Genomic DNA, 115,108 nt, shown 5'->3' on the forward strand with positions numbered 1-115,108 from the left:
GCCGCCGGGCCGCCCCGCCTCCGCCGCCGGCCGCCCCGGTCGTGTCGATCTCGCCCAACACCCTGTGGGTCGAGGACGACCAGGATTCCCGGCGTGTCCGTTTCGTCTGGGTCACCGGGGTTGACGCCAAGGGGCAGCAGGCCGAGTGCCGGGCTTGGCGTGACGAGACCAACGTGCGGGTCCGGCCCACCACCATTCCCGTCGTCCAGTTCCAGCCCGGCGGCTACCGCATGGCCGACGAGCAGGAATACCGTCGCGCCGCGCAGATCATCATGGCCTTGCGCAGCACCGGCGTGGACGTGTCCGTGATGAAGCCGCTGTTGGAGTTCGTGAAGCGGAACTAGGGCCGGCGGACCGTGTCCAGGCCCACGACCTCGAGCTCCGTGATGGCGTCGGCAGGCCATGTGCAGCATGAGGCTCTCGCTGCCGGTGTCGAGCCAGCAGGCTTCGTTCACAGTCACCGCGGAAGCCTGGTCAGCCCGAGGTGTCGTCGAACCGCAAGGTCGAGGTGATGCGGTAGCGGTCGCCGCGGTACACGGACCGGGTGAGCTCGACAATCCGGTCGGTGGTGTCGCGGGTGGTGCGCTCGATGGCCAGCAGCGGGGAATAGACGGGGACGTCGAGGAGGTCGGCCTGCTCGGGGTTGGTGAACGACGGCTCGATGCTCTGCACGGCGGACGCCACGGAGACGCCGAAGCGGGTGCGAAGGAGCTGGTAGAAGTTGCCGGATTCCATGTCGGCGGCAGCAAGGCCGGGGACGACGGAAGAGGGCAGGTCGAGGCGCTCGATGGCGATGGGCTCGTCGTCGACGAGGCGGACGCGGGTGACGCGAAGGACAGGGTCGCCGGGGGAGAGCTCGAGGCGGGCGGCGAGCGGGGGAGGGCGGGGGAGACGGCGAAGGAGATGACGGAGCTGGTCCAAGAGCCCTCGGCGGGCGGCGAAGCCATGCCGCCGGCGAGCTCCTGGGTGATCTTGTGGGGACTGGTGAACGTGCCGCGACCCCGCTGCCGCACGAGGAAACCGTCCCGGGTGAGGGAGTCGAGGGCGGCCCGCACGGTCGGCCGGGAGACGCCGAGCTGCTGGGCGAGCTCACGCTCGGACGCCAAGCCGGTGCCGGGGCGGGTGTTCTCGATCAACCCGAGGATGTGCTGTCGGACGACGTCACGCTTGGGTGAAGAGGCAGTGGTCACGGAGCCTCGGCATAGGTTGTGGGCAGGGCGTTCAAGGAGCCGAGCAGGTCCAGGTGCACGGCCAGCCGACGCCGGAAGTCATCGTAGTCGGGGGCGGTACGCCGCCAGGCGGCGTCGGCGAAAGCGCAGAGGCGCGGGAAGGCCAAGCGCCGCACGTGGTCGGGGGTGGGGGCGTATTCGGTCCACAGCTGGGCCTGCGTGCCGAGCACACCGGGAGCGGAGCCGACGGCGGCGGGGAGCCCGGCCAGCGGATCGAAGCGGTAGACGTCGGCCAAGGTGGTGACGAAGCCGGACGGGCCGGACGGTGCCGACGGGGCGTAGTCGAGGTACGTCGACCGGTGCGGGGCCATGATCACCTGATGTCCGTCGCGGACGGCGGCGGCGCCGTGGGCGGCGTCCCGCCAGGCGGTGGCGACCAGGCCGGAGGGCATGCCGCCGGGGTGGGTTTCGGCCCAGCAGACGGCGGTCCGGCCGAGTTCACGGAGCGTGTCCCGCATCTGCCCGAGGAACCAGCCGTGCAGCCGGCCGGGATCGTCGAACCCGAGTTCCGAGGCCCGGGCCAGCGCGGACGGGGCGGTGGCCCACTGGGTCGTCGGGCACTCGTCGCCGCCGATGTGCACGTACGGGGCGGGGAACACATCGGCGACCTGCCGCAGCACCTCGCGGCAAAAGGCCAACGCGGTGTCGTGCACACCGAGGATGTCCTCGCTGATGCCCCAATTCGTCCAGACGGGCTGCGGCCGCGAGGGGAAATTGCCCAGCTCCGGATACGCCGCCAGCGCGGCCCGCACGTGCCCGGGCATCTCGATCTCCGGCACGATCATGACGCCGCGAGCGGCCGCGCAACGTACCAGTTCCCGCAGCTCGGCCTGGGTGTAGTAACCCCCATGGGGTATGCCGTCGCCCTGGCTCTCCGGCCGCCACGCGCCGACGTCGACCAGCCGCGGCCAGCCGGCGATCTCCATCCGCCAGCCCTGGTCGTCGGTCAGGTGCAGGTGCAGCACATTCAGCTTGTGCAGGGCCAGGATGTCGACGAACTGGTGCAGGAACTCCAGCGGCATATGGTGTCGGGCCACGTCCAGCAACACGCCCCGCCACGGCAGCCGCGGCACGTCCCTGATCCGCTGGCACGGCAGATTCCCTTGCAACGCAAGGATTCGCAGCGTCTGTACGCCGTGCAGCAGGCCGGCCTCGGTGGTCGCGGTCAGCATCACCTGCCGAGGTCGGATATCCAGCTGGTAGCCCTCGGGCCCGCGGCTGGTCAGCTCGAGCCAGATCGTCGGGGCGTGGCCGGCCCCGCCGCGCAGGCCGAGATAGCCGGCCAGCAGCTCGCCGGCCCGCTCGGCCCCGGGCCCGCAGTTGACCCGCAGGTCGGGCCGCAGCAGGAACGAGCCCGGTCGCGGCTCGGTCAGCGACGGGCGGGGAATGATCGCGGTCGACCCCATGGCCGACGAGGCTGACGGCTGACCATTGGTCATGTCAAGACCCTTGACAGGGGGCCCAGCTGGGGCCACGGTAGGCGCCATCCGACTTACCAATGGTCAGGTCGGTGTCGACGAGGCCGCCACGCGTCGTTCGACCGAGGAGAACCCGATGGACCCGATCCCTGCCCGGCCCCGGGGACGCCGCCGAGCGCTGATCGCCGCCACGGCGGCGGTGTGCGCGGCGGCCAGCCTCTACGCCATCCAACCGGCGCTGGGCGCGACGCCCGCGCTCAGCGTGCAGTACAAGACCTCGACGCCGGCCACCGCCGGCGAGGCCGAACCCTGGTTCAAGATCGTCAACACCGGCGGCACGGCGTTGTCGCTGAACCAGGTCACCCTGCGCTACTACTTCACCGCCGACACCAGCGGCTCGTACGTGTTCGCCTGCGCCTGGGCGGTCGTCGGCTGCGGCAGCATCACCGGCACGGTCGGCACGCCGGCCACGCCGACCGCCACCGCCGACCACTACCTCCAGATCAGCTTCACCGGCGGCTCGGTCGCCGCCGGCGCCGACAGCGGCGACATCCAGCTGCGGCTCTACCGGGCCGACTGGCAGAACGTCAACCAGGCCAACGACTACTCGTTCAACGGCGCCGACACGAACTACGCCGTCAACACCAATGTCGCCGCGTACGTCAACGGCGCGTTGGCCTTCGGCACCGCCCCGGGCGGCGACGCCCCGACCACCACGACAACAACTGTTGTCCAGCCGTCCGGGGCGGCCCTGTTCGACGACTTCCACTACAGCGGACCGGCCGACCCGGCGCTGGCCGCGCACGGCTGGAGCGTGCGGACCGGCGGCGGTGGCCCGGGCATCGCCGGCACCTGGACCGCCAGTGCCATCAGCTTTCCCTCCGACCCCGCCGCCGTCGGAGGCAAGGCGATGCAGCTCGAGGCCAGGACCGACGGCACCGCCGCCGACACCACCCAGGCCGAGATCGACACCGTGCAGCGCAAGTTCAAGGAGGGGACCTACGCGGCCAGGGTGTTCTTCACCGACGCGCCGACCAGCGGCCCGGACGGCGACCACATCAACGAGACCTTCTACACGATCACCCCGGACGAGCCGCTCTACAGCGAGCTGGACAACGAGTACCTGCCCAACGGTGGTTGGGGCGCACCGGGTCCGACCCTGTACACCACGACGTGGTACAGCGCCGACGCCATGGATCGCGTGACGCACAACGAGATCTCCAGCCTTCAGGGCTGGCACACGCTCGTGACGACCGTCGCGAACGGCACCGTAACGTACTATGTGGACGGTCGGGTCTACTTCAGCAGCAACGGGAAGTACTACCCGCGGGACAAGATGACCATCGACTTCAACCTGTGGTTCATCGACCTGCCGTTCACCGGGCAGCGCACCTGGGACCAGAAGGTCAACTGGGTGTACTTCAACGCCGGCGCGCTGAGTCCGGCTCAGGTCGACAGCGCGGTGGCCGGCTACTACGCCGCCGGCACGCACTTCACCGACACCGTGCCCAACTGAGCGACCCTTTCGGGCGGCGGCGGTCAAATTCGTTTGACCGCCTCCGCGCGGGCGCGCTGTCATGGCAGTCATGACCACCGAGCAGCTGCCGGAGCACGTCCAGCACAACCGCGAGTACTGGGACGGCATGGCCGACCGGTGGGTCGGCGCCGGCGAGCGGGCGTGGCGGGGGAACGAGCTGACCTGGGGCATCTTCCAGATCCCGCAGGCGCAGGCCCCGCTGGTGCCGGACGATGTCAACGGCCTCGACGTGATCGAGCTCGGCTGCGGCACCGGCTACGTCAGCTCGTGGCTGGCCCGTCGCGGCGCGCGGCCGGTGGGTATCGACAACTCCGAGGGGCAGCTGGCCACCGCGCGGCGGCTCCAGCAGGAGCACGGCATCGAATTCCCCTTGCTGCACGGCAATGCCGAGGAAGTGCCGTACCCGGACGAGTCCTTCGACCTCGCGGTCAGCGAGTACGGCGCGGCGATCTGGTGCGACCCGTACAGGTGGATCCCCGAGGCGGCCCGGCTTTTGCGGCCCGGCGGCCGACTTGCCTTCCTGGGCAACAGTGTCCTGTCGATGCTGTGCGCGCCCGAGGACGAGAACGAGAAGCCGACCGACCGCATGCTGCGGCCGCAGCAGGGCATGCACCGCTTCGCCTGGGAGGACGGCGGTGTCGAGTTCCATATCAGCCACGGCGACATGATCCGGCTGTTGCACGCCAACGGGTTCGAGGTCGAGGACCTGATCGAGCTCTACGCCCCCGAGGACGCGACCGACTCCTACTTCAACTACGCGCCGGCCGGCTGGTCCAAGCAGTGGCCGGTCGAGGAGATCTGGAAGGCCCGCAAGGTCAGCTGAGCAGCCCGGACGTCAACAGCACCAGCCCGAGCGAGCAGCCGGCCACCACGACCAGCCCCAGCGCGGCCACGATCAGCGGCCGCCAGCCGCTGCGGGCCAGCTCGCGCAGGTCGAAGTTCAGGCCGACGCCGGCGAAGCAGAGCAGGAAGGCCCACTTCGACAGGTTGCCCAGGCTGGTCACCTCGGCCTTGGTGAACAGGCCGGCGGTGGCCAGCGCGGAGACCGCGATGAAGCCGAGCACGAACTTCGGGAAGGTGCGCCAGACGAAGCCGGCGCGCTCGCGGAACCCGGTCGCCACCGCGCGGCCGCCGCGGGTCGACCAGTACGCCGCGTAGCCCAGCATGACCAGCCCGATCAGGGCGTTGCGGGTGTTCTTGACGGCAACGGCAATCTGTTGCGCCTGGGCCGAATACGCGGCGCCGGTCGCCGTGGTCTCGGCCGTGTTGTCCACGGCGAGTCCGGCCCACAGCCCGAACTGGGTGTCGGACAGGTGCAGCAGATGGCCGATGGCCGGGAAGCTGAACAGCGCCACCGCGCCCAGCCCCAGGATGGCCGCGATGGCGTAGCCGGAGTCCTCGTCGTCGGCGTCGATCGCGCCGCGGCCGGCGATGATGGCCGAAACGCCGCAGATGGACGTGCCGATGGCCAGCAGCGTGGACAGCTTGGGGCCGAGCCCGAAAGCCTTGCCCACCGCCAGGATCACCACCGTGGCCACGGCCATGTCGATCAGGATGATGCCCAGGCTGAAGCCGCCGAGCTTGGCCAGGTCGCCGAGCACGAACCGGGCGCCGAGCAGCACGATGCCGGTCTTGAGCCAGAACTCGTAGCCGGCCACGCCCGGCCGGAACAGCGCCGGCAGCCCGATCACGTTGCGGATGAGCAGGCCGATCACGATGGCCCACAACACGTATTCGATGTCGGGCAGGGCGGTGCCGGTGGCCTTGCCCAGGCTGCGCAATCCGTTCTGCGCGAAGGTGCCGGCGATGTCGACGGCCGCGAGCAACAGCAGCCCGGGCACGTAGCGCACGATTGTGCCGGCGTTGAGCCGGCTTCCGGTCGCGGCGGTCATTTGACCAGGAACGCGATCGTCGGGAGCAGGCCCGTCGCGGCCAGCACCACGAACACGGCCGCGACGATCACCGCCGCCCAGTCGACACTGATCCGCATGGTCTGCCTCCGATCGTGGACGCTCGGGCAGCAGCACAGTAGGGGCGTGTGCGGCCGCCGCGACAGAACGTCCAGCAGGTGGGACAAACCGGGTGAACGCAATGTTACCGGACTCGAAAATCAGGCTCGGACGAACGCCACCAGCACGCGGTGGACCTCGTCGCGGTCGAGCTCGTTGAGGATGTTGTGCCGGTCCAACGCGAACGTCACCAGGCGGGCGTCGGGCAGCCGGCGGGCGGCCTCGCGCGCGCCGGCGACCGGGGCGAGGTCGTCGTCCTCGCCGTGCAGGAGCAGCACGGGCAGGGTGAGCCGGGGCAGGGCCGCGGTGAGTCGGGGCGCGGCCTCGGCCAGGGCCATCAGGGTCTGCGGGCGCAGGCCGCCCTGCCAGGTCAGCGGGTCCTCGCGGATCTGCTGGGCGTACTCGGTGTTGCGGGTCAGCTCGCCGGGATCCTTGCGCAGGTCCATCGGGTCGATGCCGGACGCCAACAGCTCGACCAGGCCGCCGGGCGCGTCCGCCATGACGACCGAGGACCCGGCCAGTACCAGCTTGACCGGTTTGACGTCACGCTCGGCGGCCAGCAGCGTGGCGACCGAAGCGCCGAGGGAGTGCCCGACCAGCACCAACGGCAGATCGGGGTGCGCGGCGCGGGCCAGCGTCACCAGGTGCCCGGCGTCGTCGAGGAGGTTGTCCACCCGCTCGACCAGCACCCGCTCGCCCTCGCTGCGGCCATGCCCGGCGTGATCCAGCGCCCAGACGGCGATGCCCGCGGCGGTCAGCGTGTCGAACATCGGCCGGTACGAGCCGATGTGCTCGCCGAGCCCGTGCAGGAACACCACCAGCGCGGACGGCTCCGCCGGCTCCCAGTGTCCATAGTGGATAGTCCCGCTGGCGCCGGCGAACTCCTCATTGGTCACATGGTCAGATGATCCAGTCCGGCGCCGAGCTGTCAACCTCGGCCAGCTGCTCCGCGTACTCCTGCTGCACCTCGGTCAGCCGGCCGGACTCGCCGGGACCGACCTTGGCCACGGCCTTGAGCGCGGCGGAGAACTCCGGACCGAAGACCGCGTCCACGTTGACCTCCTGGAGCTCCTCGCTGCCGGCGGCGATGGCGCTGCCCTCGCCGGTCCGCACGTACCAGCCGGAGGTGCCACGGCTCTTCTTGGCCGGCCCGTTGGCGGCCGACACCAGACGATCCCGGATGCGGGCCATGCCGCTGTCCATGTCCACCACCTACAGCTCGCTGGAACCGGTGAGCTTGTCGTCGCCCGGCCGCTCGGCCAGCCAGCGGAACGTGGCCGTCCGGCACAACCAGGTGTACGAGGCGTACAGCGTGTTGACCAGCCCGAGCGTTACCAGCACCTGCCACAGCAGCCCGTGCACGCCGATGACGTCGCGCAGCCACGGCAACTCGTAGCTGGTGGCCGCGCGCATCGCCGTGGTCTGCTGGGCCATGTAGAGCCCGCTCGCCCCGAGTGAGACGAGCACGGTCAGGAAGGCCGAGGTCTTGGACGACAGCGAGCCGCCGAGCAGCCCCGTCGACCGGCTCTCGAAGCCGACCAGCGCGCCGGCCAGCGCCGGGAAAGCCAGCACCAGGGCGGGAAAGTCGCTGCCCAGCGGATGGAGTCCCTGCCCGTCCACCGTGTAGGGCAGCACCAGGGCGACGACGTAGATCAGCACGAAGCTCGCCGCGGCGGCCAGTGTCGCGCCGGCCAGCGAGCCGGGCGGGACCTCGTAGAACCGGACGTCCAGGTGCAGCTTGCCGGCCAGCCGCTCGGGAATCGACCGCATGTACAGGTGCAGATAACGCTGCCCGCGCCGGCGTTGCAGCCGGCCGTACGGCTGCGACAGGTCCTCGCTCTTGGTGGTCGACGTGAAGATGCCGTCCGGATCGTCGATGTTCTGCCAGCCGACGTACATGCCCTCCGGACCCATGACGAACAGGTGATAGCTGTTGGCCGACGCCGCGTTGTCGATGGCCAGGCTCAGATGCACCGGCCGGGCGCCGAACAGCAGCCCGATGCGGTCGTGGGCGAAGCGCAGCGGATGGCGCAGGCCGGCCAGCCGGAGCTTCGGGATGAAGAACCTCTCGTACGTGACCACGCAGCGGTTGGTCTTGGTCGTCGAGGTCGGCACGATCACCACGATCGCGTAGTGCGTGGCCAGTTTCCGCAGCAGGATCGCCGCGATGCGGAAGGAGTCGCCGCAGGTCGGGGCCAGGCGCTTGAGCCGGCGGGCGCACTTCTTGATCTTCTTGACGTGCGCGCGGGTGGTCGGCCGGCTGCGGCGGGCGACCAGTTTCACCGCCGTGTCAACGAGTTTCTCGAGTTCAGCGGTCTCGCCATGGGTGAGCGCGCCGACCGCCGGCACCAGCAGCGCGTCCAACACCACGCTGGTCAGCAACAGGTACTCGCGATGGGTCAGGGTCGCCGCCGTCTCGCCGTCGACCGAGATCGACAGGTCGTCCTGAAGCTCGCCCTTGACCGGCATCAGCAGCGGGAACAGCAGCGCGTCGCCGGTGTTGTCGGCCGGCACCTCCAGGATGGTCTGCACCTTCTGACGCAGTGTCCGGCGCAGCGGCGTGATCTCCTCGATGATGCGGCCGCGCAGCTTGCGCGGCTTGAGGATCGTCTTGGCGTACTGGACGATCTGCGCCTCGGTGAACTGCTCGGTGGTGTGGGTGTACTCCTTGCGGATCGACGTCAGGTTCACCGATCCGCCGCGTTCGGTGCGACGGCGGGGCAGCCGCGTCGGCGCGTACGAGGCGTAGAAGACGTGGAAGAACAGGCACACCGCGAGCGCGACGGCCGCGCCGATCGCGGTCGGCGTCGAGGCGTCGCCGAGCAGCCCGCTCAGTGCCGCGATGATCGTGACGAGCAGCAGCCAGGACGGCAGGACCAGCCACAATCGGATGACTCGGATCCGCCCAAGACTGACCGGCTCGTTCGCGTCGGTGGCCATGGCTGCTCCCTTCGCGTCGTGTGCACCAGCGTCGGCCCCGACCAGACTGTTGTTACGCAAAGTGATGGCGTTCAGCCGAACGGACCAGGCCGGTCCCGGGTTTGGCCCGCTGTGGTGCGGGAATCCGTCGGCGTGACCCGTGACAACCTTGACGGTCGGACAAGGGACGACCTGCTGCGCGCCGGCCTCGAGGAAGACGGGGTGCGGCTGGTCCGGTACGCGGATCGCTGGCCGCTGCCGGGCACGAGGGCGGAGCGCCGGGCGGTGCGCGGGGTGATGGGCTGGCTCGGCCTGTCGGCGCTGCTCGGGGTGGCCTGCATCGTGCTGTACCTGGTGTGGCCGTTTCGCTACCCGGCCGCCGGTTACGAGCTGTACACACCGCTGCTGGGACTGACCGGCGGCGGTTGCGTGCTGCTGCTGGCGGTGGCGATCATCCGCTACTCCAAGAACTTCCTGCCGGAAGAGCAGGCGGTCCAGGAACGGCACGACGACCCGTCCGGCGAGTTCGACCGCACCACGACATCGGCGCTGGTCACCGATACGGTGCGGCGCGGCGGCATGCCCCGGCGGCGGATGGTGCTGGGCATGGCCGGGGTCGGCGTCGGAATACCGGTGGTGGGGGCGGTGATCGCGGCGGTCGGCGGCCTGATCAAAGACCCTGGCGGCAGCCGCCGGCCGACACGGTGTGGCACAGCGGCTGGTACTCCGAGGACGGCCAGGCGGTGTTCCTGCGCCAGGACGTCGGCGACCCGCACAAGGTCGTGCTGGTACGGCCGGAGGACATGGAAGCCGGGTCTTTGCTGACGGTGTATCCGTTCCGCGAGGCCGACCGTGCCGACAAGGACCGGCTGTCGGCGGTGTTCAACCGCGGTGACACGCCGGCCGTCCTGATCCGGCTGCGGGCGGGGCAGCAGGTGACGCCGAAACCGGGCCAGGAGAACGACAACGTCGGCGAGTACTACGCGTTTTCCAAGCTGTGCACGCATCTCGGCTGCCCGGTCGGCTTGTTCGAACAGCAGACCGATCGCCTGCTGTGCCCGTGCCACCAGTCCCAGTTCGACATCCTCCAGTCGGCGACGCCGATCTTCGGCCCGGCGGCGCGGCCGCTGCCGCAGCTGCCGATCGCCGTGGACGACAACGGTTTCTTCGTGGCCAAGGGAGATTTCCGGCAGCCGGTCGGCCCGGAGTTCTGGGAGATGGGGTGGCGATGAAGCCGTCGATGCGTCCGGGCGGCGAGCTGTTCACCAAGGGCACGATCAGCCACGCGATCGACGAGCGCTTCCACCTCGCCGGCGGGCTGCGCCGGCAACTGTCCAAAGTGTTCCCGACGCACTGGTCCTTCCTGCTCGGCGAAATCGCCTTGTATAGCTTCATAGTCCTGCTGCTGACCGGCACCTACCTCGCGCTGTTCTTCGACCCCTCGTTGCAGGAGGTCACGTACACCGGCACGTACGCGGCGCTGCGCGGCGTGCCGATGTCACGGGCCTTCGAGACCACTGTGGACCTGTCGTTCGACGTCCGCGGCGGCCTGTTCGTACGGCAGATCCACCACTGGGCGGCGCTGCTGTTCATGGCCGCGATCCTGTGCCACATGGCCCGGATCTTCCTCACCGGCGCGTTTCGCAAGCCCCGCGAGGTCAACTGGGTCATCGGCGTCACCCTGTTCACGCTGGGCATGGCCGAGGGCTTCGCCGGCTACTCGCTGCCCGACGACCTGCTGTCCGGCACCGGCCTGCGGATCATGTCCGGTATCGCGCAGTCGATACCGGTGGTCGGCACCTGGCTGAACTGGCTGGTGTTCGGCGGCGAGTTCCCGGGGGAGATCCTCAACAGCCGCCTGTACATCGCGCACGTGCTGCTGGTGCCGGGCATCATCCTGGCGCTGATCGCCGTGCACCTGGCCGTGGTGTGGTACCAGAAGCACACCCAGTTCCCCGGCGTCGACCGTACCGAGCGCAACGTGGTCGGCGTGCGTATCGTGCCGACTTTCGCCTTGCACAGCGGGGCTTTGTTCACGGCGGTGGCCGGTGTGCTCGGCCTGATGGGCGGGATCTTCCAGATCAACCCGGTGTGGAACTACGGCCCGTACCGGCCCGATCTGGTCTCGGCCGGCTCGCAGCCCGACTGGTACATCGGCTGGCTGGACGGCTCGGCCCGGCTGATGCCGGACTGGCCGATCGTCCTGTTCGGACGGTGGCGCATCCCGGACGTGTTCTGGCCGACCGTGGTGCTGCCGGTCACGCTGATCACCTTCGCTGCGCTGTACCCGTGGATCGAACGCTGGTTCACCAAGGACAAGGCCCGGCACAACCTGTTGCAGCGGCCGCGGGACGTGCCGGTGCGGGCCGCGCTCGGCGGCATGGCCCTGACGTTCTTCCTGGTGCTGCTGGTTTCCGGCGGCAACGACGTCATCGCCCGTGTGTTCGACATCTCGCTGAACGCCACCATCTGGGCCGGCCGCATCGCGGTCCTCGTGCTGCCGCCGATCGCCTACTCCATGGTGTATCGCTGGTGCCTCGGGCTACAGCGGCGGGACCGCAAGATACTGGAGGAGGGTATCGAGACCGGCATCATCCGCCGTACGCCCGAGGGCGACTTCATCGACCTGGAACAGCCGCTGTCCGACGGGCCGCTGGAGTACCAGGGAGCTCGGGTGCCGAGGCGGGCCAACGACATCGGGCTGGCCGGACAACCCCGGGCGGGCACGACGTTTCGGCCGGACCCGCCCGAGGAGGTGGCGGCCCTCGACGCCGCCCGCGCCGAGGAAGCGGAGCGCTGGGCCCGCCGCTCAACGCCTTCGTAGCAGCAGGATCACCAGCACCACCACGCCGAGGCTGCCGGTCGCGATGAGCGCGACCGGCACCTTGCGGACCCGGTCGACCTTGCCGCGCAAGAGGTTGATCGTGTCCACGATCTCCTCGCGGGTGCGCTCGACCTCCTCGCGTAGGAGGGCCGGATCGGACGGGGTGGTCACTGCGTCACCGCCCGGCGGATGATCGCGGCGTCGTCCTTGACGTTGGCCACGGTCTCCTGTGGCACCGGCGGCACGCCCTTGCGCAGCTTGACCACGGCGAACGCGCCGAGCGCGCCGGCGAACAGCACCAGCGCGGCGCCGACGGCCAGCGCGGCCAGCCAGGCCGGCCACACAAGGGCCAGCGCGATGATCGCGCAGGCGATGAGCGCGCACAGGCCGAGGAAGCCGAACAGCGCGGCCCCGACCAGCACCCCGACGCCGAGACCGGCGGCGCGGGCCTTGGTCTTGACCTCCACCACGGCCAGCGCGGCCTCGTCGCGCACCAGGGTCGACAGTTGCTCGCTCAACCGGGCCAGAAGCTGACCGGTCGAGGCTTGGTCCTGCGGCATGGTTCCTCCCAGCGTGGCTGTACCTGCGTATGAGGACTACCCGCCGGCCACCGTCGCGACACCCGGCAGCAGGTTGTCGACGCAGTCGGGCGTCATCACAGGGAGTATTTGTTGTCGGGGCGGCGTTTATCTCCGCCGCCCAGCGGCAATCTCGTTGAGCGTGACTGCGGGCGGGGCTGTTACGCGGTCGGCGTGGTGACCAGACAATCCGGTGTGGCCCGGAGATGCTCACCTTGGACGTCGCCGTGGGAAGGGTGCTGCGATGAGGCGACGAGTACTGGTTGTCCGTCTGGACAACGAGGGCGATGTCCTCGTGTCCGGGCCGGCGGTGCGCGCTGCCGCGCAAGGCAATGAGGTGACGGTCCTTTGCGGCCCAAGGGGAAAGCAAGCGGCACGGTTGCTGCCGGGCGTCCATGACGTGCTCATGTGGCGATGCCCGTGGATCGATCCGACACCGTCCGATGTGGACCGACGAGACATCGAATCCGTGCGTCGGACCATACAGCGGCGGGGCTTTGACAGTGCCATGATCCTGACCTCGTACCACCAGTCGCCGCTGCCGATGGCGCTGCTGCTGCGGATGGCCGGCGTGCCATGGATCGCGGCCGTGTCAGACGACTATCCCGGTTCCCTGTTGGACATCCGGCTGCGGCCCGGCATCGAGGTCGACGAGGACCTGCCCGAGCCGGAGCGGGCCCTGACCGTGGCCAAGGCCGCCGGTTTCGCGCTGGGTCCGGCCGACGACGGCCGCCTGGCCGTCCGCGCGCTGCCGAGGAATCCGGTGCGCAAGAAGGGACCGTACGTGGTCCTGCATCCGGGCTCCTCGATGCCATCACGGGCGTGGTCGCCCCAGCGCTGTGCCGAGGCCGTGGTCGAGCTGACCCGCCGTGGCTATCAGGTGGTCGTCACCGGTGGCCCCGATGAGCGGGCGTTGACCGCTCGTGTCGCCGGCCACTGTGGACTGGATCTCGGCGGCCGGACAACGTTTGCCGAACTGGCCGCGACCATTGCCGGCGCGGAGGTCCTGGTGGTCGGCAACACCGGCCCGGCGCATTTGGCTGCGGCCGTTGGCACGCCAGTGGTTTCGCTGTTCTCCCCGGTCGTGCCGGCGCGGCGGTGGGCGCCGTATCGCGTGCCGTGCGTGCTGCTCGGCGACCAGGACGCGCCGTGCCGGGACACCCGCGCCCGGATCTGCCCGCTGGCCGGCCATCCGTGCCTGAACAACGTCACCGCCACCGAGGTCGCCGACGCCGTGGAGGCGTTGCAGGGGGTTCGCGCATGAGCGGGCGCGCGGTGCTGCCGCCGCCGGGCTGGGTCGCGCCCGACCGACCGCTGCGCGTGCTGGTGTGGCACGTGCACGCGGCCTGGCTGTCGGCGTTCGTCGCCGGCCGGCACGAGTACCTGATTCCCCGAAACGTCGAGGGCGGCGGCAAGTGCGGGCGGGACTGGCCCAACGCCGTCGAGATCACCCAACCGTCCGAAGTGGACGTCGTCGTGTTGCAGCGGCCCGAGGACATCGAAGCGGCCCGGCACTGGGTGCTCGGCCGGCCGCCGATGGTCTACGTGGAGCACAACACCCCGGCGGGACAACCACATCCGCTGGCCGACGTGGCCGACATCCGCCTGGTCCACGTTACCCACTTCAACGAGGTGATGTGGGACTCGGGCCGCGCGCCGACCACGGTGATCGAGCACGGCGTGGCGGATCCCGGGCCACGCTACACCGGAGAGCTGCCCCGAGCGGCCGCCGTGATCAACGAGCCGGTGCGCCGAGCCAGGACCGTCGGGACCGATCTGCTGCCGAGGTTCGCGCCGATCGACGTGTTCGGCGTCCACAGCGAGCGCCTCGACCTGCCCGGCGTGTACCCGGCCGGCGACCTGTGGACCGATGAGCTGCACACCGAGCTGGCCCGGCGCCGGGTGTACGTGCACCCCGTGCGCTGGACCTCGCTGGGGCTGTCCCTGATCGAGGCCATGCACCTGGGCATGCCGGTCGTGGTGCTGGCGGCGACGGAGGCCACCGAGGCCGTGCCGTCCGACGTCGGTGTGGTGTCGACCAGGGCCGACGTGCTGGCCGACGCCGTGAGGCTGTTGCTCGACGCCCCGGATCTCGCGGCTGAGCTGGGCAAACAGGCCCGAGAGGCGGCGTTGGCCAGATACGGGTTGGAGCTCTTCCTGCGGGACTGGGACTGGCTGCTGACCGAGACCGCGCAAGGAGGAAGGCGGTCATGAGGATCGCGATGGTGCCCGAGCAGGGACACGAGGTCGTCGTGTACACCCGCCGCGCCGACCCGGACCGACGGCGTGACCGGAAGGCATGTGCCGCCGCGAGATCCGGCCGCGCTGGCCCGAGTGTTGCGGGCTTTGATGGATGATCCCATGCTGCGCCAGGCCTATGGCGTCGCCGGGTGCGACAGGGCACACGCCCGCTATTCCTGGGATCGCGTCGCCGCCGACACCGTGCAGATCTATCGGCGTGCGGGCGTGGTGCCGGCCGGGACCGTTCTGGAGGTGTCGTCGTGAACTCGATCGGCCATATGGACGACCTGCACGACGCGGTGGACTGGTTATGCGTGCAGTCTTCGGTGCTGGACCGGTGGGGACATCGGCTGGCCGCGACCCTGAAGTCCGGCGGTCGGCTGCTCGCCGCCGGCGGTTCGGTCGATGCCGCTCAGTACCTGACCACCGAGCTGGCTGGGCGTTTCGGGGGCGAGCTCTCGGCCATGGCGCTGCACGGCGACACGTCGGCCATGACGGCAATCGGCAACGACGACGGGTACGAGGACGTGTTCGCCCGTCAGGTCGCCGCGCACGGCCGGCCGGGCGACGTCGTGATGCTGCTGTCGACGAGCGGCCGCAGCCCGAACCTCTTACAGGCGGCCAGAACCGCCCGTCTGATCGGCGCGACGTGCTGGGCGATGACCGGCCGCGCGCCGAATCCGCTGGCGTCCATTGTGGACGAAGCGTTGTGCGTGCCGGCCGGGTCGACGACCGTGCGGGAGGCGCACCTGGTCGCCGTGCACGTGTTGTGCGGCGCGGTGGAGAACGCGTTGCTGGAGCATCGTCACGCGTAGTTCACCCACGCGTCGACGATTACCCGCGCCGCGGCGGGGTAACGCAGTAGGGCGGAAGACGGAAGAACGGAGAGCCGATGATGGCGATGAGCAAGGCCGGACCGGCGGTCCGGTGACGCGGATGTCCGTGAACAGCACCATCCGCCGGGTCAAGCGGCAGTACCAGGACGGCGAAGAGCGGCCGTTGGGCGGCTACCTGGCGGTGCTCGGCGTGTACGGCGGCGTGACCGGAGGCCTGGCCCTGCTGGCCAAGGCTCTCCGGATCACGCCGCCCGCGCCGAGCGTCGGCGACACGGCGCTGCTGTCGGTCGCGACGTACAAACTGAGCCGCCTGCTCAGCAAGGACGCCGTGACCAGCCCGCTGCGCGCGCCGTTCACCCAGTACGAGGAACCGGCCGGCGACGGCGAGGTGATGGAGTCCGTGCGCGGTCACGGCGTCCAGCACGCCGCCGGCGAGCTGCTCACCTGCCCGTTCTGCCTGTCGGTGTGGGTGGCGACCGGCCTGACCGCGGGCCTGGTGTTCGCGCCGCGGCTGACCCGGCTGGTGTGCGGCACGCTGACCGCCCTTGCCGTCTCCGACGGCCTACACCTGCTGTACGACAACGCGAAGGACGCCGGCGATGAGTCGTGATGACAACGTCCGCACTGCGCGGCTGCTGCTGGAACTGATCAACAAACAGGCCTACGACCGGCTCGACGAGGTGTACGCGCACGACCTGATCGACAACGACCCGGCGCCCGAGCACGGCGGCGGGTTCGACGGCGTGCTGCGGTATTTCGCCGATTTGACCGCGGCGTTTCCCGATCTGAAGTTCGACGAGGAGGTCTGCATCGCCGACGGCGACCACGTGGCGATGGTCTACCGCCTCACCGGCACGCAACGCGGCCGATTCCACGGCGTCGCCGCCACCGGGCACCGGATCGCGGCGCGGGGCATGCAGATGTCCCGTTTCGCCGGCGGCAAGATCGTCGAACGCTGGGGGGCGGTGGACGACATGGCGATCCTGGGCCGGCTGAACGTGGCCGTACCGTCATGACCGACGGGCACGAGATCACCTCGGTCGAGGCCGCCGCCTACACCGTGCCCACCGACGGACCCGAGGCGGACGGCACGCTGTCCTGGGATGCGACAACAGTTGTTGTCGTGACCGTGCGGACGCGGTCCGGTGTGACCGGCATCGGGCACACCTACGGCCACGAGTGCCTGACCGGCCTCATCGACGGCCTGCTCGCACCGCGGGTCGTCGGCATCGACGTGCGAGAGACCGGCGGGGCCTGGGAGGCGATGCGTTCGGCGATCCGCAACCTCGGCCGGCCCGGGATTTGCTCGATGGCCATCGCTGCCGTCGACCTGGCGGTGTGGGACGCCAAGGCGCGGACCTTGGACGTGCCGCTCCACCGGCTGCTCGGCGGCTGCCGGACTGAAGTGCCGGTTTATGGCTCCGGTGGTTTCACGACGTACTCGCGGGATGATTTGGTGGCGCAACTGGCCGGCTGGGTGGAACAGGGCATTCCCCGGGTCAAGATGAAGATCGGCATCTCGGCGGAGGACGACCTGGACCGGGTTCGCGCGGTGCGTGCGGCGATCGGGGCCGACACCGAGCTGTACGTGGATGCCAATGGCGCGTATGACCAGGTCACGGCGTTACGGCTGGGGCGGCGGCTGGCCGAGGAGGCCGACGTGACGTGGTTCGAGGAGCCGGTCAGCTCCGACGACCTGCCGGGTCTCGGCGTTTTGTCTCGGGACCTGCCGCTGGACGTCACGGCGGGGGAGTACGGCTACCACCTGGAGTACTTCCAGGCCATGGCTCCGTGTGTGGACGTACTACAGGCCGACATCACGCGGTGCGCCGGCATCACCGAATGGCTGCGCGTGGCGTCGGCGACGACCAAGCCGTTCTCGGGTCATACGGCTCCGATGGCCCACGTGCACGCCGCGACGGTTCCGCCGCATTTGCGGCACCTTGAGTACTTCCACGACCATGTCCGCATCGAACAGATGTTCTTCGACGGGGCGCTGGAACCCGTGCACGGCTGCCTGATCCCGGCCGAGACGCCGGGCAACGGCCTGGTGTTCAAGGAAGCCGACGCGGAACGCTTCCGAGTGCGCTGAGGTGGGTATCCGTCCGGTGTGGACGGAATGGACTGCATTCCACACGTCCTGCGGGAGTACGCGTTGGTCGCGGACGGCGAACGCGGCGCGCTGATCGACCCGCAGGGCTGTGTGGCGTGGATGTGTGCACCCAGTTGGCACGATGACGCCGTGTTCGGGGCGCTGGTGGGCGGCGGCGGGTACTACCAGGTGGTGCCGGCCGACCCGTGGCACGTGTGGGGCGGGTATTACGAGTCCGGGACGTTGATCTGGCACAGCCGGTGGAGTACCCGGGACACCATCGTCGAGTGTCGGGAAGCCTTGGCGTTGCCGGCTGATCCGCATCGGGCGGTGTTGCTGCGTCGCGTGCTGGCGGGGGATCGGCCGGTTGAGATGCGGGTGCGGTGCCGGCCGGCGGCCGACTTCGGCCGTGCGGATGTGGATGTTGTCCGGCGCGACGGCGACGTGTGGACGATGCGTAGCGGTCCACTGTGGATTCGGTGGAGCGGGGCCGTTGACGGGTTGGTGCGGGTGGATGCCGGGCAGCACTACGACTTCATGCTGGAGGTGTCCGACCGGCCGTTCGACGAGGCGCCGCCGGATCCGCGATTGTGCTGGCAGGAGACCGAGCATGGGTGGCGGGAAGCCGTGCCGGATTGCTCGGACACGTTGGTGCCGGACGATACTGCGCACGCGTACGCGGTCCTCGGTGGACTGACTGCGGGGTCGGGGGGAATGGTTGCGGCGGCTACGACATCGTTGCCGGAACGGGCTGAGCTCGGGGGTGACTACGACTACCGGTATGCCTGGATTCGGGACCAGTGCTACGTGGGTGAGGCTGTCGCTGCTCATGGGCCGCATCGGTTGATGGACGACGCCGTTCGGTTCGTGGCGGAGCGGCTGATCGAGGACGGGCCTGCGCTGAAGCCGGCGTATACGGTTTTCGGTGGGCAGATTCCGGATCAGCGGGGGCTGGATCTGCCGGGGTATCCCGGTGGGTCTGATCGGGTGGGGAACCGGGTTCGGCACCAGTTCCAGCTGGACGCGTTCGGCGAGGCGATGCTGCTGTTCGGGGCGGCGGCTGAGCATGATCATCTGACTGCTGAGGCTGAGCGGGCGCTGCGGATCGCGGTTGACGCGGTTGAGGGGGAGTGGCAGAGGACCGAGGCTGGGGTATGGGAGCTGGACGAGCGGTCGTGGACGCATTCGAACCTGGTGTGTGTTGCTGGGTTGCGTCGCGTCGCTCGGTTCACGATGGCAAGTCGGTGTTCGACGCTGGCTGATGCGATTCTGGCGGAGACGACCCGTAGTTCGTTGCATCGGGACGGGTACTGGCAGCGGTCGGTTGACGATGAGTCCGTTGATGCTTCGCTGCTGTTGGCGGCGCTTCGGGGGGCGGTGCCGGCCGATGACCCTCGGAGCGTGGCGACCGTGCGGGCGGTTCGGGAGGGTCTTGCTCGGGATGGGTATGTGTACCGGTTTCGGCACGACGACCGGGATCTGGGGGCGGCTGAGGGGGCGTTTCTGGTGTGTGGGTTCTGGTTGGCGTTGGCTGAGCATCAGCAGGGGGAGGCGGTGGAGGCCGGGAGGCGGTTTGAGCGGAATCGGGCGTCTTGTGGGCCGCCGGGGTTGTTTACGGAGGAATATGATGTTCGGGAGCGGCAGTTGAGGGGGAATTTGCCACAGGCGTTTGTGCATGGGATGTTGTTGGAGTGTTCGGTTCGGTTGGGGCGGGATTGGGTGGGGTGAGTGGGGGTTGTTTTGGGGTGGGTTTGTGGGTTGGGTTTGGTGGCCCGCCCGCCCGCCCGCCCTTTGTGGGGGTTGGGTTGGTGCGCGTGCTGCGTAGTTTCGCGGGGTTCTTCGGGTTATGGGTCGATTTGGTGTGGAGCCTCTGCGCGATGGCCCAAGGGCTAAAAGCGGGCAGGACGAGCCTGCCCTTGGCCTGTCAATTGTACGCCATCGCGCCCCTCCACACAAAATCGACCCAATTCGGGGATTTGGCGATCGGGGTGTGAAGGGGATGGTGGTGGCTGGGTTTTGGCTCCCGCTGTGCACTCTTTTTGTGGTGGCTGTGGGAGGTCCTTTCCCGGTGTCCGTTGCCTGGTTAGTGCCGCATGGGGCGGGTGGTGTAGTGGCGGCCGGCTGGTGTGATCCAGTGGGTGGTGCCGTCTGAATCCTGGGTCACTGTGTAGTTGTCGTGTTTGCGGTGGTGGTGCCAGGTACACAGGCCTTGGAGGTTGGTGGCTTGGGTGCGGCCCGTGGGCCAGGGGGTGATGTGGTCGTGTTCCTGGATGGGCAGGGTGCAGCCGGGTGCGGTGCAGGTCCCGCCAGCCTGAGCAACGGACGTCTCCTTCATTAGCGCCGTGGGCCGGTAGGTGTCGGTGCTGATCGCGGAGATCTGCTGGTACTCGTCGAGGAGGAGCCCTCGGAACGGGCCGTGCATCGCGAGTTCGCGGGCTGCCTCGGCCGCGATCGGGCCGTAGCCGGCGAGCTGACCGGGGTCATTGGTGAGGCCCAGCAGGGTCTCCATCGAGATCGTCACGAAGGTGCGCACGTTCCAGTTGGTGTGCTTGCCCCGCAGACGATCCCAGAGCACATCGGAGCGCTTCTGGTCGGTGGTGCGCTCGTCCTTCGGCAGTGACTTCGCGTCGGCGCAGATCTGCTGGAACAACTGGTGGGCCTCGGCGGCGGGGAGGATCCAGGTCAGTTTGGCCATGCCGTCGGGCAAGGCCGAGACTCCGACCTGCCGGTCGTCTTTGGCCTTGTGGCAGCGCTGCTCATAACCATCCGGATCGGCCTTCGCGACCAGCGCGGTGGCCTTGCGGCACACCTGAGTCCGAGTCATACCGCCGGCCTCCTCGGCCAGAGCCTGGTCGACTTCGGCGACCTGCGCAGGGACCGAGAGGTGGCGGGTCCGCTCGTGGACCGCCGCGAACCGGGCGAGGTCGATCTCTCCCCGGCGGAACCGCGCCGCCAGCGCAGGGTGAGTCTCCAGGGCAGCGGCGATCTCCTGGGACCGAGCCAGCGCCGGCTCCGACACCTTCGTCGCCATCGCCAACTCAGTCAGGTCATCAATGTGGTTGAGAGCCTCATGCTCAGCCCATTCACACACCGCCCGCACCTTCCGGGCCACCGCCACAAAACTAACCAACTGTTCTTGGGTCAGGCTCGCCGGATCCATACCCACCACCAGATCGAACATGGCCCCGGTGGGTTCCCTGTTCTCGATCTCGCGAGTGAGTTCCATACTTCTGAGAATACTCGAACACAAGATCGAACACGAATCCCTAACGGGTGAATCCCGCCAGGCAGAAAGGCTTTTCTTTCCTCCCGCCACACCACAACACGGCAACTCCGATTAGTCGCGTGGATTTTGTGTGGAGGGGCGCGATGGCGTACAATTGACAGGCCAAGGGCAGGCTCGTCCTGCCCGCTTTTAGCCCTTGGGCCATCGCGCAGAGGCTCCACACCAAATCCACGCGACCACACCGAATAAATCCCCTCCCCCGTCAACCACACCCAACCCCTGCCCCGAATGGCACACACGGGCCATCCGACACAAGCGTGTCGGTAAGCAGACCCAGAAAACGAGCCCCGGCGGCCAAACCCCAAACCACCGGAGCCCGTCTCCTCCCACAGCGCTCAGCGCGAGCGCCGATACAACCACGCCACCACGGGTCCCACCGCTGCGGCAACAGCGGCCCCCGCCAGCGCCGCCGTCCGCGCCGCCCTGCCCGGCGCGGTCGGCCGCTCAGCCTCCGGCGTCGTCCCGTGGAGCGCGGCCGCAAGCACTTCAGCCAAATGCATCGGCCGCTGGTTCACATCCGACTGATCGATCTGCGTCCGGCAGCTGAACCCATCCGCCAGCACCAGCGTCTCAGCCCCGGCCTGCCGCAGCGACGGCAGCAGCTTGTCCTCAGCACAAGCCATGGACACGTCGTAGTGCTCTTGTTCAAACCCGAAGTTCCCGGCCAACCCACAACATCCAGCATCAAGCACGTCAATATCGATCCCGTACTGCCGCATCAGCTTCTCGTCAGTATCGAACCCCAGCACCGCATGGTGGTGACAGTGCGGCTGCGCCACCGCCCGCCGCCCCACCACCGGCGGCCGCCAGTCCGGCGCCCGCTCCGTCAGCAGCTCCGCCAGCGTCTTGGTCTGCTTCGCCAACCGATGCGCATCCTGGTCACCGTGCAGCAGATTGGGCAGGTCATCCCGGAACACCGCCGCACAACTAGGCTCCAGCACCACGATCGGCGTGCCATCCCGCAGTTGCGGCTTCAGCGTCTCCAACGTCCGGCGGGCCACCCTCGCCGCCACGGAAAGCTGCCCGGTAGAGATCCACGTCAGTCCACAGCAGACAGTCCTGCCCGGCGTGATCACCTCAAACCCCGCCGCCTCCAACACCTGCACCGCAGCCACACCGATCGCCGGGTGGAAGTTGTTCGTGAACGTGTCCGGCCACAGCAGCACCTTCCCGCGCTGCCCAGCCGGACTGGTCCGCCCCTCCAGCCGCGCAACCAGCCTTCGCCGCGCAAAGAACGGAACCTCACGCTCCCGAGCGATGCCGCCGAGCGCCTTGACCGCCCGCAAGTTCGACACGGCGTTGACCAGGCTCGGCGCCACCGCCGCCAACCGCGCCCACAACGGCAGCCACCCCATCGAGTAATGCGACCGCGGCCGAAGCTTGCCCTCATAGTGGTGCGACAGGAACTCCGCCTTGTACGTGGCCATGTCCACATTCACCGGACAGTCGCTCTGACATCCCTTGCACGCCAGGCAAAGATCCAGCGCGTCATGCACCGCCTGCGACTTCCAGCCGTCTTGGATGACCTCCCCGTTGAGCATCTCGAACAGCAGCCGCGCCCGCCCCCGCGTGGAGTGTTCCTCCTCGCGGGTAGCCCGATAGCTAGGGCACATCACGCCACTCTCGTGCCCACGGCATTTCCCCACACCAACGCACCGCGCCGCAGCATTGGCGAACCGGTGGTCATCCTCCGGGAACGAGAAGTGCGTCGCCGGCTCCCACGGTCGATAACCACTGCCCTGCCGCAGGTTCTCGTCCAGCCGGTGCGGGTGCACGACCTTGCCCGGGTTCATCAAATCATCCGGATCAAACAGGGCCTTGACCTTGCCGAACGCCTCCACCACCCGCGGCCCGAACATCAGCGGCAGCAGTTCACCTCGCGACTGCCCGTCCCCATGCTCACCGGACAACGACCCGCCGTACGACACCACCAGCTCCGCGCTGTCCTTGGCAAACCGCCGGTACTTGGCCACCCCCTCCGCCGACTTCAGATCGAACGGAATTCGGGTATGCACGCAGCCTTGACCAAAGTGCCCATACAGCGAAGCGTTCTCGTACTCGTACCGCTCCATCAAATCCCGGAAGTCCCGCAGATAGTCACCAAGCTTCTCCGGCGGCACCGCCGCATCTTCCCAGCCCTCATGCGTTTCCGGACCCTCCGGCGGATAGGCCGTAGCGCCGAGCCCCGCTTCCCTGGCCTGCCACAGCTCTTCCTCACGTGCCGGATCATCCAAAAAGGACACATCTGGAGCATTCGGCTTGCGGTGCAGGTCGTCACACAGCTCCTGAGCCTGCCGGTCAACCGCTTCCTGATCTTTCCCGGCGAACTGCACCATCAGCCAGCCGCTACCCTTCGGCAGCTGCTTGATCGCCTCCTGCGCCAGATGCTCGCTGTGTTCCAGCTGGACCAGCTGTTCGTCCACGCCTTCCAGCGCCACCGGCTTGTGCGGCAGGATCGCCGGCACACAGTCAGCCGCTTTCGTGATGTCCGAGAAGCCCAGCACCACCAGCGTCCGCGCCGGCAGCACATCCACCAGCTTGGTCTCCACCCGGAGCACCGTCACCAGCGTGCTTTCGCTACCCACCAGGGCTTTCGCCACATTGAACCCACTCTCCGGCAGCAGCGAGTCCAGGTTGTAACCGGAGACCCGGCGCGGAATCTTCGGGTACCGCGTGCGGATGTCAGACATGTAGTCGTCGCGCAGCTTCCGCAGCCCTTGATACAGCTCCGCCAGCCGCCCACCCGCCGCCACGATCCACTCGTACTCTTCGTCCGACGTTTCGCCCACCCACGCACGGCAGCCGTCATGCGTGAGGATCTCCAGCCGCACCACCGAGTCGACCATCTTGCCGTACGCCTGCGCGGTCGATCCGCAGGAGTTGTTGCCGACCATGCCGCCGATCGTGCAGCTGACGTGCGTCGACGGCTTGGGTCCGACCATCAGCTCGTGGCTGGACAGCTGGTTGTTCAGCTCGTCCAGGGCGATCCCCGGCTCCACGACGCAGGTCTTCTCCGCCACGTCCACCGACACCAGCCGCGTGCAGTACTTCGACCAATCCAGCACAACGGCCTCGTTGCAGCACTGACCCGCCAGGCTCGTTCCGCCGCCCCGCGACAGCACCGGCACCCCCGCTTCGTGGCACACCCGGATCGCCCGGACCGCGTCCTCCACGGTTTTCGGCACCACGACACCGATCGGCACCTGCCGGTAGTTGGAGGCGTCGGTGGAGTAGGCGGCCCTGCTCCCGGCGTCGAACCGGACTTCACCCTTCACCGCCCTGCGCAGTTCCGCCGCCAGCTCCACCGGACCTCCTCGAGGTGTCAAGCACGTTCGAACGGGTATTTCAAGGCCAGGATTTCCCTTCAGCACAAGGAGGAAACATGGCTGACAAGACGGTGGCCGACCAACCGCGGCCAATTCCGGACGAACCGGAGCTACTGCTGCCCAGAGGCTGGGCCGACGCGTTCCTCGGCCGACTCGCCGACGGCGAGGAAGAGCCCAACGTGCTGCGGGGTTTGGACTGACCCGATCGACACTCACTTCAGCGTCGAGCGGACCAAGGCGGCGGCGAGGCTGGCGACCTGGTCCGGCTTGACCAGCGTGGCCAATTCCCTCGGATCCGCCGGCAGGCCGTGGTGACGAGCGGCGGCCAACGCCCGCTGGTCGAAGAATGGCCGCAACCGGGGCCACACCGCCTGGACCTCCCGGCAGAAGATGTCGGCCCCGACATCGGCGATGCCGGAGAACTGCTGGATCTCCCGGTGCGGCGACCGCATCCGCCGCAGATCCCCCCGATACGACTCGAGTAGCAGCCGCGCCCCTCACCCAGCCGGGTGGCGGTGCTCTCGTCGTAACGCACGTATCCGCCACGGCCGAGCGCGTCGACCCGCTCCTGCCACGTGGCGTCGAGCATCCGCTGCGGCGTCCGCAAGCCGGCGGCGAACAGCTCCCGCGCAGCGGACAAGGCGATGTCCGCCCGGATCCGGGCGGACAGCAAAGTGGCCAGAACCAGCAGCTGGTAGAGCGGAGAAGGCTTGTCACGCAAAGTGATGCCGGCCTCATCCGCATAGGTGGTGCCGAACCGGTCGAGCAACTGCCGGACGGTGGTCTGTCGGTTCGGCACGGCTCACCCCCGAACGTCGGTCTGCTCGTCCCGGTTGAGGACGCAGAACTCGTTGCCCTCGGGATCGGCCAACACGGTCCACGGCTCGTCGTTGCGCTGACCGATGTCGACGCGGCTGGCGCCGAGGGCGAGGATGCGCTCGATCTCGATGCGGTGCCGGCCGGGCGCGGCGGCGACGTCGAGGTGGACGCGGTTCTTGCCGGTCTTCGGCGGCACGTCCGCGACCTGCTCGAACAGCACGGCGGCGCCGCCGGCGGTGTCCCAGTCGGACGGGCCGATCTCGACGAACGCGGTGCCGTCCGTGCTGTTCCCGGACTGGACGGTCTGATACCCGAGTACCGCCGACCAGAATCCCGCCAACCGCGCCGGGTCGGCGCAGTCGATGGTGGTCGCGACGATGTGAGTCACCATACGATCGGGTTACCTCGGGTGACCGCTCACGAAACTCGTCAGTACCGCAGTAGCGCCCCTACGCCGTCGGTCAGCTCCAGGTGCCCGTCGGGCACCACCACGCTGGCCCCGGACACGGATGCGGCGGCCGGAAGGGCCTCGTCGGCCCGCTGCCGGACGGTCTCGTCCTCGACCAAGCCGTCGGAGGTCACGGCCACCTGGGCCAAGCCATCGGTGGTCCACAGTGGACGGTCGGCGGCCAGCGAGTCCGTGAGGACCAAAGTCTCGGCCCGAGCCTCCCGCAACGCGGCGGTCACGGCTTCCAAGCCCTGCACGGCCAGACCGCTGTCCCGAGCGAGCTCGGCGGCGAACTTGTCGACCCAGGTCTGCTGGGCCGCCCGAGCGTAGTCCTCGACGATCAACCGCACCTCGGACTCCAGCGCGGCCTCGTCGATGCCCTCGGCCCGCCCACCGGTCTGGGTGTCGACGGCGATCTCCAACACCCGCTTGGGCAGCGACTCCCGCAGGTCGGCCCGCGCCTGCACCTCGGCCGCGATGACGACCAGCTGAGCCTGCAACTCGTCGACCATGTGCGCGACGGCGTCGGCGACCTCGGCCGCGTTGTTACGGGCGGTGTTCTCGACCCGGTGCTGCATCTTGAGGTGCGACCAACCGGTGCCGGAGACCTTGTGGATCGGATGGTCCGTGCCGTCAACGGTGGCCCGGGTGGCCAGCTCGCCGGAATCGGCGTAGCCACGAAGGTCGGCGCCGACCCGGTCCATGATCACGACGACATACGCCACCGGCGGCACGTTCTGGGCGGCCAGCGGCAGCAGGTACGGCAGCGAGGACCAGCGCACGATCGGCGTGGCCGGCGGCACCGGCAGCCAGGTGTCGAGCAGCACCCGCCCGGCCGAGGCGATCACCGCCCGGCCGACCCGGCCGACGGGCTTGGCCCCGGCGACGATGGCGTTCTCCAGCTCCTGCACGGTCGGCCCGTCCGCGCCTTGCGCATCGAGCCCGGCGCGGATCTCCTGCCAGCGCAGCTGCGTGGTGTGCTCGGCGTCCTCGGTGTCGTGGCTCGCGTCCAGGTAGACGGACGCGAACGCGCCGGGGGCGGTGATCAGGTCACGTAGCTGGGTCGTCTCCATTGTCTCCCTTTCGATGGGCTCGGCGGCGCAGCAGCAGCGCGGTCGTCGCGGCCGCGCCGGCGACCAGCGCGTTGCGGTGCGAGTTCAGCCACCACTGCCGGCTGCGCGGCTTGGCCTTGTCGTCGAACGCCCCGTGGGCGCCGTGGTCCAGCTGCCGGTCGGCCGCCTCCCACAGGTTGGGCCCGGAGCGCGGCGGTGTGCGGTCCACCTGCTGCGCGTCGTAGCCGGTACGGGCGAGGTAGCGGTCCAGCAGCCCGCCGGCCAGTTTCTCGCCGACGATGGTGCCGACGGTCGAACCGCCGACCCAGTACTCCCGCCGGCGCGGATGGGCGGCGGCGTGCACGATCGCCCGAGCGGCGACCTCGGGCTGGTAGATCGGCGGCACGGGCTGGGCCGGGCGCGGCAGCCGGGACAGCAGCCAGTCGAACTGCGGCGTGTTGACGGCCGGCAGGTGCACCATCGTCACGTGCACGCCGCTGTGGTCGTGCATGAGCTCGCAGCGCAGCGCCTCGGTGAAGCCCTTCACGGCATGCTTGGACGCGCAATAGGCCGCCTGCAACGGAATTCCCCGGTGTGCCAGTGCGGATCCGACCTGCACGATGGTGCCCCGGTTGCGGGGTTTCATACGTTTCAAGGCGGCCAGCGTCCCGTGCACGTACCCCAGGTACGTGACCTCGGTGACGCGGCGGTACTCATCGGCGCTGATCTCGTCGGCCGGCGCGAACACCGAGGTGAACGCATCGTTGACCCACACGTCGATCGGCCCGAACGCCGTTTCCACGGCGGTCGCGGCCTCCTCGACCTGCGCCGCGTCGGCCACGTCGACCGGTATCGGCAGTGGCGTGCCGCCGGCCTGCCGCACGTCCTCGGCCGCCGCGGCCAGCCCGGCTTCGCCTCTGGCCAGCAGCGCGACCCGGTCGCCGCATTCGGCGAACGCCCGTGCCGTCGCGCGGCCCACACCTCCGGTGGCCCCTGTGATCACAACGACTCGATCCATGTCCTACGGGTACCCAGCGCGCCGCCGAGTATCCATCACGTGATCACGAACAGCGCCCCGACGGCGGCCATGCCGAACACCAGCCACGCCGCGTAGTCGCCGACGTGGCCGGAGTGCAGGCGGTGCACCACGTGCAACGGCGTCTTCAGCGCGGCCCGCAACCGGCCAAGTCCGAAGTGGACGCCGACAAAGCCGATGCCCACGGCCAGGGCAGCGCTGAGCAGCCCCAACACGACGCCCGACCACGTCCACTCGACGTCGACACTGCCGATCGCGGAGGCCGGAGCCCCGCCCAATGTCTGGGCGAGCATCCCGGCGCGGTCCAAGAACCGTTGCGCCCCTTCGCCGATGGCCTCCATCGGCACGAGCCCGACCAGCAGCCCACCGGTCAGCAGCGCCACGATCGCGCCGATCATGGTCGCCGGAAGTCGTTGCGGGAAGCGGCCTTCCTGCTCCTCGCCCTCGCCCTTGGTGGTGTCGACGTCGGTGTCGTCCGGCCGTGGCCCCAATCCGAAGTGAATCCGCAGCGATGCCCGCAACACCGCGCCACCGGTGGCCGCCGAAACCAGCACGAACAGCACGATGAGACCGCTGGACTCCTCGCTGAGCGCCTTGCCCAGCCCGGTCCCGAACGGCGGTAGCCCGGCCAGCGCCAGCGCCCCCAATGGCAGCAACCACTTGGTCAGCCGTTCGTCGCGGCCCTTGCAGTACAGCGCGAACTCGTCGACGTTTCCTTTACGGGCCAACAACACGCCGACCATCAGGAACAACGCGCCCTTCACACCGGCGTGCCCGAACACGTAGATCACGGCCCCGGCGACGCCCGACGCCGTCACCGTGGCCAAGGCGACCAAAAACAGCCCGAGGTGGGCGATCGTCGAGTAGGCCAGCATGCGCTTGAGATGCCGTTGCATCAGGCACAACGTGGCCCCCAAAGCAGCCGTGATGATGCCGAGCACCAACAAGGTCCCGTGCAAAGAGCCAGCAGGCAGCACGCCGCCGAACACGGTCGTTGACACGCGCAGCACCCCGTAGAGCCCGAGCGGGGCCATCACGCCGGAGAACAGTACGCACACCGGCGTCGGGGCGACGGCGTGGGCGTCGGCCAGCCAGAAGTGGAACGGCACGATCGCCGCCTTGACCAGAAAACCGGTCAGCACCAACACCAACGCCGCCAACACCAGCGCGTCCATGCCGTGCCGGTCGAGGGCGGCGCCGATCTGCGGCATGCCGAGCTGGCCGGTCCGCGCGTACAGAATTCCGATGCCGGCCAACGTGAAGTACGCGCCCAGCGACGTGACCACGCCGAAGGTGAAGCCGCCCTGCACCGACCGCGGCTCCTCGATCTTGTGCCCGGTCAGCGCGTAGGCGGTGGCGCTCATGAGTTCCAGGAACACGAACAGGTCGAACAGGTCGGCGGTCAGGGAGAACCCGACCATGCCGGCCATGAACAGCAGGATCAGCACGTGCACGTGGGCCTCGGCGTCGTCGAAGTAGCGCCAGGTGTAGCTCAGCGCGCACGCCGTCAGCACGCAGGCCAGCAGCGCGAAACCGGCCCCGATCTGGTCCGCGGCCAGCACGATGCCCACGCTGGTGCCGTCACGGGGTGTCCACCCGCCGACCCACGTCACCACCCGGCCGGCGCTGGTGGCCGCGAACAGCAGTGCCATCGCGCCGACGCTGACAACAGTTGTTGTCATGGCCACGACGTCGATCACCAGCCGCGGCGCGAGTTTGGCCAGCGCCAACACAATGCACGCGCCGACCAGCGGGATGGCGATGCCCAGCGGCGGCAGCCAACTCGGGTCCACGCTCACCCCCGCAGCTCGTCGAGCTCGTCCGGGTCGACGGTGTCGGTACGCTTGGCGATCTGGATCACCAACGCCAGCAGCAGCGCCGTCACGGTGGCCGACACGACGATGTCGGTCAGCGTCAGTGCCTGCACCACCGGATCCACCACCGGCCCCGGCGCACCCTGCACGGGGGCCGACGCGCCGTACTGGAAACCTATGCTCAGCAACAAAACGTAGGTCCCGGACTGGGCGATCGCCACGCATACCACCGTGTGCACGAGGTCACGGCTGCGCACCACGCCGAAGCAGCCGATCAGCAGCAGCCAACCGGCGACGAAATAGGGCAGCAGGCTCATCGGACCTCCCGTACCGACAGTGCCTGGGCCAGGAATCCCGACAGCAGCACGACAACGCCGGAGGTCACCTCGGCGCCGACGGCCACGTTCAGGTAGAACACGGTCCCGGACGAGAAAAGATCGCCCAGCACGCCGCGCGGGAAGATGTTGGCCAGAAACGCCCCCGTGAGCAGCAATCCGACGAGCCCGAGGACCACGAACGCCCCCGCGGCCACCGCTTCGGCGACCTGGTACCAGCTCTTCGGCCGCACCCGCCGCAGCATCTTGTAGCTCCCGGCCACGTAGAGCAGGTGAACCGCGGTGGCCAGCACGACACCGCCCTGGAAGCCGCCGCCGGGCGTCAGATGGCCGTGGGTCACGACGTCCGCGCCGACGATCAGCGTCACCGGCAGCAGCAGGTAGCCGAGCAGCTTGGTCGCCTCCAACACGCGGCCCTCGTCCTGGTCCAGCTGCTCACGCTCGTCCTTGGACGGCCGTAGCAGCGCCGCCGCCCCGACCACGGAACCGAGCAGGATGGTCTCTTCGCCGAGGGTGTCCAGCGCCCGCTGGTCGAAGTTCACCGAGGACACGATGTTCGGCGAGGACCGGCCGATGGCCGCCGGCACGGACAGCTCCCGGTACGGGTGCACGAGCCCGCCGAACGACGGCATCTTCAGCAGTGCCAACACGATCAGCACCCCGACGCCGCCGGCGCCGAGCCAGAACACGATCCACCGCGCCGACCGGGTCACCGCTTGCCCCGCACCTTGCGTACGGCCAGCAGCACCATCAACGGCACCACCGCCGAGCCCACCGCGACCTGCGACAGCGCCACGTCCGGGGCCTGAAGCAGCACGAACAGCAGCGTCAGCAGGATCCCGTAGACCGACAGCGTGACGGCCTGGCGTGACGGCTCGCGGGTCAGCACCACGGTCGTGCCACCGGCCGCGACCAGCAGGAAGGCCACCACCAGTAGCGGCGTCACGACTGCACGATCCCGTCCTGCTGGGCCGCCGTCCGACCGATCGCCGCGGTGAGCACGGGTCCGGTGACCCCGAGGATCACCACGGTCAGCATGACAACAGCTGTTGTCAAACCCCAGCCATTGGCCACCGACACGGACAGGCCGATCAACGGGCCGCCGACCGACGTGACCGGCGTCAGCCAGTGCAGGCGGCGGTAGAAGTCCCGCACCAGCACCGCGCCGATGGACGAGGCCACGACGACCAGGCAGCCGGCGGCCAGCAGCACCCACGCGATCACGGCTTCGGCCCCAGCAGCCGGGTGTACACGAGCGTGCCGGCGAAACCCAGCAGCACCAACACGAGCGGCACGATGAGGTAGCTCGACTGGCCGTCGCCCTGGATCATCACCAGCAGCGTCAGCGTGCCGACCGAGGATGCCAGCGCCAGACCGACGAGCCGGTCCACCGGGCCGCCCCGGGCCACCAGCACCAACGCCGGGACCATGCCGCCGAGCAGCAAGGCCAACGTGGCGATCTCCCAGCCGCTCATTCGTCCCCCAGGGCGTGCACCAGCAGCGCGTCATCCTTGTCGTCCAGCACGACCGTGCCCGGCGAGGCCGACACCACGACCATCTTCACGCCCTTGCGCAGCGTGGACACGGGAATCCGCCGCAGCCCGGCCCGGCGCGAGAACAGGGCGGCGGAGCCGCGGGCGATGTCCACCGGCAGCCGCCAGGCGCTGGAGAGCCGCCAGCGGCCGTCGTAGACCTGGCGCACGAGTGTCGCGATGATCGCGCACGGCACCGCCAAGACCGCCGCGACCAGCAGATCCTGCCAGTTCACCGTGCTCAGCGTGGTCAGCCAGACGCCGACCAGCACGGCCCACCACACGACCGACTCGACCGCTCGTGACATGCCCGCCGGATGCCCGGCGGCCGACCGCCCGAAACCCGGTTGGGTGGCGGCGGCGCGGGTATTCAGCACGCCATGACCACGATCGAGAAGTCCATCGACGTCCACGTCCCGGTGCGCACCGCGTACAACCAGTGGACCCAGTTCGAGTCCTTCCCCGAGTTCATGGAGGGTGTCGAACGGGTGATCCAGGTGGACGACACGCTCACCCGCTGGGAGACCAAGATCGGCGGCGTCTTCCGCGAGTTCGACGCCCAGATCGTCGCCCAGCACCCGGACGAGCTGGTCGCGTGGAACACCGTTGGCGGGCCGCCGCACGGCGGGGTCGTCACGTTCCAGGCGATCGACCAGGCCACCACCCGGGTGGCGCTGGCCATGCAGTACGAGCCGGACACGCTGGCCGAGAAGGCCGGCACCGCGCTGGGCATCGTGGACAACCGGATCAGCGGGGATCTCAAGCGGTTCAAGGAGTTCATCGAGAAGCGGGGCCACGAGACCGGTGGGTGGCGCGGCGAGGTGAGCATGGAGCCGCAGACCCACGCCACGCAGGAGCCGCTACCCAACCAGCCGCCGGAGACCGATCCTGTGCTGGGGGATATGCCTGGCGTGGCTCCCGAGGACTACCGGGGGCCGGCCTGAGCGTCGAACGTCCGGGGCCAGACGAACCACAGCAGCCCGAACAGCAGCCCGATGACTCCGCCCAGCACGCCGCCGACAATGCCGCCGAACACCACGTAGCCGATCAGCAGCACGGTGCCGGCCATGGCCGCGGCCAGCAGCACCAGCCCGATGATGACGAACCGGCTGGCCCGGTCCACGATCGCCTCGCGCGCGCCGCGCCGGAACAGCACCCGGTGCCAGGCCGCCGGGGCGATCAGGAAGCCGGCCGAGGCCGCCGTCAGCATCACCACGACCACGTGCGTGACATGCACGAACTCGCCGGCCTGGCGGTAGCTCTCGGTGAACACCACCGACAGCAGGAACCCGAACAGGACCTGCACGCCGTTCTGGGCGACGCGCAGCTCCTGGAGCAGCTCGCCGACGTTGCGGGCCAGCCGCTGGTGCTCGTCCTGTTCGGGACTGCTCATGCCACCGAATCTTTGACGTGCGGATAGTGCAGGTCAAATGCGGGCCGCTCGGAGCGGATCCGGGGCAGCGAGTGGAAGTTGTGCCGCGGCGGCGGGCACGACGTCGCCCATTCGAGTGAGTTGCCGAAGCCCCAGGGGTCGTCGACGTGCACGATCTCGCCGTACCGGTAGCTGCGCATGACGTTCCACAGGAACGGCAGCATGGACAGGCCGAGGATGTACGCGCCGACCGTGGAGATCGAGTTCAGCACGGTGAAGCCGTCGGTGCCGAGGTAGTCGGCGTAGCGGCGGGGCATGCCCTCGGCACCGAGCCAGTGCTGGACCAGGAACGTGGTGTGGAAGCCGATGAACGTGGTCCAGAAGTGCAGCTTGCCCAGCCGCTCGTCCAGCATCCGGCCGGTGATCTTGGGGAACCAGAAGTACACGCCGGCGAAGGTGGAGAACACGATGGTGCCGAACAGCACGTAGTGCAGGTGGGCGATGACGAAGTAGCTGTCGGTGACGTGGAAGTCCAGCGGCGGCGAGGCCAGCAGCACGCCGGACAGGCCGCCGAACAGGAACGTCAGCATGAACCCGATGGCGAACAGCATCGGCGTCTCGAAGGTCAGCTGCCCCTTCCACATGGTGCCGATCCAGTTGAAGAACTTGATGCCGGTCGGCACCGCGATCAGGAAGCTGGTCAGCGAGAAGAACGGCAGCAGCACCGCGCCGGTGGCGAACATGTGGTGGGCCCACACCGTCATGGACAGCCCGGCGATGGCGATGGTGGCGTACACCAGCCCGCGGTAGCCGAAGCACGGTTTTCGGCTGAACACCGGGAAGATCTCGGTGACGATGCCGAAGTAGGGCAGCGCCACGATGTAGACCTCGGGATGGCCGAAGAACCAGAACAGGTGCTGCCACAGGATGGCCCCGCCGTTGGCCGGGTCGTACACGTGCGCGCCGAGTATTCGGTCGGCCAGCAGGCCGAACAGGGCGGCGGTCAGGATCGGGAACGCGGCCAGCACCAGGAACGAGGTGAACAGGATGTTCCAGGTGAAGATGGGCATCCGGAACATGGTCATGCCCGGGGCCCGCAGGCAGACGACCGTGGTGATCATGTTGACCGCGCCGAGGATCGTGCTCAGGCCGGACACGATCAGACCGGCGGCCCAGAGATTGCCGCCGACGCCGGGGGAGTAGGTCATCTGGTTGAGCGGGGCGTAGGCGAACCACCCGAAATCGGCCGCCCCGCCGGGCGTGGCGAACCCCGACAGCACGATCAGCCCGCCGAACAGGTACAGCCAGTACGACAGGGCGTTGAGTCGCGGGAACGCGACGTCCGGCGCACCGATTTGCAGTGGCAGCACCAGATTGGCGAAGGCGAAGACGTTCGGCGTGGCGTAGAGCAGCAGCATGATGGTGCCGTGCATGGTGAACAGCTGGTTGTACTGCTCCTGGCTCAGGAACTGCAGTCCCGGCTGGGCCAGCTCGGTGCGCATCAGCAGCGCCAGCGCGCCACCGACCAGGAAGAACCCGAACGTGGTGACGAGGTACATCACCCCGATCCGCTTGTGATCGGTGGTGAACAGCGTCTCTTCGAGCGCGCTGCCCTTGGGCTGCCGCCGGACGTGCACCGGCGGCAGCTCCGGGGCAGCGGGCGGGCGGGTGGTCGTCAACGCCGGCTGCCGGGCACGAATTCCTGCAACTTGGTCTTGATGCCCTCGGTGACCAGCGCGAACGCGTCCGGGTCACCCTTGAGCACGGACTCCGCCGCGGCCTTGACCTGCTCGAAGGTGGCGTGCGGCGGGATCGGCGGCACGTTGGGGTCGCAGTGCACGTCCAGCAGCACCGGCCGGTCGGCCGACAGCGCCTCGTCCCAGGCCGCGCCGAGCCGGTCCGGGTCGGTGACCGAGATGCCGCCGAGGCCGAAGGAACGGGCCACGCCGGCGTAGTCGATGTCCGGCAGCACCTGGGACTCCTCGAACTTGGGCGCGCCGCCCATCGCCCGCAGCTCCCACGTGACCTGGTTGAGGTCGTTGTTGTGCAGCACGCACACCACCAGCCGCGGATCCGACCAGCGGTCCTGATAGCGGGCGATGGTGATCAGCTCGGCCAGTCCGTTCATCTGCATCGCGCCGTCGCCGACGAGCGCGATGGCCGGCCGGTCCGGGTGCGCGAACTTGGCCCCGATGGCGTACGGCACACCGGGCCCCATGGTCGCCAGGGTGCCGGACAGCGAGCCGCGCATGTTGCCGCGCATCCGCAGCGTGCGGGCGTACCAGTTGGCGGCCGAGCCGGAGTCCGAGGTGACGATGGCGTTGTCCGGGATACGCGACGACAGCTCCCAGGTGATGCGCATCGGGTTGATCGGGTCGGCCGACACCATGGACTCGCGTTCCATCGTCTCCCACCAGCGGGACACGTTGGACTCCACGGTTTCCCGCCACTTGCGGTCGTCCTTGCGCCGCACCTTGGGCAGCAGCGCGGCCAGCGTGGCCTTGGCGTCGCCGACCAGGTTGACCTCGGTCGGGTAGCGCATGCCGATGAACTTGCCGTCGATGTCGATCTGGATCGCCCGCGCCTTGCCGTACTCCGGCAGGAACTGGGAGTACGGGAAGTTGGAGCCGATGATCAGCAGCGTGTCGCAGCCGGTCATCAGCTCGTAGCTCGGGCGGGTGCCCAGCAGACCGATCGAACCGGTCACATAGGACAGATCGTCCGGCAGCACGTCCTTGCCCAGCAGCGCTTTGGCCACACCGGCGCCGGTCAGCTCGGCCAGCTGGCGGACCTCGTCGACCGCGCCGCGCGCGCCCTGCCCGACCAGGATGGCCACCTTGCCGCCGGCGTTGATCACGTCGGCGGCCCGCTCGATCTCGGCGGCGTCCGGCACGGTGACGGTGTGCGGGTGGCTCGGCGGGCTGGACGGCGACTGCTTGAACACGTGCCCCGGCGGCGAGTACGGCAGCTCCTGAAGATCACTCGGAATGATCAGCGCCGTCGGTGCCCGCTCCGCCTCGGCCGTGCGAATGGCCCGGTCCAGCGCGTTCGGCAGCTGCTCGGGCACATTGACCTCGACCAGGTATGCGCTGGCCACATCCTTGAACAGCGACTGGAGGTCGACCTCCTGCTGATAGCTGGCCCCCATGGCGCTGCGCGCGGTCTGCCCGACGATCGCCACCACCGGCACGTGGTCCAGTTTGGCGTCGTACAGGCCGTTGAGCAGGTGAATCGCCCCCGGCCCCGAGGTGGCCATGCACACGCCGACCTTGCCGCTGAACTTGGCGTAGCCGACGGCCTGAAAGGCCGCCATCTCCTCGTGCCGGGCCTGGATGAAGCGGGGGGTGTCGTCGGCTTTGCCGAAGGCGGCGACGATGCCGTTGATGCCGTCCCCCGGATAGGCGAAGACCTGGTCCACCTGCCAGTCGCGCAGCCGTCCCAGCAGGTAGTCGCCGACGGTCTCGGCCATGATTCCTCCTTGCGTGACGTGACGGTGTTCGCCGCACGGATACCCGGCGCGGCGGCGTCGAATCAGCCGGCCTCGCGGTTTCACTCCCGGTGACCGGGGAAGCCCGGACCATGGCGACAGCAGCGCACGCGCCCGGGACCCCGATCGACCTGCCGGCCGGCACGTGGTGGGCGGCGCTGAAACGCACGGTGGTCGCCGTGCAGGACAACCACCTGATGGACTGGGCGGCGTCGCTGACCTACTACGCCGTGCTGTCGGTGTTTCCCGGACTGATCGTCGTCACGGGCGCGGTCGGGCTGCTCGGGCCGGAGGCGACCAAAATGCTGACCGACAGCATCAACTCGGTGCCGCTCGGCCAGGGCCGGGACCTGATCGTCGGGGCCATCGAGAACGCGCACACCGGGGCCGGTCTGCTGGCGGTTCTCGGTGTGCTGGGCGCGTTATGGGCGGCCAGCGGCTACATCGGCGGTTTCATGCGAGCCAACAACGCTGTCTACGGCGTCGAAGAGGGCCGTCCACTGTGGAAGACGGTGCCGCTGCAACTCGGGCTGACCGTGGCGCTGATGCTGATGGTGGCCGTGTCGGGGCTGGGGCTGGCGGTGTCCGGACCGGTCGCCGACCAGGTCGGGCAGTGGATCGGCATCGGGTCGACCGGGCTGCTGATCTGGGGCATCGCCAAGTGGCCGGTGATCGTCATCCTGGTCAGCCTGGCCATCTGCCTGCTGTACTGGGCCGCGCCCAACGTCCGCCAGCCCAAGCCGCGTTTCCTGTGGCTGACCGCGGGCAGCGTGCTGGCGGTCCTGTTGTGGCTGATCGCTTCGGTGGGTTTCGGTCTCTACGTGGCGAACTTCGGTTCGTACAACAAGACCTACGGCTCGCTGGCCGGCGTGATCGTGTTCCTGGTGTGGCTGTGGATCAGCAATCTGGCGGTGCTGCTCGGCGCCGCCTTCGACGCGGAACTGGTGCGTGGCCGGCAGTTGGTCGCCGGCCGGGAACCGGAGATCGAGCCGAGGGAGGAAGCCGAATGAGGCTGCGGGCCGCGCCACGGGACACCCGCTTCTACGATCTGCTCACCGCCGCCGCCGAGAACATCGCGGCGGCCATGACCTTGCTGGACGGGTTCGTACAGGCCGACGGGGCCGACCGTGAGCCGCTGGCGCGGGAGATGCGCCGGCTGGAACACGTCGGCGACGACCATACGCACGCCCTCATCGAGCTGATCGACGTCACCTTCGTGACGCCGTTCGACCGTGAGGACATCTATCGCTTGGCGGTGCGGTTGGACGACGTGGTCGACGCCGTGGACGAGGTCGTCGACCTGGCTGTGCTGTATTCGTGCACGCAGTTCCCGCCGGGCGTGGCCGAGCAGGTGGAGCTGCTCAAGAAGGCGGCCGAGCTGACCGCGGAGGCGATGCCGAAACTTCGCACGCCCAAGGACCTCGTGCCGTACTGGCAGCAGATCAGCGAGGTGGAGAACGCCGCCGACCAGGTCCACCGGCGGCTGCTCAGCCTGCTGTTCAGCGGCGAGTACGAGCCGCTGACGGTGATGAAGCTCAAGGACATCGTCGACGGCCTCGAGGAAGCGGCCGACGCCTTCGAACACGCGGCGGATGTCATGCACACCATCGCCGTCAAGGAGAGCTGAGGGGTGCTCGGGCTCTGGGTTGTGGTGGCCCTGGCGCTGGTCTTCAACTACACCAACGGTTTCCACGACGCCGCCAACGCCGTGGCCACGGCCGTGTCGACGCGGGCGATGCCACTGCGATGGGCGCTGGCCATGGGTGCGGCGATGAATCTCGTTGGCGCGCTGTTGTCGACCGGTGTTGCGGTCACCGTCGCGGATGGTGTTATCGCGCCGCCACAAGGCTCGGACGGGCTGGCCGTGGTGCTGGCGGCGGTGGTCGGTGCGATCGTGTGGAACGTCGCGACCTGGTATTTCGGGCTGCCGTCCTCGTCTTCCCATGCGTTGATCGGGGGACTCGTCGGTGCCGCGCTGGCCGCCGCGAGTGAGGTGCACTGGGGTGGCGTGATCAACAAGGTGCTCGTGCCGATGATCATCTCGCCGTTGGTCGGGTTGGTGCTTGGGTATCTGGTGATGACCGGGATGCTGTGGTTGTTCCGGCGGGGCAACGCTCATCGGGTTCGGCGGGGGTTTCGGCACGCGCAGATCGTGTCCGCGGCCGCGTTGGCGTTGGGGCACGGGTTGCAGGACGCGCAGAAGTCGATGGGGGTCATCGTGCTGGCGCTGGCCGTGACGGGTGTGGGGCATGGTGGTGGAGTTCCGTTGTGGGTGGTGCTCTCGTGCGCGGCGGCGATGGCTGCCGGTAGTTATTCCGGTGGGCTGCGAGTGATGCGGACCTTGGGGCGGCGAGTGTTTCCGATGACGCCGCCGCACGGGTTCGCCGCGGAGCTGTCCGGGGCGGCGGTGCTGTACGTCACCGCTTTCGCTTGGGCGGCACCGATCTCTACTACGCACGTGATCACCACGGCGATCATGGGGGTTGGGGCTACGCGGCGGCCGAAGGCGGTGCGGTGGGGGATCGCCGGGGACATCGTGACCGGGTGGGTGCTGACGTTGCCGGCTGCTGGACTGGTGGCGGCGGCGGTGTACTGGCCGGCGAGCCTGGCGCTCGGGTGACTCGCGTCGGGTGACTCGGGTTGGGTGATTCGGGTTGGGCGTGGCGGGGTATTCCGGGAGTAATCAGAGGAGAGGTGGTTCTCGTGGACACCGGAACGGTGTACTACCTGGTCGCCGGCATCATCGCCATCGTGGTCGTCGGCCGGCTGTTGGCGTTCAGCGGCAAGCGCTACCTGGCCGGCGCGAACGTCGCGCCGCGTGAGCGGGAGTCGGCCGGCTCGGTTGCGATGCTCGTGTCGATGCTGTTCCACCTGGTGACGCTGGGTCTGCTCGCGCTGCTCGCGGCGATTCCGTTCGGCGGGGATCGGACCCAGGTGTTCCTGGTGCGGATCGGGCTGCTGCTGATTTTGGTGGCGGTGGCATATGCGATCGCGCTGCGGATGCTGACTCGGCGTAAGCAGGAGGAGGTAGTGTCGGGGTTCGATGCTCAGGTGCGGGAGCTCAGGCATGAGCGGGAGCATGCTAACGAGTATGAAGTGACGAATGATCCGTCGGCGGGGATGGCGCCGCAGGCTCGGCGGGAGCCTACGTTGGGGGAGCCTCGGCCTCGGAGTTGATGCGTGGTGGGGGTTGTTTTGGGGGTGGGTTTGTGGGTTGGGTTTGGTGGCCCGCCCACCCGCCCTTTGTGGGGGTTGGGTTTGGTGCGCGTGCCGTGTAGTTTTCCGGGGGTTCTTCGGTTTATGGGTCGATTTGGTGTGGAGCCTCTGCGCGATGGCCCAAGGGCTAAAAGCGGGCAGGACGAGCCTGCCCTTGGCCTGTCAATTGTACGCCATCGCGCCCCTCCACACAAAATCGACCCAATTCGGGAGTTGACGATCGGGGTGTGAGGGAATGGCGGTGGCTGGGTTTGGCTCCCGCCGTGCACCCTTTTGGTGGCCATTGTTCGGCGTCCGTTTCCCTGGTTAGTGTCGCAGGGGGTGAGTGGTGTAGTGGCGGCCGGCCGGGGTGATCCAGTGAGTGGTGTCGTCGGTGTCTCGGGTCACTGTGTAGTTGTCGTGCTTGCGGTGGTGATGCCAGGTGCACAGGCCTTGAAGGTTGGCGGGGGTGGTTTTGCCCGTGGGCCACGCGGTGATGTGGTCATGTTCCTGGATGGGCAGGGTGCAGCCGGGGGCAGTGCAGGTCCCACCGGCCCGAGCAACGGACGTCTCCTTCATCAGCGCCGTGGGCCGGTAGGTGTCGGTGCTGATCGCGCTGATCTGCTGGTACTCATCCAGCAGGAGCCCTCGGAAGGGGCCGTGCATGGCCAGTTCCCGTGCTGCCTCGGCGGCGATGGGGCCGTAGCCGGCGAGCTGGCCGGGGTCGTTGGTCAGGCCGAGCAGGGTCTCCATGGAGATGGTGACGAAGGTGCGGACGTTCCAGTTGGTGTGCTTGCCCCGCAAGCGGTCCCAGAGCACATCGGAGCGTTTCTGGTCGGTGGTGCGCTCGTCCTTCGGGAGTGACTTGGCGTCGGCGCAGATCTGTTGGAACAGCTGGTGGGCCTCAGCGGCGGGGAGGATCCACACCAGTTTGGCCATGCCGTCGGGCAAGGCCGAGAGCCTGACCTGCCGGTCGTCTTTGGCCTTGTGGCAGCGCTGTTCATAGCCATCCGGGTCGGCCTTGGCGACCAGGGCGGTGGCCTTGCGACACACCTGAGTCCGGGTCATACCAGCGGCCTCCTCAGCCAGGGCCTGGTCGACTTCGGCGACCTGCGCCGGGTCCGAGAGGTGGCGGGTGCGTTCCCACACGGCGGCGAACCGGGTCAGGTCGATCTCACCCCGGCGGAACCTCTCCGCCAGCGCAGGATGAGTCTCCAGGGCAGCGGCGATCTCCTGGGACCGGGCCAGGGCCGGCTCCGAGACCTTCGTCGCCATTGCCAATTCGGTGAGGTCGTCGATGTGGTTGAGGGCCTCATGCTCGGCCCATTCGCACACCGCCCGCACCTTCCGGGCCACCCCCACAAAATTAACCAAGTCTTCTTGGGTCAGGCTCGCCGGATCCACACCCACCACCAGATCGAACATGGCCCCGGTGGGTTCCATGCTCTCGATGTCGCGGGTGAGTTCCATACTTCTGAGAATACTCGAACACAAGATCGAACGCGAATCCCTAACGGGTGAATCCCGCCGGACAGAAAGGCTTTTCTTTCCTCCCGCCACACCACAACACGGCAACTCCGACCAGTCGCGTGGATTTTGTGTGGAGGGGCGCGATGGCGTACAATTGACAGGCCAAGGGCAGGCTCGTCCTGCCCGCTTTTAGCCCTTGGGCCATCGCGCAGAGGCTCCACGCCAAATCCACGCGACCACCCCGAATTAATCCCCCCACCAAAACCGCACCCCAACCACACACCCAACCCCCACACCCCCAACCCCCACACCCCCAACCCTCACTCCTCCACCACAACCCCATCCTCAGCCTTCAACCCCAGCATCTCCAACAGCTCAGCACACTCCCGCGCCCCCTCTGCCCGACTCGCGACATGCCGCGCCGCCCGTCGCCGCTGCTCCGGCGGATTCCCGTCGAGCACAACAGCCGGACGTACAGGATTCCTGGTGAGCGCCATCGGGTTTGCCTCCTCAGGCCGGGTACGGGTTGTCGCGCAACACGCGCGCCAGATGGGCCGCGTTGCCAACGAGCTGCCTCATGCTCGACACCACCGCATCCGGCACCTCGTCGAGATCCTTGAAATCCTTGCCCTGCATAGCTTCACCCACCCAGTACGTCACACCGCCCGCCGGAATCGTGAAGCCGACGTCGTCCAACCCCTGGAACAGGTCAGCGCTGACCTTGTGCGCGCCGTCCTCGTTGCCGACAACCGCGACGGTCGCGACCTTGTTGTACAGGCAAGGTAAGCCGTTCTCATCCGTCTGGGAAAGCTCCGCGTCCAACCGCTCCAGCACCCGCTGAGCGACGCTCGACGGATGCCCGAGCCAGATCGGCGTGGCCAGCAGCAGGATGTCAGCTTCCAGCAACTGCGCCCGAATCGACGGCCAAGCGTCACCATGCCCCATGTCCACGGCCACACCCGGCTTCACCTCATGATCGACGACCCGCACGATGTCCCCTTTGACGCCATGCGCAGCGAACTGGTCCATGACGTGCTGGGCCAGCAGCTCGCTGCTGGAGTCACCAGGCGACGGCGTCAACGTGCACACGAGGGCCAGGGCTCGGAGCTCCTTCGCTGAGGTCATGGGCACACGGCTACCCGTCACCACCACGCACAAACGGGATTGACGACCACACGGCCGGGTAGCCCCCACGATGACCAACAACACGCGGGTCATGCTCCGGCCCTATGCGAGCCCGCTGCCGCTGGGGTTCTTCTCCTTCGTGGTCGGCATGGCCCTGATCGCCGGCGTCGCACTCGGCTGGCTGGGCAAGAACGACCTGGCCACCGTCGGCGCGATCATGGCACTGTTCGTGTTCCCCCTCCAGCTGATGTCCACCATCTTCGCCGTCCTGACCCGAGACACCGCCGCCGCCACGGCACTCGGCCTCTACTCCACGTCCTGGCTGACCATCGGCACGCTCTACACCCTCGAACCAACCCAGCAAACGAGCAAAGCCCTAGGCCTCTACCTCGCAGCATTCACCGTAGTGCTGATCCCGCTGGCCGTAGGCGCATTCTTCGGCAAGGCCCTCCTGGCCGCCGTCCTAACAGTCTCCGCCGCCCGCGCCGCGCTCCAAGCCGCCTACCAGCTCGGCGCTCCACAATGGACCAACATCGCCAGCGGCATCGCCGCCATCCTGCTAGCACTGCTAGGTTTCTACGCCGGCATCGTGTTCATGATCGAAGACTTCCGTGGCGGCAGCAGCCTGATGCTCCGACGAGGCCCAGCCCGCCAGGCGTTGTCGGACGCCCCACACGACCAGTTCAGCGAGCCGCCGCACGAGCCGGGTGTACGGCGTCAGCTGTAAGCGACTACAGCCGGCGGTCGGCCGATTCCGTCCCGTCGTACCCGGCCTTCACCGGCACAAACGCGTTTCGCCTCGCCACCGGCGGCAATCCCGGGAGTATGGCCACGTCACGGACCCGGTTGCCGCTGCTGAGCTCCCGGCTGCTCGGCCGGGCGACCGTGCGGGCCCTCCAGGTGCTGGTGATCTTCGGCGCGCTGTGGGCGCTGAGCGTGGTCGCGGCCCAGCTGAGCATCGTGGTCATCCCGCTGGCGGTGGCGCTGTTGCTGGCCGCCCTGCTGGCCCCGCTGGCCGGCTGGCTCATACGGCACGGCTGGCCGAAGCTGCTGGCGGTGCCGGCCGCCCTGCTGACCGGGCTGGTGGTGATCGGCGGCCTGGTCACGTTCATCACGGTCTCGGTGGTCTCGGATTGGACGGAACTCGGCCGCCGCCTGACCCAAGGCGTCGACCAGACCCACGGCTGGCTGGTACATGGCCCTCCACCTCGACGACCGACAACTGAGCCAGGTCTTCGACCAGCTCCGGTCCTGGATGGACAGTCACCGGGATGTCTTGGCCACCACGGCGTTGAACACCGTGACGGCAGTCGCCGAGGTCGCGGCCGGCATGTCGTCGCGCTCTGGCCGGAACGCACCGCCGACCGCATGGACCACGCAGGCAGGGCAGCCTTCGACGCGCTGGTGCGGTTCGTTCGCACCACCGGCCTTGTGGCGCTGATCGACGCCGTGGCCATTGGCACCGGGTTGCTGCTGTTGAACGTGCCGCTCGTGGTTCCGTTGGCAGCATTGGTGTTCCTGGGTGCGTTCATCCCGTACATCGGCGCCTTCGCCTCCGGCACGGCTGCGGTGGCTAGGGGGCTGCTGGCCGGCGGCCCGGTGACTGCCCTGCTGGTGCTGGCCGTGGTCGTCGGGGTGCAGCAGTTGGAAGGCAACGTGCTGCATCCGTTGCTGACCGGCAACTTCGTCCGGCTGCACCCGCTGGTGGTGGTCATCGTGGTGGCGATCGGCGCGGCCGAGGCCGGCGTCATCGGGGCCCTGCTGGCCGTGCCGGTGACGGCCTGTGTCGCCGCCGGGTTGACGACCGTCAGGGCTTCAACACCGGCGAGCGAACCAGAGTGAGCGTGCCCAATGCGATCAACGCCGCCCCGACGATCTCGCCGGCCATCCACCCACCGCCACGGGCGTGCTCGCCGAACACCGTGAAGCCCCAGGCCATCGCCACCAGCGGATTGCTCAACGTCATGCCAGGCTGGGACGCCACCAGCTCACCGGCCTGCAAAGTGTGCTGGAGCAGGAAGAACGATGTCGGCCCGATGACCACCACGGCATAGGTCTGCCACGTCACGAACATCGCGCCAACCCCGGCCGCCCCCACTGCCGCCACCAGCACCGCCGTCGTGCCGAACCCCACGCCCGTCGCCAGCCCCAGCAACGCCGCCCGCCGGCCGCCCTTAGTCCGCCGACCCGCCACCGTCAACGCCGCCATCACGACAAAAGACGCGGCCAGACCAACGATCCACGTCCACAACGGAGCCCGCAGCGGCTTCCCGCCGGAAGGCTGCAAACAGTACGAGAACACGGCCAGCCCGACGGCCATCGCCAGCACCGCCCACCAGTCACGGCCCGCGACCGCCCGCCGGAACACCAAGGAAGCCAACAGGAGTGTCAACGGCAGCTCACTGATCAGCAACGGCTGCACCACCGACACCGGGCTCACGGCCAGCGCTACGGCCTGCAACCCGAAGCCGAGCAGCACGGAACCGATCCCGGCCCACCACGCCGGCCGCCGGGCCACGTCCAGCAGCATCCGCCAGCCGAACGACGACTCGTCGCGGTCGGCCTTGCGCTGCAACACCGACGCCGCCGCGTTCATCGCCGACGCCATCACCGCCAGTAGCACTCCGAGCATGGCATTCGGTTACCCCGAAGGAGGTTGCGCATCCGCCGGCCGGGTACTCCAAGGCATGAAAGACGATTCAGCGTCACTGATCGACACACCGGTCCTCTGCGCGGGCACGGTGGTCGTCTACTTCGACCCCGAGCCGACCAACGGCAGCTCCTTCGGCCGCGCCATGGCCGTCGGCCCCGAGATCATCGACCCCCGTACCCACGACTGGTGGGCGCCGATCAGGCGCGCCGACGGCACGCTGGATCTGTTGCCGTCCATCCTCGTCGTCGGCATCGCCTGAGTCAGTTGCGGTTCTCCTCCAGCACGAGGATCGCGCCCTCGGCGTCGCCGTTGCGGCCGCGCAGGGCGCTGGCCACCACACGGACCGAGACCGCGCGGCCGCGGCGGTTCACCGCGGCGATGGTGATCTCGCCGACCGGGTCGGTCTCGACCAGGGCGTTGCGCACCAGGGGACGCAGCTCGGACAGCGGCAGCCCGATGTCCAGGTTGAGCAGGTGCTGGCCGTTGGCCTCGTCCCGGCGCAGGCCCCACAGCTCCTCGGAGCCGCGGTTCCACACGATGACCCGCATCTCCGGATCGACCACGATCACCCCTGACCGCAACGAGGTCAGGATCGACTCGAGGAAGTTGTTCAGGTCGTCCAGCTCGACCGAGCGCTCGCTGAGGCGGTCGTTTATCGTCTGGAGCTCGTCGTTGGTCGACTGGAGCTCTTCGTTCATCGTCTCCAGTTCCTCGTTGGTGGACTGGAGTTCCTCGTTGGTCGTCTCCAGTTCCTCCACGGTGGACTGGAGTTCTTCGTTGGTGGTCTCCAGTTCCTCGTTGGTCGACTGGAGTTCCTCGTAGGCCGATTCGAGCTGGCGGTTGGCGTGCTCCAGCTCGTCGAGCAGCCGACGGGCCGCGCTGACGTCGTGGAACACCACCGAGACGCCCAGCAGCTCCCGCTCGCTGATCAGCGGGCTGAGGTTCACGTCGAGCCAGATGGTGTCGTTGGGCCCGCGCTGCCACTCCACGTCCTTGAGCCGCAGCGAGCGGCGCTCCACCTTGACCCGCTCGACCTGGGCCCGCAGCTCCACCGGCCGGTAGGACAGCTCGAGGTCGCGCAGCTGCCGGCCGACGTCACGGGCCGACAGCCCGAACAGCGACTCGGCCTGGTGGTTGATCAGCGACACCTCGTCGTCCTTGCTGATCACGACCTGGGCCACCGGCCCGGCCGCGAACGCCTGCTCCCGCAGCTCGATGGCGCCGTTGGCGGGCTGCCGGCGCGGTGGCGCGACGGGATGGGCGAACAGCTGGCCCTGCGCGACACCGTGCGTCGGCACCTTGCGGAACAGCCGGCGCTTGAGGTCGACCGGGGTGAACAGGCTGTCGTAGCTGAGCAGCATCTCGGCCTTGCCGAGGAACAGCACGCTGTTGGGCAGCAGCGCGAAGTGCAGCCGGGTGAGGATCTTGGCCTGGGTCTCGGCGTTGAAGTACATCAGGGTGTTGCGGCAGACCAGCAGGTGGATCCGGGAGATCGGGGCGTCCTGCACGAGGTCGTTGCGGCCGAAGATGACCGAGCGCCGCAGGTCCTGGCGAAACACGTAGCGCATGCCCTGGTGTTCGAAGTAGCGCTCGAGCAGATCCGGCGGCACGCCCTCGACCTCGCGCTCGCCGTAGCTGGCCTGCCGGGCCTGAGCCAGCGCCTCCTCGTCCACGTCGGTGGCGTAGATCTTCACCCGCTGCCGGAACGCCTCGACGCCCAGCGCCTCGGTGAGCAGGATGGCCAGGCTGTACGCCTCCTCGCCGGAGGCGCAGCCCGCGCTCCACACCCGGATCGGCGCCTCGGGGCCAAGCTCGGCCAGCAGCTGCGGCAGCACCTCGGTCCGCAGGTGCTCCCAGGCCTCGGGATCGCGCAGGAAGCCGGTCACGTTGATCAACAGCACGTTGAACAGGGCCGCGAACTCGTCCGAGTTGACCTGGAGGTAGTCGATGTAGTCGGTGTACTCCTCGATGCCGACCTGGCTCATCCGCCGTCGCACACGCCGGGACAAGCTGGTCCGCTTGTACCCGGTGAAGTCGAAGCCGCGCGCCTCCTTCAGGTACAGCAGCACCGCCTCGAAGTCCGCCTCCACGCCGTCCGTGAGCGCCTTTTCCACCACGGTGGGAAACGGTACTCGGCGCACCGGGTCACCCGCCGTCCGCCACGGCGAGCACGGCCCACACCACCTTGCCGCCGTCCCAGGTCGGCGTGCTGCCCCAGGACTTGGACATGGCGTCCACCAGGAAGACGCCGCGTCCGCCGCTGTGCGTGGTGCCCGGCGCCAGCCGGGAGGGCGGTGTGGCGCAGGTGTCCCGCACGGCCACGGTGAGCAGGCCGTGGCGCAGCTCCAGCCGGAGCCTGGCCGCCGACTCGCCGTGCAGGATGGCGTTCTCCACGAGTTCCGACGCGACCAGGCAGGCATCCTCGATCAGCCCCTGGACCGCCCACTTCTCCAGTGTCTCGGTGACGAACCGGCGGGCCTCGGCCGGGCTGCCGTGGGCCGGCGGCAGTTCGACGGTGGCGAGCTGTCGTGCCGGCGTGTCCTTCAAAGCCCGCACCGCCTCTGTGACCTGCGTGAATGTTGGCACGAAGCGGTCGAGCGCGCCACGCCGCAGCAGCTCGCGGGTGCGGCCGGGCCGGGCCACCAGCAGCACCTGGAGCCCTGGCCAGTCACTGGCCTTGCGGGCCACCGCGCCGAACACGCTCAGCGCGAGCGGCGTGACCACGGTCGTCCGGTCGAGCTGCACGATGACGCCGGACGGCTCGTCGGCCACGCACTTCAACACCGCGCTGCGCACCGTGGACACGTTGGCCAGGCCCAGCTCGCCGACCAGCCGCACGAGGGCCGCGTTGCCGCGCAGGCTGACATCGACGTTGAGATAGGGACGCGGGCTCACGGCACCGGCTCCTCGTCGGTGATGACGTCGTCGCGGATGAACTGGCGCAACACGTCGGCCGCGTGCGAGGCCTCGGCAACCGTCGCCGCGTAGCGGCGGGCCACCAGACCGCTGCCGCGTTCGACCGCGGTCCGCTCCATCCGCCGGTTGAGGCTGATCTTCTCGTCCAGGGTGCGCAGCGCGGTCCACAGCGCCCGCTCCAGTTGGGCGTCCTTCTGCACGACCAACGCCTCCTCTGTCCACGCGTGGCCGACGCGGCACCGGTAGCGCGCCGCGCCGGGTACGGACAGCAGGGCGCCGTCGCAGTCGGGGCACGTGAAGCCCGAGGGTTCGCCCATGGTGGTCATCTCCAGGCCGCCCTCCTGTAGACCCTGTTCGGCGATGTGCGCCTCGATCAGGTCGGCGCGCGACATCGTGTTCGGCGGCTGGTCGGTGACCGGTTCGGCGGTGAGCGCGGTGATCAGGTCGGCCATTTTCGCGACCGGCGCGACGTTGGCCGTCGGCACCGCGCGCAAGGCGCTCTCCGGCATGCCGGGGTAGATGGCGTCGGCCGGATCCTGCACGACCGCGGCCCCGCCCCGGGCCACGATGGACAGCAGGCCGGCGGCCCCGTCGTCGAGGGTGCCGGACAGCACGACGCCGATGGCCCGTGGGCCGATCGCCCGGGCCGCTGACCGGAACAAGGCGTCGACCGCCGGCCGGTGTCCGTTCTCGGTCGGCCCCTTTGACAACGCCATGACGCCGTCGACCAGCAGCAGGTGGTGGTCGGGCACCGCCGCGTAAACATGCCCGTGCCGCAGCCGCAGGCCGCTGCGGGCCGGATGCACCGGCAGCGGGCCGACGCGGTTGAGGATTGCCGGCAGCGCGCTCGTGCCGTCGGCCGGCATGTGCAACACGACCAGCACCGAGGCCGGCAGGTCGGCCGGCAGCGCGGCCAACAGTCCCCGCAACGACTCGACCCCGCCGGCGGATGCGCCGACGACGACCACGTCGCGGCAGTGGGGCATTCCGTCACCCTCTTCGGCGGTGTACTACTCCCGAGTTCGGAGGCTACCCCCTCAAGGAACGCTCACACCTGCGCGCGCGACGCCGTCGGGTGATCAGCGTCCGGCGTTCGTGCTCGTCCTGGCCGCCCCACACCCCGTACGGCTCCTCGGCGGCCAGGGCGTGCCGGCGGCACTCCACGATGACCGGGCAGCGGGCGCAGATCGCCTTGGCCTGGTCGTCACGGTGCTGCCGGGCCGGGCCGCGTTCCAGGTCGGGATGGAAGAAGATGGCCTCCTCCGTGCCCCGACAGGCGCCGCGCAGCTGCCACGCCCAGTCGGCGGCCACCGGCCGGGGGAGACGTTTCCTGGTGGTCATGCCGGCCGCCTTCCGCACACGAGAGTCCGTCACGCTGCGGCTTCCCGTTCGAGCGGCGGCGAAACTAGCCGGCGACGGCCTCGGTCACGCTGCTGTAGACCTGGAACGCCATGGTCATGCCGGTGATCTCCAGCGGCCGCAGCACCCGGCGGCTGCTGGCCACCAGGCGCAGCGTCACGTGGCTGGCGGCGGCGTGGGCCCGGGCCTCGGCCAGCATCTGGAGCCCCGACGAGCCGAAGAACGTCACGTCGGAGAGGTCGACCACCACCGCGTCGGGGTGGCCGTCCACGGCGCGGGTGAGCACCCGCTCCACGGCGTCCCGGCTGGTCATGTCGATCTCGCCGCTCACGTGCACGACGGACACGGGGCCAATGGTGTCGACCGCGGCGAGGGCGGGCGGGACCGCGTCGGCGGGCGTCGGGAAGATTCCGTCACTGCCCATGAACTTGACCATAGCCAGGGTTTCGACGGCGGCAACCGCTGGCCGGAGCGTGAACTCGACACGGGTGCCGGTCTCGGATCCGTGCACTTCGGACAGCACCGACGCGGCCTTGATCATGGCCAGTCCGCGGCCGCGGGTGCCGTTGTCCGCGGGCACCGGCCGCCAGTGGCCGCCGTCGGTCACCACGCCGCTGACACCACCGCCCGAAGTGCACCGCAGTTCGTACGTGAAGTCGCCGGCCGGCCGGTCGCGGTAGGCGTGCTCGACGGAGTTCGCCGTTGCCTCACCGATGACGAGCAGCAGGTCGTCGATCAGCGGCCGCGGCAGCCCGGCGGCCTTGGCCCATGCCGTGACGTCCTGACGGGCCACGGCCAGCTGGTCGGCACGGGCCGGCAGGGTCCGGTGCAGCGGCGCCGGCACCAGCCGTGCGACGACCAGGGCGACGTCGTCGCTGGGGCCTTCATCGGTCAGCAGGTGGTCGACCAGCCACACCGCCAGCTCCTCCGGCGGCAGGTCGGCGGCGGTCGCGGCCAGCCGCTCCAGGTCCTCGTCCAGATCGGCGTCCCGGCGCTCGACCAGGCCGTCCGTGTACAGCACGATACTGGCCCGCGGCGACAGCGAGCACTGTTCCTCGGTGAACTCCATACCGGCCCCGAGACCGAGCACCGGACCGTGAGCACCGCTCAGAAACTCGCCGTGGCCATCCATGATGATCAACGGTGGCAGGTGGCCGGCGCGGGCCCAGCGCAGCTCGGCGGCGGCGGTGTCGACGACGGCACAGACCACTGTGGACGCCAGCGCGTCGGGAATGCGCGCGGCGAACTCGTCCAGGCGGGCCAGCGCGCTGGCCGGCGGGTGCCCCTCCAGCAGGTACGCCGCGAGGGTGCTGCGCAGCTGGCCCATCGCGGCGGCGGCGCGCGGGCCCTGGCCGACGACGTCGCCGACGATCAGCGCCACCCGGTCCTCGTCCAGCGGCAGCACGTCGTACCAGTCGCCGCCGGCCTGACTGAACGCCGCGCCGGCCAGGTACCGGGCGGCCAGCGCGAGGCGGTCCAGCCGCGGCAGCCGGGCCGGCAACAGGCTGCGCTGCAACGTCTCGGCGATCTCGTGCTCGGCCTGGTACAGCCGGGCCCGGTCCAGCGCCTGCCCGCACTGCTCGGCCAGGGCCAGCGCGGCCCGTTTGTCGCCGGCGTCGAGCGGGAACTCGCGGCGGCTGCCCAGCGCCAACACGCCGATGCAGGTTCCGTTGGCGGTCAACGGGATCACCGCGCCGGAGCGGAAGCCGATGGACCGCGCCCGGTCCACGAAGTCCGGGTACTCGCCACGCCAGTCGTCGACCTGGTCCAGCCACAGCGGGGCCAGCGAGGTGACGGCGTCGGCGACGGGGGAGTGCTCGCGCAGGTCCAGCCGATCAAGACCGTACTGCTGGCCGGGCACGACCAGCGGCTCCAGCCGGTGCGCGTCGCGCTGCTCGAACAGGACGAACTCGTGGTCGAGGAACAGGGTCCGGCCGTGCGTGGCCACGGTTTCGGCCACCAGCTGCGGGGACGTGGCGGCCGAGAAGTCGGCGGTGGCCTGCTGCACCAGGGCCAGCCGGCGCGCGGCGGCCTGTTCCTCGGCCAGCAGCAGGGCGTTGTCCAGCGCGATGCCGGCCCGGTCGGCGATCTGCTCGGCCAGCGCCAGATCCCGGTCGTCGTAGGGGGATTCCTGCGCCGTGCGGCACATGGTCAGCACCGCCAGTGTCTCGCCGCGGGCCCGCAGCGGCAACGCCATCTCGTTGTCACCGACCACGGTCGGCTCGTCGACCGTCGCCGGGTCGACGGGCGCGCCGGCCTGCGCCATGGTCACCAATCGCCCGGAGCCGGTGGTACGGGCGACCGTGCAGCCGTCGGCCAGCTGGCTGTCGATCAGCACGCCGATCAGGCGATCCAGGCGCTGCCGCACGCCGCTCGCCGTGTCGAGGGCCGTGCCGACCTGGGCCAGCAGCCGCTGCCGCTCGCCCTCCCGGTAGCGCTCGTTCACGTCCACACAGCTGGCCACGTGCCCGCCGAACTCCACGCCGCCGCCGATCGGCACGGCGTGCTCCAGCATCCAGTGGTACGCCCCGTCGGCGCGGCGCAGCCGGTACTCGATGTCGAACGGCGCTCCGTCCCGGTTGGCCTGCTCGAACGTCTCCAGGTAGCGGTCGCGGTCGTCGGGATGCAGTGCGTCCTGCCACTGCTCACCCAAGCCCTGGTCCCCGGTGAACTCCGACCAGCCGCGGTTGGCCAGCACCCGCAGCCCGGTCCGGTCGGACGCCCAGATCAGCGCCGGGGCGACGTCGGCCATGGTGCGGAACCGCTCCTCGCCCTGCCGGCGGACCCGGCCCAGCCGCACATGCGTGTTCACGCGGGCCAGCAGTTCGCCGGCGGCGAACGGCTTCACCAGGTAGTCGTCGGCGCCGGCCCGCAGCCCCTCGGCCGCCGCCTCCTGGCCGGCGCGGGCCGACAGCAGCAGCACCGGGATACGGGCCAGGCGCGGGTCGGCCCGCAGCACCCGGACCAGGCTGATGCCGTCCAGCCGAGGCATCATCACGTCGCTGATCAGCAGATCCGGGGGATCGGTCCGGATCAGCTCCAGCGCGTGGTCGCCGTCGCCGACCGTGCGGACGGTGTGCCGCTCGCCCAGCAGTCGGCCCAGGTAGTCGCGCATATCGGCGTTGTCGTCGGCCACCAGCACGTAGCCGGGGCCCTGGTCGAACGGACCGCCGGAGGGCACGTCCGGCGGCAGCCAGCGCAGCGCCTCCTCCACGTACGGCATCGAAGCGGACCTATGGTCCGGTATCGGCTCGGACGGGTCGCCCTCGCCGAACGGGATCCGCACCGTGAAGGCCGTGCCCTCGCCGTCCACGCTCTCGGCCGAGATGTCGCCGCCGTGCAGCCGCACGAGTTCCCGTACCAGCGCGAGGCCGATGCCGCTGCCTTCGGTGGACCGCGCGCGGGGCTGCTCGATGCGGTGGAAACGCTCGAACAGCCGGGACATCTCCGCTTCCGGGATGCCCACGCCGGTGTCGCGCACGGACAGCACCGCGTGCTCGCCGTCGGCCCGCAGGCTGACCGTGACGGTGCCGTCGAGGGTGAACTTGAAGGCGTTGCTCAACAGGTTGAGCACGACCTTCTCGTACATGTCGCGGTCCACCCGCACCGGACGGCCCAGCGGCGGGCAGTCGACGGTCAGCGCCAGGCCGGCCTTCTCCATCGCCGCCCGGAACACGCTGGCCAGCTCGGTGGTCACCAGGGCCAGGTCGACCGGCTCGTACTGGGCCTGTACCCGGCCGGCCTCGATGCGGGAGAAGTCCAGCAGCGCGTTGACCAGCTTGCCCAGCCGCATGGCGTTGCGCTCGATCATGGACAGCTGCTCGTCGACGTCCGGCGGCGCCTGCTCGCGCAGTTCCCGCAGCGGACCGGCGATCAGCGTCAGCGGCGTGCGGAACTCGTGGCTGATGTTGGAGAAGAACACCGTCTTGCTGCGGTCCAGTGCGGCCAGCTCCTCGGCCCGCCGCTGCTGCGCCTGATAGGCCATCGCCCCGTTGACCAGCCCGGCGATCTGGTCGGCGACCAGCCGCAGGAACGCCCGGTAGCCCTCGTCCAGCGCCCGGCCGCCGCTGGCCGCCAGCACCACCGTGCCCAGCGGCCGGTCACCGGCGTCGCTGCGCAGCGGCAGCACCATGGCCTCGGTCGGCGGCGTTGCCCAGCCGCCGCTGGGCAGGCCTTCCACAGCGGTCACGACCACCGGCGCGCCGTCCCGTAACACCTCGGCCAGCGGCCAGCGCTCGTCGGAGATGTCGCCGAGGTGCACCGACACGTACGGGACGTCCTGGCCGTGCCGATCGGCCCAGTCGGCGATCCGCCGGCATGCGTCCTCGACTGTCGCCGCGCCGGCCTGCGCGCCGAGATCCTGCAACGCCGCCATCCGCCGCGCGCCGACCACCCGTTCGGTCGTGTCCGACACGGCCGTGAACACGCCGACCACCGCGCCGGCATCGTCGTGCAGCGGGCTGTAGGAGTACGTCCAGTACGTCTCCTCCCAGTAGCCGTGCCGGTTCATCGGCAGCAGCAGGTCGTCCGACCAGGTCGCCTCGCCGGTGGCCAGCACGCCGTCCAGCATCGGGCCGATGATGTGCCAGATCTCCGACCACACCGACGATCCCGGCTTGTCCAGCGCCGGGTGCTTGGAGCCGAGCAGCGGCAGATAGGCGTCGTTGTAGAGGAAGCGCAGCTCGTCGCCCCACCACAGGATCATCGGGAACCGCGAGGTCAGGCAGATGCGCACCGCCGTGCGCAGGCCCTCGGACCAGCTGTCGGGGGTGCCGAGCGGAGACGTGGACCAGTCGAAGGCGCGCATCCGCGCGGCCATCTCGCTGCTGCCCGGGAAAACGTCACTCACCGACCTGGCCGGCCTCTCTGCCACGGGACATCGACACCGTTCAGCTTGCGGCAGCGGACGCGGTCCGGCAACGCAACCGGCGTCCTTTCCTCGTCACGACGCCGAGAACCCGTTCGGGTGAGCGGCGATGGTTGAAAAATCGGGGCACGGGCTATTCCCCGGTGTCTCGTTCATCAGTGCCGGGAGGAGCGTCCCCGTGTCGACCGATGCCATCGTGCTGCTCAAGGCGGACCACAAGACGGTGGAGCAGCTGTTCAAGAAGTTCGAGCAGGCCGGCGACCGGGCCTACGCGACCAAGCGCCGGCTGGTCGACTCGGTGATCAAGGAGTTGACCACGCACGCCTACATCGAGGAGACGATCTTCTACCCGGAGGCGCGGCGGGCGGTGCCGCAGACCGAGGACCACGTGCTGGAAAGCGTGGAGGAGCACCACGTGGTGATGTGGATGCTCTCCGAGCTGGGCAAGCTCGACGCCGACGCGGAGAACTTCGACGCCAAGGTGACCGTGCTGATCGAGAACGTCCGGCACCACGTGGAAGAGGAAGAGCAGGACTGGTTCCCCGAGGTGCGCAAGGCCATGGGGCGCAAGCAGTTGCAGGAACTCGGCGCGCGGATGGCCGCGGCCAAGGCGGACGCGCCGAGCGATCCGCTGGCCGTGCAGAGCGCCTGAGGACGGCCGTCGTGTCCACGGTTGCGCCCAGCAGGGCGGTGGCGGGCTTCGACTCCGCCACCGCCATGCTGCGCGCGGTGTCGTTGGCCTTGCGGGGCAAGCGGTTCACGGTGCTGGGCCAGAGCCGGCTGGCCGCGGCGCCGCTGCGCCTGTCCAACCTGCTGCCGGAAGCGCTGCGGACGCAGTTGTACCGCATCTCCGGGGCGGCCGAGGGCGTGACGGAGTCGATGCTGGCGTCGATCGACATGCAGCAGGTGGCGGCGTGGATGGTCGGCCACTACGACGAACTGCCGCCGCAGTATCCGGGCGTGGTAATCGGATCCAGCAACGGCGCCATGACACATCTGTGCGCGGCGGCCGGGATTCCCTGGCTGCCGCAGACGATGCTGGTGCCGGTGCGGTGGTCGGACAACGACCCGGACCGGCCGGCGGCGGCCGCGGACCACGGCGCCGCCATCGCGGATCCTTTACTGGACAACAATCCTGATGTCGCGTTGCACCACATGCACGACGGCAACCAGGACCGGCTGATGATCGATCTCATGACGTACTTCCGGCTCAAGTGGCTGCGGCTGCCCCGGGCGTACACCGAGTTCCTGGCCACGCGGCTGATGCCCGGCGCGCCGATCATCCTGGTCGACTGCGAGTTGTCGTGGCCGGTGACCCGGATCGGCGAGCGGCACGTGTTCCAGACCGGCGCCTACGGCGGCCTGCGGGCCGACGAGTACCTCGGCGGCAGCCCTCGAGTGGCCGAATTCCTTGCGGAGCAAGGATCTCCGTTGCGGGCCTTCGAGTCGCCGGCGGCCGACGACCATGCGCCGGAGGCCGAGTGGGGATTCGAGCCGTCGCTCGGTGCCGAGATCGAGCAGTGGGCCGCCACTCACGGGCATCCCGTGCATCGCATCACTTTCGACGACCCGCACGACCTGTCGGCCCCCATCGCGGACATGCACCGGGAGTGGTTGCTGGCGGCCGAACGGCCGGCCGATCGGCTGCTCGTAGAGTCGTTCGTCATGCTCGACCCGGTCGGCGTGAACCAGGCCGGTATGATCCCGTTCTGGACGGCCTTCCCGGTGCAGGACGCCCTCGAGGCCGTCCGCACGTATCTGCGCGAACGCCGCTACCCCAACGTGGATGTGCTGATGTTCCCGCACGGCGTCCGCTCCGCCGGCATCGCCGAGCCCGAAGACTGGCTGCGGCTGCGCGAATACAGCGGTGTCGTGCGGTTGCCGGCCACCGACGTCGGTCGCTATCCGGCCGATTTCGCTGCCCTGGCCGGGTATTCCTCGGCGATCCCGTCGGGCGAGCGGCAGCTGCGCATCGGCGTGTGGAAGATCCTCGACCAGTTGGCGCACGCCCGTGCCGGCTGACGTCGTGGTCGTGCCGGGACTGGCCGTGTCCCGGTACCTGGAGCCGACCGTGCGGCGCATCGAGGCGACCGGCGCGGGCTGTGAAATGGTCCGGCTGCCCACCTCCGGGCCGCCGGTGGGTATTCCCGAGTACGCCGCGCTCGTCGCCGATCTGGTGCGCGACCGGGAAGTCATCCTGGTCGGCCACTCGTCCGGCACGCAGGTCGCCGCCATGGCGGCTCGGCGGGCGCCGGTGGCGCGGCTGGTGCTGGGCAGCCCGACCATCGACCCGGCATACCGGTCGGTGCCGAGGGTGGTGGCACGGTGGCTGATCGACGGCCGGCGGGAGCCGTCTTCCCTTGGCCGGGTTCAGTTCCCGGAGTGGCGCAAGGCCGGCATGCGACGGATCGCCGTGCTGCTGCGGTCGATGCTGCGCTATCCATTGGAGGATCTGCTGGCCGACGTCAGCTGTCCACTCGTGACCGTACGGGGTGGACGCGATCCACTGTGCACGTCCGAATGGGTCTCCGGCCTGGGCGGCGTGGCTGTCACGCTGCCCGGGCTGCCGCACGCCTTCCCGTACCTCGATCCGGATGCCTTCGCCAACGTTGCTCTCGGTAACCGTTGCGTATGACAATTGATCGGTGAGGGAGGGTGAGCCGGAGGAGCGGGTCGCCGCGGCGATCGCCGCGGCGGCCGGGGACGAGGTCGTCGCGCTGCGGCACGTCGGCCGGGCCTGCGCGTCGGGGCTCGGCGTCGACGGCGTCAGCCTGTCCGTGATCGGCGATCTCGGCACGGCCGAGCCGACCCAGGCCACCGACGACGTCGCCGAACGGATCGTCGAGCTGGAGATCGTGCACGGCGGCGGGCCGGCGCTGCTGGCATTGGAACAGGACGATCCCGTGCTGCTGCCGCGCCTCGTGGCCGACCGACGCTGGCCGCTGCTGGTCCCGGCGCTGGCCGAGGTCGGGGCGGCGGCGCTGTTCGCGTTCCCGCTCGCCGCCGGTGGCGTCACCGTCGGTGTCCTCGAGGTGTACCAGCGTTGGCCGCGGGCCTTGACGGAAGCCGAGGTCGCGGTCGGCGTGCTGTTCGCCGAGAGTGCGTTGGAGCTGCTGGTGTCGGGCGAGGACGACGTGCTCGCCGGGCCGGTGGCCGACCGGTGGACGTTCGTCAACCAGGCCGTGGCCGTGGTGGCGGCGCAGATCGGCGGCGCCCTGGAGGACGGGTACGCGCGACTGCGGGGCCATGCCTTCGTGACCGGGCGGCGGCTGCCCGACCTCGCCGCCCAGGTGCTGGCCGGCGAGCTCGTGTTCGGCGTTTGAACGGCTGTCGGAAACGGGCATCTCCCGGGCATGAGATCCGGTTTGACGCTCGGCGTCGAAGAGGAGTTCCTGCTGGTCGACAGGGACGGCCGGCTCGCCGCCGCGGGGCCGGAGATCTCCGAGCACGTGGACGACGACGGCGGGCAGGTCGAGCACGAGCTGCGGCGCTGCCAGGTGGAGAGCGCCACGGCCGTGTGCCACACCATCGACGAGGTCGTGACGGGGCTGCGTGACCTCCGCGACCGGCTGGCTGCCGAGGCGGCGGGGCAGGGCCTGCGGCTGCTGCCCACCGGTACCGCGCCGATGGCCGACGACCGGCCGCCGCGGTTCACACCGGACGTCCGCTACCACCGGATGGCCCGCGAGTTCGGCGCGGTCGCCCAGGCCTCGCTGACCTGCGCGTGCCACGTCCACGTCTCGATTCCTGACGCCGCAACGGGTTTGCGGATCAGCAACCACGTCCGGCCATGGTTGCCGGTGCTGCTGGCGCTGAGCGCGAATTCCCCCTTCCACAACGGGGACGACACCGCCTATGCCAGCTGGCGACACCCGCTGTGGACCCGCTGGCCGTCGGCCGGCGCGCCGCCGCATTTCGATTCCGTGGACGCGTACGAATCGCGGGTCGAGGGGCTGTTGTCGGCCGGTGCTGCCCTGGATCGGGGCATGGTCTACTGGGACATTCGGCTCTCGGCCCACCAGCCGACCGTCGAAGTGCGTATCGCCGACGTTCTGCCGACGCCTACCGAAGCGGCCTTATTGGCTGCTGTCATCCGTGGCCTCGCGGGCCAGGCGCTCGACGCCGATCCGGTGGCCCGGCCGGCCCCAGAGGTCCTGCGGGCGCGGCTCTGGCGCTCGGCCCGTGACGGCCTGGCCGGCTGCTGCGTCCATCCCCGTACCGGCGCTCTGATGCCGGCCTGGCAGGTCGTCGACGAACTCGTGGCGTCGGTGCGGTCATTCCTCGGTGACGACGCGGAGTTCGTCGAGGACTCCCTGACCCGGCTGCGGGCCACCGGCAATGGCGCGCAGCGCCAGCGGGCCGCCCTGGACCGCAACGGGCACATGGCTGACGTGCTCGACACGCTGGCCTGGCCGACCTGACGGTGGTTTCTCCTGGTGGCGGCCCGGGAATCCGAGGCCATGGACCACAGCAAGGCACCTGTGCTCGACGCGATGGTCGAGTTCCACGAGCAGCGCATCACCCCGTTCAACCCGCCCGGCCACAAGCAGGGGCGCGGCGCTGACCGGCGGGTCGTCGACGTCCTCGGGGAAGGCGTGTTCCGCAGCGACGTGCTCGGCCCCAACGGCCTGGACGACCGGTTGCTGCGGCACGGCGTGTTGCAGGAGGCCCAGGAGCTGATGGCCGACGCCGTCGGCGCGGAGCACACGTTCTTCTCCACGTGCGGCAGCTCGCTGTCGGTGAAGAGTGCCATGCTGGCGGTGGCCGGTCCGCACGAGAAGCTGGTCGTGGTGCGGCACGCCCACAAGTCGGTCATCTCCGGCCTGATCATCAGCGGCGTATCGCCCGTCTGGGTGCATCCGCATTGGGACGGGGAGCGGCACCTGTCGCATCCACCGGGCCCGGACGACGTGCGGGCGGCGTTCGAGGCCGAACCCGAGGCCAAGGGCATGCTGCTGGTGACGCCGACCGACTACGGCACGTGCGGGGACATCAAGGCGATCGCCGACGTGTGCCACGAGTTCGACAAGCCGCTGATCGTGGACGAGGCCTGGGGCGCGCACCTGCCGTTCCACCCGGACCTGCCGCCGTGGGCCATGGACGCCGACGCCGATCTGTGCGTGACGAGCGTGCACAAGATGGGCAACGCGGTCGAGCAGAGCTCTGTTTTCCACCTTCAGGGCAACCGGGTCGACCCGGCCGTACTCAAGGCGCGTGAGGATATCCTCGGCACCACAAGCGCTTCCTCGCTGGTGTACGCCACTGTGGACGGTTGGCGGCGGCAGATGGTCGAGGACGGCGAGAAGCTGCTGACCACCGCGCTGACCCTGGCCCAGCGGGTCCGCCGCGAGATCGACCTGCTGCCCGGGATGCGGGTGGACGGGGAGCGTGAGTTCGTCGGGCCCGACCTGGCGGCGTCGTTCGATCCGCTCAAGGTGGTCGTCGACCTGGCCGGGCTGGGCATCAGCGGCTACCAGGCGGCGGATTGGCTGCGGGCCCGCCAGCGCGTCACGGTCGGGCTCTCCGACCACCGGCGGATCGTCGCGATCATCACCATGGGCGATGACGACTACACGGCCAAGGTGCTGGTCGACGCGTTGCGGGCGCTGGTCAAGGCGGCCGAGAAGATGAAGCAGCCGCCGGCGGTCGACCTGCCCCGGCCGGGGGACCTGGAGCTCGAGACGGTGATGCTGCCGCGGGACGCGTTCTTCGGCGAGGCCGAGCAGGTCCCGGTGAAGAAGGCGGTCGGGCGGGTCGTGGCCGAGATGATCAGTCCGTACCCGCCGGGCTCGCCAGCGCTGGTGCCGGGCGAGGTGATCACCCGTGAGGTGCTGGACTACCTGCGCAGCGGGTTGAACGCCGGCATGCAGCTACCCGATCCGGCTGACCCGGACCTGACCTCGATCCGTGTGGTCAAGGACGCCAAGTGACGGTGTACGACCGGGTGCGGGCCGAGATCGGCCGGCACGCCGACGAGCTGTGGGGAGCTCGTGCCGGACCTGGCTGAGGGCCGGTTCGGTGTGCGCGGGCTGACCACCCGCCGCCCGTGACGACCTGGTGGCGCAGCTGACCGAGTGCGCCCACGGCGTCGCCCGGGCTACGGGCACGACGGTCGAGGTGTGGCCGGCACCGCCGTCGACCTGCTGACCGGGCCCGATCTGCTCGAACAGGCCTGGCAGGACTTCCACGCGGCCGGTTGAGGGGTGGCGTTGGCGGGTATTTCCGTGCTGTGACGAGCACGCTGGGAGTCGAGGAGGAGTTCCTCCTCATCGACCACGACGGCATCACGACGCCGCTGGCGGCCGAGGTGCTGGCGCGGTGTGTCGGGCCGCTGCCGGCCGGCATGGTTGTGCAGCGGGAGCTGCGTGACACCCAGGTCGAGGTGGCCACCGGCATCTGCACGGACATGTCCGAGCTGCGGGCGCAGCTGGCGGTCGGCCGCCAGGCGTTGGCCGTGGCCGCCGCCGACTTGGACGTACGGGTGCTGGCCAGCGGCACGCCGGTCGTGGGTTCTGCTGCCCCTCGCCCCGCGATGGCGCCTCGGTTCGCCCAGGTCGACGAGCTCTTCGCCGCCCTCGCCGTCGACTACGAGGCGTGCGGCTGCCATGTGCACGTGGGCGTGCCGGACAAGGACACCGCCGTGGCCGTGGTCAACCACGTGGCCCGCTGGTTGCCGGCTTTACTGGCCCTGTCGGTGAACTCCCCGTTCCACAATGGACACGACACCGGCTACGAGAGTTGGCGGGTCGTGCAGCAGTCCCGGTTCCCCGGCGGCGGGATTCCGCCCTGGTGCGCGGATTTCTCGCGGTGGCAGCAGGAAGTGGCCCAGCTGGTCGACTGCGGGGTGCTCGTCGACGAAAGGCAGACCTTCTGGTACGCACGGCCGTCGCCGCACCTGCCCACGGTGGAGCTCCGCATTGCCGATACTGCGGCCACTGTGGACGATGCCGTGCTGCAAGCCTCGCTGTGCCGTGCGCTCGTGGATACGGCCTTGGCTGACCTCGACCATGGCACCGAGGCCGTGCCGGTGCAGACCGCGGCTGCGGCCGTGTGGACGGCTTCGCGCTACGGTATGGACGGCCCGGCCGTCGATCCGTTGCTGGGCAAGCAGATGCCGGCGACGGTCATGGTGATGGGCCTGCTCGACCACGTGCGCCATGCTTTGGAGGAGAACGATGAGCTGGCCGAGGTACGGCGATTGCTGACCGACCGGTGCACCGCCGCCACCCGGCAGCGGCTCCTTGCCGCCGCCGGCCTCGACTCCGTCGTTCGGCAGCTTTCCCTGGGAGGAAGCCATGATCGCTAGAGGGCCACTGTCCGAGGCGGTCATCGCCACCCTGTCCCGGCCCGCCGGCACCGCCCGGCCGTCCGGTCCCGTCTGCGACGCCGACCCGTTCGGCGACGACCTCCAGTTGGCGTTGCACCTGTGCTACGAGCTGCACTACCAGGGGCTGCCCGGCGTCGACCCGGCGTGGGAATGGGACCCGGAGCTGTTGCGGTTTCGCGGTCGCATGGAGCGGGTGTTCGAGGACGCGTTGTGGGGTTCGGTGCCGGGCGGCGACGACGTGGCCGGCGAGATCGACGCGTTGCTGGTCGAGCACGTGCCCGACACCGGGTTGAGCCATTTCCTGCTGGATGAGGGGGAGTGGTGGCAGGTGCGGGAGTTGTTCGTGCATCGGTCCATCTACCACCTCAAGGAGGCCGACCCGCACGCGTGGGCCATCCCCCGGCTCACCGGCCGGGCCAAGGCCGCCCTCGTCGCCGTCGAGTTCGACGAGTTCGGCGGCGGCCGGGCCGAGCGCGTGCATGCCCGCCTGTTCGCCGATCTCCTTGACGCCGCCGGTCTTTCCTCCCGGTACCTGCACTACCTCGACGACGTGCCCGCGTGTTCGTTGGCCACCGTCAACATGATGTCCCTCTTCGGCCTCCACCGCCGTCTCCGTGGGGCCCTCGTCGGCCACTTCGCCGCCACCGAGATCAGCACCGGGCCCAGCGCCCAGCGTATGGACCAGGCCTTGGGTCGCCTGGACGCCCCCGACGCCTGCCGGCTGTTCTACACCGAGCACATCGAGGCCGACGCCGTGCACGAGCAGGTGTTGCGCCGGGACGTCGTCGGCGACCTCCTCACCCGTGAACCCGAACTCGCCGCCGACATCGTGTTCGGCATCCAGGCCACCGAGTTGTTGGAGCAGCACCTCGCCGACCACCTGCTGAAGGCCTGGCGGGACGGCTGGTCTTCGTTGCGCGGTCAGTCGTCGCGGATCTTCTTGCGGTGACTGGTGTCGCAGAACGGATAGCGCTTGCTGCGGCGGCAGGCGCAGACCGCCACGACGAAGCGGTCGGAGCGGGCGGTGGTGCCGTCGGGCAGCTGGACCTGGACGGGACCGTCGATGAGGATGGGACCGCCTGGCTCCACGGTGACGCGGCGGTGTTCACGTTCGGTCGGCACGGATCACCGCCAGGTCCAGCCGGAGCGTCGGCGGTGCGACGACCCGATCGTCAAAGGTGGTCACACCAACGGAATACCCCGACCGGACCGTCCAAACCAGATCATCACCGGGAGCGGGCCACCAACCGGGCAACCGAACGTTCGACGCGGTCGAGGTCGGTCGAAGGGTGGATGACCCGGTCCTCGTCGAAGGCCTCGACCACGCGTGGGTCCACATAGGACTTGCGGGCGATGGCGGGCGTGTTGCCGAGATGGTGGGCCACCTCCTTGTACATCTCGCGAATGGCCGTGCGCTTGCTGCCCTGGCCCTTGCGACCGGCCAGAATCACCGCGGCCAGCACGGTGGCGTTCCAGGTACGCAGGTCCTTCACGGTGAACTCGTCGCCGACCAGCTCGTGCAGCCGCTCGTTGACGTCCTGCGAGTCCAGCGGCCGCCATTCCTTGCCGTCACGGTGCATCAACAGCCGATCGCTGCCGGTACGAACCCGTTTCAACCCGGCGACGGCCTTGGCCAGCTCGGCATCGTCCAACGTCACCTCGCGTTCCTTCTGCCCCTTGGCCAGAAAGCAGAACTCCACCCGGCCACGCCGAACCGTCACGTGCTCACGGAGCAAAGTGGACACGCCGTAGGTGCCGTTGGACTCCACGTACTCGTCGTTGCCGATACGGAACACGCCCTGTTCCAACATGCGCAGGGCCACGGCCGTCACCCGCTGCCGGGCGTAGCCGCCGGCGTCCAGGTCGGTCGCCACCTGCGCCCGCAGCGCCGGCAGCTTCGGGGCCAGTTTCCGTACCCGGTCGAACTTCTGCCGGTCACGGTTCTCCCGCCACTGGGCGTGATACAGGTACTGCTTGCGGCCGGCGTCGTCGGTGCCGGTGGCCTGGATGTGGCCGTTGGGCCACGGGCAGATCCACACTTCCCGCCACGCCGGCGGAATCGCCAACGCCTGGATCCGGTCCAAGGCCTCGGTATCGGTCACCGCCGAGCCGTCGGCGTGCCGGTACTCGAAGCCACGGCCACGCCGGCGCCGGGTGATGCACTCGCCGGTCAGCCGGCTCCGTCTCAACCGCATACCGACGGAATACCCGTTCTGCTCAAACGGAACCGAGCGTGAGCCGGCTCTCCCGACGCGGGGCGACGGCGTCGGCCAGCATGGTGACGACGTCCTCGACCCGGCCGGCCCGGGCGAAGGCCGCACGCTGCCGGGTGGCGCCGTCGCCGACGCGAGCCAGCCGGCCGGTGACCTGGTGGACGAACGCGCGGTCCTCCCGGTCCAGCACGGGCCGAACCTCGGCCAGCAGCCGGTCGAGGGCGTGCGGCTCGGGCGGGGTGCCGCTGGGGGCGGCGCAGCGCCCCTGAAGCCCGTCCCGTCCGGCCAGCCACAGGTCCGCCCGGATCACCTCCTGCGCCACCTCGGGCACGGCGTCCCGCTGGAGCGCCAGGGCGACCAGGCCCCGGATCAGCACGGCGATCAGCGCCGCCTCGTCGGCGGTGATCATGACGTCGCAGACCCGGATCTCCACGGTCGGGTACGTGGGCGAGAGCCGGATGTCCCAGTACGCCATGGCCGGATCGAGCAACGCCCCGGACCGGGTCATGGAGTCCAAGGTCGCGTCGTACTCAGCCGGCGACCGCAGCAGGGGCGGCGGCCCGGCGGACGGCCAGTTGGTCATCTGCATGTGCCGCCAACTGGCATATCCGGTGTCGGCGCCGTCATTGAACGGGGAGTTGGCGCTGATCGCCAGCAGTGCCGGCAGCCACGGCCGCAGGTGGTTGAGCACGTGCAGTCCGGTCTCCCGGTCGGGCACGCCGACGTGCACGTGGCAGCCGCAGACATTGGCCGACTTCAGCAGGCTGCGGAAGTGGCCGGCGATGCGGCGGTAGCGGCGGTCCGGTGTCAGCGGCGGGGGAGAGGCCTCGGGCAGCGGTGGCGTGCCGCTGGCGATCAGCCGCAGGCCCTGGTCACGGGCCGAGGCGGCCAGCGTCTCCCGCAGCCGGCGCAGCTGGCCGAGCAGCTCGCCGGCCGAGGTGCAGACGGGCGTGGCCGACTCCACCTGGGACGCGATCATCTCGGGCTGGAGCTCGTCGTTCTCGCCGCCGGTGCCGCCGAGCACCGCGCGGCCCGCCGGCACGGCCCGGCCGGCCGCGTCGACCACGAGGAACTCCTCCTCGACCCCGAAGGTCAGGCCGGTACGGGCCACGAGCGCACCTCCCCGGCCAGCACGGCGACGGCGATCGCGTCGGCGTCGCGGCGGAACGGGCTGTCCCGGCCCGGCCGGCCGGTGCCGACCTGCGTGAACCAGCGCGTGTTCTGGGTGACGACGCCGAGCGCGTGGACGTCCGGGTCGGGCCGGCCCTTGGCGTCCAACACGTGGAACGGGGACTCGGTGATCGCCAGCCCGCCGCTGGCGAATCGCCGCCCGGTCAACGGATCCACGTTGACGTGCTCGCTGATCATGCCGTCGGCCAGCAGTTGGCGTAGCAGCGGATTGGTGTCCCGGCGCAGGTCCGCGCCGGGCGCACGGGCGTCGAGCAGCACATCGGCCAGCCGCCGGGAACCGGCGACCGAGGGCGACTCCACGGCGAATCGGCCTGGCTCTGAGGCTTCGAAGCGTGCCCCCGGCCCGACGACGTCCAGCACGCCGGCCTCGATCAGCGCCACCAGCTGCTCGACGTGCTCCACCGGCGGCCCGGCCGACAGCAGGAAGCTCATCGGGGCCCACCGCGTCAGGAAGTCCCGCTGTGAATCCGGTAGCAGGCCGTCGAAATCGACGACGTCCGGCATCAGCGGGCGCAGCGAGCGCATGACCTCCAGCGCCGCCTTGACCGGGTCGACGGTCGACCCCGCCTTGGCCCGGGCGACGTCGTCGCGCAGCACGTCGAGCAGACGCGAGCGGAACTCGTCACGGCCGGCGAACGGGCAATTGAAGGGATTGGCCAGGGCGTCGACGTCCAACGGCCCGTGGCCGTCGCGGCGGCGGTAGGCGTGCTCCAGTTCGGCCACGATCAGCGGCTCGACCTCGGCGGCGAAGTCCAGCTGCGGGCGGCCTCGACGCGCGGCGGCGTCTTCCCGCAGCTCGGCCAGGCGATCGTCGCTGAGGATGACGGGGCGCGGCGCGAGCTCGGCGGGCTCGTTGAGCTCGGCCCGGGCGCGAAACGGCAGGCCGCTGCGCGATCCGGCGACCAGCCGTGGCTCCGCACCACTCGGTTGGTAACACAGTTGACCGTCCGCGCGGACGAAACGCCCGCCCCGGCCGATCGTCAAAGCTCGGGTGACGTCGTAGAACGTGAGGCCGAGGCCACGGATCGCCACCGTGCGGCCCGGTTCGATCTCGTCCAACGGCATCGTCGCCGCCATGCCGCCACGGATGTAGTGCCCGTGCGCGGACAGCGCGCGGTCTTCGTCGTCCGGCTCAAGTCCACTGTGGCCGGTTGCGAGAATCACCTTGTCCACCAAGAGATCTGGGTGTCCATCGTCGATGGAGAGGTGCAGCCGGCCGTCCGTACGACGCAGTGCGGTCGCGGTACCGGTCAACGGGAACACCCGTACGCCAGGCGGGGTCGATGCGCACAGCCGGGCGAACGTCTCCCGCAGGTAGCGGCCGTATTCGGCGCGGCTGGGGTAGACCTGCCGCGCGGAGTCGGCGTCCAGCCCGGCCCAGTCCGCGTAGGACTGCGGCCGGCCCGGGAAGTCGAATGATTGCGCGGTCAGCTCGGCGGCGGTGGCGTTGGTCGCGTACCAGTCGGCCTGGTCGGTCCGCCAGACCTGGCCCGGGCCGTGCTCGACCGGGTCAATGGCCCAGATGACGACGTCCCGATCGGACGGACCGCGCCGCAGCCGGACCAGCAGCCGTTCCAGCACGCCCAGCCCGCGCGGCCCACAGCCCACGATCGCCACGCGGAAGCGTCTTTTCTCTCGCACGGCGCTCTGGTACCCGTCGGCGCACCGGATCAACCTTTGTTTAACGGGCGGTGTTCTGGGCATGCCGGCACCATGGAGCAACCCCGTGTCTTCGATCGGATCGCCGACGAGAAGCGACTCGACGCCGTCGGCGACGCGCTTCGCCGAGGCGTGCATGCCGTCCTGCGCCCGGGCGTCGTGAAGGACCTGCTGCACGGCGTGTTTCTCGGCCACCCGCTGCATCCTGCGCTGGTCCAGGTGCCGATCGGCTGCTTCGCCAGCGCCGCCGTGCTGGACATCGGCGGCAGCTCGCGGGAAGCCACCAAGCTGATCGGGCTCGGCGTGCTCAGCAGCGTGCCGGCGGCCGCGGCCGGTCTGGCCGACTACGCCGACAGCCAGCAGGACCAGCGGCGGGTCGGCGTGGTCCACGCCGCGGCCAACTCGGCCGCCCTGGTCTGCTACGTGGCTTCCCTGGCGCTGCGGGCCGGTGGCCGGCAGCGGGCCGGCGTGTGGTCGGCGATGGCCGGGCTGACGTTCAGCATGGCCGGTGCCACGCTGGGCGGCGACCTCGCCTTCCGTCGCGCCGTCGGGGCCAACCACTCCGAGCACGCCGGCCGCCTCGGCCCGGCCGACTGGTGCGATCTCGGTCCCGTGGACCAGTTCCCCGAGGCGAAGCCGATTCGACGGGTGGCGGCGGAGATCCCGGTGCTCGTGGTTCGGCGTGGCAAGGAGTTCTCGGTCCTGCACGACCAGTGCAGCCACATGTCCGGGCCACTGTCCGAAGGGGAGCTGACCGAAGTGGACGGTGCCGAGTGCGTGCAGTGTCCCTGGCACGGCAGCGTGTTCCGGCTCGACGACGGCCGTCCGGCCCACGGGCCGGCCACCGCGCCGCAGCAGCGGCTGGACAGCCGGGTGCGGGCCAGCCGGCTAGAAGTCAAGACGGCGTAGGGGATGCGGTGCCCGGCGATGTGATCACCTACCGCGAGGACGGCGTGTGGAAGACGCGCGTCGAGGGCAACAGCCGGGCCTCGCGGATCAGCGTCGACCGGGGCGACGCGGTCGCGTTCGGCCGGCGGGTGGCGCGGGAACGCGGCGTCCAGCACATCGTGCTGGACCCTGACAAGGCCGACAGCGAGTAGGACTCGGGGCCCGGGCTGAAAGCCCGGGCCCCGCCGCCGTGCTCGGCCGGTGCATCCGCCCTGGCCAGGCGGTTGCCGGCAGTGAAATGCGGTGCTCAGTCGTGGGAACGGCGCAGCAGCAGCCGGAGCAGCACGATCAGCCCGAGCAGTCCGGCCAGCACCATGGCGGGCCGCTGCCGGACCACGTTCATCGTGCGGTGCGCCGGCTCCCGGACCGCCTCGGGCAGATCGTCGATCCGGCGCTCAGCCTCGTTCAGTGAGTTCACAGCGGTGTCCTTGGCCTGCGCCGCGACCTGCTGGGCCTTCTCGGCCGCGGTCGCGGCCACCTGCTGGGCCTTGGCCCCGACCTCGCCGGCGCGCGCCTGCACGTCGAGCTTGTCGGACAGCTGCTGCACCGTCTCGCCCAGCGCCTCCCGGGTGCGTTCGGCCTGCTCGCGCAGTTCCGTGGCCTGATCCTTCGCCTTCATCTCGCGCTCCTTCACGAACCGGTGATGACACCCGGATACCCAGACGTGAATCGGACGACACGTGGGGCCGCGACCTCGCCGGCCGGGTTAAGCGCGGCGCTGCCGGGTATGGCCTTCGGTGAGGTTCACCGAAGGAGGAGACGTGACTGCACCCCTCAACCCGCTCGCCGTGGTGACCGGGGCGTCCAGCGGCATCGGGCTCGAACTGGCCCACCAGCTCGCGGCCCACGGCTTCGACATCGTGGCCTGCGCCGAGGACGACGAGCTGGCGATTGCCGCCGATGCCTTGCGCGCCAACAATGTTGCCGTCGATGCCGTACGAGCCGACCTGACCGAGCCGGATGCCGTCGAGCAGCTGGTCAAGGTCGTGACGTCGACCGGCCGCCCGGTGGAGGCGTTGGTGATCAACGCCGGCGTCGGGGTCTCGGGCGCGTTCGTCGGCGATTCGACGCTGGAGGACCAGCTCTACGTCGTCGACCTGAACGTGCGGTCGGCGGTGCACCTGGCCAAGCGGCTGCTGCCGGCGATGGCGGCCCGGGGCAGCGGCCGAGTGCTGTTCACGTCGTCGATCGCGGCGGTGATGCCGGGCCCGTTCCAGACGGTGTACAACGCCTCCAAGGCGTTCCTGCTGTCGTTCTCCGAGGCGCTGCACGAGGAGCTCAAGGACAGCGGCGTCACCGTGACGGCGCTGATGCCGGGCCCGACGGAGACGGAGTTCTTCGACCGCGCGGACATGGGGGACACCAAGCTCGGGGCGTCCGAGAACAAGGATGACGCCGCGGTCGTGGCCAAGCAGGGCTTCGAGGCGATGATGGCCGGCAAGGGCCGCGTCGTTGCCGGGTCGATCAAGAACAAGGCTCAGGTTGCGGCGGCGAAGGTGTTGCCGGACAAGGCAATGGCCGCGCAGCACCGCAAGATGAGCGAGCCGGGCAGCGCGGAGAGCTGATGGACGAGCTCCGATTGCTGACCGGGGGCTACGCGTGGCTGCCCGACCGGCGCCGCCGAGCGCCGACGTACCGGACCAGGCTGCTGGGGCGACGGGCGACGTGCATCGGCGGTGTCGACGCCGCGAAGTTCTTCTACAACGAGCGGCACATTCGTCGCCACGGCGCGTTGCCGGGCCCGGTGCTGAGCACGCTGTTCGGTCACGGTGCCGTGCACACACTCGACGGCGCCGAACACCGCACCCGCAAGTCGATGTTCCTGTCGGTGATGGGTCCGGACTGCGTCGCTGATCTCACCGCCAAAGCCGCCGAAGTGTGGGACGAGACCGTCCCCACCTGGCGGCGCGTCACCCTGTTCGACGAGACCAGCCGCATTCTCACCAGGGCCGTCACCGACTGGGCCGGGATTTCGTTGCCATCAAACGAAATCCCGGCGATGGCCGCCGACCAGATCGCCATGGTCGACGGCTTCGCCACCGCCGGGCCGCGGCACTTCAAGGCCCGCGCGGCCCGGCGGCGTCAGGAGAAGTGGTTTGCCGGCGTCAGCGAAGGCTTCCTGTACGACGTGATGTCGGCTCACCTTCGCGACCCGCACACCCGGGCCGTGGAGCTGCTCAACGTGATCCGTCCGACGGTGGCGTTGAGCTGGTTCGTCACGTTCGCCGCGCATGCCCTGCACCGCTGGCCCAAGCACCGCGCCGACCTCGCCGCCGGCGGCGCGTACGCCGTCGCCTTCGCGCACGAGGTCCGCCGCTTCTACCCGTTCGCCCCGTTTCTCGGCGGTCTCGCCGTGCAGGACCTGGCATGGGACGGCGAGCGTATTCCGGCCGGCAGCATGGTGCTGCTCGACCTGTACGGCCACAACCACGATCCCGCGCTGTTCCCCGACCCCTACGTCTTCGCGCCGGACCGGTTCGTCGGCCACGACATCGGGCCGTTCGAACTCGTGCCGCAGGGCGCCGGCTGGCCCGACATCAACCACCGCTGCCCGGGGGAGGGCATCGCCGTGGCGGTGCTGGCCACGCTGGCCACCGGCCTGGCCCGGCTGGACTACGAGGTCCCCGAGCAGGACCTGGACATCCCGTTCCACCGCATCCCGACCCGGCCGCGCAGTGGCTTCGTGCTGCGAACGTCGTCTTAGTGATGACGAGCCACTTGTCATCGTTTGGATGACATGTTAGAACAGTGGTGCGCGTTGACAGCCGACGAGGGACATGGAGGTGGAACGATGTTGATGCGCACCGACCCGTTCCGGGAGTTCGACCGGCTGACCCAGCAGGTCTTCGGAGCCCAGGGGACGTGGTCCCGCCCGACGGCGATGCCGATGGACGCCTACCGTGACGGCGACCAGTACGTCGTGCACTTCGACCTGCCGGGCATCGACCCCGAGGCGATCGACCTCGACGTCGAGCGCAACGTGCTGACCGTGAAGGCGGAGCGCCGCCCGGTCGAGCGCGGCGACGGCGTGGAGATGCAGGTGGCCGAGCGACCGCTCGGCGTGTTCTCCCGCCAGCTGTTCCTGGGCGACGCCCTGGATGCCGAGCGCATCGCCGCCCAGTACGAGCAGGGCGTGCTCACCATCCGCATCCCGGTAGCCGAGAAGGCCAAGCCCCGCAAGATCGCCATCGACCAGGCCGCCCCCGAACCCCGCCAGATCAACGCCTGACCAGTTCGGAACGGACCATCCCTCAACTCGGAGTTTCGGAACGGACCATTCCTCAACTCGGAGTTTGGGAACGGCGCTTTCACAGCGTCGGTGAGAGGCAGGTGGTGCCTGATCGACATCCCTGAGCAGTACGAGTGAACATCCCCCTCGCGAAGCCCCGCCGGTGCGTGCCGGCGGGGTTTCGCCCGTCGTGGTTGCCCGGCGTGGCACGGGGTAGCCGATGGTCGACGACATGGGAGGAACCCGATGAAGGCAGTGACCTGGCACGGCAAGCGGGACGTGCGGGTGGACACCGTGCCGGACCCACGGATCGAGCAGCCGACGGACGTGGTCGTCGGCATCACCTCCAGCGGCATCTGCGGCTCCGACCTGCACCTGTACGAGGTGCTGGGGCCGTTCCTGGACGAGGGCGACATCCTTGGCCACGAGCCGATGGGCGTGGTCGAGGAGGTCGGCGCCGAGGTGACGGCCGTGCGCCCCGGCGACCGGGTGGTGATCCCGTTCAACGTGTCCTGTGGGACGTGCTTCATGTGCGGCCAGGGCCTGCACTCGCAGTGCGAGACGACCCAGGTGCACGAGCAGGGCAATGGGGCGGCGCTGTTCGGCTACACCAAGCTGTACGGGCAGGTGCCGGGCGGGCAGGCGGAGTTCCTGCGGGTGCCGTTCGGCAACACGCTGCCGATCAAGGTCCCGGACGGCCCGCCGGACGACCGGTTCGTCTACCTGTCGGACGTGCTGCCGACGGCCTGGCAGGCCGTCGAGTACGCCGCGATCCCCGATGGCGGCAGCGTGGCGGTGCTCGGGCTCGGGCCGATCGGCGACATGGCGTGCCGGGTGGCGCAGCACCGCGGCGCCGGCCAGGTGATCGGCGTGGACCTGGTGCCGGAGCGGCTGGAGCGGGCGCGGCTCAACGGTGTCGACGCGCTGGATGTGCGCGATGCCGACCTGGTCAAGGTCATCCGGGACAAAACCGGCGGCCGCGGGCCGGACGCGGTGATCGACGCCGTCGGCATGGAGGCCCACGGCTCGCCGACCGCCCAGCTCACGCAGCAGATGACCTCGCTGCTGCCGGACGCCCTCCAGGGCTGGCTGATGAAGCGTGTCGGCGTGGACCGGATGCACGCGCTGTACCTGGCGATCGAGATCGTCCGGCGCGGCGGCACCATCTCGCTGTCCGGTGTGTACGGCGGCATGGCCGACCCGATGCCGATGCTGCGTATGTTCGACAAGCAGATCCAGCTGCGGATGGGGCAGGCCAACGTGCACCGGTGGATCCCGGACATCCTGCCGCTGGTGGTCGACGGCGACCCGCTGGGCCTCGAAAGCTTCGCCACCCACCGGGTGCGGCTGGAGTCGGCCCCGGCGGCGTACCAGATGTTCCAGCAGAAGCGCGACGGCGCGGTCAAGGTGCTGCTGCAACCCTGATGTTTGAACTCCCGCGACACTGGTCACCCCCGGGTGCGCGGCACTCATGCCCCTGGCTGCGGCTGGGGGCATGATGTTCGTGTGAGTGGTCTCAGTGCGGAAGAACCAGACAACGCGGAGGTAGGGTTGGCGACCGTCGCCGTCGAGCGTCCGGCCGACGACATCGCTGTGGTCCAGGTGGACGGCGAGGTCGACATGGTCACCGCGCCGGCGCTGGAGAGCCAGGTCGTCGCGCTGCTCGCGGAGAAGCCGAAGGTCCTGATCATCGACCTGACCGGGGTCCGGTTCTTCTCCTCGGCCGGGCTGGCCGTGCTGGCCCTGGCCCACCGCGAGGCCGACGAGACGACCCAGCTGCGCGTGGTGGCCAACGACCCGGCCGTGCTGCGGCCGCTGGAGCTGACCGGCCTGACCGAGGACCTGTTCATCCGGCCGAGCCGGAAATCCGCGATGGACGCATGAGCGGCGTCGACCCGCTGCGCTGGCACGGTCTGGCCAAGGCCGAGCAGCTCAGCGGCATCCGTCGCTCGATCGAGGAGTGGACCGAGCGGGCCGGACTGGGCGTCGACCTGTCGCAGATGGTGGCGCTGGCGGTGTACGAGGCCATGGCCAACGTGGTCGAGCACGCCTACCGCGACGACGGCATCGGCACCCTCGACGTGGAGATCCGGCATGACGGCGACGCCGTCATCGCGGTGATCGCCGACGAGGGCCACTGGCACGTCAGCACGCCCGAGGAGCAGCGGCACCGCGGCCGCGGGCTGGCGCTGATCGAGCGACTCGCCGCCCAGGTCACCGTGCTGCCGGGCAACACCGGCACCCACGTCCGCATGCGCTGGCCGGTCGACCAGCGGGACGGTCGCCTGCGCTTCCTCGACGCCGTCACCGACGCCGGTCTTGCCCAGCTGGGCACCACGGCCCTGCTGCGGGAACTGCTGAGCCGTATTCACACCCTGCTGGACGTGGACACCGCGGCCGTGCTGGTCTACGACCGGTCCGGCGACCACCTCGTCGTCACCGCCTGCGTCGGTCTGGAAAACCAGGTCCGCCGGCCGATCCGGATCCCGTTCGGGGTCGGGCTGGCCGGGAAGGTGGCCGAGAGCCAGCGGGCGCTGGTCGTGGACCGGATCGACGAGACCACTGTGGAGTCGCCGCTGCTGCGGGAGAGCGGCCTCAGCGTCCTGGCCGGTGTGCCCATGGTGGCCGGCGGGACGCTGGTCGGTGTGCTGCGCGTGGGCGCCGCGGGCGACCGGACGTTCAGCGCCCAGGACATTCTCCTGCTCCAGATCGCCGCCGACCGGCTGGCGCTGGCCGTGCAGGCGCAGGCGTCCAACGCCGAAAGCAGCCCCACCACGGCGTTGCAGCGCAGCCTGCTGCCCAGCCGCCTGCCGTCCATCGCCGGGCTCGACTTCGCCGGCCGCTACGCCCCCGGCGCCGACCTGGGCGTCGGCGGTGACTGGTACGACGTGTTCTCCCTGTCCGGCGGCCGCATCGGCATCGTGATCGGCGACGTCGCCGGGCACGGCTTTCCGGCCGCCGTCGTGATGGGCCGGCTGCGCAGCGCGCTGCGGGCGTACGCCCTCGACAACGACAAGCCCGAGATCGTGATGGACAAGCTGGACCGCAAGGCCAGCCACTTCGAGGCCGGCGTGATGGCCACCGTGGCCTATGCCGTGGTCGAGCCGGAGGCCGGCCGGCTGACGCTGTGCCTGGCCGGTCACCTGAGACCCGTGCTGGCCCGGCCCGGCCGGCCCAGCCGATTCGTGGACGCCGTCGTGGACCCGCCGATCGGCTTCTCGCTCAAGGGCCGTCGCCGTCGCAGCCAGGTCGTCGAGCTGCCGCCGGGGGCGACCCTGTGCTTCTACACCGACGGCCTGGTGGAGCGGCGGGACCGGCCGATCGACGTCGGGCTGGCCGAGCTGCTGGCAGCCGTCGCGCCGGTGCCGTCGGAGACGGTGTGTTCGGAGCTGATGGCCGAGTTCGTCGAGGGACAGGCGACCGCGGATGACGTGGCGTTGCTGGTGATGCACCGGACGGAGGCCGTGTAGTCACTCGGCCCGGACCGGTGCGGGCATCCGGGCGTCGTGTTCGAGTTTGGGGTGCGGCGGGCCGGGAATCCGCTGCCATGACGGAGTCCGCTGACGCCGTGGTGATCGGCGCCGGCCACAACGGGTTGGTCGCCGCCAACGTGTTGGCGGACGCCGGGTGGCAGGTCCTGGTGCTGGAGGCGACCGACCGGCCCGGCGGCGCGGTGCGTACGGCGGAGCTCGCGGCCCCGGGATATCACAGCGACCTGTGCAGCGCCTTCTTCCCGATGATCGCCGCCTCGCCCGTGTTCGCCGACCTCGACCTGACACGGTACGGGCTGACGTGGCGACACGCCCCCGATGCCGTGGCCCACCTCCTGCCCGACGACCGCAGCGTGGTGCTGTCCCGTGACATCGACCGTACCGCGCAGTCGGTGTCGGAGTTCGCCGCCGAGGACGGCGACGCCTGGCGGCGTATGCACGAGCAGTGGCTCCGGCTGCGGGACCCGTTCCTGGACTCGCTGCTCCGCCCGTTTCCGCCGGTCCGCGCCGGCCTGCGCCTGCTGCGGCGTGCCGGCACCGCCGAGGGACTTCGCTTGGCGCGCATGGTAACCCTGTCCGCCCGCACCTTCACCGAAGAGTGGTTCACGGGGGAGGGCGCGCGCCTGTTGTTGGCCGGCAACGCAATGCACGCCGACATCGGCGTGGACGGTGCCGGGAGCGGCGTTTTCGGTTGGCTGCTGGCGATGTTGGCTCAAGAGGTCGGCTTCCCGGTGCCCGAAGGCGGCGCGGGGCGGATCACCGAGGCGTTGGTGCGACGGCTTCGGATGCGCGGCGGCGAGGTCATCTGCGGCCGTCGAGTCGCCAAGATCCTGGTCGCCGGCGGGCGCGCCGTCGGGGTGCGTGACGCCGAGGGGGAGTTGGTACGGGCCCGCCGCGCCGTGCTGGCCGACGTGCCCGCGCCTGCGTTGTACCTCGACCTGGTCGGTGCCGAGCATCTGCCCGCTCGGCTCGTCGACGACCTCGGCCGGTTCCATTGGGACCCCGCGACCGTGAAGGTCGACTGGGCGCTGTCCGGGCCGGTGCCGTGGTCCGCCGCGCAGGTCGGCGGCGCTGGCACCGTGCACCTCGGCGCGGACCTGGACGGGCTCACGGCGTTCAGCGCCGACCTCGCCCGGGGCCGTACGCCGCGGGACCCGTTCCTGTTGCTGGGGCAGATGACCACGGCGGATCCGTCACGTTCGCCGGCCGGCACCGAGGCGGTGTGGGCATACACCCACGTGCCGCACGGTCAGCGTTGGGACAAGGCGCATCTGGCGCGTGCCGCCGACCGGATCGAGCGCGTCGTCGAGCGCCACGCCCCCGGCTTCGGGTCGCTGGTCGTGGGGCGCGCCGTGCAAGGGCCGTGCGATCTGGAGGCCCACAACCCGAGCTTGGTCGACGGCGCCATCAGCGCCGGCACCGCGTCCATCCACCAGGAGCTGTTCCTACGCCCCGTGCCCGGCTTGGCCCGCGCCGACACCCCCGTACAGCGCTTGTTCCTCGCTGGCGCCTCCGCCCACCCCGGCGGCGCCGTCCACGGCGCCCCCGGCAACAACGCCGCCCGCGCCGCGCTCGCCCGTGACGGCTGGGCCGGCAGCGGCTACCAGGCCGCCATCAACGCCGCCCACCGCCTCGTCTACGGCTGACCGCCTCCCCGCCTTTCCCCACCTGAGTGGCTCACTTGCGCTCCACGGCCAAATGAGCCACTCAGGTGGGGATGGCTGGCGCACGTGAGTGGCTCATTTGCGTTCTACGGCCAAGTGAGCCACTCAGGTGGGGCAACAGGCGAAAGTGAGCCACTCAGGTGTCGCCACGGGTGCGGCCGCGGGCGAGGTCGCCGAGCCGACGAGGGCCTCGAGGTTGCGGGGCCGTAGCAACAAGCCCTTCACCGCGTCCGGTAGCGGCGCGGCCGGGAGCCAACGTAGGACCAACCGTCGGCCAGCACGGCGAACACGTGCTCCGGGGACACCTCGACCGTTCTGGTCACCTCGATCATCCCGTCGGGAACCCCGTGCGGGGCCGGCGAAACGACGTCAGGCGCCGGCCACCAGCTGGCGCGGGATGTCGTAGCGCCAGGGCTGCTCGGCCAGCGAGACGGGTTGCAGCGGAAGGAAACCACGCGCGTCCCACACGGCGTGGCACAGCACCACGCCCTCGCGCAGCGCCCACGGGCACACCTCCACCGACGGCACCTTGAACTGGCTCATCGCGGCGTGCGCCACCATCGCGCCGGCCACGACCTGCCGAGCGCGGGATCGTGACACGCCACGGAGGTCCGCGCGTTCGGCCATCGGAATGCGGGCCAGACGCGGCACCCAACGTGCGACGTCGTCCACGGTAAGGCAGCGCCGCACGAACGGGCCGTGCCGCTGCGGCGGGGCACCGGCCAGCCGGGCCAGCTGCTTGAACGTCTTCGACGTGGCGACGACCTGGTTGGGCACGCCTTCCCAGGCCATCCGGTCGGCGATCTCGCCGATCTCGTCCTGGACGTGGCGGCGCAGCCGACGCAGCTGCTTGGCCGTCGGCGGGTCGTCGGGCAGGAACCGGCGGGTCAGCCGGCCGGCGCCGAGCGGCAACGACACCACGAGGTCGGGCAGCAACCCGGTGCCGTGCACGATTTCCATCGAGCCGCCGCCGATGTCCAGCACCAGCAGCCGCCCGGCCGACCAGCCGTACCAGCGGCGGACGGCGAGATAGGTGAGGCGGGCCTCGTCCTCGCCGCTGAGGAACTGCGGCCGGACACCGGTCCCGTCCTCGATGCGGGCGACGACCTCGTCCCGGTTGGCGGCGTCGCGGATCGCCGACGTGGCGAACACGTAGAGCTGGTCGACGTCCAGCCGCCGGGCCTCGGCCACGGCTCTGTCCACCGCGCCGACCGCGCGTCTGACACCGGCCGGGTCGATGGCGCCGTCCGGGGTGAACGACTCGGCCAGCAGAGTGGGCTCCTTCACCGCGTACGCCGGCAGCGGCGGGCCGCCGGCCACGATGTCCACCACCTGCAGCTGCGCCGAGTTCGACCCGATGTCCAGCACGCCCAATCTCATTGCCCCGGCTACCCGGCGGCCCGATTTTCAATCCGTGGGAAGACAACCGGGCCGCGCGGTTTATTCGACGGGGATCTGGGTAGGCGCTTTGCGCAGCCACCGGCGCAGGTCATACGGTGGGCAGCGGTTGAGCAAACAGCCGGCGTGGCACGCTTGTGTCCGGCTCGGGCTGCGTCTCCACCCACTAGGGAAGCGGTGCCCATGTCAACACCCGCCACGACTCCCATTTCCGTGAGTACGGAACGTATCGGCTCCATTGCCGTGCTGCACCTCTTCGGCGAGCTGGATCTCGCCACCGTCGACCTGGTCGAGCGGGAGGTCACCGCGGCCACCGCGGACGTCTCGGCGCTCGTGATCGACCTCGACGGCCTGACCTTCCTGGCGTCGACCGGCCTGAGCCTGCTCGCGCGGCTGTCCCAGCGGGCCACCGAGGACGGCTTCGGCCTGCGGATCGTCGCCTCACGGCGGCAGGCCCTGCGGCCGTTGCAGATCACCGCACTGGACAGCCTGCTCACCATCGACAGCACCGTGGACGCGGCGCTGGTGGCCTTGCCGCGACGGGCCGGCTGAAAAAGCCGGCATCGACGGCTCCGGCGTTGCAGAATTCTTGACATGTGCGGTCGATACGCCAGTGCCCAGACCGACGCCGAGCTGGCCAAGGCGTTCGAGGTCGTCGATGTGATCGGCGACGAGCCGGAGCCGTCGTGGAATGTGGCGCCGACGCAGCCGGTGCGGGTGGTGCTGGAGCGTGCTCCCAAGGACGAGCCCGAGGCCGACGCCGCGCGGCTGCTGCGGTCGGTGCGGTGGGGCCTGGTGCCGTCGTGGGCCAAGGACGTCAAGATCGGCAGCAAGATGATCAACGCCAGGGTGGAGACGCTGCTGGCCAAGCCGGCCTTCAAGTCGGCGGCCCGGCGGCGTCGCTGCGTGATCCCGGCCGACGGCTACTTCGAGTGGATGAAGATCGACAACCGCAAGGTGCCGTTCTTCCTGCACGCCGCCGACGGGGAACCGCTGGCCATGGCCGGCCTGTACGAGCTGCGGCCCGACCCGGACCTGCCCGAGGACCATCCGGACCGGTGGCTGTGGACGTGCACAGTGATCACCACGACGGCCGCCGACACCCTCGGCCACATCCACGACCGCAGCCCGCTGCTCATCCCGTCCGGCGACCTGCTCGACGCCTGGCTCGACCCGAAGCTGGCCGACGCCGACGACGTGCAGACGCTGATCAACAGCCTGCCCGAGCCGCACCTTGAGCCCTACGAGGTGTCCACAGCCGTCAACAGCGTCCGCAACAACGGGCCCCACCTGGTCGAGCCGGTGGCGGTCTGATCCGGGCTCGACCGGCAGGATCAGGCAAGAGCCGAAGCGGATCGGTCTAACGTTTCCGCAGGTCAGGCTGCTTGTATTGGGTCATGGACGTCAACCACGGTTTTCACGCCACGATGACCGCCCGACCCGGCCGGGGCGACGAGGTGATCCGGCTCCTGCTCGACGCGCCGGCGCTGCCGCACCCCGACTGCGTGGTGTTCCTGGTCAGCCGCTCGGTCGAGGACCCCGACACCGTCACCGTCACGGAGGGCTGGACGAGCCGCGAGGCGCACTCCCGGTTCTTCGCTTCGGAGCAGGCCAAGGCCTTGGTCGCCGCCCTGGAACCGTTGCTGCACGGGGAATCCCGGTACACCGACGAGGTTCCCGTCGGCGGCAAGGCGGTGTTCTGAGCATGAGCGGCCCTGCCCTCGACCCGGAACTGCGCACACTGCTGGCCGACATGCCGCTGCGCACCACCCTCGATCTCGAGACGCTGCACCAGATCCGCCCGTACGCCACCGGTCAGCCCGATCATCTCGACCGACGGGACGTCGGCCGGCTCTCGATCTTCACGCCGGCCTCCCGGCCCGTGAACGCGCCGTGCGTCTACTGGGTCCACGGCGGCGGCATGGTGATGGGGGATCGGTTCTCGCAGCTGGACATTCCGCTCGACTGGCTGGACGAGTTCGGTGCGGTGGTGGTCACCGTGGACTATCGGCTGGCGCCAGAAGCCACCGGCATGACGCTGGTCGAAGACTGCTACGACGGTCTGGTCTGGACCGCGGAGCACGCCGACGAGCTGGGCATCGACCCGGCGCGGATCATCGTGGCCGGCACCAGTGCCGGCGGTGGTCTGGCCGCCGGCGTCACCCTGCTGGCCCGCGACCGGCAAGGGCCGCCGATCGCCGCGCAGATATTGATCTGCCCGATGCTCGATCACCGCAACGACACCGCGTCCAGCCGCCAGTTCGCCGGGGAGCCCGGCGTGTGGACGCGGGAGATGAACGATTTCGGCTGGCGGTCGGTGATCGACGGCGTTGGTGGCGTCCCGTCGTACGTTTCCCCTGCGTTGGCTGAGGACCTGTCCGGCCTGCCCACGACCTACGTCGACGTCGGCACCGCCGAGGTGTTCCGTGACGAGGACGTGGCCTACGCCAGCCGGATCTGGGCCGCCGGCGGTCAGGCGGAGCTGCATGTCTGGGCCGGCGGCTGCCATGGCTTCGACGCGCTGTTCCCGAAGGCGGGGTTGTCCGTCGAGGCCCGGCGTACCCGAACGAACTGGTTGGCGCGGGTGCTCAGCCCAGCGTCTTGACGATCACGTCGTGCATCGCCGGCGTGACCTCCGACGGCCCGTCCTCGTCTCCGGCCGAGGGCGCCAGCCGTTCCAGCCCCAGCGCCAGGCCGAGCACCCGGCTGCGCACCGAGTCCACCACCTTGGCCACCGAGTCCCCGGCCAGTCGCGTCTCGGCCGCGGCGATCGTGTGCCCGGGCGCGACGTCAAGGCCGCCGATGTCGATCAGCCGGTTGATCAGGTCGATCTGCACGCCGCCCCATGGCCGGACCAGCGGCGCGCCGACCCGGACCAGTTCGTCGAGGTGGTCGACCGGGTCGACGACCCGCACCTCGTAGACGCGCATCAGCCGGGAGTCCCGTAACTCCTCCGCGAAGGCGCTTTCCGGCAGCGGCGCCATGCCTGGTGCGATGCCACCGGGGATGCGGCGGTAGCGCACGTGCGCCTCGCAGCGGTACGGCCCCCGGTAGGTCGGCACCGGTTCGTCGTCGGCGTACCCGGCCAGCTCCCGGTCGGCCCAGTTCTCGAGTTCGGCCGAGCCGATCCGCCGGGCGAGCATGCGGACGCCGCGCAGGACGTCCGCGGTGCTGGGAACCTGGCGGGCGGCGTCGATCAGCATGTCCAGGAATCCCACCGGTCGAGTGTCGCGAACCGGTGGGCTCCGTGTCATCCTCCGTCCAGACTCCGGCCCTTGCCTCCCTTTCGGGCACCACGGCGGCCGTACTCGGCGTACCGTCCCGCAACCATGGCGGGTTTCCTTGTCGCCACGACGTCCGTGGTCGGCCACGTGACGCCAACGGCGCAGGTGGTGCGGTGTCTGGTCAGCCGTGGGCACGACGTGCACTGGTAGACCGGCGCGGGCCTGCGGGCCCCGGTCGAGGCGGCCGGCGCGACCTTCCACCCCATCACGCATGAGATCGACTTCACTCTGGTGACGCCGCCAGAGCTCATTCCCGAGCTGCGTACCGCGTCGAAGCTGGAGCGTGTCCGCCTGTACTTCGAACGGGCGTTCGTGGACGCCGCGCCCGGCACCGTCCGGGACCTTGAGGCGATCCTGACCGATTTTCCAGCCGACGTGCTGCTGGCCGACCAGTTGGTGATCGCCGCCTCCATGGTGTCGGAGCGCGGCGGGCCGCCGTTCGCGCGGCTGGCCACGACGCGTCTCGGCACCTACAGCCGTGACACGCCGCCGCCTGGTCTCGGTCTCGCTCCCGGTTCGCGGTTGCGCGATCGGGCACTGACGATGTTGCAGCGCCACGTTTTGTTCCGGCGGCCGGCGCGGCACCTTGATGACGTCCGAGAGAGCCTCGGCCTGCCTCGGCGTGGCTACGCCGTGTTCGACGAGTTCATGTCGCCTTGGCTGTTCCTGATGGACACCGCCGAGTCTTTCGAGTTCCCTCGGAGTGATCTGCCGCCGCAGGTGCACTTCATCGGTGCGCTGACGCCGGATCCGCCTTCGTATGACTCGCGTGATTCGTATGAGGAGCCGGCGTGGTGGCCTGGGCTGGACGACGGTCGGCCTGTGGTGCTGGTTGCGTTGAGCACCGTTGCCAATGCCCGGTCGAACTTGATCGGCGCTGCCGTCGATGCCTTTGCCGGGATGGACTTGACCGCTGTTGTCGCCACCGGGGGTGCTGATTTTGTTGCTCCGGCGGCACTTCCGTCGAATGTCCACATCGAACAGTTCGTGCCGCTGGCTGCGATCATGCCGTACGTGAAAGTTTTCGTGACCAATGGCGGGTATGGTGGCGTTCAGATGGCTCTGAAGCATGGTGTGCCGATGGTGGTGGCCGGGGTGACGGAGGAGAAGCCTGACATTGCGGCCCGTGTTGCTTGGTCGGGGGTGGGGATCCGGCTTTCCACGGATGCCCCGAGTGCTGATGTTTTGCGGCGGGCTGTGATGGAAGTCCTTGCCGGGCCGGGGTATGGGGCCGCCGCTGGGCGGATTGCTGAGGACCTTGGCCGGCACGACGCTCCTGTCGAGGCTGTGGAATTGTTGGAGGAGCTTGCTCGGACGGGGCGGCCGGTGGTGCGGCGGGGGTAGGTGTGGTTGGGGTGTTGTGCGGTGGTTGGGTTTGGTGGCCCGCCCACCCGCCCTTTGTGGGGGTTGGGTTTGGTGCGCGTGCTGCGTAGTTTTCCGGGGGTTCTTCGGTTTATGGGTCGATTTGGTGTGGAGCCTCTGCGCGATGGCCCAAGGGCTAAAAGCGGGCAGGACGAGCCTGCCCTTGGCCTGTCAATTGTACGCCATCGCGCCCCTCCACACAAAATCGACCCAATTCGGGGAGTTGGCGGCGGAGGTGCGAGGGAATGCGGTGGCTGGCTTTGGCTCCGCTTTCCGACCTTCGGTGGCCGTTGTCGCGCCGGTGGGGTGGTGGAGTTGCAAAACTTTTCCCGTTGTTCGTTTCCCGCTCCCATTAGTGGCGCATGGGGTGGGTGGTGTGGTGGCGGCCGGCCGGGGTGATCCAGTGGGTGGTGCCGTCTGAATCCTGGGTCACTGTGTAGTTGTCGTGTTTGCGGTGGTGGTGCCAGGTGCAGAGCCCTTGCAGGTTGGTCGCCTCTGTCTGACCTGTGGGCCAGGGGGTGATGTGGTCGTGTTCCTGGATGGGCAGGGTGCAGCCGGGGGCGGTGCAGGTCCCGCCGGCCCGAGCAACGGACGTCTCTTTCATCAGTGCCGTGGGCCGGTAGGTGTCGGTGCTGATCGCGGAGATCTGCTGGTACTCGTCGAGGAGGAGTCCCCGGAAGGGGCCGTGCATGGCCAGCTCCCGGGCCGCCTCGGCCGCGATCGGGCCATAGCCGGCGAGCTGACCGGGGTCGTTGGTCAACCCGAGCAGGGTCTCCATCGAGATCGTCACGAAGGTCCGCACGTTCCAGTTGGTGTGCTTGCCCCGCAGACGGTCCCAGAGCACATCGGAGCGTTTCTGGTCGGTGGTGCGCTCATCCTTCGGCAGCGACTTCGCATCCGCGCAGATCTGCTGGAACAGCTGGTGAGCCTCAGCAGCCGGGAGGATCCAGGTCAGCTTGGCCATACCGTCAGGCAAGGCAGAGAGTCCGACCTGCCGGTCGTCCTTGGCCTTGTGGCAGCGCTGCTCGTGGCCATCGGGGTCGGCCTTGGCGACCAGCGCGGTGGCCTTGCGACACACCTGAGTCCGGGTCATACCACCGGCCTGCTCGGCCAGGGCCTGGTCGACGTCGGCGACCTGGGCCGGGTCGGCGAGGTGGCGGGTCCGCTCGTGGACCGCCGCGAACCGGGCCAGGTCGATCTCACCCCGGCGGAACCGCTCCGCCAGCGCAGGGTGAGTCTCCAGAGCAGCGGCGACCTCTTGCGACCGGGCCAGGGCCGGCTCCGAGACCTTCGTGGCCATCGCCAATTCGGTGAGGTCGTCGATGTGGTTGAGGGCCTCATGTTCGGCCCATTCACACACGGCCCGCACCTTCCGGGCCACCCCCACGAAATTGACCAACTGTTCTTGGGTCAGGCTTGCCGGATCCACTCCCACCACCAGATCGAACAGGGCCCCGATGGGTTCCAGGTGCTCGATGTCGCGGGTGAGTTCCATACCTTTGAGAATACTCGAACACAAGATCGAACACGAATCCCTAACGGGTGAATCCCGCCAGGCAGAAAGGCTTTTCTTTCTCCCCGCCACACCGCAACACGGCAACTCGTACCAGTCGCGTGGATTTTGTGTGGAGGGGCGCGATGGCGTACAATTGACAGGCCAAGGGCAGGCTCGTCCTGCCCGCTTTTAGCCCTTGGGCCATCGCGCAGAGGCTCCACACCAAATCCACGCGACCACACCGAACTAATCCCCCGCTACGCCAATCCCCGCTACCCCAACCCCAGTCCCAACCCAGCGAAGTCAACCAGCGGCTCAGTCCCCACAGGCAGCGACGAACGCCGCGCAGGATCAGCGATAAACGCAAGAATGGCGGACCGCAGCGCCCGAACAGCACGCGTCGGGTCAACCCCCTGACGATAAGCAAGCTGCACGATCCGCGTCATGCCCGCGTCAGCCGCAAACCGGGTCATACGAAAACGCCCCCCGACGACCGTGCTGGGCACGACCGCCGCCCCGACCCCCGCCCTGACGAGCTCAAGCACCGCGTCCATCTCGCCACCCTCGATGGCAAACGAAGGCTCGAACCCCGCCGCCCGGCAAGCATTAACCGTGACGTCGCGTACGTCATAACCACGCCGGAACATCACCAGCGGCACGTCAACCAGTTCCCGGACCGCCAGACGGTACTCCGACGGATGCGCATCGCCCGCAGAGATCAACACGAGCTCCTCAAGCAGAAGCTCGGTAGTGGACAACTGATGGTCACCGGCATGCCGAGGCCCGGCCAACAGCGCCAGGTCCAACGCACCCTCAGCCAACCGCGCCCGCAGATCACCGGACCCGCTTTCGTGTAGCTCCAACTGAATCCCGGGATACCGACGGCGAAACGCGGACAGGATCGCCGGCAGCAGACCGGTGCACAGGCTGGGCGGCGCACCGAGCCGAACCCGGCCACGCTCGAGCTCGTCGAGCTCGCGGATGGCCCGTCGCGCCCCCTCGATCTCGGCCAAGATGCGCCGGGCGATCGGCAACAGGGTCTCGCCGGCCTCGGTCAACGTCACGTTCCCCCGGATCCGGTGGAAAAGCGGCGCGCCGAGGTCGTGCTCCAAGGCCCGGATCTGTTGGGACAGCGAAGGTTGCGCCACCCGCACGTGCTCGGCGGCGCGCGTGAAGTGCCGGTGCTCGGCGACCGCGACGAAGTAGGCGAGCTGCTGGAACTGCATCCACCAATAATAGCTGAAGGCTATCGATACGGTAGTTACGATGTCTTTGACCTCTCGAAACACTCGGCCTAGCGTCCCTGAGGTGGTCATCGAAGCGGCGCAGCGGCCCGCCCGGCGGAACCGACCGGCCGCCCGGCAGTTCTGGGACTCGACGATCGGCAAGAAGATCGTCATGGCGGTCACGGGCGCGGCCCTGCTCGGGTTCGTGTTCGCGCACATGGTCGGCAATCTCAAGACCTTCTTCGGTGCGAACGACCTCAACGCCTACGCGCACTGGCTCCGCACGATCGGCGAGCCGGTGCTGCACTACGAGTGGTTCCTGTGGATCATGCGAACAGGCCTGATCCTCGCCGTGGTGCTGCACATCACCGCGACCGTGCAGTTGGTCCGCCGCGACCATCGGGCCCGCCCGGTGCGCTACGCCCACCGCCGGCCGATGAGGGCCACCTTCGCCGTGCACACGATGCGCTGGGGCGGGGCCACGCTGGCGGTGTTCATCGTCTGGCACATCCTCGACCTGACCGTCGGCAAGGTGAACCAGGACTTCATCGCCGGCGATCCGTACCACAACCTCGTGGCCGACTTCCAGGTCTGGTGGGTCAACGTCATCTACCTGGTCGCTCTGGCGATGCTCGGCCTGCACATCAACCACGGCTTCGCCAGCGCCGCCCGCACGCTCGGCGTCACCAGCGTGACCAGGGAACGGGCGCTCAAGGTCTTCGGCAGCGCGATGGCGATCGTCACCACGGCCGGCTTCGCGGTCGTGCCGATCGCCGTCATGACGGGATTGGTGCACTGACATGTACGTCGAAGGCAACCCGATCGCCGACACCGCCGCGCCGCAAGTCCCGCTGGAGAAGCGTTGGGACGAAAGGAAGTTCACCGCCAAACTGGTGAACCCGGCCAACCGGCGCAAGCACCGCGTGATCGTCGTCGGCACCGGCCTTGCCGGCGGCTCGGCGGGAGCGACACTGGCCGAGCAGGGCTATCACGTGGTGCAGTTCTGCTTCCAGGACTCCCCGAGGCGGGCCCACTCGGTCGCGGCGCAGGGCGGGATCAACGCGGCCAAGAACTACCGCAACGACGGCGACTCGACCTACCGCCTGTTCTACGACACGGTGAAGGGCGGCGACTTCCGCTCCCGAGAGTCCAATGTGTACCGACTGGCCCAGGTCTCCGGGCAGATCATCGACCAGGCGGTGGCCCAGGGCGTGCCGTTCGCCCGTGAGTACGGCGGCCTGCTGGACACGCGGTCGTTCGGCGGCGTGCAGGTGCAGCGCACGTTCTACGCCCGAGGGCAGACGGGCCAACAGCTGCTGATCGGGGCGTACCAGGCGCTCTCGCGGCAGATCGACGCCGGCAACGTGGAGCTCCACGCCCGCACCGAGATGCTCGACCTGATCGTGGTCGACGGCAAGGCCCGTGGCATCGTGGCCCGCGACCTGATCACCGGGGAGATCACCACGCACCTGGCCGATGCCGTGGTGCTGGCCACCGGCGGCTACGGGAACGTGTTCTACCTGTCCACGAATGCCAAGGGCTCCAACGCGACCGCGATCTGGCGGGCCCACAAGCGCGGCGCTTACTTCGCCAACCCGTGCTTCACGCAGATCCACCCCACCTGCATCCCGCGCTCCGGCGAGCACCAGTCGAAGCTGACCCTGATGAGCGAGTCGCTGCGCAACGACGGCCGGATCTGGGTGCCGAAAAGGCAGTCCGACACCCGGCCGCCGCAGGACATTCCCGAGGACGAGCGGGACTACTACCTCGAACGCCAGTACCCGAGCTTCGGCAACCTCGTGCCACGCGACATCGCTTCCCGCGCGGCCAAGAACATGTGCGACGCCGGGTACGGCGTCGGTCCGGGCGGCCTCGGCGTCTACCTGGACTTCGCCGATGCGATCAAACGCCTTGGCCGGCCGGCGATCGAGGCCCGCTACGGCAACCTGTTCGACATGTACCAACGGATCACGGCCGAGGACCCGTACCAGGTCCCGATGCGGATCTACCCGGCGATCCACTACACCATGGGCGGATTGTGGGTCGACTACGACCTCCAGAGCACGATCCCCGGCCTGTTCGTCATCGGTGAAGCCAATTTCTCCGATCACGGCGCCAATCGGCTCGGGGCGTCGGCCTTGATGCAGGGCCTGGCCGACGGCTACTTCGTGCTGCCGGCCACCCTCAACGACTACCTCGGCGGCACCAAGCTCGACACCATCGACGCCGGCCGCGAGGAAGTCCGAAACACAGAAGCCCAGGTGCGGCAACGGATCGAGAAACTGCTCAACGTCAAGGGAAAGCGGTCGGTGGACTCGTTCCACCGCGAGCTGGGCGTGTTGATGTGGGACTACTGCGGCATGTCCCGCACCCGTGAGGGCCTGACCAAGGCCCTGGAACGGATTCCCGAGCTGCGCGCCGAGTTCTGGCGTGACGTCCGCATCCTCGGCTCAAAGGACGAGCTCAACCAGGAGTTGGAGAAGGCCAACCGGGTGGCCGACTTCCTTGAACTGGCGGAACTGCTGCTGATCGACGCACTGCACCGCGAGGAGTCGTGTGGCGGGCACTTCCGCGAGGAGCACCAGACGCCCGAGGGCGAGGCCCAGCGCGACGACGGCAACTTCGCTTACGTCGCCGCGTGGGAGCACGGCGAGATTCCCGTGCTGCACCGCGAGGAACTGGCCTTCGAGCACGTCCACCCCACCCAGCGGAGCTACACGTGAAACTCACCGTTCGCATCTGGCGGCAGGCCGGTCCCAAGGCTGACGGCAAACTCGTCGCCTACCCGGTCGACGACGTCAGCCCGGACATGTCGTTCCTGGAGCTGCTCGACGTTCTCAACCAGGACCTGATCGCGGCCGGCGAGGAACCGGTGGCCTTCGACCACGACTGCCGCGAGGGCATCTGCGGCTCCTGCGGCGTTGTGATCAACGGCCAGGCCCACGGCCCCGAGCGCACGACCTCGTGCCAGCTGCACCTGCGCTCGTTCTCCGACGGCGACACGATCGACGTGGAACCGTGGCGGGCCAAGGGTTTCCCGATCATCAAAGACCTGGTCGTGGACCGGTCGGCGCTGGACCGGATCGTGCAGGCCGGCGGCTACATCACCGCCCCGACCGGCAGCGCGCCGGACGCGCACGCCACGCCGGTGCCCAAGCCGTCGGCCGACCTGGCCTTCGACAACGCCACCTGCATCGGCTGCGGGGCCTGCGTCGCCGCCTGCCCCAACGGCTCGGCGATGCTGTTCACCGCGGCCAAGGTGACCCACCTCAGCCTGCTGCCGCAGGGCGAGCCCGAACGGGCGCAACGGGTGCTGGACATGGTCGACACCATGGACGACGAGGGCTTCGGCGGCTGCACCAACACCGGCGAGTGCGTCGGGTCCTGTCCCAAGGGCATTCCGTTCGCCAGCATCGCCACGCTCAACCGGGAATTCCTGAAGGCCAGCCGCACCAGGCGGTGAATCCTGCTCGCTTGTCCGAGTCACCCGGACGAGTTCAGTGAACGTTAAACTTGGGACCTTCTCGGTGTCACGAAACGTGGCCTACGTTCCTTGACCATGGACGCGGTGCGGGCACGTGGGATCACCAAGTGCTTCGGCGACGTCGTTGCACTGGACGGCGTCGACCTCGACCTCGCGGCCGGGCAGATCCACGGGCTGGTCGGGCCGAACGGGGCCGGCAAGACGACGCTGCTGGGGCTGCTGCTGGGCTTGGCCGTGCCGGACGAGGGCAGCCTGGAGATCCTCGGCGCGCCGGTCGGCCGGGCGCTGACCGCACCGGACGGTGTCGCCGGCTTCGTGGACGGCCCCGGCCTGTATCCGCAGCTCACCGCCCGACAGAACTTGGCCGCGCTGGCCAAGCTGCGAGGGCGCTCTGCAAGCATCGACGACGTGTTGGCCGATGTCGGGCTCAGCGACGTCGCCGATGACAAGGTGCGCGGCTTCTCCCTCGGTATGCGGCAACGACTCGGCCTCGCCGCGGCGCTGTTGACCGAGCCCCGACTGCTGGTGCTGGACGAGCCATCCAACGGTCTCGATCCAGCCGGCAAACGGCATGTGCACGGCGTCCTCACTCGATTGGCTGATAACGGTGTGACCGTTATCGTGTCCAGCCATCGCATGGACGACGTCGAGGCGCTGTGCACCGAGGTCACCATTCTCGCCACCGGCCGCGTGGTTTTCACCGGCCCACTCGACAAACTGTCCGCCGAGAACCGCGAACTCGACTATCGGTTACGCACCTCGGATCCATTAGTCGCAGCCGAGACCGCCGCCGAGACGCCCGGTATCACCGTCGTCGACAGCGGCGAGCTTCTCGTTGTGCGAGCGGAGATTCCGGCCCTGGACGAGCTCGTGTCACGCCTGGTCCGGGCCGGCACGGCCGTGCGGGAGCTGGCCCCGGTCGTGTCGCCGCTGGAAGCGGCATTCCTGGCGCTGACCGAGGAGGCCGCCCGATGACCGCCGTCCTCGAACGTGCCGAGGTCCCGGTGGTCCGCGGCTACCGGTTCGAGATGGTCAAGTTGGTGTCGCAGTGGCGGATCCGGCTGCTGGTGCTGGCCTGCTGGCTGGCCCCGGCGCTGTTCGTGGCGGCGGTGAGCCAGCAGAGCGACCTGCCGACCGACACCTTGTTCGGCCGCTGGATGAACATCTCCGGCTGGGCCGGCCCGTTGGTGCTGCTGGGCTTCGCCGGCACGTATGCGTTGCCGCTGCTGACTTCCGTGGTGGCCGGCGACGTGTTCGCGGCCGAGGACCGGCTCGGCACGTGGCGGCATCTGCTGGTGGCCATGCGGTCCTACCGCCGGATCTTCGTGTCGAAGGCGCTGGCCAGCCTGACCGTGATCCTGCTGCTGGTCATAGGGTTGGCTGTCTCCGGCGCGGTCGGCGGGCTTGTGGCTGTCGGCAGCCAACCGCTCGTCGCCCTGGACGGCCAACTTCTGCCGCCGGGCGAGGCCGCCGGACTGGTCGCACTGGCCTGGATCTGTGTGCTGGCACCGACTTTGGCGCTGGCCGGTATCGGGCTCCTCGGCTCGGTGGTGTTCGGCCGCTCTCCGATGGGCTTGCTGCTGCCGGCCGTCGTGGCGCTGGGCATGGGCGTTGCGCAGCTGTTGCCGCTGCCCGTCGCCGTCCGCCTCGCCCTGCCGAGCTACGCCTTCATCGCCTGGACCGGCCTGTTCACCACACCGGCGCAACTCGGCCCCCTGCTGATCGGCGTTGCGGTCAGCCTGGTGTGGGCCGTCGCGGCGACTTCGTTGGCGTACATCGTGTTCATGCGCCGCGACTTCACCAACCTGAGCAACGACGGCGTCGGCCGCCGAGCCCTCACCGTCGCCGCCGCCCCGCTGGTCGGGCTGCTGGTCGTCACGATGGGCGTGCTGGCCGTGGCCTCGCCGTCGACCGGCTCCGGCATCGACCAGAACAAGGTCCAGCAGTCCGTGGCCACGGCCTTCGGCCGCCTCTACCGGCTGCAGACCCAGCAGCTCCACCGCCCTGACGTGACGGAGGAGCAGTTGGCCAGCACGGTCGCCTGCACGAAGGGCGATGGGCTCGTCGAGGCGGACGGCCCCGGCAACGACTGGCGCTGCGTCGTGTCGTGGCACCTGCCCGGCACGACCATCGCGGGCCAGGCGATCTACCAGCTCGACATCGCCTCCGATGGCCAGTACGTGGCCGACGGCGATGGGCCGAAGGAAGTCAACGGCTACTTCCAGGTGCACACCCCGAACGGGGACCAACCCAACCCGCTGTGGCAGTTCGACGGCCACCTCGAACTGCTGTCGAAGGGATGAGCTCATGCAGGTGACACGCCGCAGAAAGTCGACCGGAAGACGAAGCCGGCCAAGAGTCCTGGTCGCCGGCGCCGCAACCCTGGCGCTGGTCGTCCTGGGAACCGGCGTCGGCTCGGCGTCGACCAAGCAGTTCGGCACCGAGCGGGTCGGCGACATCACGCCGCAGGGCCAGGTGATCTCCAGCGACCAGTACCTGAACCCGATCGGCGACCGGCTGGTCCTGAACAACGGCAAGATCATGGCCTCCGCGGTCAGCCCCGACGGCAGCCACCTGGCCGCGCTGATCACCGACGGCGGGCTGGCGCTGGCCGTCGTCGACCTGAAGAGCTGGAAGGTGCAGCAGCTCGTCGGCAACTCCGCCACCGCCGATCTGAAGATCCCCGGCAACGACGTCGGCCAGGAAGGCCCGTCGTACTCGCCGGACGGCAAGACGCTGTGGATGGCCCAGACCGACGGCTACCGCCGCTTCACGGTCAACGCCGACGGCTCGCTGGCCACCCCGACCTTCGTCAGCATCCCGGCCGACGGCGCCAAGCACGGCCTGCCGGCGCAGGCGGTGTTCTCGGCCGACGGCACCACCGTGTACGCCGCGGTCAACGGCCAGAACCGGGTCGTGGCGATCAACGCGGCCAGCGGAGCCATCACGCAGAGCTGGGCCGTCGGCAACGCGCCACGTGACCTGGTCCGCATCGGCTCGAAGCTCTACGTCAGCAACGAGGGCGGCCGCCCCGCGGTCCCCGGCGACACCACGCTGAACTCGTACAACACCCAGGTGCCCGCCAATCCGGCGACCGGCGCGACGACGACCGGCACGGTCAGCGTGATCGACCCGGCCGGCTCGACGGTCCGCAGCATCGATGTCGGCCTGCACCCGACCGCCTTGTACGCCAAGGGAAACACGCTGTTCGTGGCCAACACCGCGAGCAACGACGTGTCGGTGATCGACACCGGTCGGGACAAGGTCGTGCAGACGATCGCGACCCGGCCGTGGCCCGAGGCGACCGTCGGCTACGAGCCCGACGGCATCACCGTCACCGGCGACGGGCACCTGCTCGTCACGCTCGGCCGGGCCAATGCCGTTGCCGTGTACCGGTTCTCGAAGGCCCAGGAGCCGGTGAGCTACGTCGGCCTGCTGCCCACGGACTACTTCCCGACGGCCATCGCCACGGTCGGCAACACGATCGTCGTCTCCAACACGCGGGGCATCGACGCCCGCCGACCCACCACGGCGGCCGGCCACGGCACCCACGACACCACGTCCAGCGTGCAGAAGTTCAAGCTGCCCGATGACCGCACCATCCGCGGCTACACCGGCAAGGTGTTCCAGCAGAACGGCTGGACCAACAACGCGGCGCAGACGGCCAACGGCCACAAGGCCCAGCCGGTGCCGGTACCGCAGCGGCTCGGCGACCCGTCGACGATCAAGCACGTGTTCCTGATCGTCAAGGAGAACCGGACCTACGACCAGGTGTACGGGGACGACGCGCGCGGCAGCGGCGACCCGACGCTGGCCCAGTTCGGCGAGAACGTCACGCCCAACCAGCACGCGCTGGAGCAGCAGTTCGGCCTGTACGACAACACCTACGACATCGGCACCAACTCGGCCGAGGGCCACAACTGGCTGATGCAGGCCGACAATCCCGAGTACACCGAGTCCTCGGCCGGCGAGTACCTGCGCAGCTACGACACCGAGGACGACGCGCTCGGCCACCAGGAGTCCGGCTTCCTCTGGACCGGCGTCCAGGCCACCGGCAAGTCGGTGCGCGACTTCGGCGAGTTCCAGCAGTTCCTGACCAAGCCGGCCGGCGCGTCGTGGCAGAACCTGTACTGCGACACCAAGAACATGGTCGCCACCGGGCAGCCCACCGCCTACCCGCTGGTGTCGTCCTCGCCCATCCCGTCGCTCAACAGCGTGTCCGTGCCGGGCTTCCCGAAGTTCGACACCTCGGTGCCGGACATCTACCGCGAGCAGATCTGGCAGCAGGACTTCGCCCAGCACGGGCCGGCCAACCTGAACATGTTCTGGCTGTCCAGCGACCACACCGGCGGCCCGCCCAACCCGGCCGCGCAGGTCGCCGACAACGACCTGGCCGTCGGCCGGATCGTCGACACCATCTCGCACAGCCCGTACTGGAAGGACTCGGCGATCTTCATCGCCGAGGACGACTCGCAGGCCGGCCTCGACCACGTCGACGGGCACCGTGCGCCGATCCAGATCATCAGCCCGTGGGCCCGGCACGGTGTGGTCGACGACCACTACTACTCGCAGATCACCATGATCCGGACCATCGAGCAGATCCTCGGCATGCACCCGATGAACCAGAAGGACACCGCCGCAACGCCGATGGCCTCCGCGTTCACCACCAAGCCCGACTTCACGCCGTACACCGCCGTGCCCAACCGCACCTCGCTCACCCTGGGCCTATCCACCCCGCCGAGCTGCGGCAACGACGTCGTCACGCAGTACGCCCAGCCGTCGACCACCGTGCCGGCGGACAAGCAGGGGCTGGCCGCGCAGTGGCAGCAGTGGGCCGGCAAGCAGCGCCTGACCGGGTCCGACGCTGTTCCCGACTACGCCAACCCGCTGCAGATGGACCACTGGACGTGGTACCAGACGCACGGCTGGACCACGCCGTACCCGGGGGAGAAGCAGCTCTACGCACCGGACCAGGTGCCCGGCGGCTTCATCCCGTCCTCCGACTCGGACGGCTGACCCCAGCCATCCGGTAGTCCGACGTCTGGACACGCCCCCGCCCGGCCCGGACAATGCGGCCGGGGGGTGGGGGCGTGCCTCGACGTGAGCAGCCTTTGCGGCTGGGGGAAGAATCGCTGGTGGCTTTCGCCACGGATCTGCGGGCGTTGCGGGCGAAGGCAAGCAATCCGGCGTACCGGGAGCTGGGCCGGCGGGTGCACTACTCGGCGGCGACGCTGTCCGAGGCGGCCTCGGGACGCAAGCTGCCGAGCCTGCCGGTGACGCTGGCCTACGTGCGCGGCTGCGACGGCGACGTGGTGGCCTGGGAGCAGCGCTGGCGTCAGGTGGCGGCGGAGCTGGCCGACGAGCCGGCGGCGGAGCCGGACGAGCAGGAGCCGCCCTATGCCGGGCTGTCCACGTTCCGGCCCGAGCAGGTGGACAAGTTCTTCGGCCGCACCAGGTTGATCGACGAGGTGCTGGCCCGGCTGGCCGCGAACCGTCTGGTCGGCGTGTTCGGGCCGTCCGGCGCCGGCAAGTCCTCGCTGCTGCGGGCCGGCGTGATCGCGCGCTGGCAGGGGCCGGGCCGGTCGGTGGTGCTGTTCAATCCCGGTGAACACCCGTCGAGCCGGCTGGACGCGTTGTCCGCCAACGGTGAGACGCTGATCGTGGTCGACCAGTTCGAAGAGGTGTACACCCACTGCGCGGATCCGGTCGAGCGGGCCGAGTTCATCGCACGGCTGGTCGGCCTGGCCGATGATGCCGGCGGGCAGTGCCGCGTGCTGTTGGGCGTGCGGGCGGACTTTTACGGCCACTGCATGGATTCACCCGATCTGTTGGCGCGCTTGAGGGATGCTCAGGTAGCGGTGGGCGCGATGACCACCGAGGAGCTGCGCGAGGTCATCGTCGAGCCGGCCGCCCGGGCCGGCGCGCGGGTGGAGAGCGCCCTGCTGACGGCGTTGGTGGCGCAGGTCGGCGGCCGGGCGGGGCTGCTGCCGTTGCTGTCCCACGCGCTGCTGGAGACGTGGCGAAGACGGCGCGGCAATACGTTGACACTGAACGGTTTCGAGGACACCGGCGGCATCGAGGGCGCGCTGGCCAAGACCGCCGAGGACGTCTACGCCGAGTTCGAGCCTGCGCAGCAACTGTTGGTGCGACAGCTTTTCCTGCGGCTCACGGCGGTCGGCGACGGCATCAACGACGTCAAGGCCCGGATCGGCCGGGACGAGCTGGACGCCGACATGTCGTTCGTGCTCGAACGACTGGCTGCGGCACGGTTGGTCGTGCTGGACACCGATTCCGTGGAGATGACTCACGAGGCGCTGCTGCGGTCGTGGCCGCGGCTGGGGCGCTGGCTGGCCGAGGATCGGGACGGCCGCCGCGTGCACCGGCAGCTCACCGAGGCGGCCAACACGTGGGAGTCGCTCGACCGCGATCCCGGCGCGCTCTACCGGGGTTTGCGCCTCGACTCGGCCCGTGAGTGGGACGGCCGTCGCCGTGAGCAGCTCACTGCCCGTGAACGGCAGTTCCTTGACGCCAGCTTGGCCGCCCGTGATCAGGAGCTGGCCCGTGAGCGGCGGCAACGCCTGCGGCTACGGCAGTTGGTGGCCGTGCTTTCGGTGCTGCTGCTCGTGGCCGTTTCTGCTGGTGTGTATGCCTTCCAGGCCGAGCTCGGCGCGGCCGAGGACCGCAACGTCGCCGTGTCGCAGCGGGTGGCGATGGAGGCGTTGGCGGAGTGGCCCGCCGATCCGGCGCGATCGGCGCAGCTGGCTTTGGCGGCGTACCGGCTCTCACCGACTCAGCAGGCCCGGAGCGCGTTGCTGAGCACGTATGGCACCCCGTACGCCACGCAGCTGTCCGGGCACAAGGCGGCGGTCGGCGGGGTGGCCTTCTCGTCCGACGGCCGGTTGATGGCCAGCGCCAGCATGGACGGCACCGTCCGGCTGTGGGACAGCCACGACGTCCACCACACCCGGCCGTTGAGCACCATCGGCGGGCAGATCCTCGGCGTGAACGGCGTCGTCTTCGGGCATGGCGTGCTGGTCGGCGTGGGCTGGGACCACACCGTGCGGATCTGGGACATCAGCGATCCTCTGCATCCTGGGCCGCCGGTGATTCTCAAGGGGCACACCGAGTCCGTCACCTCGGCGGCGATCACCGCCGACGGCCGGACGCTCGTCACCGGCAGCCTCGACCGCACCGTACGGATCTGGGATCTGACGAATCCCAAGCACCCCGCTCAGCTGGGCGATCCGCTGCCCCACGCCGGCGGCGTGTTCGCCGTGGCGTTGCGCGGTGACGGGAAGCTGCTCGCCACCGCCGGCAGCGATCGCACGATCCGGTTGTGGGACATGGCTGATCTTCGGCATCCGGTTGCCGTCGGCATGCTGGTCGGCCACACCGACCAGGTCGGGGCGCTCGCGTTCAGCCCGGACGGACAGCGTCTGGTCAGCGGCAGCGCCGACCAGACCGTGCGGCTGTGGGACGTCGCCGATCCCGCGCGGGCCACCCAGGCCGCGTCGGTCCTGGCTCGCGCCGCCGAGATCCGCTCCGTCGCGTTCGCCCCGGACGGGCGGACCGTGGCTACCGCCAGCCTTGACCGTACGGTGCGGCTGTGGACCGTCGGACGGGCCGACCTCGCCCAGTTCGCGGTGCTGGCCGGGCACACCGGGCAGGTCTATGCCGCCACGTTCAGCCCCGACGGGCGCACCCTGGCCACCGCCAGCGAGGATCGGACCGTGCGGCTGTGGGACGTCGCCGGGCCGGTGTTCGGCGGGCACACCGATGCCGTGCTCGACGTGGCGTTGGCACCCAACGGGAAGGCCGTCGCGACCGCCGGATACGACGGCACCGTCCTGGTGCGGCAGTTCGCCGACCCCGAGCGGCCGGTCGTGCTGGCCGCGCACCAGGAGGCCGTGAACTCCGTCGCGTTCGCGCCCGACAGCCGCACCATGGCCTCGGCGTCGAAGGACGGCACGGTGCGTTTCTGGGACACCCGCGACCTGCTGCACATCACCCCGCTCGGCGAGCCGCTGGCCGGGTTCACCCAGGCCGTCAACACCGTGGCGTACAGCCACGACGGCAAGCTGCTCGCCGCCGGCGGCAGCGACCGTGCCGTGATGCTGCTGGACGTGAGCGATCCTCGGTCGCCGCGGCCCATCGCCTCGTTGGAGATGACCGCCGGCATCGACGAGCTCGCGTTCGACCCGGCCGGCCGGCGGCTGGCCGCGGCTGGCGACGACGGCACCATCCGGATCTGGAACCTCGCCGACCGTGGGAAGCCGGTTTTGCTGGCCGGGCACGGCGCCGAGGTGAAGTCGGTGGCGTTCAGCCCGGACGGGCGGTTCCTGGCCAGCAGCAGCTTCGACGCCACCGTGCGGCTGTGGGACCTGGACGATCCCGCCGACCACATCGACCCGATCACCCACCCCGACCGGGTGTATTCGGTGGCGTTCAACGGGGATGGAAGCGTGTTGGCGTCCGCCGGCGCTGACGGGCGGGTGCGGTTGTGGGACCTGCACGATGTTCGTCGTCCCGTTGCGCTCGCGGACCTCACGGGGCATACCGAGCGTGTCTATTCGGTCGTTTTCGGTGCTGACGGGCACACATTGGCCAGTGCGAGTCAGGACCATACTGCTCGGCTGTGGGACGTTGATCCGGAGGCTGCTGCCGGTCGTGTGTGTGGGATGGTCGCTCCGGGGTTGGGGCGGGCGGATTGGGAGCGGTACTTTCCTGGGTTGGGGTTTCGCGCGCCGTGCTGAGGTGGGTGCTGGGCGGGAATAATTCGGTGTGTGGGTCGATTTGGTGTGGAGCCTCTGCGCGATGGCCCAAGGGCTAAAAGCGGGCAGGACGAGCCTGCCCTTGGCCTGTCAATTGTACGCCATCGCGCCCCTCCACACAAAATCGACCCAATTTGCGGAGTTGGCGATCGGTGTGTGAAGGAATGGCGGTGGCCGGGTTTTGGCTCCCACTGTGCACCCTTGTGGTGGCCATTGTCCGCCGTTCGTTTCCCCGGTTAGTGCCGCAGGGGGCGGGTGATGTGGTGGCGGCCGGCCGGGGTGATCCAGTGAGTGGTGCCGTCTGAATCCTGGGTCACTGTGTAGTTGTCGTGTTTGCGGTGGTGGTGCCAGGTGCAGAGCCCCTGGAGGTTGGTGGCTTGGGTGCGGCCTGTGGGCCAGGGAGTGATGTGGTCGTGTTCCTGGATGGGGAGGGTGCAGCCGGGTGCGGTGCAGGTGCCGCCGGCCCGAGCAACGGACGTCTCCTTCATCAGCGCCGTGGGCCGGTAGGTGTCGGTGCTGATCGCGGAGATCTGCTGGTACTCATCCAGCAGGAGCCCTCGGAACGGGCCGTGCATCGCGAGTTCGCGGGCTGCCTCGGCGGCGATGGGGCCATAGCCGGCGAGCTGGCCGGGGTCGTTGGTCAACCCGAGCAGGGTCTCCATCGAGATCGTCACGAAGGTGCGCACGTTCCAGTTGGTGTGCTCGCCCCGCAGACGATCCCAGAGCACATCCGACCGCTTCTGGTCGGTGGTGCGCTCATCCTTCGGCAGCGACTTGGCGTCGGCGCAGATCTGCTGGAACAGCTGGTGAGCCTCAGCAGCCGGGAGGATCCAGGTCAGTTTGGCCATGCCGTCGGGCAAGGCCGAGATCCCGACCTGCCGGTCGTTTTTGGCTTTGTGGCAGCGCTGTTCGTGGCCATCGGGATCGGCCTTGGCGACCAGGGCGGTGGCCTTGCGGCACACCTGAGTCCGGGTCATGCCACCGGCCTGTTCGGCCAGGGCCTGGTCGACTTCGGCGACCTGGGCCGGGTCCGACAGGTGGCGGGTCCGCTCCCACACGGCCGCGAACCGGGCGAGGTCGATCTCACCCCGGCGGAACCGCTCCGCCAGCGCAGGATGAGTCTCCAGAGCAGCTGCGACCTCTTGCGACCGGGCCAGCGCCGGCTCTGACACCTTCGTCGCCATCGCCAATTCGGTGAGGTCGTCGATGTGGTTGAGGGCCTCATGTTCGGCCCATTCACACACCGCCCGCACCTTCCGGGCCACCCCCACAAAATTGACCAACTGTTCTTGGGTCAGGTTCGCCGGATCCGCACCCACCACCAGATCGAACATGGCCCCGGTGAGTTCCATGTTCTCGATCTCGCGGGTGAGTTCCATACCTTTGAGAATACTCGAACACAAGATCGAACGCGAATCCCTAACGGGTGAATCCCGTCCGACAGAAAGGCTTTTCTTTCTTCCCGCCACACCACAACACGGCAACTCCGACTAGTCGCGTGGATTTTGTGTGGAGGGGCGCGATGGCGTACAATTGACAGGCCAAGGGCAGGCTCGTCCTGCCCGCTTTTAGCCCTTGGGCCATCGCGCAGAGGCTCCACACCAAATCCACGCGACCACACCGAATTAATCCCCCCACCCAAACCAACCCACCAACCCACCAACCACCCGCACCACCCCACACGACGCCCCCGGCTTACGCCGCTCGGGTCGCCCAGCGTGCGCAACCGCTGAACCAGTCCGACGCTGTGCTCGTGTGTCGAGCAGGGGCACGAAGTGGAGGACGGTCATGATGGGTTGGGTGTTGCGGATCGTTGTCGCGGTGGCGCTGCTGGGTTCGGCCGGTGTGCACTACTTCTTGTTCACGCAGGGTTACCCCGGCATCGTCACCCCGCTGTTCTTGCTGAACGCGATCGGCGGCCTCGTGCTGGCGATCGCCGTCCTGGCCTGGCGGCACTGGCTGCCCGCGCTCGGCGCGCTCGGCTTCGGAGTCCTCACCTTGGGCTCTTACCTGCTGGCCGCCACCGTCGGCTTCCTCGGCCAGCACGACCAGTTCAACAGCCAGCCGGAGTACTGGAGCGTGATCACCGAGGTCGTCTGCATCATCGGCGGCATCGCCCTGCTCGCGCTGCACAGCCGCGCCCGCGTGAGCGCCGGCTCCCGCTAGTCCACGACCGAGGGCGGCGGAGGGGCGTGCCGCCGCCCTCGGTCCGAAGTGCACCCACCGTGCTCGCCTGCGCCACCCGCACCGCGCGCTCGGCGGTTGGTGCCTGCCATGAGGCCGTTTGTGGGTAGGAAGCCGCGGCCGGCACTGGGCAGCAAAGTGGAGAATGCTCGCCGTGACCCCGAAGGAATCCGTCGCCGCGAAGGTGCGACTCGGCAGTCGCTTCCACCGGCTTTTCGGAGCCACGCTCGTGTCGGCCATCGGCACCGGAATGCACGCCGCCGCGTTGCCCCTGCTAGTCCTGCAAAGCACCAGCAGCCCGATGGCGTTGAGCTTCGTCGTCATGGCCGCCGAGATTCCCTGGGTGCTGCTCTCGCTGCACGCCGGTGTCGTGGTGGACCGGCTGGATCGCCGGTGGGTGATGGTCTGGGCCGACCTGGGCCGGTTCGCCGTGCTGGTCGCTCTCGCGGTGCTGATCCTGACGGCGCAGGTGGACCTGGTGTGGCTGGTGCTCGCGGCATTCCTGTTAGGCATCGGCCAGGTCTTTTCGACATCGCCGCTCAGTCGGCCATTCCCGATTTCGTGTCGCGGGATCCGCGGAGCCTGGCAACGGCGAACGGAAGGATCCTCGCGGCGGAGAGCAACGGCGAGGACTTCATGGGGCCGCCGCTCGGCTCGGCGCTGTTCGGCGCGTGGAACTTCCTGCCGTTCGCCGGCAACGCTCTCTCGTTCGTCGCCAGCGGCCTGTTGATCTTCTCGATCCGGACGGGCGTCAAGCCGCAGCGGACGTCCGAAGCTCCGCGCAGGAGCGCCAGGAGCGACATCGTCGAGGGCATTCGGTGGTTGTTCGGGAACCGGACCCTGCGGGCGTTGGCCACGGTGTCCTGTCTCGGCAACGTCGCCGCCACCGCTCAGTTCGCGATGCTCGCGCTGCTGGCCAAGGAGGTCCTCGCACTTCCGGATTTCGGTTTCGGTTTGTTGCTGACGGCCACCGCGCTGGGCGCGACTGTCGGGGGACTGGCCGCCGCGGCCGCCAGCAGGCGGTTCGGCCCTGGCACGGTGATGCTCGCGGGCAAAGCCGGTGTGGGCACGGCCATTCTGGTGCTAGGGCTGGTCGCCAACGTGTGGGTTGCGGCCGCGATGATGATCGTGACCGGTGCGCTGATGACCGCGGAGAAAGTGGTGGTGAGCACCTTGCGGCAGCAGATCGTGCCTCATGAACTCCTGGGGAGGGTGCTCTCGTCGAGCAGACTGGTGGTGATGATCGGGGGGCCGGTTGGTGCGGGCCTCGGCGGCGTTCTCGCCAGCTTGTTCGCCGTCCAGGTCTCGTATGTCGCCTGTGGTGTTTTTCTCGTCCTGGTGACGCTGGTTTTCTATCCCGTGCTGAACAACCGCGCCCTGGCAAGCGCTACGGACGAATCGGTCGCGTAGGCAGGGAATTCACGGCCACGGCGTCAGGCGACGGCGCCGACCAGCAGTTCGCGGCGGGCGAAGTCGATGAGGAGTTCCCGCATGACGGTGACGGTGACGGCGGGGGAGCCGGTGAGGACCTGGATGGCGAGGCCGTCGGTGAGGGCGGTGAGGCGCAGGGCGACCTGGTCGGCGTCGACGTCGCGGAAGACGCCCTGGCGTAGGCCCCGACGGATGATGCGGACGACGGTCTCGCGCCAACGGGCGTAGAACTCGCTGTGTACGGGCCGGAGCTCGGGACGGATGGCGGACTCGGCCCAGTACTGGAGCCACACGGACCACTCGTCGCGGACGGGACCGACCTTGGGGAGCTGCATGTCGATGAGCTTGAGCAGACGCTCGTAAGCGTGGTCGATCTGCCGTAGTTCATGGCTCTGACGCTCGAAAGCGTGCTCGACGCAATGCTTGAGGGCCTCGGTGAGCACGTCGTGCTTGCCGGGGAAGTAGTAGTGCACGGTCCCGGTGCTGGTGCCGCAGACCTTGGCGATGTCGGCGATCCGGACCGCGTGGTAGCCGCGCTCGGCGATGAGCCGCCAAGTGGCGTCGAGTATCGCGGCGCGTCTGTCCTCGTCGGCACGGGTCATGGCAGCCAGGGTAACTGACGCGCCAGTCAAATGCACCGTCTGCCCTTGACACGGCCTGTTTACTGAGCCTGACTGACGCGTCAGTCAGACGGGAGGTCGGCGGTGGGTGTGCTTCGGCCGGACGTGCACGAGGGCCGGGTGGCGGTGATCAGCGGGGGTGGCACGGGCATCGGCCGGGCCACGGCGCTGGACCTGGCCCAAGGCGGCGCGCGGGTGGTGATCTGCGGAAGGCGGCCGCAGCCGCTGGAAGCGGTGCGGGAAGAGATCGTCAAGGCCGGCGGTGAATGCACGGCGCTGACGGCCGACATCCGTGAGGACGTGACGACGGTCGTCGACGCCGCGATCAACGAGTACGGGCGCGTCGACATCCTGGTCAACAATGCCGGCGGGCAGTTCGCGGCCCCGGCGGAGCAGATCAGCCCGGGAGGCTGGCGCGCGGTGCATCGGCTGGCGGTGGACGCGGCGTGGGCGCTGACCCGGGAGGTCGCGACGAGGTCGATGATCCCGAACCGCGAAGGCGTGATCGTGTTCATCGCCTTCTCGCCGCGCCGCGGCATCCCGGGCATGGTGCACGCCAGCGCGGCCCGCGCGGCGCTGGAGAACCTGGCGGCCGGCCTCGCGCTGGAGTGGAGCCGCTACGGCATCAGGTCGGTGTGCGTGGCCCCGGGCACGATCGCGACCGAAGGCCTGCAAGAGAACTACACCGACGAAGATCGGCAGCGCTGGGCGCAGGCGGTGCCGCTCGGCCGGCTCGGCAGGCCGGAGGACGTCTCGGAGCTGATCTCCTTCCTGGCCTCGAAAGGCGGCGCGTACGTCACCGGGACAACAGTTGTTGTCGACGGCGGCGCGGACGCCTGGGGTGCCGGCTACCCGGTGCCGGAGGTGGAGGCATGAGGAACCTCGACGCGCTGTTCACGCCGCGAGCGGTGGCGATTCTCGGCGCCAGCAACGACGAAACCAAGTACGGCAACTGGATCAGCGTCCAAGCCCTGCGCATGAGCCGGCCGGTCTACCTGGTCAACCGTCGCGGCGAACCCGTCCTCGGACAACCCACCTACCGCACCATGGCCGAGATCCAAAAGCCGGTCGACTGTGTGGTGATCACGGTGCCGGCGAACGGTTTCGAGGCTGCGGTGGACGACGCGCTGGCCGCCGGTGCGACGGCGATCGTCGGCATCACGTCGGGCTTTGCCGAGCTGGGCGAAGAGGGCCGGGCGACGCAGATCGCGGTGGCGGACAAGATCCGTGCCGCCGGTGCCGTGCTGCTCGGACCGAACTGCCTGGGCGTCCTCGATGCCACGAGTGACCTGTTCCTCGTCTCGAATCCCTTGCCGCACGGCCCGATCGGCCTGGTTTCGCAGAGCGGCAACATGGCGCTGGAGCTGAGCAAGTTCCTGGCCGACCGCGGCCTGGGCTTCTCCCGCTTCGCCTCGCTGGGCAACCAGGCCGATCTGGGTGCCGCCGATCTGATCCGTGCCTACGCCCATCACCCGGGCACCGAGGTCATCGCGGCGTACTGCGAAGACTTCCAGGATGGTCGAGACTTCGTCGCGGCCGCGGGAGAAGCCGTAGCGGCCGGCAAACCTGTTGTCCTGCTTACGGTTGGCAGCAGTACGGCGTCCAATCGCGCCGCCCGATCCCACACCGGGGCCCTCACCAGCGACAGCGCGGTGATCGACGCGGCCTGCCGCGCGGCGGGCGTGGACCGGGTGCGCAGTCCACGGGAGATGGCCGACCTGGTCGCCGCGTTGCACCGGCACGGTTCGAGGCCGGCCCGGCGGGTGGCGGTGATCGCCGACGGCGGCGGCCACGCGTCCACGGCGAGCGATATCGCCGACGCGAACGGCTTGTACGTCAACGAGTTTCGGAATTCGCTGCAAGCAGCACTCAAGGATGACCTGCCGCCGTCGGCCGGCGTGGCCAACCCGGTGGATCTGGCCGGGGCCGGCGAACAGGACATCACGTCGTTCGCCCGCACCATCGACCGGGTGCTGGCCGATCCCGACATCGACTCGGTGCTGGTCACCGGCTACTTCGGCGGCTACGGCGACTACGGGCCCGAGCTGGCCGCCCGCGAGATCGCCACCGCCACGGTGATCGCCGAACACGTGCACCGGCACGGCAAACCCCTTGCCCTGCATACGATGTGTTCGGACAGTATTGCCGCCGACGAGTTGCGCCGCAACGGCATCGGCGTGTTCCGGGTGGTCGACGACGCCGCCCGAACGCTCGGCATGCTGGCCGATCACGCCGATCGACGACCGCACACCCGGCCCCTCCCACCGCCGGCCGATCCCGTGACTGGCAACGGTTATTGGGACGCCCGCGAGTTGCTCAAGGCCGGCGGGCTGAGCTTCCCGGCGGCCCGTCTGACAACAGATGTTGTCGAAGCGGCGAACGAGATCGGCTACCCGGTCGTGCTGAAGGCCATGGGCCTGCTGCACAAGTCCGACGCCGGCGGTGTCGCGATAGGACTGTCCAATGAGGACAAATTGCGAGCCGCGCACAAGGACATGGTGACAAGACTGGACGTCACGGAGTACTGCGTCGAGGCGATGGCCGACACCACCGACGGCGTCGAGCTGATCGTCGGTGTGCGACGGGATCCGCGGTTCGGCCCGGTGCTGATGGTCGGACTCGGCGGCGTGTTCGCGGAAATCCTCAAGGACGTCACGTTCGCACTGGCCCCGGTCACGCCGGCCGAGGCCGAAACCATGCTCCGCGCCCTCAAAGCCGCCCCGCTGCTGCACGGCGCACGCGGCCGCCGGCCGGTCGACCTTGCCGCCACGGCCCATGCCGTCGCGGCGATCGCCGAGGTCGCCGCCGCCCATCCCGAGATCGCCGAACTCGAAGTCAATCCACTGCTGGCCACGCCGGGCGGCTGCCTCGGCCTGGACGCCAGGATCGTGCAACGCTAAGGAGAAACACCCGTGGAGTTCGCCTACACACCGAGGCTGGCCGAGCTGAAGCAGCGGGCCGCCGACCTCACCGGCAAGATCATGCAGTACGAGGACACGTGCGAGGCCGACAACGGCCTGTCGGTGGCGGCGCTGGACGCGATCCGCCAGGACGTGCTGGCCAGCGGTCTGCAAGCGGTCAACATGCCGGCCGACTGGGGCGGCGCGGGACTGTCCGTGCTGGAGCAGGTCGTGGTGCAGGACGAGCTCGGCAAGCTCACGAATGCCTTGTGGGACACGGTATGGCGGCCGGCCAACTGCCTGCGCGCCTGCACTCCCGAGCAGCGCGAGCGCTACCTGATCCCGGACATCGAAGGCCGCCGACGCGACGCCGTCGCGATCACCGAGCCGGGCGCCGGGTCCGATCCGTCGGGCATCGAGACCACGGCCACCCCGGACGGCGACGGCTACCGGATCAACGGCGAGAAGTGGTTCGTCACGGTCGGCGACGCCGCCGACTTCCTCATCGTGCTGGCCCTGGTCGGTGACGCGCCCACGTTGTTCCTGGTGGACAAGGACCTGCCCGGCGTTTCGGTCAAGCGGACGCCGCGCTACACGCACACTTTCGTCTACGAGCACCCGGAATTCCTGTTCGAGGACGTGAAGGTCGGCGGCGATGCCGTGCTCGGCGGCATCGGCAACGGCTACGACCTGACCCGCGACTGGTTCACCGAGGAGCGCCTGATGATCGGCGCCCGTACGATCGGCGCGGCCGAGCGCGCGCTGACGCTGGCGTCCGAGTGGGCGGGGCAGCGGATCCAGGGCGGCAAGGCGCTGATCGAGCACCAGCTCATCCAGGGCATGATCGCCGACTCGGTGGTGGACATCGCCACCAACCGCGCCCTGACCCACCAGGTGGCGTGGGAGTTCGACCAGGGCGGGGACCGGAAGTTGTTGCACGCCAAGGCGGCGACCGTGAAACTGGCCGCGTCGGAGGCGTCCAACCGGGTCGCCGACCGGGCCGTGCAGATCTTCGGCGGCCGCGGGTACATTCGGGACTACCCGGTCGAGCGGCTGTGGCGGGAGCTGCGGGTGGACCGGATCTGGGAGGGCACCTCGGAGATCCAGCGGCTGGTGATCGCCAACGAGGTGGCCAAGCGCGGGCTGACCGGCCTGCTGTCCTTCCCGTCGGCCCAGTGATCGGGGAAGTGGACGTGGCCCGCCAGGGCGACGTCGCGGTGGTGACGCTCAAACGCGAGGCCAAGCTCAACGCCCTGTCCACGCAGTTGGAGTCGCGGCTGCTCGACGCCGTGCGGTCGGACGCGGTGAAGGGCAGCCGGGCGGTGGTGATCACCGGCGGGGACAAGGTGTTCTCGGCCGGGGCCGACACCGGCGAGCTGCGGGAGATGACGCCCGAGGCGATCGCCGAGTACTACCGGTCCAGCGGCGCGGTCTATGAGGCGGTCGCGGCGCTGCCGCAGCCGACCGTCGCGGCGATCGCCGGCTACTGCCTCGGCGGCGGCTTCGAGCTCGCGCTCGCGGCCGACCTCCGGGTGGCCGACGAGACGGCGGTGTTCGGGCTGCCCGAGGTCGGACTGGGCATCCTGCCCAGCTCCGGCGGCGTCACGCGGCTGGTCCGGGCCGTCGGCCCGGCCCGGACCAGGGACCTGGTGCTCCGCGGTCGGAAAATGTCAACTGTTGAGGCCCACTCGTGGGGCCTGCTCACCGAGACGGTCGAGGCCGGCGAACATCTGACGACCGCTCTGAACATCGCGGCTGAGCTGGCCGGACAACCGCCGATGGCGGTGTCCATCGCCAAGCAGGTGATCACCGCGGCCACCGACGCGCCCCGGGAAACCGCGCTGTTGCTGGAACAACTGGCGTACGCCACGCTCAACCGCATCGGTTGAGCCGGGCGTCCAAAACCTGGGGGACGCACGCCTTCCGCCACCACGGCGACTCAACGAGGAGAACAGGCATGGCGGCCATTCCACCCACGATTCAACGCGAACACCGACCGACCCTGGGCATCGAGGCCCGATCCATCGACTACGTGCCCATCGCCGAACGCCACGGCAAGGTGTGGCACCTGTTCCCCGTGTGGTTCGCGGGGGACGCCCACCTGGCCACCATCGCCACCGGCATCATCGGCGTCGCGCTCGGCGGCAACCTGATCTGGACCGCGATCGCCGTCGTGCTGGGCAACGCCTTCGGCACGTTCTTCATGGCGTTCCACTCCACCCAGGGACCGCAGCTGGGCCTGCCGCAGATGGTGCAGTCGCGGCCCCAGTTCGGCTTCGTCGGCGCCTTACTCGTGTGGGTCGTCGCGCTGGTCACCTACATCGGGTACACCGGCTTCAACCAGATCCTGGTCGGCTCGACCATGCAGCACCTGGTGGACCTGCCCAAACCGGTCAGCTACATCGGCTATGCCGTGATCAGCGTGGTGTTGGCCATCGTCGGCTACGACTTCATCCACAAGGCCTCGCGCTGGCTGACCTACCTGATGCTGGTGCTGCTGGTCGTGTTCACGGTCGGGCTGCTGGCCGCGCACCCGTTCAGCGCCGAGCAGATGGATCTCGGCGCGTTCGCGCTGACCCCGTTCCTGGTGCAGTTCTTCACCGCCGCCGTGTACCAGCTGTCGTGGTCGATCTACGTCTCCGACTACAGCCGCTACCTGCCGCGTGACGTCGGCGTGCGGGCGTCGTTCTGGTGGACGTATCTCGGCGCCGGCGTCGGCGGGGCGTGGATGATGCTCGTCGGCACGTTCGCCGCCGGCCTGTTCCCCAAGGCCGACACCGTGGACGCCGTGTTGTCCGCCGGGGACAAGGTGTTCTCCGGTTTCGGACTGGTGCTCCTGATCGGCTCGGTGCTGCCGTTGATCACCATCGGCACGCTGAACTTCTACGGCGGCAGCCTGACCCTGTTGTCCTGCGTGGACTCCCTCAAACGGTTCCGGCCGACCGCGATCAAGCGGGTCTACGCGCTCATCGTGGTCGGCGTGCTGGCCACCGCCATTGCCTTCGCCTCCAACGACACCTTCCTCGAGGATTTCGAGTACTTCCTCACGGTCCTCGGTTATCTGTTCACGCCGTGGACCGCGATCAACCTGGTCGACTTCTACGTTGTCCGGCGGGGCCATTACTCGATTCGGGAGATTTTCAACCCGCACGGCATCTACGGTCGGTGGAGCTGGCGTGGCCTGGTCGCCTACGGCGTCGGCTTCGCGTCGATGATGCCGTTCGCCATCGTCGGCGACCTTCAGGGGCCGGTGGCGAGGTTGTTGGGCGGCGCGGACATCTCCATGCCGATCGGTCTGCTGGTGGCCGCCGGCCTCTATCTCGTGCTGTGCCGTTCGCTCGACCTGACCGCCGAACGGGCCCGGGTGGCGGTCGCCGACGCCGGTCTCGATCCCGACGCCTGAGCGTTGTTCACCGATCAATCCAGGCGTCAGACAGGGGATGACCCGATGCCTGGATTGATCGGTGCTTGGTTGTCCGCCCCGGTTCGCCGGGCCGGACAACGCCGCCGGGCCCTAAAAAGAGGCGTACGGGGGCACGGGGGAAGGACGGAGCGTATGGACATTCGACTGCTGGGTGAGGTCCAGTTGCGGATCGGCGGACGGGCGGTGCATCTCGGGCCGCGGCAGCGCCAGCAGGTGTTCGCGATGCTGGCGTTGGAGGTCAACCGGGTGCTGCCGCTGACCAGCCTGGTCGACCGGGTCTGGGCGCGGCCGCCGCGGACGGCGCAGCATGCCGTCGAGGTGCACGTGTCGGATCTGCGCAGACGGATCGAGGAGGGCGGCGCCTGCCTGGAAAGACGCGGCGCCGGTTACCGACTATGTGCCGATCCGCAGACCATCGACGTCCACCAGTTCCGCGCGCTGGTCGCGCACGCCCGTACGCAGACGTCCGACACCGACCGGGCCGATCTGCTGCATCAGGCCCTTCAGCTGTGGCGCGGACCGGCGTTGACCGGCGTCGCCGAGGAGTCGCTACGCGAACGGCTCGTCGCCGACCTCGAGGAAGCGCGCCTGCACGCGTTCGAGGACCGCGCCGCCGCCCTCATCCGGCTGCGCCGGCACCGCGAGGTCGTCGAGGACCTGCTCCCCGTCGTCGCCGACCATCCGCTGCGGGAGCACCTGGCCGGCCAGCTCGCGCAAGGCCTGCACGGCATCGGCCAGACCGTGCGGGCGCTGCAACTGCTCCGCGACACCCGCCGACGTCTCGTCGACGAATTCGGCATCGACCCCGGAATGGCGCTGCGCCGCCTGGAAACCCAGATCCTCCAGGACAACGCCGCGCCGATCGCCAGTTAGCAGAGCGCGTGATAGGGGACGCCCGGCAGATACTGATCCCATTCCGATTCGGTGATCCGCGGATGCGCGACCGCGCAGACCCGGTTGATCACCTGGTTGATAACGGTTGGCCAGAATCGGACGACGCCACCGATGCCGCCACTGGCCAGCGTGTGCCCGTCCGGGCTGAACGCCACCCGGTCAACGCCGTCGCCGGGCGGGCTGCTGAACACGCCCAGTTCCCGCGGATTGCCCGGATCACCGATGTCGAGCAGCCGGGTGGTGCCGTCCCCGTCGCCGGTGGCCAGCCGCCGGCCGTCCGCGCTGAACACCGCCGAGTACACGACATCGCCGTAGCCGGTGATGGTGGCGAGCTGCCGGGGCTGGTCCGGGGCCGACATGTCCAGCAGGCGCACCGTCCGCTCGCCGGAGACGGTGGCCAGCATGCGCCCGTCCGGGCTGAACGCGTCCGGCTGCACGGTGTCGGTGCCACCGAAGCGGAACGGGATCTCGCGCGGCCGGCCGGGGTCGGCGATGTCCCACAGCCGGGAAGCGGTGTCGGTGCTGATCACCATCGTCCGGCCGTCCGGGCTGATGACGACCACCCACGCCTCGTCCGAGTAGCCGGGCAGCGTCGACCGGAGCACGGGGTTCGCCGGATCGGTGATGTCCCACAACTGCGCCAGGCCGACACCGACGGTGGCCATGGTTCGACCGTCGGGGGTGAACGCGACGGAGAGCATCTCGCCGCCGTGTTCCGGACGGTGCCGCGGTGCACGGGGTTGTGCACGTCGGTGATGTCCCACAGCCACACGCTGCCGTCGTCGCTCGCGTCCGCGAGCAGGTGACGGTCCGGGTTGAGCGCGATGCCCCGCACGAAATTGGTGTGGCCGGCCAGGGTGGCCAACGCCCGGCGTTCGCCGGAGGCGGTGATGTCCCACAGCCGCACGGTGTCGTCCCAGCTGCCGGTGGCCATCATGCGCCCGTCGTGGGTGTAGCTCAGTGCGGAGATCGTGTTGTGGTGGCCGGCCAGTGGCAGATCGGACAGGTCGTAGATGAGGGCGTTGTGGTTGCCGCCGGCGGCCGCCAACGCGGTGCCGTCCGGGCTGAACGCCGCCGACATCACTCCGGCGGACAGGGTGAGGACGTTGGCCGCCCGGTGCGGGTCCGTGATGTCCCACAGGCGGGTGCCGCTGCCGGTGGCGGCCAGCGTCCGGCCGTCTGGGCTGAAGGCAACCGACCAGACGATGGAGTTGCTCCCGGTGAGCGTGGCCAGCGGCTGCGGCGCGTTCGGGTCGCCGATGTCCCACAGCCGCGCATCGTGGTCCCAGCTACCGCTGGCCAGGGTGCGCCCGTCCGGGCTGAAGGCCAGCGCCGCCACCACGTCCCGGTGGCCGACCAGCGCGCCGAGCGGCTTCGGCGCGGTGGGGTCGCTGATGTTCCACAGGCGCGCGCCGGTCTTCCCCTCGTTGACCGCCAGCAGGCGGCCGTCGGCGCTGATCGCCACGTCACCGGCCGAAGTGATGGCGCTCGTCAACAGCAGTGGCTTGGCGGGATTGCGCACGTTCCACAGCGTTGCCGTGTCGTCGGAGTTGCCGGTGGCCAACACGGTCCCGTCGGCGCTGAAGGCGAGAGAAGCTGTGTTGCCGTGGTGGCTTTCCGGGGCGGACAGCTTGTGCGGGTGGGCCGGATCGCCGACGTCCCACAGTGCGACCGCATCGCCGTCGGTCACCGCGAGGATGTGTCCGCCCCGCTCGAACCTCACCATCGGGCTGGTGTCGCTGGCCAGCTTGATCGTGCCGGCCACGCGCGGCTGATGCGGGTCGGCGACCTGCCACAGCCGGACGGTCCAGTCACGGCTCGCGGTGGCCACCACCTTGCTGTCGGCGCTGAACGCCACCGAGGTCACGTCGGCGGTGTGGCCGGCCAACCGGGTCCCGTAAGGGGTGCCGAAGGAGCTGAGCAGGGCGTCGCGGGTCTCGTCGTTGGGGGCCAGCTGGTAGGCGGCGAGGTTCAGCTGCACCGACAACGCCGGATCGGAGGCGCGCAAGCTCGCCGCGCTGTCGACGGCGTGGCGGGCGAGGGCGAGATCGCGTTGGGCGGTGGCGGTGTGGTCGGCGGTGACGGCAAATCCGACGGCGATCACGGCGACCAGCAACAACGCGGTCAGACCGGCGACCAGTTGCCGCAAGCGGCGGGTGCGGCGGCGGGCGGTGGCGTGCTCGGCGGCCTCGGAGGCCAGGGAGGCGTCGAGGAAACGGCGCTCGCGGCTGGTGAGGGCAGTGGGATTGGCTGTGGCCCAGTCACGGACGCGGGCGAGCCGCGTGCTGCGGTAGAGGCCGCCGGCGTCCTCGTCGAGGCTCTCCCACGACTCGGTGGCCTCCGTGAGATGCCGGTGCAGGCGCCGGCCCTCGCGGTCGTCCTGCAACCACTCCTGAAGCCGTGGCCAGCAACGGATGATCGCCTCGTGGGACAGCTGCACGGCGTCGGCGTCGAGGGTGAGCAAACGGGCGTCGGCGAAGCGTTCGACGACGGTGGCGGTGTCCGCATCGGCGGCGTCCAGCTCACGCCAGTGCAGGCGGCGCTTGGTGTCCTCGGCGCCGTCGACCACGGCCGTCAGCCGGAGGAACAACTGCCGGGCCGCCGCGAGCTGACCGGGATCCAAGGCGTCGTACACGCTCTCGGCGGTGCGGGCGATCGCGTGCTGGAGGCCGCCGGTCTCCTCGTAGCCGGCGAGGGTGAGCCTGGTGCCCCGGCGGTGCCGCCAGGTTTCGAGCAGGGCGTGGGACACCAGCGGCAGCACGGCCGGTTGACCGGTGGCCTCGGCGATCAGCCGGGACACCAACGCCGTCTCGACGGTGCAGCCGGCGCGGGCGGCCGGGCCGGAGATGACCTGCCGCAGGTCGTCGGTGGACATCGCGCCCACCAGTACCTGGGCGTCGCGTAACGCCTCGACCAGCTCGGGATAGTTGCCGCAGTGGCCGTAGAAGTCGGCCCGGACACCGAGCACCACTCGGGCCTGGCTGGTCGGCGCGGCGGCGGCGTGCACGAGCGCCGTCACCAACCAGTCCCGCTCCGCCTGGTCCGTGCACTGGGTGAAGATCTCCTCGAACTGGTCGACGACCACGAGCACGTCCGCGCCGGCACGCACGGCGGCCTGGCGCAGGTACAGGTGCAGCGCCGTCGGATCGGCCGCCAGTTCGGCCAGCAGGGTCGGCGCTTCCTTGCCGACCAACTCCGCCAGACGAAGCGCGCACTCCTCACGTGGCCGCGGACCCGGCGTGAAGACCATGGTGGGGCCGGGATCGGACGCCACCAGACCGGCCCGCAGCAGGGAGGACTTGCCCGCTCCGGACGCGCCGAACAATCCGACGAGCCGGCGGTGTTCGAGGCGTCCACGCAGATCGTCGAGCAGGCTGTCACGGCCGAAGAACCGGTCGGCGTCGGCGGGTTGAAACGTGGCCAGGCCGACGTAGGGCGGCTGCTCGGCCGGGCTCTGGTCGGTCAGGTCGCCGGCCACCTCGTGCCAGCGCTGCCGCCACGCGTCGACATCGCCGCCGCACGCCTGCACGTACGCCAGTGCGACGGCCAGGCTTGGCAGCTTGCGCCCGCCCGCGGCCTCGGACAACACGGTCGCCGAGTAGTGCGCGATTCGGCTCAGCTCGCGGTAACTGGGGGTGCCGGCCTTCTCCCGCAGTCCGCGCAGGTCCGCGGCGAACTGTCCCAGCGCGCTGTCCTCGTGGTCCAGCGGTCGCTCCGGTCTGGGCACGTCACCTCCTGGCTGGCGAACTCGACGGACTCTCAACAGGAAGCATGACCGGCCCGCTTGATACATCGTCTTCAGGGCCGATCCACAGCGGCCGCCGCCGTGGCCCGACCTCGGGCGATCGCCCGTCCATAGTGGACTTTGGGTCCCTCGAAGGGGTGAAATCCGCCGATTCGCAACGCATTTGGGCCTCCGGTGCATGCATGTCGGCCGTTTTTCTGCTTACCGTGCACGCATTCGATCTCGTTTCACGCACAGGAGGGTCGGAAATGAACAAGGGGCAGCTGATCGAGATGCTCGGCATGCGGGCCGGCATGGAGAAGAAGATGGCGGCGCAGGCCGTTGACGCGATGTTCGACATCATCGTCCGCAACGTCAACAACGGCGAGAATGTCACGCTCACGGGCTTCGGTGTCTTCGAGAAACGGGCCAGGGCCGCGCGTACGGCGCGCAATCCGCGCACCGGTCAGACGCTGCGCCTGCGCAAGACGAACGTGCCGAACTTCCGCCCCGGCATGCTGTTCAAGGAGGTCGTCGACGGCACCCGCAAGCTGCCCCGCGCCGCCGCGATGCCGGCGGCCAAGCCGGCGGCCAAGGCGGCCGCCACCCGCTCGACGGCGGCCAAGCCGGCGGCCAAGGCCATGGCCAAGCGGGCGACGGCCACCAGGTCGACGGCCACCAGGTCGACGGCCGCGAGGTCGACGACCCGCGCGGCGGCGAAGCCGGCGGCCAAGGCGACCACGCGGGCGGCGGCCAAGCCCGCGGCCAAGGCCACCAGGGCGACCGCGAAGCCGGCCAGCCGGGCGACCGCGAAGCCCGCGGCCAAGTCGACCGCGAAGGCGAGCAGGCCGGCGACCAAGAAGGCGGCAACGGTCAAGAAGACGGCCGTCGCGAAGAAGGCGACGAAGGCGAAGCCGGCCGCCAAGAAGGGCGCCAAGCGCTGATTTGCGGAGTGTGTGGATGGCGGCGGCGGGCTCGATCAGAGCCCGCCGCCGTATTGGTCCCCGGATCGTTGCGGCATAACGTACCGACCGGTCGGAAGTTGACGCCGCGGCCACCATCGAGTCGCCGCATTCAACTTGCGAGTGTCAACTTGCAGGTCTGACCGTGACCCAAAGTGTCGCCGCGGCACGACCCGGCTGCGCAGCGTTATGATCTAGCCGATGTTCCTACCGTCCGGCGAACGCATTAGCCCAGGTGCTTCCGCCTCGAAACCGTCGAACCCTAAGGTGAGCCACGCCACGAATGTTGGAAGCGATGGGGTGTTGACGCAGTGACCTCCGGTCCCGGTTCGCACGGAGCACGACCGAGCTGGTGGCGGCCGCGTGTCTGGCACCGGCTGGCACTGATCGGACTGGCGTTCACATTACCCCTGGTGACCTCGACCTATCTGCTCATGGTGAACAACGGCCAGCGCATCGAGTTCAGCCAGAACGAGCTGCGCGGCCTCGACTATCTGCGGCCGTTGGAAGCGCTGCTGACCGACCTCACCGCCGACAAGACGGTGGACCGCCTCGCCGCCGCCGGCCAGGCCACCAGCGCCCAGGTGCGGGCGGCCCGGGCCCGCGTCGACGCCGACTTCGCCGCGCTGACCGCGATCGACGCCCAGGTCGGTGCCGACCTCAGGACGACCGGCGCGCACCTCAACCAGAGCGTGCTGCCGGGGACGCTGGCCACCACGTGGCGCACCTGGGAATCGGGCGAACACGACGCCGGCACCGACGACGCCTTCCAGTCCCAGCTGGTGACCAACGTGCGCACGTTGATCTCGTACGTCGGCGTCACGTCCAATCTGGTGCTCGACCCGGAACTGAGCCCGTATCACATCGCCGACGCGCTGGTCGTGCGCGCGCCGGCGATCATCGACCACACCCGCTCGGTCGGCGACACCGTGGACGGTCTGCTGGCGTCCGGGCGGATCATGCTGCCGGATCGCACCGGCGTCGCCGCGACCGTGTCCACGCTGACCGCCGACGCCGACGGTTTGCAGGAAGACCTGTTCACCACGTTCCAGGACGGCGGCGGCAGCGCCGCCGCGCGGGCCGTGCAGAACGCGTTGGGCCCGCTGCTCACGTCCACGTACCTGAACGTGGCCAACCTGTGCCAGTCGATCACGCAGGACTTCGTGCAGGCGTCCCAGATCCGGCTCGACCGCCCCACCCTCAGCCACGCCGTCGAGCAGGCCGTCGGCGGGGTTTCCGCGCTCACGACCGCGTTGACGCAACGCGAAGCCGCGATCCTGCAGAGCCGTATCGACATGGACTCGATGAGCCGGCAGCTGGCGCTGGCCGCTGTGCTCGCGGTTCTCGCGGTGACCGTGCTGCTGGTGGTCTGGCAGTCCCGCCGCATCACCACCGACGTCGGCACCGTGTCCCGCGTCGCCGCCTCGCTGGCCGGCGGCGACCTGACCGGCCGGGCGCGGGTGCGCAGCCGGGACGAGATCGGCGTGATGGCCACCGCCTTCAACGGCATGGCCGAGCAGCTCGAGGAGATGCTGGAAAGCCAGGCACGGGCCCAGCGGTCGCTGCGTTCCGAACGCGACTTCGTCGATGCGGTGCTGGACATCGCCGGCAGCCTCGTGCTGGTCATGGATGCCGACGGCCGCATCGTCCGGTTCAACCGGGCCTGCGAGATCACCACCGGCTACGCCGCCGAGAAGGTGGTCGGCCGGCTGTGCTGGGAGCTGTTCCTGCTGCCCGAGGACCGGCCCTGCATCGAGGAGGCGTTCACCGACCTGCGTGCGGACAAGTTCCCGCAGAACTTCGAGTGCCCGTGGCTGACCTACACCGGCGACCAGCGGCGCATCGCCTGGTCCAACACGGCGCTGGTGGACGAGTCCGGGGCCGTCACGCACGTGATCGCGACCGGCATCGACGTCACCGCCCAGCGGGCCGCCGAGGCCGGGCTGCGCGAGGCCAAGGAACGGTTCCAGAAGGCGTTCGACTACGCCTCCATCGGCATGTGCCTTGTCGCCGTGGACGGGCAGTTCACGCAGGTCAACCGGGCGCTGTGTCAGATGCTCGGGCGGACCGAGCAGGAGCTGCTGGCGCTGCGGATCTCCGACGTCACCCATCCCGACGACGTCTCGGCCACCGTGGCCACGGTGGCCGAGGCCGCCGGCGGCTACACCGCGCCGCACCACCTGGAGAAGCGCTACCTGCGCCCCGACGGCCGGACCGTGTGGGCCCAGGTCACGGTGTGCACCATCCACTCCGAGGACGGCGAGTCGCCGTACTTCGTCACGCAGGTCGAGGACGTCACCGAGCGGCGCGAGGCCGAGGCCCGGCTGGTCCGCCAGGCCCTGCACGACCCGCTCACCGGCCTGCCCAACCGCACGCTGCTGATGGACCGGCTGCGCCAGGTGCTGGCCCGCGCCGACCGGCACCCCGAGCTGACCGCCGTGCTGTTCATCGA

At 69.5% G+C, this 115,108-nt stretch carries 108 protein-coding genes and 2 pseudogenes (2 of these 110 running past the window's edge); 64 read left to right on the plus strand and 46 right to left on the minus strand.

The genetic code is table 11. The annotated features are described in order from the left end of the window. On the plus strand, positions 1-344 hold the 3' portion of the coding sequence (locus M3Q35_RS06500) for a hypothetical protein (RefSeq protein ID WP_273940736.1). It extends 313 nt beyond the left edge of the window; the window shows 344 of its 657 coding nt (coding positions 314-657); its start codon lies off the left edge, out of view; it ends in the stop codon at positions 342-344. A 130-nt stretch (positions 345-474) separates the two neighbouring features. Here M3Q35_RS06500 and M3Q35_RS06505 read toward each other — a convergent pair whose 3' ends face one another. From M3Q35_RS06505 to M3Q35_RS06515, 3 genes and pseudogenes are all read right to left on the minus strand, one after another. Beyond that, positions 475-921 (minus strand): GntR family transcriptional regulator, encoded by a 447-nt coding sequence (locus M3Q35_RS06505; RefSeq protein WP_273940737.1) that lies wholly within the window; start codon positions 919-921, stop codon positions 475-477. Between the two features lie 125 nt (positions 922-1,046). After that, positions 1,047-1,190 (minus strand): annotated as a pseudogene (locus M3Q35_RS06510) (GntR family transcriptional regulator); the annotation flags it as partial. Beyond that, on the minus strand, positions 1,187-2,668 hold the full coding sequence (locus M3Q35_RS06515) for a beta-N-acetylhexosaminidase (protein ID WP_273940738.1): 1,482 nt from the start codon (positions 2,666-2,668) through the stop codon (positions 1,187-1,189). The pseudogene M3Q35_RS06510 and the gene M3Q35_RS06515, both read right to left, overlap by 4 nt. 115 nt (positions 2,669-2,783) lie before the next feature. Here M3Q35_RS06515 and M3Q35_RS06520 point away from each other — a divergent pair, with 115 nt between their 5' ends. After that, entirely contained in the window at positions 2,784-4,163 is a 1,380-nt protein-coding gene (locus tag M3Q35_RS06520; protein ID WP_273940739.1) for a cellulose binding domain-containing protein, read from the plus strand. 70 nt (positions 4,164-4,233) lie between these two features. Further along, complete coding sequence (locus M3Q35_RS06525; protein ID WP_273940740.1) at positions 4,234-5,007, plus strand: class I SAM-dependent methyltransferase; 774 nt, start codon at positions 4,234-4,236, stop codon at positions 5,005-5,007. Here M3Q35_RS06525 and M3Q35_RS06530 read toward each other — a convergent pair. From M3Q35_RS06530 to M3Q35_RS06545, 4 genes are all read right to left on the minus strand, one after another. After that, positions 5,000-6,076 (minus strand): YeiH family protein, encoded by a 1,077-nt coding sequence (locus M3Q35_RS06530; RefSeq protein ID WP_273940741.1) that lies wholly within the window; start codon positions 6,074-6,076, stop codon positions 5,000-5,002. The genes M3Q35_RS06525 and M3Q35_RS06530 overlap by 8 nt on opposite strands. Before the next feature lie 218 nt (positions 6,077-6,294). After that, positions 6,295-7,089, minus strand: coding sequence for an alpha/beta fold hydrolase (locus tag M3Q35_RS06535; protein WP_273940742.1), 795 nt, complete (start codon positions 7,087-7,089; stop codon positions 6,295-6,297). A 4-nt stretch (positions 7,090-7,093) separates the two neighbouring features. Continuing rightward, positions 7,094-7,396, minus strand: a complete 303-nt coding sequence (locus M3Q35_RS06540; RefSeq protein WP_273940743.1) for a hypothetical protein — start codon at positions 7,394-7,396, stop codon at positions 7,094-7,096. Positions 7,397-7,405: 9 nt separating this feature from the next. Continuing rightward, on the minus strand, positions 7,406-9,133 hold the full coding sequence (locus tag M3Q35_RS06545) for a hypothetical protein (RefSeq protein WP_273940744.1): 1,728 nt from the start codon (positions 9,131-9,133) through the stop codon (positions 7,406-7,408). 132 nt (positions 9,134-9,265) lie between these two features. On the opposite strand from M3Q35_RS06545, the gene M3Q35_RS48450 reads away from it, so the two are divergent. The 3 genes from M3Q35_RS48450 to qcrB are packed head-to-tail and all read left to right on the plus strand — an operon-like array spanning position 9,266 to position 11,936. Next, positions 9,266-9,937 (plus strand): hypothetical protein, encoded by a 672-nt coding sequence (locus tag M3Q35_RS48450; protein ID WP_337960565.1) that lies wholly within the window; start codon positions 9,266-9,268, stop codon positions 9,935-9,937. Further along, complete coding sequence (locus tag M3Q35_RS48455) at positions 9,916-10,344, plus strand: QcrA and Rieske domain-containing protein (RefSeq protein WP_337960566.1); 429 nt, start codon at positions 9,916-9,918, stop codon at positions 10,342-10,344. Before M3Q35_RS48450 ends, M3Q35_RS48455 begins: the two co-directional genes overlap by 22 nt. 8 nt (positions 10,345-10,352) lie before the next feature. Beyond that, positions 10,353-11,936, plus strand: a complete 1,584-nt coding sequence (gene qcrB / locus M3Q35_RS06555; protein ID WP_273944270.1) for a cytochrome bc1 complex cytochrome b subunit — start codon at positions 10,353-10,355, stop codon at positions 11,934-11,936. Here the strand turns inward: qcrB and M3Q35_RS06560 are convergent. Together M3Q35_RS06560 and M3Q35_RS06565 are read right to left on the minus strand one after the other, a co-directional pair. Further along, the gene (locus M3Q35_RS06560; protein ID WP_273940745.1) at positions 11,922-12,107 is read right to left on the minus strand and encodes a hypothetical protein; all 186 of its coding nucleotides are present in this window, start codon (positions 12,105-12,107) and stop codon (positions 11,922-11,924) included. The two genes, qcrB and M3Q35_RS06560, sit on opposite strands and share 15 nt — an antisense overlap. Continuing rightward, positions 12,104-12,496, minus strand: coding sequence for a phage holin family protein (locus tag M3Q35_RS06565; RefSeq protein ID WP_273940746.1), 393 nt, complete (start codon positions 12,494-12,496; stop codon positions 12,104-12,106). Before M3Q35_RS06565 ends, M3Q35_RS06560 begins: the two co-directional genes overlap by 4 nt. Positions 12,497-13,022: 526 nt before the next feature. Here M3Q35_RS06565 and M3Q35_RS06570 point away from each other — a divergent pair. The 8 genes from M3Q35_RS06570 to M3Q35_RS06605 all read left to right on the plus strand — a co-directional run bounded on the left by M3Q35_RS06570 (position 13,023) and on the right by M3Q35_RS06605 (position 19,411). Then, positions 13,023-13,778 (plus strand): glycosyltransferase family 9 protein, encoded by a 756-nt coding sequence (locus M3Q35_RS06570; RefSeq protein ID WP_379794114.1) that lies wholly within the window; start codon positions 13,023-13,025, stop codon positions 13,776-13,778. A 50-nt stretch (positions 13,779-13,828) separates the two neighbouring features. Continuing rightward, on the plus strand, positions 13,829-14,728 hold the full coding sequence (locus tag M3Q35_RS06575; protein ID WP_273944271.1) for a glycosyltransferase: 900 nt from the start codon (positions 13,829-13,831) through the stop codon (positions 14,726-14,728). Positions 14,729-14,800: 72 nt separating this feature from the next. Beyond that, positions 14,801-15,019 carry a glycosyltransferase family protein gene (locus M3Q35_RS06580; protein WP_337960567.1) on the plus strand — a complete coding sequence of 73 codons (219 nt, stop codon included), beginning with the start codon at positions 14,801-14,803 and terminating at the stop codon, positions 15,017-15,019. Next, the gene (locus M3Q35_RS06585) at positions 15,016-15,570 is read left to right on the plus strand and encodes a D-sedoheptulose-7-phosphate isomerase (RefSeq protein WP_273940748.1); all 555 of its coding nucleotides are present in this window, start codon (positions 15,016-15,018) and stop codon (positions 15,568-15,570) included. The genes M3Q35_RS06580 and M3Q35_RS06585 overlap by 4 nt, the downstream gene beginning before the upstream one ends. A gap of 121 nt (positions 15,571-15,691) precedes the next feature. Beyond that, positions 15,692-16,201 (plus strand): DUF1360 domain-containing protein, encoded by a 510-nt coding sequence (locus M3Q35_RS06590; RefSeq protein ID WP_273940749.1) that lies wholly within the window; start codon positions 15,692-15,694, stop codon positions 16,199-16,201. Next, positions 16,191-16,607 (plus strand): ester cyclase, encoded by a 417-nt coding sequence (locus M3Q35_RS06595; protein ID WP_273940750.1) that lies wholly within the window; start codon positions 16,191-16,193, stop codon positions 16,605-16,607. Before M3Q35_RS06590 ends, M3Q35_RS06595 begins: the two co-directional genes overlap by 11 nt. Then, on the plus strand, positions 16,604-17,683 hold the full coding sequence (locus M3Q35_RS06600) for an enolase C-terminal domain-like protein (RefSeq protein ID WP_273940751.1): 1,080 nt from the start codon (positions 16,604-16,606) through the stop codon (positions 17,681-17,683). The genes M3Q35_RS06595 and M3Q35_RS06600 overlap by 4 nt, the downstream gene beginning before the upstream one ends. 27 nt (positions 17,684-17,710) lie before the next feature. Next, complete coding sequence (locus M3Q35_RS06605; protein ID WP_273944272.1) at positions 17,711-19,411, plus strand: glycoside hydrolase family 15 protein; 1,701 nt, start codon at positions 17,711-17,713, stop codon at positions 19,409-19,411. Positions 19,412-19,766: 355 nt separating this feature from the next. Here M3Q35_RS06605 and M3Q35_RS06610 read toward each other — a convergent pair whose 3' ends face one another. Both M3Q35_RS06610 and M3Q35_RS06615 read right to left on the minus strand, forming a co-directional pair. Next, positions 19,767-20,909, minus strand: coding sequence for an HNH endonuclease signature motif containing protein (locus M3Q35_RS06610; RefSeq protein WP_273940752.1), 1,143 nt, complete (start codon positions 20,907-20,909; stop codon positions 19,767-19,769). A 395-nt stretch (positions 20,910-21,304) separates the two neighbouring features. After that, the gene (locus tag M3Q35_RS06615) at positions 21,305-24,274 is read right to left on the minus strand and encodes an FAD-binding and (Fe-S)-binding domain-containing protein (protein ID WP_273940753.1); all 2,970 of its coding nucleotides are present in this window, start codon (positions 24,272-24,274) and stop codon (positions 21,305-21,307) included. Between the two features lie 77 nt (positions 24,275-24,351). Here M3Q35_RS06615 and M3Q35_RS06620 point away from each other — a divergent pair, with 77 nt between their 5' ends. After that, positions 24,352-24,495, plus strand: a complete 144-nt coding sequence (locus tag M3Q35_RS06620) for a hypothetical protein (RefSeq protein WP_273940754.1) — start codon at positions 24,352-24,354, stop codon at positions 24,493-24,495. A gap of 12 nt (positions 24,496-24,507) precedes the next feature. Here the strand turns inward: M3Q35_RS06620 and M3Q35_RS06625 are convergent. From M3Q35_RS06625 to M3Q35_RS06675, 11 genes and pseudogenes are all read right to left on the minus strand, one after another. Next, positions 24,508-25,094 (minus strand): annotated as a pseudogene (locus tag M3Q35_RS06625) (HhH-GDP family DNA glycosylase). A 3-nt stretch (positions 25,095-25,097) separates the two neighbouring features. Further along, the gene (locus M3Q35_RS06630) at positions 25,098-25,505 is read right to left on the minus strand and encodes a VOC family protein (protein WP_273940755.1); all 408 of its coding nucleotides are present in this window, start codon (positions 25,503-25,505) and stop codon (positions 25,098-25,100) included. Between the two features lie 38 nt (positions 25,506-25,543). Then, positions 25,544-26,635 carry an Rv2629 family ribosome hibernation factor gene (locus M3Q35_RS06635; protein ID WP_273940756.1) on the minus strand — a complete coding sequence of 364 codons (1,092 nt, stop codon included), beginning with the start codon at positions 26,633-26,635 and terminating at the stop codon, positions 25,544-25,546. Further along, on the minus strand, positions 26,613-27,632 hold the full coding sequence (locus tag M3Q35_RS06640; RefSeq protein WP_273940757.1) for an SDR family oxidoreductase: 1,020 nt from the start codon (positions 27,630-27,632) through the stop codon (positions 26,613-26,615). The genes M3Q35_RS06635 and M3Q35_RS06640 overlap by 23 nt, the downstream gene beginning before the upstream one ends. Positions 27,633-27,667: 35 nt before the next feature. After that, positions 27,668-29,449 carry a complex I subunit 5 family protein gene (locus M3Q35_RS06645; protein ID WP_273940758.1) on the minus strand — a complete coding sequence of 594 codons (1,782 nt, stop codon included), beginning with the start codon at positions 29,447-29,449 and terminating at the stop codon, positions 27,668-27,670. Beyond that, positions 29,446-29,781, minus strand: a complete 336-nt coding sequence (locus tag M3Q35_RS06650; protein ID WP_273940759.1) for a sodium:proton antiporter — start codon at positions 29,779-29,781, stop codon at positions 29,446-29,448. Before M3Q35_RS06650 ends, M3Q35_RS06645 begins: the two co-directional genes overlap by 4 nt. Further along, positions 29,778-30,512, minus strand: a complete 735-nt coding sequence (locus M3Q35_RS06655; RefSeq protein WP_273940760.1) for an MnhB domain-containing protein — start codon at positions 30,510-30,512, stop codon at positions 29,778-29,780. The genes M3Q35_RS06650 and M3Q35_RS06655 overlap by 4 nt, the downstream gene beginning before the upstream one ends. After that, positions 30,509-30,745: a Na(+)/H(+) antiporter subunit B gene (locus tag M3Q35_RS06660; protein WP_273940761.1), complete on the minus strand. Its 237-nt coding sequence runs from the start codon at positions 30,743-30,745 to the stop codon at positions 30,509-30,511. The genes M3Q35_RS06655 and M3Q35_RS06660 overlap by 4 nt, the downstream gene beginning before the upstream one ends. After that, positions 30,742-31,023 (minus strand): cation:proton antiporter, encoded by a 282-nt coding sequence (locus M3Q35_RS06665; RefSeq protein ID WP_273940762.1) that lies wholly within the window; start codon positions 31,021-31,023, stop codon positions 30,742-30,744. The genes M3Q35_RS06660 and M3Q35_RS06665 overlap by 4 nt, the downstream gene beginning before the upstream one ends. Then, complete coding sequence (locus tag M3Q35_RS06670; RefSeq protein WP_273940763.1) at positions 31,020-31,274, minus strand: monovalent cation/H+ antiporter complex subunit F; 255 nt, start codon at positions 31,272-31,274, stop codon at positions 31,020-31,022. The genes M3Q35_RS06665 and M3Q35_RS06670 overlap by 4 nt, the downstream gene beginning before the upstream one ends. Beyond that, positions 31,271-31,708, minus strand: coding sequence for a hypothetical protein (locus tag M3Q35_RS06675; RefSeq protein ID WP_273940764.1), 438 nt, complete (start codon positions 31,706-31,708; stop codon positions 31,271-31,273). Before M3Q35_RS06675 ends, M3Q35_RS06670 begins: the two co-directional genes overlap by 4 nt. Positions 31,709-31,711: 3 nt before the next feature. Here M3Q35_RS06675 and M3Q35_RS06680 point away from each other — a divergent pair, with 3 nt between their 5' ends. After that, positions 31,712-32,275, plus strand: a complete 564-nt coding sequence (locus M3Q35_RS06680) for an SRPBCC family protein (protein ID WP_337960568.1) — start codon at positions 31,712-31,714, stop codon at positions 32,273-32,275. Here the strand turns inward: M3Q35_RS06680 and M3Q35_RS06685 are convergent. From M3Q35_RS06685 to M3Q35_RS06695, 3 genes are read right to left on the minus strand one after another with little or no spacing between them, the layout of a single operon-like run. Further along, the gene (locus M3Q35_RS06685) at positions 32,257-32,724 is read right to left on the minus strand and encodes a DUF6328 family protein (protein ID WP_273940765.1); all 468 of its coding nucleotides are present in this window, start codon (positions 32,722-32,724) and stop codon (positions 32,257-32,259) included. The two genes, M3Q35_RS06680 and M3Q35_RS06685, sit on opposite strands and share 19 nt — an antisense overlap. Then, positions 32,721-34,349 carry an aa3-type cytochrome oxidase subunit I gene (gene ctaD / locus M3Q35_RS06690; protein WP_379794641.1) on the minus strand — a complete coding sequence of 543 codons (1,629 nt, stop codon included), beginning with the start codon at positions 34,347-34,349 and terminating at the stop codon, positions 32,721-32,723. Before ctaD ends, M3Q35_RS06685 begins: the two co-directional genes overlap by 4 nt. A 29-nt stretch (positions 34,350-34,378) precedes the next feature. Continuing rightward, the gene (locus tag M3Q35_RS06695) at positions 34,379-36,172 is read right to left on the minus strand and encodes a thiamine pyrophosphate-requiring protein (protein ID WP_273940766.1); all 1,794 of its coding nucleotides are present in this window, start codon (positions 36,170-36,172) and stop codon (positions 34,379-34,381) included. A 110-nt stretch (positions 36,173-36,282) separates the two neighbouring features. On the opposite strand from M3Q35_RS06695, the gene M3Q35_RS06700 reads away from it, so the two are divergent. The 4 genes from M3Q35_RS06700 (at position 36,283) to M3Q35_RS06715 (ending at position 39,367) form a co-directional block, all read left to right on the plus strand. Then, positions 36,283-37,200, plus strand: coding sequence for a YihY/virulence factor BrkB family protein (locus tag M3Q35_RS06700; RefSeq protein ID WP_273940767.1), 918 nt, complete (start codon positions 36,283-36,285; stop codon positions 37,198-37,200). Further along, on the plus strand, positions 37,197-37,817 hold the full coding sequence (locus M3Q35_RS06705) for a DUF47 domain-containing protein (RefSeq protein WP_273940768.1): 621 nt from the start codon (positions 37,197-37,199) through the stop codon (positions 37,815-37,817). The genes M3Q35_RS06700 and M3Q35_RS06705 overlap by 4 nt, the downstream gene beginning before the upstream one ends. A 3-nt stretch (positions 37,818-37,820) precedes the next feature. Next, entirely contained in the window at positions 37,821-38,810 is a 990-nt protein-coding gene (locus tag M3Q35_RS06710; RefSeq protein ID WP_273940769.1) for an inorganic phosphate transporter, read from the plus strand. 83 nt (positions 38,811-38,893) lie between these two features. Continuing rightward, on the plus strand, positions 38,894-39,367 hold the full coding sequence (locus tag M3Q35_RS06715) for a hypothetical protein (protein WP_273940770.1): 474 nt from the start codon (positions 38,894-38,896) through the stop codon (positions 39,365-39,367). A gap of 345 nt (positions 39,368-39,712) precedes the next feature. On the opposite strand, the gene M3Q35_RS06720 is transcribed toward M3Q35_RS06715, so the two are convergent. Beyond that, a complete protein-coding gene (locus M3Q35_RS06720; RefSeq protein ID WP_273940771.1) occupies positions 39,713-40,855 on the minus strand; it encodes an HNH endonuclease signature motif containing protein in 1,143 nt (380 codons plus the stop codon). Between the two features lie 510 nt (positions 40,856-41,365). Beyond that, positions 41,366-41,980: a flavodoxin family protein gene (locus M3Q35_RS06725; protein WP_273944274.1), complete on the minus strand. Its 615-nt coding sequence runs from the start codon at positions 41,978-41,980 to the stop codon at positions 41,366-41,368. 70 nt (positions 41,981-42,050) lie between these two features. Between M3Q35_RS06725 and M3Q35_RS06730 the strand changes: the two genes are divergently transcribed. Then, positions 42,051-42,707: a GPR1/FUN34/YaaH family transporter gene (locus M3Q35_RS06730; RefSeq protein WP_273940772.1), complete on the plus strand. Its 657-nt coding sequence runs from the start codon at positions 42,051-42,053 to the stop codon at positions 42,705-42,707. 98 nt (positions 42,708-42,805) lie between these two features. After that, positions 42,806-43,822, plus strand: a complete 1,017-nt coding sequence (locus M3Q35_RS06735) for an AI-2E family transporter (protein ID WP_273940773.1) — start codon at positions 42,806-42,808, stop codon at positions 43,820-43,822. On the opposite strand, the gene M3Q35_RS06740 is transcribed toward M3Q35_RS06735, so the two are convergent. Continuing rightward, on the minus strand, positions 43,788-44,612 hold the full coding sequence (locus M3Q35_RS06740) for a DMT family transporter (RefSeq protein ID WP_273940774.1): 825 nt from the start codon (positions 44,610-44,612) through the stop codon (positions 43,788-43,790). The two genes, M3Q35_RS06735 and M3Q35_RS06740, sit on opposite strands and share 35 nt — an antisense overlap. Before the next feature lie 55 nt (positions 44,613-44,667). On the opposite strand from M3Q35_RS06740, the gene M3Q35_RS06745 reads away from it, so the two are divergent. After that, complete coding sequence (locus tag M3Q35_RS06745; protein WP_273940775.1) at positions 44,668-44,892, plus strand: hypothetical protein; 225 nt, start codon at positions 44,668-44,670, stop codon at positions 44,890-44,892. Between the two features lies 1 nt (position 44,893). Here M3Q35_RS06745 and M3Q35_RS06750 read toward each other — a convergent pair whose 3' ends face one another. The 5 genes from M3Q35_RS06750 to M3Q35_RS06770 all read right to left on the minus strand — a co-directional run bounded on the left by M3Q35_RS06750 (position 44,894) and on the right by M3Q35_RS06770 (position 53,757). Next, positions 44,894-46,747 carry a CheR family methyltransferase gene (locus tag M3Q35_RS06750; RefSeq protein WP_379794105.1) on the minus strand — a complete coding sequence of 618 codons (1,854 nt, stop codon included), beginning with the start codon at positions 46,745-46,747 and terminating at the stop codon, positions 44,894-44,896. A gap of 31 nt (positions 46,748-46,778) precedes the next feature. Beyond that, the gene (locus M3Q35_RS06755) at positions 46,779-47,528 is read right to left on the minus strand and encodes an STAS domain-containing protein (protein WP_273940777.1); all 750 of its coding nucleotides are present in this window, start codon (positions 47,526-47,528) and stop codon (positions 46,779-46,781) included. Further along, complete coding sequence (locus M3Q35_RS06760; protein ID WP_273940778.1) at positions 47,525-48,535, minus strand: chemotaxis protein CheB; 1,011 nt, start codon at positions 48,533-48,535, stop codon at positions 47,525-47,527. The genes M3Q35_RS06755 and M3Q35_RS06760 overlap by 4 nt, the downstream gene beginning before the upstream one ends. 43 nt (positions 48,536-48,578) lie before the next feature. Next, a complete protein-coding gene (locus M3Q35_RS06765; RefSeq protein ID WP_273944275.1) occupies positions 48,579-48,890 on the minus strand; it encodes a WhiB family transcriptional regulator in 312 nt (103 codons plus the stop codon). A 64-nt stretch (positions 48,891-48,954) separates the two neighbouring features. Then, on the minus strand, positions 48,955-53,757 hold the full coding sequence (locus tag M3Q35_RS06770; RefSeq protein ID WP_273940779.1) for an anti-sigma factor antagonist: 4,803 nt from the start codon (positions 53,755-53,757) through the stop codon (positions 48,955-48,957). Between the two features lie 196 nt (positions 53,758-53,953). On the opposite strand from M3Q35_RS06770, the gene M3Q35_RS06775 reads away from it, so the two are divergent. The 9 genes from M3Q35_RS06775 (at position 53,954) to M3Q35_RS06815 (ending at position 62,051) form a co-directional block, all read left to right on the plus strand. After that, on the plus strand, positions 53,954-54,427 hold the full coding sequence (locus tag M3Q35_RS06775) for a hemerythrin domain-containing protein (RefSeq protein ID WP_273940780.1): 474 nt from the start codon (positions 53,954-53,956) through the stop codon (positions 54,425-54,427). A gap of 11 nt (positions 54,428-54,438) precedes the next feature. Continuing rightward, positions 54,439-55,797, plus strand: coding sequence for a hypothetical protein (locus tag M3Q35_RS06780; protein ID WP_273940781.1), 1,359 nt, complete (start codon positions 54,439-54,441; stop codon positions 55,795-55,797). Beyond that, positions 55,787-56,410 (plus strand): alpha/beta fold hydrolase, encoded by a 624-nt coding sequence (locus M3Q35_RS06785; protein WP_273940782.1) that lies wholly within the window; start codon positions 55,787-55,789, stop codon positions 56,408-56,410. The genes M3Q35_RS06780 and M3Q35_RS06785 overlap by 11 nt, the downstream gene beginning before the upstream one ends. A 10-nt stretch (positions 56,411-56,420) precedes the next feature. Continuing rightward, positions 56,421-57,098 (plus strand): GAF domain-containing protein, encoded by a 678-nt coding sequence (locus M3Q35_RS06790; protein ID WP_273940783.1) that lies wholly within the window; start codon positions 56,421-56,423, stop codon positions 57,096-57,098. Between the two features lie 42 nt (positions 57,099-57,140). Continuing rightward, positions 57,141-58,196 (plus strand): carboxylate-amine ligase, encoded by a 1,056-nt coding sequence (locus tag M3Q35_RS06795; RefSeq protein ID WP_273940784.1) that lies wholly within the window; start codon positions 57,141-57,143, stop codon positions 58,194-58,196. 15 nt (positions 58,197-58,211) lie between these two features. Then, the gene (locus M3Q35_RS06800) at positions 58,212-59,705 is read left to right on the plus strand and encodes an aminotransferase class I/II-fold pyridoxal phosphate-dependent enzyme (protein ID WP_446685270.1); all 1,494 of its coding nucleotides are present in this window, start codon (positions 58,212-58,214) and stop codon (positions 59,703-59,705) included. A 144-nt stretch (positions 59,706-59,849) separates the two neighbouring features. Further along, positions 59,850-59,975 (plus strand): hypothetical protein, encoded by a 126-nt coding sequence (locus M3Q35_RS06805; protein ID WP_273940785.1) that lies wholly within the window; start codon positions 59,850-59,852, stop codon positions 59,973-59,975. A gap of 29 nt (positions 59,976-60,004) precedes the next feature. After that, complete coding sequence (locus M3Q35_RS06810; RefSeq protein WP_273940786.1) at positions 60,005-61,081, plus strand: carboxylate-amine ligase; 1,077 nt, start codon at positions 60,005-60,007, stop codon at positions 61,079-61,081. Next, entirely contained in the window at positions 61,071-62,051 is a 981-nt protein-coding gene (locus M3Q35_RS06815) for an iron-containing redox enzyme family protein (protein WP_273940787.1), read from the plus strand. The genes M3Q35_RS06810 and M3Q35_RS06815 overlap by 11 nt, the downstream gene beginning before the upstream one ends. Here M3Q35_RS06815 and M3Q35_RS06820 read toward each other — a convergent pair. The 4 genes from M3Q35_RS06820 to M3Q35_RS06835 form a co-directional block, all read right to left on the minus strand. Further along, the gene (locus M3Q35_RS06820) at positions 62,024-62,224 is read right to left on the minus strand and encodes a CDGSH iron-sulfur domain-containing protein (protein WP_273940788.1); all 201 of its coding nucleotides are present in this window, start codon (positions 62,222-62,224) and stop codon (positions 62,024-62,026) included. The two genes, M3Q35_RS06815 and M3Q35_RS06820, sit on opposite strands and share 28 nt — an antisense overlap. A gap of 104 nt (positions 62,225-62,328) precedes the next feature. Continuing rightward, the gene (locus M3Q35_RS06825) at positions 62,329-63,297 is read right to left on the minus strand and encodes a DNA topoisomerase IB (protein ID WP_273940789.1); all 969 of its coding nucleotides are present in this window, start codon (positions 63,295-63,297) and stop codon (positions 62,329-62,331) included. A 22-nt stretch (positions 63,298-63,319) separates the two neighbouring features. Next, on the minus strand, positions 63,320-64,426 hold the full coding sequence (locus M3Q35_RS06830; protein WP_273940790.1) for a carboxylate-amine ligase: 1,107 nt from the start codon (positions 64,424-64,426) through the stop codon (positions 63,320-63,322). After that, positions 64,408-66,147, minus strand: coding sequence for an FAD/NAD(P)-binding protein (locus tag M3Q35_RS06835; RefSeq protein WP_273940791.1), 1,740 nt, complete (start codon positions 66,145-66,147; stop codon positions 64,408-64,410). The genes M3Q35_RS06830 and M3Q35_RS06835 overlap by 19 nt, the downstream gene beginning before the upstream one ends. 72 nt (positions 66,148-66,219) lie before the next feature. On the opposite strand from M3Q35_RS06835, the gene M3Q35_RS06840 reads away from it, so the two are divergent. After that, positions 66,220-67,074: a Rieske (2Fe-2S) protein gene (locus M3Q35_RS06840; RefSeq protein ID WP_273940792.1), complete on the plus strand. Its 855-nt coding sequence runs from the start codon at positions 66,220-66,222 to the stop codon at positions 67,072-67,074. Between the two features lie 8 nt (positions 67,075-67,082). Continuing rightward, positions 67,083-67,265, plus strand: a complete 183-nt coding sequence (locus tag M3Q35_RS06845) for a DUF2188 domain-containing protein (protein WP_273940793.1) — start codon at positions 67,083-67,085, stop codon at positions 67,263-67,265. A gap of 95 nt (positions 67,266-67,360) precedes the next feature. Here M3Q35_RS06845 and M3Q35_RS06850 read toward each other — a convergent pair whose 3' ends face one another. After that, a complete protein-coding gene (locus M3Q35_RS06850; protein WP_273940794.1) occupies positions 67,361-67,732 on the minus strand; it encodes a DUF3618 domain-containing protein in 372 nt (123 codons plus the stop codon). A gap of 142 nt (positions 67,733-67,874) precedes the next feature. On the opposite strand from M3Q35_RS06850, the gene M3Q35_RS06855 reads away from it, so the two are divergent. The 7 genes from M3Q35_RS06855 (at position 67,875) to M3Q35_RS06885 (ending at position 75,479) form a co-directional block, all read left to right on the plus strand. Further along, on the plus strand, positions 67,875-68,678 hold the full coding sequence (locus tag M3Q35_RS06855; protein ID WP_273940795.1) for an SDR family NAD(P)-dependent oxidoreductase: 804 nt from the start codon (positions 67,875-67,877) through the stop codon (positions 68,676-68,678). Further along, positions 68,678-69,817 carry a cytochrome P450 gene (locus M3Q35_RS06860; RefSeq protein ID WP_273940796.1) on the plus strand — a complete coding sequence of 380 codons (1,140 nt, stop codon included), beginning with the start codon at positions 68,678-68,680 and terminating at the stop codon, positions 69,815-69,817. Before M3Q35_RS06855 ends, M3Q35_RS06860 begins: the two co-directional genes overlap by 1 nt. 87 nt (positions 69,818-69,904) lie before the next feature. Further along, positions 69,905-70,342 carry an Hsp20/alpha crystallin family protein gene (locus M3Q35_RS06865; RefSeq protein ID WP_273940797.1) on the plus strand — a complete coding sequence of 146 codons (438 nt, stop codon included), beginning with the start codon at positions 69,905-69,907 and terminating at the stop codon, positions 70,340-70,342. Between the two features lie 246 nt (positions 70,343-70,588). After that, entirely contained in the window at positions 70,589-71,767 is a 1,179-nt protein-coding gene (locus M3Q35_RS06870; RefSeq protein WP_273940798.1) for a zinc-dependent alcohol dehydrogenase, read from the plus strand. A 126-nt stretch (positions 71,768-71,893) separates the two neighbouring features. Continuing rightward, positions 71,894-72,226, plus strand: coding sequence for an STAS domain-containing protein (locus M3Q35_RS06875; RefSeq protein WP_273940799.1), 333 nt, complete (start codon positions 71,894-71,896; stop codon positions 72,224-72,226). Then, positions 72,223-73,812 carry a SpoIIE family protein phosphatase gene (locus M3Q35_RS06880; RefSeq protein WP_273940800.1) on the plus strand — a complete coding sequence of 530 codons (1,590 nt, stop codon included), beginning with the start codon at positions 72,223-72,225 and terminating at the stop codon, positions 73,810-73,812. Before M3Q35_RS06875 ends, M3Q35_RS06880 begins: the two co-directional genes overlap by 4 nt. Before the next feature lie 77 nt (positions 73,813-73,889). Continuing rightward, positions 73,890-75,479 (plus strand): phytoene desaturase family protein, encoded by a 1,590-nt coding sequence (locus M3Q35_RS06885; protein ID WP_273940801.1) that lies wholly within the window; start codon positions 73,890-73,892, stop codon positions 75,477-75,479. Between the two features lie 387 nt (positions 75,480-75,866). On the opposite strand, the gene M3Q35_RS06890 is transcribed toward M3Q35_RS06885, so the two are convergent. Continuing rightward, positions 75,867-76,865 carry a Ppx/GppA phosphatase family protein gene (locus tag M3Q35_RS06890; protein ID WP_273940802.1) on the minus strand — a complete coding sequence of 333 codons (999 nt, stop codon included), beginning with the start codon at positions 76,863-76,865 and terminating at the stop codon, positions 75,867-75,869. 243 nt (positions 76,866-77,108) lie between these two features. Between M3Q35_RS06890 and M3Q35_RS06895 the strand changes: the two genes are divergently transcribed. The 4 genes from M3Q35_RS06895 to M3Q35_RS06910 all read left to right on the plus strand — a co-directional run bounded on the left by M3Q35_RS06895 (position 77,109) and on the right by M3Q35_RS06910 (position 79,500). Continuing rightward, on the plus strand, positions 77,109-77,447 hold the full coding sequence (locus M3Q35_RS06895; RefSeq protein ID WP_273940803.1) for an STAS domain-containing protein: 339 nt from the start codon (positions 77,109-77,111) through the stop codon (positions 77,445-77,447). Positions 77,448-77,489: 42 nt separating this feature from the next. Then, positions 77,490-78,209, plus strand: coding sequence for an SOS response-associated peptidase (locus M3Q35_RS06900; RefSeq protein ID WP_273940804.1), 720 nt, complete (start codon positions 77,490-77,492; stop codon positions 78,207-78,209). An 83-nt stretch (positions 78,210-78,292) separates the two neighbouring features. Continuing rightward, a complete protein-coding gene (locus M3Q35_RS06905) occupies positions 78,293-78,598 on the plus strand; it encodes a putative quinol monooxygenase (RefSeq protein WP_273940805.1) in 306 nt (101 codons plus the stop codon). A 2-nt stretch (positions 78,599-78,600) separates the two neighbouring features. After that, complete coding sequence (locus M3Q35_RS06910) at positions 78,601-79,500, plus strand: alpha/beta hydrolase (protein WP_273940806.1); 900 nt, start codon at positions 78,601-78,603, stop codon at positions 79,498-79,500. Here the strand turns inward: M3Q35_RS06910 and M3Q35_RS06915 are convergent. Next, positions 79,484-80,113, minus strand: coding sequence for an AbiTii domain-containing protein (locus M3Q35_RS06915; RefSeq protein ID WP_273940807.1), 630 nt, complete (start codon positions 80,111-80,113; stop codon positions 79,484-79,486). The two genes, M3Q35_RS06910 and M3Q35_RS06915, sit on opposite strands and share 17 nt — an antisense overlap. 297 nt (positions 80,114-80,410) lie before the next feature. Here M3Q35_RS06915 and M3Q35_RS06920 point away from each other — a divergent pair, with 297 nt between their 5' ends. After that, positions 80,411-81,523: a glycosyltransferase gene (locus tag M3Q35_RS06920; protein WP_273940808.1), complete on the plus strand. Its 1,113-nt coding sequence runs from the start codon at positions 80,411-80,413 to the stop codon at positions 81,521-81,523. 370 nt (positions 81,524-81,893) lie between these two features. On the opposite strand, the gene M3Q35_RS06925 is transcribed toward M3Q35_RS06920, so the two are convergent. Continuing rightward, the gene (locus M3Q35_RS06925; RefSeq protein WP_273940809.1) at positions 81,894-83,036 is read right to left on the minus strand and encodes an HNH endonuclease signature motif containing protein; all 1,143 of its coding nucleotides are present in this window, start codon (positions 83,034-83,036) and stop codon (positions 81,894-81,896) included. Between the two features lie 272 nt (positions 83,037-83,308). Beyond that, positions 83,309-84,262, minus strand: coding sequence for a LysR family transcriptional regulator (locus tag M3Q35_RS06930; protein WP_273940810.1), 954 nt, complete (start codon positions 84,260-84,262; stop codon positions 83,309-83,311). Between the two features lie 82 nt (positions 84,263-84,344). On the opposite strand from M3Q35_RS06930, the gene M3Q35_RS06935 reads away from it, so the two are divergent. The 7 genes from M3Q35_RS06935 (at position 84,345) to M3Q35_RS06965 (ending at position 96,499) form a co-directional block, all read left to right on the plus strand. Continuing rightward, positions 84,345-85,061, plus strand: a complete 717-nt coding sequence (locus M3Q35_RS06935) for a succinate dehydrogenase cytochrome b subunit (RefSeq protein ID WP_273940811.1) — start codon at positions 84,345-84,347, stop codon at positions 85,059-85,061. Position 85,062: 1 nt separating this feature from the next. Next, the gene (locus M3Q35_RS06940) at positions 85,063-86,985 is read left to right on the plus strand and encodes a fumarate reductase/succinate dehydrogenase flavoprotein subunit (RefSeq protein WP_273940812.1); all 1,923 of its coding nucleotides are present in this window, start codon (positions 85,063-85,065) and stop codon (positions 86,983-86,985) included. Further along, a complete protein-coding gene (locus M3Q35_RS06945; RefSeq protein WP_273940813.1) occupies positions 86,982-87,725 on the plus strand; it encodes a succinate dehydrogenase/fumarate reductase iron-sulfur subunit in 744 nt (247 codons plus the stop codon). Before M3Q35_RS06940 ends, M3Q35_RS06945 begins: the two co-directional genes overlap by 4 nt. A 105-nt stretch (positions 87,726-87,830) precedes the next feature. Further along, on the plus strand, positions 87,831-88,721 hold the full coding sequence (locus M3Q35_RS06950; RefSeq protein ID WP_446685271.1) for an ABC transporter ATP-binding protein: 891 nt from the start codon (positions 87,831-87,833) through the stop codon (positions 88,719-88,721). Further along, positions 88,718-90,049 (plus strand): ABC transporter permease, encoded by a 1,332-nt coding sequence (locus M3Q35_RS06955; RefSeq protein WP_273940815.1) that lies wholly within the window; start codon positions 88,718-88,720, stop codon positions 90,047-90,049. Before M3Q35_RS06950 ends, M3Q35_RS06955 begins: the two co-directional genes overlap by 4 nt. A gap of 4 nt (positions 90,050-90,053) precedes the next feature. After that, positions 90,054-92,762 (plus strand): alkaline phosphatase family protein, encoded by a 2,709-nt coding sequence (locus M3Q35_RS06960; RefSeq protein ID WP_273940816.1) that lies wholly within the window; start codon positions 90,054-90,056, stop codon positions 92,760-92,762. A 74-nt stretch (positions 92,763-92,836) separates the two neighbouring features. Beyond that, the gene (locus M3Q35_RS06965; RefSeq protein ID WP_273940817.1) at positions 92,837-96,499 is read left to right on the plus strand and encodes a WD40 repeat domain-containing protein; all 3,663 of its coding nucleotides are present in this window, start codon (positions 92,837-92,839) and stop codon (positions 96,497-96,499) included. Between the two features lie 254 nt (positions 96,500-96,753). On the opposite strand, the gene M3Q35_RS06970 is transcribed toward M3Q35_RS06965, so the two are convergent. Beyond that, the gene (locus tag M3Q35_RS06970) at positions 96,754-97,986 is read right to left on the minus strand and encodes an HNH endonuclease signature motif containing protein (protein WP_273940818.1); all 1,233 of its coding nucleotides are present in this window, start codon (positions 97,984-97,986) and stop codon (positions 96,754-96,756) included. Between the two features lie 319 nt (positions 97,987-98,305). Between M3Q35_RS06970 and M3Q35_RS06975 the strand changes: the two genes are divergently transcribed. From M3Q35_RS06975 to M3Q35_RS06985, 3 genes are all read left to right on the plus strand, one after another. Further along, complete coding sequence (locus M3Q35_RS06975) at positions 98,306-98,683, plus strand: hypothetical protein (RefSeq protein ID WP_273940819.1); 378 nt, start codon at positions 98,306-98,308, stop codon at positions 98,681-98,683. Positions 98,684-98,855: 172 nt separating this feature from the next. Then, a complete protein-coding gene (locus M3Q35_RS06980) occupies positions 98,856-99,431 on the plus strand; it encodes an MFS transporter (protein ID WP_273940820.1) in 576 nt (191 codons plus the stop codon). Further along, entirely contained in the window at positions 99,338-100,111 is a 774-nt protein-coding gene (locus M3Q35_RS06985) for an MFS transporter (protein ID WP_273940821.1), read from the plus strand. The genes M3Q35_RS06980 and M3Q35_RS06985 overlap by 94 nt, the downstream gene beginning before the upstream one ends. Positions 100,112-100,134: 23 nt before the next feature. Here M3Q35_RS06985 and M3Q35_RS06990 read toward each other — a convergent pair whose 3' ends face one another. Beyond that, positions 100,135-100,734 carry a TetR/AcrR family transcriptional regulator gene (locus tag M3Q35_RS06990; RefSeq protein WP_273940822.1) on the minus strand — a complete coding sequence of 200 codons (600 nt, stop codon included), beginning with the start codon at positions 100,732-100,734 and terminating at the stop codon, positions 100,135-100,137. Between the two features lie 102 nt (positions 100,735-100,836). On the opposite strand from M3Q35_RS06990, the gene M3Q35_RS06995 reads away from it, so the two are divergent. From M3Q35_RS06995 to M3Q35_RS07020, 6 genes are all read left to right on the plus strand, one after another. Continuing rightward, positions 100,837-101,628, plus strand: coding sequence for an SDR family oxidoreductase (locus tag M3Q35_RS06995; protein ID WP_273940823.1), 792 nt, complete (start codon positions 100,837-100,839; stop codon positions 101,626-101,628). After that, a complete protein-coding gene (locus M3Q35_RS07000) occupies positions 101,625-103,652 on the plus strand; it encodes an acetate--CoA ligase family protein (protein WP_273940824.1) in 2,028 nt (675 codons plus the stop codon). Before M3Q35_RS06995 ends, M3Q35_RS07000 begins: the two co-directional genes overlap by 4 nt. A 12-nt stretch (positions 103,653-103,664) precedes the next feature. Then, entirely contained in the window at positions 103,665-104,831 is a 1,167-nt protein-coding gene (locus tag M3Q35_RS07005; RefSeq protein WP_273940825.1) for an acyl-CoA dehydrogenase family protein, read from the plus strand. After that, a complete protein-coding gene (locus tag M3Q35_RS07010) occupies positions 104,828-105,541 on the plus strand; it encodes an enoyl-CoA hydratase/isomerase family protein (RefSeq protein WP_273940826.1) in 714 nt (237 codons plus the stop codon). Before M3Q35_RS07005 ends, M3Q35_RS07010 begins: the two co-directional genes overlap by 4 nt. Before the next feature lie 68 nt (positions 105,542-105,609). Next, positions 105,610-107,055: a purine-cytosine permease family protein gene (locus M3Q35_RS07015; RefSeq protein WP_273940827.1), complete on the plus strand. Its 1,446-nt coding sequence runs from the start codon at positions 105,610-105,612 to the stop codon at positions 107,053-107,055. Between the two features lie 153 nt (positions 107,056-107,208). Continuing rightward, complete coding sequence (locus M3Q35_RS07020; RefSeq protein WP_273940828.1) at positions 107,209-107,949, plus strand: AfsR/SARP family transcriptional regulator; 741 nt, start codon at positions 107,209-107,211, stop codon at positions 107,947-107,949. Here M3Q35_RS07020 and M3Q35_RS07025 read toward each other — a convergent pair. Next, positions 107,946-108,503, minus strand: a complete 558-nt coding sequence (locus M3Q35_RS07025; protein WP_337960629.1) for a WD40 repeat domain-containing protein — start codon at positions 108,501-108,503, stop codon at positions 107,946-107,948. The genes M3Q35_RS07020 and M3Q35_RS07025 overlap by 4 nt on opposite strands. Continuing rightward, positions 108,497-111,697, minus strand: a complete 3,201-nt coding sequence (locus tag M3Q35_RS07030) for an nSTAND1 domain-containing NTPase (RefSeq protein WP_273940829.1) — start codon at positions 111,695-111,697, stop codon at positions 108,497-108,499. Before M3Q35_RS07030 ends, M3Q35_RS07025 begins: the two co-directional genes overlap by 7 nt. A 266-nt stretch (positions 111,698-111,963) precedes the next feature. Here M3Q35_RS07030 and M3Q35_RS07035 point away from each other — a divergent pair, with 266 nt between their 5' ends. Together M3Q35_RS07035 and M3Q35_RS07040 are read left to right on the plus strand one after the other, a co-directional pair. Beyond that, positions 111,964-112,638 (plus strand): HU family DNA-binding protein, encoded by a 675-nt coding sequence (locus tag M3Q35_RS07035; RefSeq protein ID WP_273940830.1) that lies wholly within the window; start codon positions 111,964-111,966, stop codon positions 112,636-112,638. A gap of 431 nt (positions 112,639-113,069) precedes the next feature. Next, positions 113,070-115,108 carry the 5' portion of an EAL domain-containing protein gene (locus M3Q35_RS07040; protein ID WP_273940831.1) on the plus strand. 1,189 nt of this gene lie beyond the right edge of the window, so the window shows 2,039 of its 3,228 coding nt (coding positions 1-2,039); its start codon is at positions 113,070-113,072; its stop codon lies off the right edge, out of view.

The organism is Kutzneria chonburiensis, from assembly GCF_028622115.1.
In the GTDB taxonomy this organism is placed as follows: domain Bacteria; phylum Actinomycetota; class Actinomycetes; order Mycobacteriales; family Pseudonocardiaceae; genus Kutzneria; species Kutzneria chonburiensis.

Coding starts and splice junctions, on each gene's coding strand:
- M3Q35_RS06620 (WP_273940754.1), top strand. CDS start 24,352: ATGGCTGACAAGACGGTGGCCGACCAACCGCGGCCAATTCCGGACGAA.
- M3Q35_RS07020 (WP_273940828.1), top strand. CDS start 107,209: ATGGACATTCGACTGCTGGGTGAGGTCCAGTTGCGGATCGGCGGACGG.
- M3Q35_RS07025 (WP_337960629.1), bottom strand. CDS start 108,503: ATGGTGATCAGCACCGACACCGCTTCCCGGCTGTGGGACATCGCCGAC.
- M3Q35_RS06530 (WP_273940741.1), bottom strand. CDS start 6,076: ATGACCGCCGCGACCGGAAGCCGGCTCAACGCCGGCACAATCGTGCGC.
- M3Q35_RS06640 (WP_273940757.1), bottom strand. CDS start 27,632: ATGGATCGAGTCGTTGTGATCACAGGGGCCACCGGAGGTGTGGGCCGC.
- M3Q35_RS06745 (WP_273940775.1), top strand. CDS start 44,668: ATGAAAGACGATTCAGCGTCACTGATCGACACACCGGTCCTCTGCGCG.
- M3Q35_RS06910 (WP_273940806.1), top strand. CDS start 78,601: ATGAGCGGCCCTGCCCTCGACCCGGAACTGCGCACACTGCTGGCCGAC.
- M3Q35_RS06870 (WP_273940798.1), top strand. CDS start 70,589: ATGAAGGCAGTGACCTGGCACGGCAAGCGGGACGTGCGGGTGGACACC.
- M3Q35_RS06930 (WP_273940810.1), bottom strand. CDS start 84,262: ATGCAGTTCCAGCAGCTCGCCTACTTCGTCGCGGTCGCCGAGCACCGG.
- M3Q35_RS06815 (WP_273940787.1), top strand. CDS start 61,071: ATGATCGCTAGAGGGCCACTGTCCGAGGCGGTCATCGCCACCCTGTCC.
- M3Q35_RS06600 (WP_273940751.1), top strand. CDS start 16,604: ATGACCGACGGGCACGAGATCACCTCGGTCGAGGCCGCCGCCTACACC.
- M3Q35_RS07015 (WP_273940827.1), top strand. CDS start 105,610: ATGGCGGCCATTCCACCCACGATTCAACGCGAACACCGACCGACCCTG.
- M3Q35_RS06680 (WP_337960568.1), top strand. CDS start 31,712: ATGACCACGATCGAGAAGTCCATCGACGTCCACGTCCCGGTGCGCACC.
- M3Q35_RS06905 (WP_273940805.1), top strand. CDS start 78,293: ATGGACGTCAACCACGGTTTTCACGCCACGATGACCGCCCGACCCGGC.
- M3Q35_RS06610 (WP_273940752.1), bottom strand. CDS start 20,909: ATGGAACTCACTCGCGAGATCGAGAACAGGGAACCCACCGGGGCCATG.
- M3Q35_RS06880 (WP_273940800.1), top strand. CDS start 72,223: ATGAGCGGCGTCGACCCGCTGCGCTGGCACGGTCTGGCCAAGGCCGAG.
- M3Q35_RS06885 (WP_273940801.1), top strand. CDS start 73,890: ATGACGGAGTCCGCTGACGCCGTGGTGATCGGCGCCGGCCACAACGGG.
- M3Q35_RS06540 (WP_273940743.1), bottom strand. CDS start 7,396: ATGGACAGCGGCATGGCCCGCATCCGGGATCGTCTGGTGTCGGCCGCC.
- M3Q35_RS06990 (WP_273940822.1), bottom strand. CDS start 100,734: ATGACCCGTGCCGACGAGGACAGACGCGCCGCGATACTCGACGCCACT.
- M3Q35_RS06840 (WP_273940792.1), top strand. CDS start 66,220: ATGGAGCAACCCCGTGTCTTCGATCGGATCGCCGACGAGAAGCGACTC.
- M3Q35_RS06605 (WP_273944272.1), top strand. CDS start 17,711: ATGGACTGCATTCCACACGTCCTGCGGGAGTACGCGTTGGTCGCGGAC.
- M3Q35_RS06515 (WP_273940738.1), bottom strand. CDS start 2,668: ATGACCAATGGTCAGCCGTCAGCCTCGTCGGCCATGGGGTCGACCGCG.
- M3Q35_RS06925 (WP_273940809.1), bottom strand. CDS start 83,036: ATGGAACTCACCCGCGACATCGAGCACCTGGAACCCATCGGGGCCCTG.
- M3Q35_RS06860 (WP_273940796.1), top strand. CDS start 68,678: ATGGACGAGCTCCGATTGCTGACCGGGGGCTACGCGTGGCTGCCCGAC.
- M3Q35_RS06825 (WP_273940789.1), bottom strand. CDS start 63,297: ATGCGGTTGAGACGGAGCCGGCTGACCGGCGAGTGCATCACCCGGCGC.
- M3Q35_RS06595 (WP_273940750.1), top strand. CDS start 16,191: ATGAGTCGTGATGACAACGTCCGCACTGCGCGGCTGCTGCTGGAACTG.
- M3Q35_RS06590 (WP_273940749.1), top strand. CDS start 15,692: ATGTCCGTGAACAGCACCATCCGCCGGGTCAAGCGGCAGTACCAGGAC.
- M3Q35_RS06960 (WP_273940816.1), top strand. CDS start 90,054: ATGCAGGTGACACGCCGCAGAAAGTCGACCGGAAGACGAAGCCGGCCA.
- M3Q35_RS06900 (WP_273940804.1), top strand. CDS start 77,490: ATGTGCGGTCGATACGCCAGTGCCCAGACCGACGCCGAGCTGGCCAAG.
- M3Q35_RS48455 (WP_337960566.1), top strand. CDS start 9,916: ATGGAAGCCGGGTCTTTGCTGACGGTGTATCCGTTCCGCGAGGCCGAC.
- M3Q35_RS06705 (WP_273940768.1), top strand. CDS start 37,197: ATGAGGCTGCGGGCCGCGCCACGGGACACCCGCTTCTACGATCTGCTC.
- M3Q35_RS07000 (WP_273940824.1), top strand. CDS start 101,625: ATGAGGAACCTCGACGCGCTGTTCACGCCGCGAGCGGTGGCGATTCTC.
- M3Q35_RS06760 (WP_273940778.1), bottom strand. CDS start 48,535: ATGCCCCACTGCCGCGACGTGGTCGTCGTCGGCGCATCCGCCGGCGGG.
- M3Q35_RS06525 (WP_273940740.1), top strand. CDS start 4,234: ATGACCACCGAGCAGCTGCCGGAGCACGTCCAGCACAACCGCGAGTAC.
- M3Q35_RS06765 (WP_273944275.1), bottom strand. CDS start 48,890: ATGACCACCAGGAAACGTCTCCCCCGGCCGGTGGCCGCCGACTGGGCG.
- M3Q35_RS06725 (WP_273944274.1), bottom strand. CDS start 41,980: ATGACCTCAGCGAAGGAGCTCCGAGCCCTGGCCCTCGTGTGCACGTTG.
- M3Q35_RS06975 (WP_273940819.1), top strand. CDS start 98,306: ATGATGGGTTGGGTGTTGCGGATCGTTGTCGCGGTGGCGCTGCTGGGT.
- M3Q35_RS06700 (WP_273940767.1), top strand. CDS start 36,283: ATGGCGACAGCAGCGCACGCGCCCGGGACCCCGATCGACCTGCCGGCC.
- M3Q35_RS06730 (WP_273940772.1), top strand. CDS start 42,051: ATGACCAACAACACGCGGGTCATGCTCCGGCCCTATGCGAGCCCGCTG.
- M3Q35_RS06570 (WP_379794114.1), top strand. CDS start 13,023: ATGATCCTGACCTCGTACCACCAGTCGCCGCTGCCGATGGCGCTGCTG.
- M3Q35_RS06940 (WP_273940812.1), top strand. CDS start 85,063: ATGTACGTCGAAGGCAACCCGATCGCCGACACCGCCGCGCCGCAAGTC.
- M3Q35_RS06695 (WP_273940766.1), bottom strand. CDS start 36,172: ATGGCCGAGACCGTCGGCGACTACCTGCTGGGACGGCTGCGCGACTGG.
- M3Q35_RS06670 (WP_273940763.1), bottom strand. CDS start 31,274: ATGAGCGGCTGGGAGATCGCCACGTTGGCCTTGCTGCTCGGCGGCATG.
- M3Q35_RS06545 (WP_273940744.1), bottom strand. CDS start 9,133: ATGGCCACCGACGCGAACGAGCCGGTCAGTCTTGGGCGGATCCGAGTC.
- M3Q35_RS06955 (WP_273940815.1), top strand. CDS start 88,718: ATGACCGCCGTCCTCGAACGTGCCGAGGTCCCGGTGGTCCGCGGCTAC.
- M3Q35_RS06565 (WP_273940746.1), bottom strand. CDS start 12,496: ATGCCGCAGGACCAAGCCTCGACCGGTCAGCTTCTGGCCCGGTTGAGC.
- M3Q35_RS06720 (WP_273940771.1), bottom strand. CDS start 40,855: ATGGAACTCACCCGCGACATCGAGAGCATGGAACCCACCGGGGCCATG.
- qcrB (WP_273944270.1), top strand. CDS start 10,353: ATGCGTCCGGGCGGCGAGCTGTTCACCAAGGGCACGATCAGCCACGCG.
- M3Q35_RS06850 (WP_273940794.1), bottom strand. CDS start 67,732: ATGAAGGCGAAGGATCAGGCCACGGAACTGCGCGAGCAGGCCGAACGC.
- M3Q35_RS07035 (WP_273940830.1), top strand. CDS start 111,964: ATGAACAAGGGGCAGCTGATCGAGATGCTCGGCATGCGGGCCGGCATG.
- M3Q35_RS06735 (WP_273940773.1), top strand. CDS start 42,806: ATGGCCACGTCACGGACCCGGTTGCCGCTGCTGAGCTCCCGGCTGCTC.
- M3Q35_RS06635 (WP_273940756.1), bottom strand. CDS start 26,635: ATGGAGACGACCCAGCTACGTGACCTGATCACCGCCCCCGGCGCGTTC.
- M3Q35_RS06650 (WP_273940759.1), bottom strand. CDS start 29,781: ATGAGCCTGCTGCCCTATTTCGTCGCCGGTTGGCTGCTGCTGATCGGC.
- M3Q35_RS06630 (WP_273940755.1), bottom strand. CDS start 25,505: ATGGTGACTCACATCGTCGCGACCACCATCGACTGCGCCGACCCGGCG.
- M3Q35_RS06685 (WP_273940765.1), bottom strand. CDS start 32,724: ATGAGCAGTCCCGAACAGGACGAGCACCAGCGGCTGGCCCGCAACGTC.
- M3Q35_RS06865 (WP_273940797.1), top strand. CDS start 69,905: ATGTTGATGCGCACCGACCCGTTCCGGGAGTTCGACCGGCTGACCCAG.
- M3Q35_RS06985 (WP_273940821.1), top strand. CDS start 99,338: ATGGGGCCGCCGCTCGGCTCGGCGCTGTTCGGCGCGTGGAACTTCCTG.
- M3Q35_RS06520 (WP_273940739.1), top strand. CDS start 2,784: ATGGACCCGATCCCTGCCCGGCCCCGGGGACGCCGCCGAGCGCTGATC.
- M3Q35_RS06740 (WP_273940774.1), bottom strand. CDS start 44,612: ATGCTCGGAGTGCTACTGGCGGTGATGGCGTCGGCGATGAACGCGGCG.